71 protein-coding genes, 1 tRNA gene, 3 pseudogenes and 1 riboswitch are annotated in these 81,735 nt (G+C 71.5%); of the genes and pseudogenes, 51 read left to right on the forward strand and 24 right to left on the reverse strand.

The window, feature by feature from the left end:
* The first annotated feature begins 191 nt into the window (after positions 1 to 191).
* The 4 genes and pseudogenes from mfd (at position 192) to ACWC2T_RS32585 (ending at position 6,466) form a co-directional block, all read left to right on the forward strand.
* Positions 192 to 3,755 carry a transcription-repair coupling factor gene (gene mfd, locus ACWC2T_RS32570; protein WP_450673933.1) on the forward strand — a complete coding sequence of 1,188 codons (3,564 nt, stop codon included), beginning with the start codon at positions 192 to 194 and terminating at the stop codon, positions 3,753 to 3,755.
* A gap of 197 nt (positions 3,756 to 3,952) precedes the next feature.
* A pseudogene (locus tag ACWC2T_RS32575) lies at positions 3,953 to 4,189 on the forward strand (hypothetical protein); the annotation flags it as partial.
* Between the two features lie 82 nt (positions 4,190 to 4,271).
* Complete coding sequence (locus ACWC2T_RS32580; RefSeq protein WP_450673934.1) at positions 4,272 to 5,042, forward strand: HNH endonuclease family protein; 771 nt, start codon at positions 4,272 to 4,274, stop codon at positions 5,040 to 5,042.
* Between the two features lie 71 nt (positions 5,043 to 5,113).
* On the forward strand, positions 5,114 to 6,466 hold the full coding sequence (locus ACWC2T_RS32585; RefSeq protein WP_450673935.1) for a hypothetical protein: 1,353 nt from the start codon (positions 5,114 to 5,116) through the stop codon (positions 6,464 to 6,466).
* A gap of 70 nt (positions 6,467 to 6,536) precedes the next feature.
* On the opposite strand, the gene ACWC2T_RS32590 is transcribed toward ACWC2T_RS32585, so the two are convergent.
* From ACWC2T_RS32590 to ACWC2T_RS32600, 3 genes are read right to left on the reverse strand one after another with little or no spacing between them, the layout of a single operon-like run.
* Positions 6,537 to 7,136: a DUF6262 family protein gene (locus ACWC2T_RS32590; protein WP_450673936.1), complete on the reverse strand. Its 600-nt coding sequence runs from the start codon at positions 7,134 to 7,136 to the stop codon at positions 6,537 to 6,539.
* Positions 7,133 to 9,337, reverse strand: coding sequence for a tyrosine-type recombinase/integrase (locus ACWC2T_RS32595; RefSeq protein ID WP_450673937.1), 2,205 nt, complete (start codon positions 9,335 to 9,337; stop codon positions 7,133 to 7,135). Before ACWC2T_RS32595 ends, ACWC2T_RS32590 begins: the two co-directional genes overlap by 4 nt.
* Positions 9,334 to 10,464 (reverse strand): tyrosine-type recombinase/integrase, encoded by a 1,131-nt coding sequence (locus tag ACWC2T_RS32600; protein ID WP_450673938.1) that lies wholly within the window; start codon positions 10,462 to 10,464, stop codon positions 9,334 to 9,336. The genes ACWC2T_RS32595 and ACWC2T_RS32600 overlap by 4 nt, the downstream gene beginning before the upstream one ends.
* 122 nt (positions 10,465 to 10,586) lie before the next feature.
* On the opposite strand from ACWC2T_RS32600, the pseudogene ACWC2T_RS32605 reads away from it, so the two are divergent.
* Positions 10,587 to 11,072 (forward strand): annotated as a pseudogene (locus ACWC2T_RS32605) (HNH endonuclease family protein); the annotation flags it as partial.
* 79 nt (positions 11,073 to 11,151) lie between these two features.
* Complete coding sequence (locus ACWC2T_RS32610) at positions 11,152 to 11,895, forward strand: N-acetyltransferase (protein WP_450673939.1); 744 nt, start codon at positions 11,152 to 11,154, stop codon at positions 11,893 to 11,895.
* An 8-nt stretch (positions 11,896 to 11,903) separates the two neighbouring features.
* On the opposite strand, the gene ACWC2T_RS32615 is transcribed toward ACWC2T_RS32610, so the two are convergent.
* A complete protein-coding gene (locus ACWC2T_RS32615) occupies positions 11,904 to 12,347 on the reverse strand; it encodes a hypothetical protein (RefSeq protein ID WP_450673940.1) in 444 nt (147 codons plus the stop codon).
* Between the two features lie 238 nt (positions 12,348 to 12,585).
* Here ACWC2T_RS32615 and ACWC2T_RS32620 point away from each other — a divergent pair, with 238 nt between their 5' ends.
* Both ACWC2T_RS32620 and ACWC2T_RS32625 read left to right on the forward strand, forming a co-directional pair.
* The gene (locus ACWC2T_RS32620; protein WP_450673941.1) at positions 12,586 to 13,533 is read left to right on the forward strand and encodes a hypothetical protein; all 948 of its coding nucleotides are present in this window, start codon (positions 12,586 to 12,588) and stop codon (positions 13,531 to 13,533) included.
* Positions 13,534 to 13,575: 42 nt separating this feature from the next.
* Positions 13,576 to 15,306: an insulinase family protein gene (locus tag ACWC2T_RS32625; RefSeq protein ID WP_450673942.1), complete on the forward strand. Its 1,731-nt coding sequence runs from the start codon at positions 13,576 to 13,578 to the stop codon at positions 15,304 to 15,306.
* Between the two features lie 80 nt (positions 15,307 to 15,386).
* On the opposite strand, the gene ACWC2T_RS32630 is transcribed toward ACWC2T_RS32625, so the two are convergent.
* Entirely contained in the window at positions 15,387 to 15,755 is a 369-nt protein-coding gene (locus ACWC2T_RS32630) for a hypothetical protein (RefSeq protein ID WP_450673943.1), read from the reverse strand.
* 339 nt (positions 15,756 to 16,094) lie between these two features.
* On the opposite strand from ACWC2T_RS32630, the gene ACWC2T_RS32635 reads away from it, so the two are divergent.
* From ACWC2T_RS32635 to ACWC2T_RS32650, 4 genes are all read left to right on the forward strand, one after another.
* A complete protein-coding gene (locus ACWC2T_RS32635) occupies positions 16,095 to 16,922 on the forward strand; it encodes a glycoside hydrolase domain-containing protein (RefSeq protein WP_450673944.1) in 828 nt (275 codons plus the stop codon).
* Positions 16,923 to 17,082: 160 nt separating this feature from the next.
* A complete protein-coding gene (locus ACWC2T_RS32640; protein ID WP_450673993.1) occupies positions 17,083 to 17,736 on the forward strand; it encodes a SurA N-terminal domain-containing protein in 654 nt (217 codons plus the stop codon).
* A 125-nt stretch (positions 17,737 to 17,861) separates the two neighbouring features.
* A complete protein-coding gene (locus ACWC2T_RS32645) occupies positions 17,862 to 18,929 on the forward strand; it encodes a nucleoside triphosphate pyrophosphohydrolase (RefSeq protein WP_450673945.1) in 1,068 nt (355 codons plus the stop codon).
* A gap of 131 nt (positions 18,930 to 19,060) precedes the next feature.
* Positions 19,061 to 20,392, forward strand: a complete 1,332-nt coding sequence (locus tag ACWC2T_RS32650) for a cytochrome P450 family protein (RefSeq protein WP_450673946.1) — start codon at positions 19,061 to 19,063, stop codon at positions 20,390 to 20,392.
* Here ACWC2T_RS32650 and ACWC2T_RS32655 read toward each other — a convergent pair.
* The gene (locus tag ACWC2T_RS32655) at positions 20,386 to 21,069 is read right to left on the reverse strand and encodes a DUF899 family protein (protein WP_450673947.1); all 684 of its coding nucleotides are present in this window, start codon (positions 21,067 to 21,069) and stop codon (positions 20,386 to 20,388) included. The two genes, ACWC2T_RS32650 and ACWC2T_RS32655, sit on opposite strands and share 7 nt — an antisense overlap.
* Before the next feature lie 291 nt (positions 21,070 to 21,360).
* On the opposite strand from ACWC2T_RS32655, the gene ACWC2T_RS32660 reads away from it, so the two are divergent.
* From ACWC2T_RS32660 to ACWC2T_RS32685, 6 genes and pseudogenes are all read left to right on the forward strand, one after another.
* Positions 21,361 to 22,443: a transglycosylase family protein gene (locus tag ACWC2T_RS32660; RefSeq protein ID WP_450673948.1), complete on the forward strand. Its 1,083-nt coding sequence runs from the start codon at positions 21,361 to 21,363 to the stop codon at positions 22,441 to 22,443.
* 183 nt (positions 22,444 to 22,626) lie between these two features.
* Positions 22,627 to 22,799: riboswitch (cyclic di-AMP (ydaO/yuaA leader) on the forward strand.
* Positions 22,800 to 22,803: 4 nt separating this feature from the next.
* On the forward strand, positions 22,804 to 23,490 hold the full coding sequence (locus tag ACWC2T_RS32665) for a transglycosylase family protein (protein WP_450673949.1): 687 nt from the start codon (positions 22,804 to 22,806) through the stop codon (positions 23,488 to 23,490).
* Between the two features lie 375 nt (positions 23,491 to 23,865).
* A complete protein-coding gene (eno, locus tag ACWC2T_RS32670) occupies positions 23,866 to 25,152 on the forward strand; it encodes a phosphopyruvate hydratase (RefSeq protein ID WP_450673950.1) in 1,287 nt (428 codons plus the stop codon).
* Positions 25,153 to 25,272: 120 nt separating this feature from the next.
* On the forward strand, positions 25,273 to 25,752 hold the full coding sequence (locus tag ACWC2T_RS32675) for an FtsB family cell division protein (RefSeq protein WP_450673951.1): 480 nt from the start codon (positions 25,273 to 25,275) through the stop codon (positions 25,750 to 25,752).
* Positions 25,753 to 25,804: 52 nt separating this feature from the next.
* Positions 25,805 to 26,266: pseudogene (locus tag ACWC2T_RS32680) on the forward strand (DUF501 domain-containing protein); the annotation flags it as partial.
* A 201-nt stretch (positions 26,267 to 26,467) separates the two neighbouring features.
* Positions 26,468 to 27,463, forward strand: a complete 996-nt coding sequence (locus ACWC2T_RS32685) for a Ppx/GppA phosphatase family protein (protein WP_450673994.1) — start codon at positions 26,468 to 26,470, stop codon at positions 27,461 to 27,463.
* Positions 27,464 to 27,532: 69 nt separating this feature from the next.
* On the opposite strand, the gene ACWC2T_RS32690 is transcribed toward ACWC2T_RS32685, so the two are convergent.
* On the reverse strand, positions 27,533 to 27,823 hold the full coding sequence (locus ACWC2T_RS32690; protein WP_450673952.1) for a hypothetical protein: 291 nt from the start codon (positions 27,821 to 27,823) through the stop codon (positions 27,533 to 27,535).
* Positions 27,824 to 28,382: 559 nt separating this feature from the next.
* On the opposite strand from ACWC2T_RS32690, the gene ACWC2T_RS32695 reads away from it, so the two are divergent.
* Together ACWC2T_RS32695 and ACWC2T_RS32700 are read left to right on the forward strand one after the other, a co-directional pair.
* Positions 28,383 to 29,762, forward strand: a complete 1,380-nt coding sequence (locus ACWC2T_RS32695) for an NAD(P)/FAD-dependent oxidoreductase (RefSeq protein ID WP_351602933.1) — start codon at positions 28,383 to 28,385, stop codon at positions 29,760 to 29,762.
* 261 nt (positions 29,763 to 30,023) lie between these two features.
* On the forward strand, positions 30,024 to 31,316 hold the full coding sequence (locus tag ACWC2T_RS32700) for a class I SAM-dependent methyltransferase (RefSeq protein ID WP_450673953.1): 1,293 nt from the start codon (positions 30,024 to 30,026) through the stop codon (positions 31,314 to 31,316).
* 82 nt (positions 31,317 to 31,398) lie between these two features.
* Here ACWC2T_RS32700 and ACWC2T_RS32705 read toward each other — a convergent pair whose 3' ends face one another.
* Positions 31,399 to 33,927 carry an ABC transporter permease gene (locus tag ACWC2T_RS32705; RefSeq protein ID WP_450673954.1) on the reverse strand — a complete coding sequence of 843 codons (2,529 nt, stop codon included), beginning with the start codon at positions 33,925 to 33,927 and terminating at the stop codon, positions 31,399 to 31,401.
* Positions 33,927 to 34,727 (reverse strand): ABC transporter ATP-binding protein, encoded by an 801-nt coding sequence (locus ACWC2T_RS32710; protein WP_450673955.1) that lies wholly within the window; start codon positions 34,725 to 34,727, stop codon positions 33,927 to 33,929. The genes ACWC2T_RS32705 and ACWC2T_RS32710 overlap by 1 nt, the downstream gene beginning before the upstream one ends.
* A gap of 433 nt (positions 34,728 to 35,160) precedes the next feature.
* Between ACWC2T_RS32710 and ACWC2T_RS32715 the strand changes: the two genes are divergently transcribed.
* A tRNA-Leu gene (locus ACWC2T_RS32715) sits at positions 35,161 to 35,247 on the forward strand.
* A gap of 35 nt (positions 35,248 to 35,282) precedes the next feature.
* Here ACWC2T_RS32715 and ACWC2T_RS32720 read toward each other — a convergent pair.
* Complete coding sequence (locus tag ACWC2T_RS32720; RefSeq protein WP_450673956.1) at positions 35,283 to 35,534, reverse strand: hypothetical protein; 252 nt, start codon at positions 35,532 to 35,534, stop codon at positions 35,283 to 35,285.
* 142 nt (positions 35,535 to 35,676) lie between these two features.
* Entirely contained in the window at positions 35,677 to 36,084 is a 408-nt protein-coding gene (locus ACWC2T_RS32725) for a helix-turn-helix domain-containing protein (protein ID WP_450673957.1), read from the reverse strand.
* 232 nt (positions 36,085 to 36,316) lie between these two features.
* Here ACWC2T_RS32725 and ACWC2T_RS32730 point away from each other — a divergent pair, with 232 nt between their 5' ends.
* From ACWC2T_RS32730 to ACWC2T_RS32755, 6 genes are all read left to right on the forward strand, one after another.
* On the forward strand, positions 36,317 to 36,532 hold the full coding sequence (locus tag ACWC2T_RS32730) for a hypothetical protein (RefSeq protein ID WP_450673958.1): 216 nt from the start codon (positions 36,317 to 36,319) through the stop codon (positions 36,530 to 36,532).
* Between the two features lie 43 nt (positions 36,533 to 36,575).
* A complete protein-coding gene (locus ACWC2T_RS32735) occupies positions 36,576 to 36,794 on the forward strand; it encodes a hypothetical protein (protein ID WP_351205916.1) in 219 nt (72 codons plus the stop codon).
* 140 nt (positions 36,795 to 36,934) lie between these two features.
* Positions 36,935 to 38,857, forward strand: a complete 1,923-nt coding sequence (locus tag ACWC2T_RS32740) for a hypothetical protein (protein WP_450673959.1) — start codon at positions 36,935 to 36,937, stop codon at positions 38,855 to 38,857.
* A 475-nt stretch (positions 38,858 to 39,332) separates the two neighbouring features.
* Complete coding sequence (locus ACWC2T_RS32745; RefSeq protein WP_450673960.1) at positions 39,333 to 40,007, forward strand: hypothetical protein; 675 nt, start codon at positions 39,333 to 39,335, stop codon at positions 40,005 to 40,007.
* A gap of 137 nt (positions 40,008 to 40,144) precedes the next feature.
* The gene (locus ACWC2T_RS32750) at positions 40,145 to 41,320 is read left to right on the forward strand and encodes a 4-hydroxybenzoate 3-monooxygenase (RefSeq protein WP_450673961.1); all 1,176 of its coding nucleotides are present in this window, start codon (positions 40,145 to 40,147) and stop codon (positions 41,318 to 41,320) included.
* A 186-nt stretch (positions 41,321 to 41,506) separates the two neighbouring features.
* Positions 41,507 to 42,367 (forward strand): Bax inhibitor-1/YccA family protein, encoded by an 861-nt coding sequence (locus ACWC2T_RS32755; RefSeq protein WP_450673962.1) that lies wholly within the window; start codon positions 41,507 to 41,509, stop codon positions 42,365 to 42,367.
* Between the two features lie 57 nt (positions 42,368 to 42,424).
* On the opposite strand, the gene ACWC2T_RS32760 is transcribed toward ACWC2T_RS32755, so the two are convergent.
* The gene (locus tag ACWC2T_RS32760) at positions 42,425 to 42,655 is read right to left on the reverse strand and encodes a DUF4287 domain-containing protein (protein WP_020940491.1); all 231 of its coding nucleotides are present in this window, start codon (positions 42,653 to 42,655) and stop codon (positions 42,425 to 42,427) included.
* 129 nt (positions 42,656 to 42,784) lie between these two features.
* Between ACWC2T_RS32760 and ACWC2T_RS32765 the strand changes: the two genes are divergently transcribed.
* Positions 42,785 to 43,066: a hypothetical protein gene (locus ACWC2T_RS32765; RefSeq protein ID WP_450673995.1), complete on the forward strand. Its 282-nt coding sequence runs from the start codon at positions 42,785 to 42,787 to the stop codon at positions 43,064 to 43,066.
* A 15-nt stretch (positions 43,067 to 43,081) separates the two neighbouring features.
* Here ACWC2T_RS32765 and ACWC2T_RS32770 read toward each other — a convergent pair whose 3' ends face one another.
* The 3 genes from ACWC2T_RS32770 to ACWC2T_RS32780 all read right to left on the reverse strand — a co-directional run bounded on the left by ACWC2T_RS32770 (position 43,082) and on the right by ACWC2T_RS32780 (position 46,565).
* On the reverse strand, positions 43,082 to 43,864 hold the full coding sequence (locus ACWC2T_RS32770) for a hypothetical protein (protein ID WP_450673963.1): 783 nt from the start codon (positions 43,862 to 43,864) through the stop codon (positions 43,082 to 43,084).
* A 283-nt stretch (positions 43,865 to 44,147) separates the two neighbouring features.
* Positions 44,148 to 45,365 (reverse strand): acetyl-CoA C-acetyltransferase, encoded by a 1,218-nt coding sequence (locus tag ACWC2T_RS32775; protein ID WP_450673964.1) that lies wholly within the window; start codon positions 45,363 to 45,365, stop codon positions 44,148 to 44,150.
* Positions 45,366 to 45,542: 177 nt separating this feature from the next.
* Positions 45,543 to 46,565, reverse strand: coding sequence for an SGNH/GDSL hydrolase family protein (locus ACWC2T_RS32780; protein WP_450673965.1), 1,023 nt, complete (start codon positions 46,563 to 46,565; stop codon positions 45,543 to 45,545).
* Between the two features lie 159 nt (positions 46,566 to 46,724).
* Here ACWC2T_RS32780 and ACWC2T_RS32785 point away from each other — a divergent pair, with 159 nt between their 5' ends.
* Positions 46,725 to 48,116 carry a cystathionine beta-synthase gene (locus tag ACWC2T_RS32785; protein ID WP_450673966.1) on the forward strand — a complete coding sequence of 464 codons (1,392 nt, stop codon included), beginning with the start codon at positions 46,725 to 46,727 and terminating at the stop codon, positions 48,114 to 48,116.
* A 437-nt stretch (positions 48,117 to 48,553) separates the two neighbouring features.
* Here the strand turns inward: ACWC2T_RS32785 and ACWC2T_RS32790 are convergent, their stop codons facing one another.
* A complete protein-coding gene (locus ACWC2T_RS32790) occupies positions 48,554 to 48,997 on the reverse strand; it encodes a hypothetical protein (protein WP_450673967.1) in 444 nt (147 codons plus the stop codon).
* Positions 48,998 to 49,168: 171 nt separating this feature from the next.
* On the opposite strand from ACWC2T_RS32790, the gene ACWC2T_RS32795 reads away from it, so the two are divergent.
* From ACWC2T_RS32795 to ACWC2T_RS32805, 3 genes are all read left to right on the forward strand, one after another.
* Positions 49,169 to 50,683: an aromatic amino acid ammonia-lyase gene (locus ACWC2T_RS32795; RefSeq protein WP_450673968.1), complete on the forward strand. Its 1,515-nt coding sequence runs from the start codon at positions 49,169 to 49,171 to the stop codon at positions 50,681 to 50,683.
* Complete coding sequence (locus ACWC2T_RS32800) at positions 50,680 to 51,549, forward strand: MurR/RpiR family transcriptional regulator (protein WP_450673969.1); 870 nt, start codon at positions 50,680 to 50,682, stop codon at positions 51,547 to 51,549. The genes ACWC2T_RS32795 and ACWC2T_RS32800 overlap by 4 nt, the downstream gene beginning before the upstream one ends.
* A 108-nt stretch (positions 51,550 to 51,657) precedes the next feature.
* A complete protein-coding gene (locus ACWC2T_RS32805; RefSeq protein WP_450673970.1) occupies positions 51,658 to 52,242 on the forward strand; it encodes a hypothetical protein in 585 nt (194 codons plus the stop codon).
* A 34-nt stretch (positions 52,243 to 52,276) separates the two neighbouring features.
* Here ACWC2T_RS32805 and ACWC2T_RS32810 read toward each other — a convergent pair whose 3' ends face one another.
* Entirely contained in the window at positions 52,277 to 53,644 is a 1,368-nt protein-coding gene (locus ACWC2T_RS32810) for a diaminopimelate decarboxylase (RefSeq protein WP_450673971.1), read from the reverse strand.
* 148 nt (positions 53,645 to 53,792) lie between these two features.
* On the opposite strand from ACWC2T_RS32810, the gene hutU reads away from it, so the two are divergent.
* Genes hutU through hutI form a run of 4 tightly spaced genes read left to right on the forward strand, consistent with a single transcriptional unit; the run spans position 53,793 to position 59,201 of the window.
* Positions 53,793 to 55,457, forward strand: a complete 1,665-nt coding sequence (gene hutU / locus ACWC2T_RS32815) for a urocanate hydratase (RefSeq protein WP_450673972.1) — start codon at positions 53,793 to 53,795, stop codon at positions 55,455 to 55,457.
* Positions 55,454 to 56,671: an allantoate amidohydrolase gene (locus tag ACWC2T_RS32820; protein WP_450673973.1), complete on the forward strand. Its 1,218-nt coding sequence runs from the start codon at positions 55,454 to 55,456 to the stop codon at positions 56,669 to 56,671. The genes hutU and ACWC2T_RS32820 overlap by 4 nt, the downstream gene beginning before the upstream one ends.
* The gene (locus ACWC2T_RS32825) at positions 56,662 to 58,005 is read left to right on the forward strand and encodes a formimidoylglutamate deiminase (RefSeq protein WP_450673996.1); all 1,344 of its coding nucleotides are present in this window, start codon (positions 56,662 to 56,664) and stop codon (positions 58,003 to 58,005) included. The genes ACWC2T_RS32820 and ACWC2T_RS32825 overlap by 10 nt, the downstream gene beginning before the upstream one ends.
* A gap of 20 nt (positions 58,006 to 58,025) precedes the next feature.
* On the forward strand, positions 58,026 to 59,201 hold the full coding sequence (gene hutI, locus ACWC2T_RS32830) for an imidazolonepropionase (RefSeq protein WP_450673974.1): 1,176 nt from the start codon (positions 58,026 to 58,028) through the stop codon (positions 59,199 to 59,201).
* A gap of 30 nt (positions 59,202 to 59,231) precedes the next feature.
* Here the strand turns inward: hutI and ACWC2T_RS32835 are convergent, their stop codons facing one another.
* Positions 59,232 to 60,779 carry an RICIN domain-containing protein gene (locus ACWC2T_RS32835; protein WP_450673997.1) on the reverse strand — a complete coding sequence of 516 codons (1,548 nt, stop codon included), beginning with the start codon at positions 60,777 to 60,779 and terminating at the stop codon, positions 59,232 to 59,234.
* A 367-nt stretch (positions 60,780 to 61,146) separates the two neighbouring features.
* Complete coding sequence (locus ACWC2T_RS32840) at positions 61,147 to 62,043, reverse strand: RNA polymerase sigma factor SigF (RefSeq protein ID WP_351205869.1); 897 nt, start codon at positions 62,041 to 62,043, stop codon at positions 61,147 to 61,149.
* A 245-nt stretch (positions 62,044 to 62,288) separates the two neighbouring features.
* On the opposite strand from ACWC2T_RS32840, the gene ACWC2T_RS32845 reads away from it, so the two are divergent.
* From ACWC2T_RS32845 to ACWC2T_RS32875, 7 genes are all read left to right on the forward strand, one after another.
* Positions 62,289 to 62,666: an STAS domain-containing protein gene (locus ACWC2T_RS32845; protein WP_450673975.1), complete on the forward strand. Its 378-nt coding sequence runs from the start codon at positions 62,289 to 62,291 to the stop codon at positions 62,664 to 62,666.
* A gap of 304 nt (positions 62,667 to 62,970) precedes the next feature.
* Positions 62,971 to 63,540 (forward strand): ATP-binding protein, encoded by a 570-nt coding sequence (locus ACWC2T_RS32850; protein ID WP_450673976.1) that lies wholly within the window; start codon positions 62,971 to 62,973, stop codon positions 63,538 to 63,540.
* 17 nt (positions 63,541 to 63,557) lie between these two features.
* Positions 63,558 to 63,776 (forward strand): hypothetical protein, encoded by a 219-nt coding sequence (locus tag ACWC2T_RS32855; RefSeq protein WP_450673977.1) that lies wholly within the window; start codon positions 63,558 to 63,560, stop codon positions 63,774 to 63,776.
* A gap of 163 nt (positions 63,777 to 63,939) precedes the next feature.
* Complete coding sequence (locus ACWC2T_RS32860; RefSeq protein WP_450673978.1) at positions 63,940 to 64,623, forward strand: LPXTG cell wall anchor domain-containing protein; 684 nt, start codon at positions 63,940 to 63,942, stop codon at positions 64,621 to 64,623.
* A gap of 230 nt (positions 64,624 to 64,853) precedes the next feature.
* Positions 64,854 to 65,822: a hypothetical protein gene (locus ACWC2T_RS32865; protein WP_450673979.1), complete on the forward strand. Its 969-nt coding sequence runs from the start codon at positions 64,854 to 64,856 to the stop codon at positions 65,820 to 65,822.
* Entirely contained in the window at positions 65,819 to 66,916 is a 1,098-nt protein-coding gene (locus ACWC2T_RS32870; RefSeq protein WP_450673980.1) for a hypothetical protein, read from the forward strand. Before ACWC2T_RS32865 ends, ACWC2T_RS32870 begins: the two co-directional genes overlap by 4 nt.
* Positions 66,913 to 68,202: a hypothetical protein gene (locus ACWC2T_RS32875; protein WP_450673981.1), complete on the forward strand. Its 1,290-nt coding sequence runs from the start codon at positions 66,913 to 66,915 to the stop codon at positions 68,200 to 68,202. The genes ACWC2T_RS32870 and ACWC2T_RS32875 overlap by 4 nt, the downstream gene beginning before the upstream one ends.
* A 161-nt stretch (positions 68,203 to 68,363) precedes the next feature.
* Here ACWC2T_RS32875 and ACWC2T_RS32880 read toward each other — a convergent pair whose 3' ends face one another.
* Positions 68,364 to 69,869 carry a peptide MFS transporter gene (locus ACWC2T_RS32880; RefSeq protein ID WP_450673982.1) on the reverse strand — a complete coding sequence of 502 codons (1,506 nt, stop codon included), beginning with the start codon at positions 69,867 to 69,869 and terminating at the stop codon, positions 68,364 to 68,366.
* A 506-nt stretch (positions 69,870 to 70,375) separates the two neighbouring features.
* Here ACWC2T_RS32880 and ACWC2T_RS32885 point away from each other — a divergent pair.
* Both ACWC2T_RS32885 and ACWC2T_RS32890 read left to right on the forward strand, forming a co-directional pair.
* Complete coding sequence (locus ACWC2T_RS32885; RefSeq protein WP_020940464.1) at positions 70,376 to 71,053, forward strand: response regulator transcription factor; 678 nt, start codon at positions 70,376 to 70,378, stop codon at positions 71,051 to 71,053.
* A 55-nt stretch (positions 71,054 to 71,108) separates the two neighbouring features.
* Positions 71,109 to 72,380 carry an ATP-binding protein gene (locus tag ACWC2T_RS32890; RefSeq protein WP_450673983.1) on the forward strand — a complete coding sequence of 424 codons (1,272 nt, stop codon included), beginning with the start codon at positions 71,109 to 71,111 and terminating at the stop codon, positions 72,378 to 72,380.
* 30 nt (positions 72,381 to 72,410) lie between these two features.
* Here ACWC2T_RS32890 and ACWC2T_RS32895 read toward each other — a convergent pair whose 3' ends face one another.
* A complete protein-coding gene (locus ACWC2T_RS32895) occupies positions 72,411 to 72,911 on the reverse strand; it encodes a GtrA family protein (RefSeq protein ID WP_450673984.1) in 501 nt (166 codons plus the stop codon).
* Between the two features lie 182 nt (positions 72,912 to 73,093).
* On the opposite strand from ACWC2T_RS32895, the gene ACWC2T_RS32900 reads away from it, so the two are divergent.
* From ACWC2T_RS32900 to ACWC2T_RS32915, 4 genes are all read left to right on the forward strand, one after another.
* On the forward strand, positions 73,094 to 74,233 hold the full coding sequence (locus tag ACWC2T_RS32900) for a 5-(carboxyamino)imidazole ribonucleotide synthase (RefSeq protein WP_450673985.1): 1,140 nt from the start codon (positions 73,094 to 73,096) through the stop codon (positions 74,231 to 74,233).
* Positions 74,230 to 74,751 (forward strand): 5-(carboxyamino)imidazole ribonucleotide mutase, encoded by a 522-nt coding sequence (gene purE / locus ACWC2T_RS32905; RefSeq protein ID WP_079048792.1) that lies wholly within the window; start codon positions 74,230 to 74,232, stop codon positions 74,749 to 74,751. Before ACWC2T_RS32900 ends, purE begins: the two co-directional genes overlap by 4 nt.
* A 6-nt stretch (positions 74,752 to 74,757) precedes the next feature.
* Positions 74,758 to 75,936 carry a dipeptidase gene (locus ACWC2T_RS32910; RefSeq protein WP_450673986.1) on the forward strand — a complete coding sequence of 393 codons (1,179 nt, stop codon included), beginning with the start codon at positions 74,758 to 74,760 and terminating at the stop codon, positions 75,934 to 75,936.
* A gap of 205 nt (positions 75,937 to 76,141) precedes the next feature.
* On the forward strand, positions 76,142 to 77,236 hold the full coding sequence (locus ACWC2T_RS32915; RefSeq protein ID WP_450673987.1) for a dipeptidase: 1,095 nt from the start codon (positions 76,142 to 76,144) through the stop codon (positions 77,234 to 77,236).
* 33 nt (positions 77,237 to 77,269) lie between these two features.
* On the opposite strand, the gene ACWC2T_RS32920 is transcribed toward ACWC2T_RS32915, so the two are convergent.
* From ACWC2T_RS32920 to ACWC2T_RS32930, 3 genes are all read right to left on the reverse strand, one after another.
* Positions 77,270 to 77,662 (reverse strand): VOC family protein, encoded by a 393-nt coding sequence (locus ACWC2T_RS32920; protein ID WP_450673988.1) that lies wholly within the window; start codon positions 77,660 to 77,662, stop codon positions 77,270 to 77,272.
* Positions 77,663 to 77,702: 40 nt separating this feature from the next.
* Positions 77,703 to 78,074, reverse strand: a complete 372-nt coding sequence (locus ACWC2T_RS32925) for a VOC family protein (RefSeq protein ID WP_450673989.1) — start codon at positions 78,072 to 78,074, stop codon at positions 77,703 to 77,705.
* Between the two features lie 278 nt (positions 78,075 to 78,352).
* The gene (locus tag ACWC2T_RS32930; RefSeq protein ID WP_450673990.1) at positions 78,353 to 79,696 is read right to left on the reverse strand and encodes a UDP-glucose dehydrogenase family protein; all 1,344 of its coding nucleotides are present in this window, start codon (positions 79,694 to 79,696) and stop codon (positions 78,353 to 78,355) included.
* 179 nt (positions 79,697 to 79,875) lie between these two features.
* Between ACWC2T_RS32930 and ACWC2T_RS32935 the strand changes: the two genes are divergently transcribed.
* The gene (locus ACWC2T_RS32935; RefSeq protein ID WP_450673991.1) at positions 79,876 to 81,033 is read left to right on the forward strand and encodes an acyl-CoA dehydrogenase family protein; all 1,158 of its coding nucleotides are present in this window, start codon (positions 79,876 to 79,878) and stop codon (positions 81,031 to 81,033) included.
* Between the two features lie 160 nt (positions 81,034 to 81,193).
* Positions 81,194 to 81,556, forward strand: coding sequence for a four-helix bundle copper-binding protein (locus ACWC2T_RS32940; RefSeq protein WP_450673992.1), 363 nt, complete (start codon positions 81,194 to 81,196; stop codon positions 81,554 to 81,556).
* Positions 81,557 to 81,735: the final 179 nt, after the last annotated feature.

Here is an 81,735-nt window from a genome sequence, read left to right on the forward strand (position 1 = left end):
GGCGGGTGGGCATAGGCCGGGGGTCCAGGGGGCGGAGCCCCCTGGAAGGCCGACTGCAGCACCGGGCACAAGGAAGCGGAGTTGTCCACAGCCTCCGACGCCACCCTCGACGGAGTCGTAGGCTGGACACCCCCGGCTGCTCACCGCACCGGGTTGCTTGCGTTGCCCACCTCCGGACGGAAACTGCCCCCATGAGCCTGCACGGTCTGCTCGACGCCGTCGTCAAGGACCCCGCCCTCGCGGAAGCGATCAAGGCGGCCGCGGACGGCAACCGCATGCACATCGACCTCGTCGGCCCCCCGGCCGCCCGCCCCCTCGCCCTCGCCGCCCTCGCCCGCGAGTCGGGCCGCCCGGTGCTCGCGGTCACGGCGACGGGCCGCGAGGCCGAGGACCTGGCGGCGGCCCTGCGCTCCCTGCTGCCCGCCGAGGGCGTCGTGGAGTACCCCTCCTGGGAGACCCTCCCGCACGAGCGGCTCAGCCCCCGCAGCGACACCGTCGGCCGCCGCCTCGCCGTCCTGCGGCGCCTGGCCCACCCCAGCCCCGACGACCCCGGGACCGGCCCCGTCTCCGTCGTCGTCGCGCCCGTGCGCTCCGTGCTGCAGCCGCAGGTCAAAGGCCTCGGCGACCTGGAGCCGGTGTCCCTGAGGACCGGCCAGACCGCCGACCTGAACGCCGTGGTGGAAGCCCTCGCGGCCGCCGCCTACGCGCGCGTGGAGCTCGTCGAGAAGCGCGGCGAGTTCGCCGTGCGCGGCGGCATCCTGGACGTGTTCCCGCCCACCGAGGAACACCCGCTGCGCGTGGAGTTCTGGGGCGACGACGTCGAGGAGATCCGCTACTTCAAGGTCGCCGACCAGCGCTCCCTCGAGGTCGCCGAGCACGGCCTGTGGGCCCCGCCGTGCCGCGAGCTGCTGCTCACCGACGACGTCCGCGCACGCGCGCGTGCCCTCGCCGAGGAGCACCCGGAGCTGGGCGAACTGCTGAACAAGATCGCCGAGGGCATCGCGGTCGAGGGCATGGAGTCCCTGGCCCCCGTCCTGGTGGACGACATGGAACTGCTCCTCGACGTCCTGCCCAAGGGCGCGATGGCCGTCGTCTGCGACCCGGAGCGGGTCCGCACGCGTGCCGCCGACCTGGTGGCCACCTCCCAGGAGTTCCTGCAGGCCTCCTGGGCGGCCACCGCCGGCGGCGGCGAGGCCCCGATCGACGTCGGCGCCGCCTCCCTGTGGTCCATCGCCGACGTCCGCGACCGCGCCCGCGAGCTGGACATGATGTGGTGGTCGGTGTCGCCGTTCGCCGCCGATCTCGAACTCGACGCCGACACCCTCAAGCTCGGCATGCACGCGCCCGAGACCTACCGCGGCGACACCGCGCGGGCCCTCGCCGACACCAAGGGCTGGCTTGCCGACGGATGGCGCGTGGTCTTCGTCACCGAGGGCCACGGCACGGCCGCCCGCACGGTGGAGGTGCTCGGCAACGAGGGCATCGCCGCCCGCCTGACCGTGTCCGATGCCCAGACGGGCGACCTCGGCGAGCTCAGCCCGTCCGTCGTCCACGTCTCCTGCGGCTCGATCGAGTACGGCTTCGTGGACCCGGCCCTGGGGCTCGCCGTGCTCACCGAGACCGACCTGTCCGGCCAGCGCGCGACCGGCCGCGAGGGCGCCCGGATGCCGGCCCGCCGCCGCAAGACCATCGACCCGCTCACCCTGGAGTCGGGCGACTACATCGTCCACGAACAGCACGGCGTCGGCCGCTACATCGAGATGGTGCAGCGCACCGTGCAGGGCGCCACCCGCGAGTACCTGGTGGTCGAGTACGCGCCCGCCAAGCGCGGCCAGCCCGGCGACCGCCTCTACATCCCGACCGACCAGCTGGAGCAGATCACCAAGTACGTCGGCGGCGAGGCACCCACCCTGCACCGGCTCGGCGGCGCCGACTGGACGAAGACCAAGGCGCGCGCGAAGAAGGCCGTCAAGGAGATCGCCGCCGACCTGATCAAGCTCTACAGCGCGCGCATGGCCGCCCCCGGCCACACCTTCGGCGCCGACACGCCCTGGCAGCGCGAACTGGAGGACGCCTTCCCCTACGCCGAGACCCCGGACCAGCTCACCACCATCGCCGAGGTCAAGGAGGACATGGAGAAGTCCGTCCCCATGGACCGCCTGATCTGCGGCGACGTCGGCTACGGCAAGACCGAGATCGCGGTGCGGGCCGCCTTCAAGGCCGTACAGGACGGCAAGCAGGTCGCCGTCCTCGTGCCGACGACGCTGCTGGTGCAGCAGCACTTCGGGACGTTCTCCGAGCGGTACGCGCAGTTCCCGGTGAACGTGAAGGCGCTGTCCAGGTTCCAGACCGACACCGAGGCCAAGGCGGTCCTGGAGGGCCTGCGCGAGGGCGCGGTGGACGTCGTGATCGGCACCCACCGCCTGTTCTCCTCCGAGACGAAGTTCAAGGACCTCGGCCTGGTCATCGTCGACGAGGAGCAGCGCTTCGGCGTCGAGCACAAGGAGCAGCTGAAGAAGCTCCGCGCCAACGTCGACGTGCTGACCATGTCCGCGACCCCGATCCCGCGCACCCTGGAGATGGCGGTCACCGGCATCCGTGAGATGTCCACGATCACCACGCCCCCGGAGGAGCGCCACCCGGTGCTCACCTTCGTCGGGCCGTACGAGGAGAAGCAGATCGGCGCCGCCATCCGCCGCGAACTGCTGCGCGAGGGCCAGGTCTTCTACATCCACAACCGCGTCGAGTCCATCGACCGCGCGGCGGCGAGACTGCGCGAGATCGTCCCCGAGGCACGCATCGCCACCGCCCACGGCCAGATGTCGGAGTCGGCGCTGGAGCAGGTCGTCGTCGACTTCTGGGAGAAGAAGTTCGACGTCCTCGTCTCGACCACGATCGTCGAGTCCGGCATCGACATCTCCAACGCCAACACCCTCATCGTGGAGCGCGGCGACACCTTCGGCCTGTCCCAGCTGCACCAGCTGCGCGGCCGGGTCGGCCGGGGCCGCGAACGCGGGTACGCCTACTTCCTCTACCCGCCGGAGAAGCCGCTCACGGAGACCGCGCACGAGCGGCTGGCCACCATCGCCCAGCACACCGAGATGGGCGCGGGCATGTACGTGGCGATGAAGGACCTGGAGATCCGCGGCGCCGGAAACCTGCTCGGCGGCGAGCAGTCCGGGCACATCGCGGGCGTCGGCTTCGACCTGTACGTCCGCATGGTCGGCGAGGCCGTCGCCGACTACCGGCGCCAGCTGGAGACAGGGGAGCCTTCGGCGGGAGGTGTGGAGGAGCCGCCCCTCGAGGTCAAGATCGAGCTGCCCGTCGACGCGCACGTCCCGCACGACTACGCCCCCGGCGAGCGCCTGCGCCTGCAGGCGTACCGGTCCATCGCCTCCGCCAACTCGGAGGAGGACATCAAGGCCGTCCGCGAGGAACTCACCGACCGCTACGGCAAGCTGCCCGAGCCGGTGGAGAACCTGCTGCTGGTGGCCGGGCTGCGGATGCTCGCGCGCGCGTGCGGCGTCGGCGAGATCGTCCTCCAGGGCACCAACATCCGCTTCGCGCCGGTGGAGTTGCGCGAGTCGCAGGAACTGCGGGTCAAGCGCCTCTACCCGGGCACGGTCATCAAACCGGCCCTCCACCAGGTGCTGGTCCCGCGCCCGAAGACCGCGAAGGTCGGCGGCAAGCCACTGGTCGGGCGTGAACTGCTGGGCTGGGTCGGCGAGTTCCTCGCCTCGATTCTCGGGTCGTAGGAACGTCTGTCGGGGGGCGCCGCGCTCCCTCGACGGGCTCCTCATGCTCCAACTCGCCTGAGGATTGCCCCCAAACGCCCCTTCGGTCCTCGTCTGCAGTCGCTCGCTGGGCAGTTAACGTAAGGGAAGGAACGATTCCGCCTGTGGCCGGGGACGCCGGGCGCGGGCCAGGGTCCGCGAGCGAGGGGGACGTACCCGTGACACGTCTGAGGGGCGGGGCGATCGCCGCCATGGTGGTGCTGGCCGCCGTGACCGGCTGCAGCAAGGACAAGACCAAGGGGACCTCCGGACCCGAACCGTCCGGAGGCGGGGGCACGCTCATGGCCGCCGTCGACTCCCTGACCGTCAAGGGCCGGGCACCGAAGACCGGTTACTCCCGGGCCCGGTTCGGCACCGCCTGGGCGGACACCGACTCCAACTCCTGCGACACCCGCGTTATCTCTATGGTTCGCGCTGTGGTGGGCCTGTTCTCGCAGCGTATGCAGGGTGTGGTCGGCTGTGCGTAGTGAGAGGTACATGAGCCACAGGCCGCTGTGTACGAACGGGAAGAGGGTCGTCCTTACGGTCACCGTTGCCGTCGCGCTCGTCGCAGGCTGTGATGGCCTGGAGCCGGGCGGAAGCTCTGCGGGATCCGGACCGGACGCCGCTGCCGGGCGGGCGGCGAGCCCGCTGACGAATCCGGACGGAACGAAGCCGGGGCTCGGCGCGCTCACGTCGGAGGCGGACAAGGCGAACGCGCGCAAGCTCGTCGAAGAACTTACAGTCAAGGGGCGTGGGCCGAAGACGGGCTACGAACGGGACAAGTTCGGCTATGCGTGGATGGACACGGCGGATGGGGTGCCGCTGGCGAGGAACGGTTGTGACACGCGGAACGACTTGCTGAAACTCCATGGACAGGACGTCGAGTTCCGTAGGGGTTCCGACTGCGTGGTCGTGTCGTTGGACCTGTACGACCCGTACACCGGCAAGGACATCGCCTGGAAGAAGGCCAAGGCCACCGAGGTACAGATCGACCACGTGGTGCCGTTGTCGTACGCCTGGCAGATGGGTGCCTCGCGTTGGAGCAAGGGAAAGCGGGAGCAACTGGCCAACGACGTGCTGAACCTTCTGCCGGTCTCGGGCTCCACGAACTCCGCCAAGCGGGACTCGGGCCCGGCGTCCTGGCTGCCGCCGAACAAGTCGATCCGCTGCTCGTACGCTGTGCGGTTCGCGCAGGTGGCGCTCAAGTACGACCTAGCCGTGACGGCGGCGGACAGGGCAACGATGTTGAAGCAGTGCCAGGGCTGACAGCACCCCATGACCGTCCTGGCCACCGGCTGCAGGGCCCATGTCGGACGCGGTGGCTAAGGTGCGCTGTCATGGACGCTGCCGATCTCGACCGTCAGGCCCGGACATTGTCCGGCTGCATTCCTCCATTCCTGGTCTCCCGGCTTCTTGAGCTCGGCCACAGCGAGGAGGTGGAGGTCCGGTCCCGTGACGGGGAATGGTTCTGCGCGCGGGCCTGGGCGCAGCTGCTCAGTGACCAGGGCCGGCAAGCCGAGGCGCTGGAGGCGCTTTCTCCGTACGTTGCCACTGGCTGGTGGCCGGCAGCCCGGGCCCAGGCGGAGCTGCTGGAGAGCTGGGGGCGGGCAGAGGAAGCGATCGCGCTGGCCCTGCCGTACGCGAGCACGGGAGGGCTCCCGTTGGAGTATTCCGCGCGCCTGCTGGCGCGGCACGGGCGTACGGACGAGGCGGTTACCCGGCTGAGCGCCGGAATCGAGGACCGGCTTCTTGCCACCGCTCTGGTCGACATCGCCGAGGGAGCAGGCCGGGATGAAGACATCGCCGCGCTGCTGGCTGCCCGTATCCTGGACCAGCACCGGTGTGACAGTCCATGGTGCTGCCGCGGTCTTGACCCCGACGACGCAATCGGGCTGCTTGCCACGATCCGCGAACGCCAGGGCCGCGTCGACGAAGCGATCGCCCTGCTGCGCACCCGGCACATCACCTCGGTCAACAACCGGGATCAGCTGGCCGACCTGCTGGCGAGACACGATCGGATCGAGGAACTGCGCGCGTACGCGGTGACTGATCGCCTCGGTCACGCTGCGCAGCGTCTGGCTGAGGCACTGGAGGAGCGCGGTGACGTGGAAGGCGCGATCGCCGTGTACCGGCAGTCGGGCAACTCGCACGACTGCGGGGGCCACGGCACGGTGCGACTGGCGGAGCTCCTGGCACGGCATGGCCGAGGGGGCGAAGCCGTCGATGTGATGCGCGTTCTGGCCGAGGCCCATAACGGGGACGACTGGGTCCTGCATACGTGGTCCAACCTGTGCCTCGAACAGGGCCGCCCCGAGGACGGCCTGGCGCACCTCGACGCCCTCGCCGCCGCCCGCGAGGGCGAGGAGGACTGGGACCTGTACTGGATACGGCTGCCGCTGATCGCCGCCCGCGATGGCGTCGACGAAGCGATCGCGCGCGCCCGCTCCCACCCCGAGGGCGCCACCTCGTACGCGGCGCCGCACATCGCTGAGCTGCTCGCCGGCGCCGGACGCATCGAGGAGGCTGTTGCCGTTCTCGAACAGCACGCCCCCGCGAACAGCAACGACCTTGCCGGCCACCTCATCGACCTGGGGCGCGTCAACGACGCCGTCGTACTCCTTCAGCAGCGCGATTCCGAGCCGGTCTCACCTGTCTGGACCGGCTCGTTCTTCAACGATCCCCCATTCTGATTCCGCCTCTCACGGCTGTCCGGCAGACGACACTTGAGCCGGACAGCCGCGGGTGGCAGTAGAACGCGAGCTACGGGGACGGAACGGACCGCATGGCACGGCGGAGGCCGGCTCGTGCGGCGGTGAGGTCGTCCTCCGTCTCACGCAGTTGGCCCTCCAGGGCGGCGATCTGATCTCTGGCCTCTGACAACGCTTGCTCCAGCGCGGTATTCCGCTGCTCGATCTGCTGTACCCGCTCGATCAGCTCGTGCTGGTTCACGCCCTCCAATTCGGCGCCGAGTGACAGCCTGACCCGGTTACGGAGCCGATCGCGCTCCTTCTTGAGGTCCTTGATCTCTTCGCGGGCCAGTGCAAGGTCCGTCCGCAACCCGGCCGGGGACACCTGAGGCGCCTCCGGAGTGTGGGAGTTCTGGCGACCCCGCGTTCGCTGGGCGGTGATGCCGTCCTGAACGGCCTGGTGCACCTGAGGCTGGTTGTAGACGAACCACGTGGATACCGAGGCTTCCCGGGCTACTTGAGCGACGGTGATCCGTCGTCCCGAGCGGAGAAGGCCGTCCACGGCGTCGAGCGCGCGCCTCGTCTTGTCTTCGCTGTCCTTGGAGCGGCTGACGCGCAGCCGCTCGATCCGGGCGTTCCGGTCGTTGCCGCCGGAAGCAGCAGGGATTTTCATTTGGAGCTCCGTGTAGTCAGCGTCTGCAGAGGGATGAAGGCCGCTGCCGAACGTGCCTTGCGCAGCTCGCGTGAGGCGGATTCGACGGCGGCACGCTCCTCGGCGGGCAGAGCGTCAAGTTTCCGCCGCATCTCGTCGGCCGACTTCGAGTAGGCGCGGATCTGGTCATCGAGATTGCGCACGACCCAGTCGGCGGCCTCCATCGCGAGGGCGGCTTCCTTGTCGGCTCGCAGGTCCGCGATCTGCTGTTCCAGGGCGGGGAGGTAGGAGGGGTCGGGGCGGTAGAAGTCGCATCCGGCGCACTGGAAGCGGATGCGGCAGTGCCCGCCGCCGGCCTTGACGTTGCTCGGCTCGGTGCAGCCGCCGTAGGGAACCCCGACGCTTTCCACCTCGTAGGCGAGGGGATCGCCGAATCCGCGGGCTGCTCCGTGCCGGTCGACGGCGAGTGCCGCGACCGTTCGCACGGCCTCTTGCTTTCGGCTGAGGGAGACTTTGTAGTACCCCATGGTCACGTCCAGTGAACGGTGGTCCATGAGTTCCCGCAGGATGTCGGGGCGAGTGCCCGCGTCCGCATGGCGCTGGGCGTAAGCGTGGCGGAAGCCGTACGGGACGACCTGGGTGCGGTCGTAGGCGAGAGGGGCGCCGTCCTCATCGAGCTGGTCGTCCACAAGGTCTGGGATCAGTTCGTCGACCCAGTTCCGGAAGATCCGGTTGCAGAAGTGCGAAGTGTTCAGATGCCCGCGGCGCGGACGGTTGCGCTGTCCCGGCGAGGGAAACAGCCACTGGGCGCAGGCCGGTACGGCCGGTAGCGCATCGAGCTCTTTCTGCCAGGTTTCGATCAGTTGGGCGGTGCTCTCCGAGATGGGCAGCCGACGGCCGTGGCGTCGCCGCTTGTGGTTGTCGTAGATCAGCGTCGGTTTGCCGTCGACCCGCTCCAGGCAGTCGCGGTGCAGGCTGGTGACCTCGCCCGGACGGCGGCCGGTGTCCCGGAGGACCGCGTAGACCACCTGGTACATCCGTGCGAAGTCGGCGGCCGTCCAGCCGCCGCTCGCGTACCCCGTCGAGGTGCCCAGTAGACCGAGGTGCACGTCGAGCTGGGCGATGATGTGTTCGGGGATCGCACGGCCGAGATCGTCTTCGGTCACTTCCACGGCGGCGATGCTGTGGAAGCGGGGGTTGAGCGCGAACCCGCCGGGCACGTGGTCCATCATCCCGGCCTGACGGGCGTAGTCCAGGAACGTGCGCCAGTGGCGGAGCAGGGCTCTGCGGTGGCTGGTGGAGTAGTCGTGACCGTCCTCGGGACGCTTGGTGATCCGGAACAGGTCCACTACGGCATTCATGTCGGCCATGGCGAGGAGCCCCGGCTCATCCCCGTGGGGGCGGCCTGCCAGCGCGGAGGACGCGATGGTCGCCGCGTAGACGGTCTGCCGTAGGTCCATGACGTTGGGGCGTGCCGTGCGGCCGTACTCCTTGACCAGTTCCCGCAGCCAACGCTGCCGTACCGGACGGAAGTCGATGTCGCCGTGGACAGCGGCGTACTTGCGACCGCGCCCTGCCGTCAGCCCGATGAGAGCGCACTCCCATACGTCGCCCGAGGTCGGATCGGTGCCCTCGAACTCGACGCGTGCGCGTCGGACGTGCAGGAGAACACCGTTCAGGACGCCGGAGGCCGCAGCCGGAAGCCCGGAGGAGAAGGAGGCGTCCAGGTCGAGGAGCGAGCCGAGTCCGGCGGGGAGGCCGGCCACAATGCGGCGTACCCGCTGGGGGACCAGGCTGATTCCGGCGTCGTCGCGCTGCTGGAGCCCGTACAAGAGCTCCTGGCGGACCGCGGGGCTCACACCCGCGAGCGAGAACTGGGAGATGCCCGGCATGGCCCCGTTCGCGGAGGTGTTGGGCCGGCGGCGGGACGGGTCCGGGATGTGCGTGGCGTCGAAGTCCGCGGGATTGCCCAGAAGGTAGCGGGCTTTACGGCAGGCGTCGCAGCGGGATCCGTTACTCGCTACATGGGTGCAACAGGCGCCTACGGAGCATACGAACACGCTGGTCGTAGGGTTGCCGGGATCGGCGGTGAAGAGCGCCTGAACGGGGTCCCACTCACCCGTGCGCCAGCCCGACGGCAGGCGTGCCGCGAGCCACGACGGCCACTCCGGGGCACCGGGGACGGCAGGAAGGGCAGGGGAGCGGAGGAGCGCAATGGTCATCGCAGCAGCTCCGACGCGAGACTTTCGACGGCCTCAACGGCCGCGCGGAGATCCTCGTCCTGGGCGTGCACGTAGACGGCCGTGCTCGCCGAGGAGGCGTGCCCCAGCAGGGCCTGTACGACGTCCGGGGTGACCCCGTTACGGATCCAGCGAGTGGCGGCTGTGTGCCGCATCATGTGCGGTCGGGCGGTGAATCCGCAGCGCTTCCCGATACGTTCGATCACCTGCTTGGTGTTGGAGTAGGAGAGCGGGCGCCCCGCGTGGACGCCGACGAGATTGAGGAAGACATAGTCACAGTCGGTGGATCCGACTACCTGTTCACGCTCGGCGAGATGATCGCGATATCGGTGCACCACTTCCGGCGTGAGCGGAACCATGCGAGGGCGCCCGGCCTTGGCCCGCGCCCCGTTCACGTTGTCCTGACGGGGCCTGACGTGCAGGTGCGCGCCACCGGTTCGGCAGCCCAGGTGTGTGGAGTCCGGGAGCAGATGCATGTCCTCACGCCGCAGTCCGAGGGCTTCGCCGATGCGGAGGCCTGCTTCCACCAGGACCGTCAGGAGCAGCCGGTCACGCGCGGTGCGAGCGGCGCCGATGACCTGCTCCGTCTGGACGCCGGTGAGCGTCTGCGGTGCGCACTCGATCTCCGGCGCCTTCAGGACGCGGGCTTTGACCATCAGGTGCTGGCCGCCCTCGCCGGGATCGAAGCCGGCCGGGGCGTGGGCCAGGAAGCGGGGCTCGCTGAGACGCTCGGCGACTTCGTGAGCCACATGTCCCTGCACCGCGCAGAAGCGGAGGAACTCACACACCGCAGTGAGCGTGGCGTTGACCGTCTTGCCGGACGGAGGGCGCCCGTACTGGGTCGGTGTCCGCTCGACGTGGAACTTGAACAGACTCATGTCCCCGAGCCGGACGGTCCTCCAGTCGGTACCCCGCTCTGCGCACCAATTGAGGAAGCGGCCGATTCTGGGGATGTACGCGCGCTGTGTCTGCGGTGACCGCCCGGCCCCGCGCAGGTACAGGGAGAACTCACGGGCTTCGGGGTGAGGCGCGTACGTCTCTTCGTCGACCAGGAGCCAGGTGGTCTCGCCGGTGGTGGGCGAGATGGCCTTCTCTGTGCATAACGTCATGGATCTGCTTCCTGTCTCCGAAGTCGCTCATGTGCCTCACGGCATGACCGATAACGGTGAGGGACGGGAGTGGGTTACGGCTGTGCCTCATGTGCATCGCATCGATGAAGGAGCTGCAGATAACCCGCGACGACATACTCAAACGCGACCTGAAGGCCGTGAGGTTCACCGGCGGCACCTGCAAGGTCACGTACGGCCTGCTCGAGCCTGACCCCTACTCCGGCAAGGACATCACCTACCGGCGCGGCAGCAGCCAGGTCGACATCGACCACGTCGTCCCCCTCTCCGACGCCTGGCAGAAGGGCGCCGAGTACTGGGACGCGAGCAAGCGCATAGCGCTGGCCAACGACCCCCTCAACCTCATCGCCGTCGACGCGAGCACCAACCGCGGCAAGGGCGACGGCGACGCGGCCACCTGGCTCCCGCCCAACACCGGGTACCGCTGCACCTACGTGGCCGCCCAGGTCGCCGTCAAGAAGAAGTACGGCCTGTGGGTCACCGCCGCCGAGAAGGCCGCCATGAAGAAGGTCCTCGCCGGCTGCCCGGACCAGAAACTGCTTACGGGCGGCAACCCCACCAAGGCGCCGGAGCGCTTCAGCGCCCGCTGAGCCGCGGCCGGCCCGGGGGCGCACGCAACCGGCGAAAACCGTTGTCCGGGCCGGGTGCGCGCCGCCTACCGTGAGCGTCATGGACGTCAAGGTGAGCAGCATCGCCGAGCGGCCCGACCGGCTGCCGGCGTTGTTCGAGATGGCCGACACATGGCCCGAGTTCGTGACCAACGACCCCGTGGGCATCGCCCATTACGGCCGTATCCCCACCGAACTGCCGCAGTACGCGCTGTTCGCCGAGGACGAGCGCGGCGAGATCGTCGCGCACGCCTTCAGTGTGCCCTTCGCCCTCGACGTCGACGGCCGGCGCACCCTGCCCGCGCGCGGCTGGGACCAGATCCTGCTGTGGGCCTTCGCCGACCTGCGCCAGGGCACCCGCCCCGACACGGTGAGCGCCGTCTCGGTCACCGTCGCCCCGCACGCCCAGGGCCACGGCCCGTCCACCGTCATGCTCTCGGCGATGCGGGCGGGCGCCCGCGCGCTCGGCTTCCGCGAGGTCGTCGCCCCCGTACGCCCCAGCGCCAAGCACCGCGAACCGCACACCCCCATCACCGAGTACGCCCACCGGGTCCGCCCCGACGGCCTGCCCGAGGACCCGTGGCTGCGCGTCCACGCGCGTGCCGGGGCCACCATCGACTCCGTCGCGCCGGCCTCGATGACCGTGGGCGCCTCGCTGGAGGAGTGGCGCCGCTGGACCGGGCTGCCCTTCGACACCCCCGCGGACGTCGAGGTGCCCGGCGCCCTGGTCCCGGTCCGCTGCGAACCGGAACGCGGATACGCCGTCTACGTCGAGCCCAACGTGTGGATGCGGCACTCGTTGTAGGTGCCCGGTCAGGCCGTCACCGGCAACCCCGCCACCAGTCGCGGCCCGTCCCCCCGGTGTTGCACCGGAAAGGTGACCTTCAGGCCCTTCTCCTGGCCCGCCACCGTCAGGTGGGTGACGTACTGCAAACCCAGGAACGCCTTCTTCGAGCCGCCCGCCGAGACGTACGGGCGGGGCAGGTTCAGCACGAGCTGGCCCGGTTTTCCACCGCGGTTGCCGTCGAAGAAGAGGACGCGCTGGTCGGTCAGGACGATGTACAGCGGGCGCGGCCGGACCGTGGCGATGACCGTGCCCGCCGAGAGCACGCCGACGACCGCCGCGGTGACGGCCTGCCTGCGCACCGAGACCGAGCCGACGCCGGCCAGGCTGGCGAGTTCCACCCGCTCGCCCTGGAGCAGCAACGGGGCGACCGCCTCCTGGAGTTGGCGGTTGCGGCGGGCGTTCAGGGCCATGGGGACTCCGGAGACTGAGCGGGCCGTACGGCCGTAGGGGGGCGTAGGGCCGTCGTAGGCGATTTCCGGACACCTTAAGCGGTGTGCCGGTCAGGATGTGCGGACGGTAGGGAGGGGTGGTGAACGGGAGTTGGCCGCCAGGTATGCCAACGGTCAAGCCGCGGTCGTGTCTGTGCCCGGTGACGTGTGGGTTCGCCCGACGGCCGCGTTGTCACAGGCCTCGCTTAATATCCGCGGCATGTCGCTTCCGTCTCCCCTGCCGCCCCCGGACTTCGAGTTGGCCTCCGCCTTCCCAGAGGCCGGTTGGTTGCGACAGGCCGCCGCCGCGTCGGACTGGGCGGCCGTGCGCCAGTACGTCGACGGGCTCCCGTACGGCACCGACCGGGCGTTCGTCGTCCGGGTGCTGGCCAAGGCGCCCGGCGTCGAGCACCCGTTGCGGGCGCAGGTCGCCGCCGCCCCCTACGACGTGTTCGCCCTGACCGTGCTCGGCGCCCGCCTGGTCGACATCGGCTGGGAGATCAGGACCGGGGCGCGCGCCAAGGACGTGAGCCGGGAACAGTTCGCCCGGTTCCACGCGCACCTGCGGGAGGCGGAGCAACTGCTCATCCGCGCCACCGCCCTCGACCCGTCCTACGACGCCGCCTGGGCCGAGCGCCTCAACACCGCCCGGGGGCTGCAGCTGGGCAGGAACGAGGCACGGCGACGGTACGACCGGCTGGCCAGACACCACCCCAGCCATTTCACCGGACAGGCCCGCCTGCTCCAGCAGCTGTGCCCCAAGTGGGGCGGAAGCTGGGAGGAGGCGCACGGATTCGCCCGCGAGTGCATGCTCGGCGCCCCGGACGGCGCCCTGAACGCCGGACTCGTGGCCGAAGCGCACATCGAGCACTGGCTGGACCTGAAGTCCGAGGCCCGCACCGAGTATCTGCGCCGGCCGAACGTCCATGCCGAACTCACCGAGGCGGCCGCCCGGTCCGTGCTCCACCCGCAGTTTCGCCGCCCCTACGGATGGGTCATGGTGCAAGGAGCCTTCGCGGCACTGTTCTCCCTGATGGGGGACCTCGCGAGCGCCGCCGTGCACTTCCGGGCGCTGGGCGGTCTGGCGTCGCAGTACCCGTGGAACTACCTCGGCAAGCCCGCCGAGGCCTACGTCCGGCACCGTGACGCCGCCCTCGCCCGAGGCTGACCGCCCCGATACCGATGGGACATCGATGAACAGAGACCGAAGATGAACCCCCAGGCCGCCGTCCACCACACCGAGGTCGACGGCATACCCACCCTCTTCGCGTACGCCGCGGGGCCGATGCGGGCCGGACTCGTCTTCCGCGTCGGCGTCGCCGACGAGACGCTCGCCGGGGCCGGCGTCACGCACCTGGTGGAGCATCTCGCGCTGCACCGCCAGGGACTGGCCGAGTACCACTTCAACGGCGCGACCAAGGCCGCGTTCACACATTTCCACGTGGAGGGCGTCGAACACGAGATCGCCGCCTATCTCACCGGTGTGTGCGACTCCCTCGCCGGCCTGCCGATGGAACGGCTGGAGACCGAGAAGGAGATCCTGCGCACCGAGGAGTCCCGGCGCGAGGCGGGCCGGCTCCCGATGTGGCGCTACGGCGCACAGGGGTACGGCCTGGTCGGCTGCCCGGAATGGGGCGTGCGCAACCTGCGCCCGGACGACGTACGGCAGTGGGCGCAGACGTGGTTCACCCACGACAACGCCGTCCTCTGGATCGCCGGCGAGCGACTGCCCCACGGCCTGTCGCTGAAGCTGCCCGCGGGGCAGCGCCGCGCCATGCCGGCGGTGACCTCCGCCCTGCCGGTCACCCCCGCCTACTTCTCCGACGGCAAGGGCGGAGTCCTGCTGGACGCCGTCGTCACCGACACGACCGCCGCCCGGCTGTACGCGGGCGTCCTGGACCGCGAACTGTCCCGCGCCCTGCGCCAGGAGGGCGGCTACTCCTACACGGCGACGGCCGACTACCGGGCGCGCCGGGACGGCTTCGCGACCGTGACCGCGTTCGCCGACGCGCTGGAGGACCGTCAGGACGCGGTGCTCGGCGGTTTCGTCGACGTCCTCGCCGCGCTCCAGGCGGGCCGCATCGAGCAGGCCGACCTGGACGCGGTGCGCGGCCGCACCGACTCGGGTCTGACCGCGCCCGAGGCGGCCGCCCGGCGGCTGCCGGGCCTCGCGGAGGACCTGCTCGCCGGACGGCCGCCGCGCGGCCTCGACGAGCTGCGCGCCGAGCTGTGGGCGGTGACGCCGCAGCAGGTGTACGCGGTGGCCGTGGAGGCCGCGGGAACGGCCCTGATGCAGGTGCCCTCGGGACACACCGCCGACTGGGCGGGCTACACCGAGGCCCCGACGAGTTCCGCGTACGCCGTCACCGGACGGCGCTTCGAGCCGGCGCGCGGCGGTGGCGCCGCCCTGGTCGTGGGCGACGAGGGCGTCAGCCTGACGTGCACGGAGCGGGACGGCACCCAGCGGGCGGCGACCGTGCTCTACCGGGCCTGCGCGGCCGTGCTGAACTGGCCCGACGGCGGGCGCCGGCTCATCGGCACCGACGGCATCTGCGTCGACCTGGAGCCGGGGCTGTACGGCGTGGACGCGCACACCCTGGCGGTCGTCGACGCGGCGGTGCCGCCGACGGCCGTGGTGCGGCTGCCCCCTCGGCAGAACCGGCCCGGGCCCGAAACAGCGGCAGCGGCATCTGCCGGGAACGGCGGGGCGTCCCCGCGTCCCGCACCCGTCCGCCGCACCGCCGGGCAGACGGCGGCGCTGGTCGTCCTGGGTCTGCTCACCGTCGTCTGTGCCTTCGTCGCCCTCGCGGTCACCGCGTTCGGCGACGATCCGCAGACCGGTGTCGGCGTGTGGATCGCGCTCTCGGCCTTCTTCTGGGGCGTGACGGGCCTCCTCGCCTGGCCCGCGGTACGCATCGTGCGCCGTACCAGGAGGACGTGAGAACCAGGGCGACGTGAGAACCAGGGCGACGTGAGACCGGCCGGGCCGCCGGCCTCGCCGGTCGGTGACGGCCGCCTTCGTCAACGCCCGTAGGGGTGGTACCCGTACGGCTGTCCGGGCGGTGCCGGATGGATCTGCTGACCCGGCACCGGCCTCGGCGTGCGCTTGTCGAACACGGCGAACAGCAGCATGGCCGTGGCGATCAGCCAGGTCAGCAGCGCGGCCGCGCCGAGGACCGGGTCCCCGCTCCCGCTGCCGCGGACGGCCGCCCACGGCAGGGTCACCACCTCGTAGAGCGTGAACGCCGCGAACGCGCCCCAGTCCGAGGGCCGGCGGCGGCGAATCGCCACGTACAGGAACGGAACCCAGGCCAGCAGGCCGAAGGAGATCCAGACCAAGGCGGACCAGGCGATGCGCTGGATCCAGCCGGCTTCGAGTCGTCTTTCCATCCCACCCCTCCACGTTCTCCGTGACAGAGATCCGTGACAGAGAGGCGGAGAACGTGGAGGAAGCGTAAAGGAGCACGGCGTCCCGGCGGCGGGCGGCGGGAAAGGCACCGAAGATGCGAACACCGGTCAAAGGTTCCGCCCCACGCCGAACCTTTGCCGTGCCTTGAGTGGATCTTGTGAATTCCGAGGGCCGGGTTTTTCCGGGCCTGGTGACGGCGTCGGTTACGGTGCGATCCGCTCCGGGCGTCGTGCGCGCGTCAAGCGCCCGCCCGAGTGCACAGCGTCTCTCGACGACCGCGCCTGTCGCGCGCATGCGTCGTCATCACGAATGGGGTGGGGATGTCCAGCCATCGGCTGTCCAAGAAGCGTCGTTACATCGCCTGGGCGACGGCGGGTGCCGCCGTGCTCGCCGGTGCCGGGATCGCGGCGCAGACCTCCATGGCGGCCACGTCCTGGCCGGCGCAGAAGACCTTCACGGGCCACGCGTTCGACACGTGTGCCGCGCCCTCCCTGAGCGCGATGAAGGCCTGGCACACCGGCTTCTACGGGGCGGCGGCCGTCTACATCGGCGGCAGGAACCGAGGCTGCAGCCAGCCCAACCTCACCGCCTCCTGGGTGAAGTCGGTCAACTCGGTCGGCTACCAGCTCATCCCGATCTACGTCGGCGCCCAGCCGCCCTGCCAGACCGGCTCCAACCCGGAGAAGCTCACCGCCACCACGGCCGCCTCCCTCGGCACGACCGATGCGGACGACGCGGTGGCCAAGGCGTCCGGGCTCGACATGAAGGCCGGCAGCCCGGTCTACCTCGACATGGAGCCGTACGACACCACCAACACGTCGTGCAACAACGCCGTGCTGACGTATGTGCGGGCCTTCGACAAGGAACTGCGCGCCAAGACCTACCGCACCGGCTTCTACGGTTTCACCAGCTCCAGCGCCAAGGCGATCGCCACCGCCACCGACAAGACGGATCTGCCGGGCAACCTCTGGTACGCGCTGTGGGACAAGCAGTACACCACGACCACGGACTGGCCGTGGGGCTCCACCCAGTTCACGGACCACAGCCGTGGCCACCAGTACCTCGTCAACAGCACGGAAACGCGCAACGGTTACACGATCACCGTGGACCGTGACGCCTGGGACGGGCCCGTCGCCATCGTCGGCTGAGGCCGGTCACCGCGCGGGAGAGGGGCGTTCCCTGGTGCGGCGGTGCCCGAAGTGGCGGTGAATCGTTGGTCGAATGGCTTGGCCGGAGCAGTGCCACTGCCTACCATCGATCACCGCAAGACTTTGTGCACCGTCGCACAATCTCCCCTTGGAGGTTTCCTTGCACCGCCGCCGTCGCACCGCGCTCGTCCTCACCGCCGCGATCGCCGCCGCGGCACCCCTGCTGACCGCCTGCGGAAACGATGCGCACCCGGGCGCCGCGGCCGTCGTCGGAGGGCAGCGGATCACCGTCGCCCAGCTGGAGAGCCGGGTCGACGAGGTCCGCAGGGCACAGCGGGCCGCGGTGCCGGACGAGACCCAGTACCAGCAGGTCCTCGCCTCCACCAGCAGCCTGACCCGGGACACCCTGCACAACATGGTCCTCGACCGGGTGCTGCACCGCGCCGCGCAGGACGCCGGCATCTCGGTCAGCCGCAAGGAGGTCCAGCAGATGCGCGCCGGGCTGGAGCAGCAGGCCGGCGGTGCCAAGGGGCTGCAGACCGCCTGGCTGCAGAAGTACGGCATCGCACCCGCCCACCTCGACGACAACCTCCGGCTCCAGCTGGAGGCGCAGAAGCTGGCCGGGCAACTCGGCACCGACACCTCCCAGCCCGCCTTCTGGAAGGCGCTGTCCAAGGCCTCCCAGGAACTCCACATCGCCCTCAACCCGCGCTACGGCACCTGGGACGTGCAGAAGAGCAGCCGGGTGGACGCGAAGACGCCGTGGGTACGGGAGGTCACGACGGCGTCGGGCGGACAGCCGGTGACGGCGTAGCGGCACGGCAGGGCCGGGCGCCGGAACGGTACGGCAGCATGGCGAGCTGCGGTCATACGATCACACGATCGTCCCTGCCCTGTGGATAACCGAATCCGCTCCCTGCGGCCGTGGGTTACGTTCGGATGGTGAACGCATCCCGCCCCGACCTCGCCTCCGCCGCCGGCCCCGGTCGCATCGTCCTGCTCACCACCAGCCACCGTGTCGCCCCCGGCCTGCTGTCCTGGCCTGCCTGGCAGGCCCTGCGCACCGCAGACGCCGTGCTGTGCGCGGACGGGGCGCATCCGCAGCTGCCGTATCTGAGAGAAGCCGGGATAGCGGTGCAGGCGGCGTCGCCCACCGCGCAGGAGCTCGTCGACGCCTGCGCCGGCGGGCGGACGGTGGTGGTCGTGGCCACCGGTGAGGGGGAGCCCGCGCTCACCGACGGCCTGGCCCGGCTGGCCGGCTCCGGCCGCGTCTCCATGCCCGAGCTGGAACTGCTCCCTGCCTCCTACGACCTGCCCGGCGCCCGCCTGCTGGACCTCGTGCAGGTCATGGACCGCATCCGCGCCGAGTGCCCCTGGTCGTCCCGGCAGACCCACCAGGGCCTCGCCAAGTACGGCATCGAGGAGGCGTACGAGCTGGTGGAGGCCATCGAGGCCGGCGACCGCGAGGAACTGCGCGAGGAGCTGGGCGACGTCCTGCTCCAGGTCGTCTTCCACTCCCGCATCGCCGAGGAGCACCCGGACGCGCCGTTCTCCATCGACGACGTGGCCGGCGGCATCGTGGCCAAGCTCGTCCACCGGCACCCGCATGTCTTCGGCGACGAGAAGGCCGAGACACCGGAGGACGTCAAGGAGCACTGGCTGCGCACCAAGGCCGAGGAGAAGCGGCGCACCTCGGTCACGGAGGGCGTGCCGCTCGGCCAGCCCGGCCTGGCCCTCGCCGCCAAACTCGCCTCCCGCGCGCGTACGGCGGGCCTCGACGTGCCGCTCCCGCAGGGCGAGGACATCGGCTATCGGCTGCTGGCCCTGGCGGCCCGCGCCGAGGCGGAGGGCGTGGACCCCGAGGCGGCTCTGCGCGGGGCGGCCCGTGCCTACCGGGACGCCATCCGGGAGGCGGAGGGAGTCACCCCCGAGCCGATGACCACGGCCCCCGACACCCACCAGGACGCGGAGGCCCACCGCGACCCGGCGGAGGAGGACACGCCTTAGGCGATATGCGGGGCTCCCGGCGACCAGGCCCACCAGGACCCCGAGCAGGAGGACGCGCCGGAGGCAATACGCACGGCCCCCGGTGACCACCGGGACAGGGAGGCCCACCCGGATCCGGATACCGTCGAGGAGTGACCGACCAGCCCCACCCCCAGCCCGCCCCCGACCCCGTCCCCGACTCGGCACCGGACGCCGCCGTCTCCGCTCCCGACCTGTTCACCTGGGAGTTCGCCGCCGATCCCTACCCCGCCTACGCCTGGCTGCGCGAGCACGCGCCGGTGCGCCGGACGCGGTTGCCCAGCGGTGTCGAGGCCTGGCTGGTCACCCGGTACGCCGATGCCCGGCAGGCCCTCGCCGACCAGCGGCTGAGCAAGAACCCGGCGCATCACGACGAGCCCGCGCACGCCAAGGGCAAGACCGGCATCCCCGGCGAGCGCAAGGCCGAGCTGATGACGCATCTGCTGAACATCGACCCGCCGGACCACACCCGGCTGCGGCGGCTCGTCAGCAAGGCGTTCACCCCGCGGCGGGTCGCCGAGTTCGCGCCCCGGGTGCAGGAGCTGACCGACCACCTCATCGACGCCTTCGCGGCGAGGGGCTCCGCCGACCTCATCCACGAGTTCGCCTTCCCGCTGCCCATCTACGCCATCTGCGACCTGCTCGGCGTTCCGCCCGAGGACCAGGACGACTTCCGGGACTGGGCGGGCATGATGATCCGCCACGGGGGAGGGCCGCGGGGCGGGGTCGCCCGGTCGGTCAAGAAGATGCGCGGCTACCTCGCCGAGCTGATCCACAGGAAGCGCGAGGCGCTGCCCGCCGAGCCCGCGCCCGGCGAGGACCTCATCTCCGGCCTCATCCGCGCCTCCGACCACGGTGAGCACCTCACCGAGAACGAGGCCGCCGCGATGGCCTTCATCCTGCTGTTCGCCGGTTTCGAGACCGCCGTGAACCTGATCGGCAACGGCACCTACGCCCTGCTCACCCACCCCGCCCAGCGCGAGCACCTCCAGGACTCCCTGGCCAGGAAGGAAAAGGACCTCCTGGAGACCGCAGTGGAGGAACTCCTGCGCTACGACGGCCCGGTGGAGCTCGCCACCTGGCGGTTCGCCACGGAACCGCTCACCATCGGCGGGCAGGACATCGCGCCGGGGGATCCGGTGCTGGTGGTGCTCGCGGCGGCGGACCGGGACCCGCAGCGGTTCGCCGATCCGGACGTGCTGGACCTCGCCCGCCGCGACAACCAGCACCTCGGATACGGCCACGGCATCCACTACTGCCTCGGCGCGCCGCTCGCCCGGCTGGAGGGCCAGACCGCGCTCGCCACCCTGCTCACCCGCCTGCCCGACCTGCGGCTCGCCGCCGATCCGGCCGACCTGAGGTGGCGGGGCGGGCTCATCATGCGGGGCCTGCGCACCCTGCCGGTGGAGTTCACCCCGGTCCCGGCGGGCACCGGCGGTCAGTAGTCCAGGCCCGCGAACCAGTCGCCGCGGCCGCCCGGCGTCAGGTCGAGAAGGTGCCAGACGGGGTTGAGCAGGTCGATGCCGCGCTGGTCGATGTCCTCGGCCATGCGCGGGTGGGCGGAGTAGAAGTGGCGGACCGTGCCGTCCGGGTCCCGGGTGAAGACGGAGACGGTGGAGTCCTGCACCCCGTCCTCGTCCTCGCTGCCCAGGTCGTACTTGAAGGTGCTGTCCCCGGCACTCAGCAGCCGCAGCCGGGTCCAGCCGCGGCCTCGGGCGTGCCGGCGCAGGACGGGCGGGTCGGCGGCCGCGAGGACGACGAGGTCGGCGTTCTGGGCGACGTGGTGGGCGACGCCGTTGAAGCCGTCGATCCACAGGGTGCACATCGGACACGGGTCGGTCTGCCGCTTGCCGTACATGAAGTGGTAGACGATCAACGGCCGGCCGGGGCCGGAGAACAGCTCGCTCAGCCTGACCTCGCGGACGGGCGTGTCGCCCGCGTCGAGGTCGGCGGGGCCTTCGAGGAAGACGTAGTCGTCGACGGCGGCGCCCTGCGGAAGCGCCCTGCGCAGGGCCGCGACCTGCTCGCGGTGGCGCATGAGTTCGATCTCGGCGTTGCGGAGCTCCTCGCGTGCGGCGAGGTACTCCGCGGACTCGCCGGGCAGCCGGGTGTGCCGCGCCATCGTGTCCTCCTGGACGTCAAGCCCCCCGGGGTCATGTCGGGTCCATGGTTGCGGCCGCGCCGCGCGCCGGGCGTGAGGCACCGCCGTTCCCGTCGGGTGACAAAGCGGGCAGGAGGGGAGGATCGGGTGCCGGGCAGGGGGAGATGACAAACCTTCAACTCCGTGATCTTCACGTGATCTGCGCGGCATTAACTTGTGACAAGTGATCGTCTGCCGATACGTTCACCCATCAGCGTGGCGAGGAGTACCAGTTCGCCTCGCCGGCCCTGCTGTCGCACGAAAGGCTTCCGCATGCTCTCCGGGAACGGTCGTCACCGTCGCCCCCGTCAGGCTCCTGCCCTCCTCGTCGCGGCCGGCGTGACCGGCTCCGCCATCGCCATCCCGCTGCTCGGCGCCGCCAGTGCCAATGCGGCCGACGGCACCACATGGGACAAGGTCGCCGAGTGCGAGAGCGGCGGTTCCTGGAGTGCGGACACCGGGAACGGCTACTACGGCGGTCTGCAGATCTCGCTGGCCGACTGGGACAAGTACGGCGGCACGCAGTACGCCGAGAGCGCCGACCAGGCCAGCCGCTCCCAGCAGATAGCCGTCGCCGAGAAGATCCTCGCGGACCAGGGCACCAAGCCGTGGGCCATGTGCGCGCTGACCGCCGGACTGACCTCCGGCTCCGCCTCGGTCGACGTCGACACCGGCGTCGGCGGCTCCGGCAACGGCGACGGGTCGAGCGGCACGTCCGGCTCGGCCGGCGGTTCCGACTCGTCCGGTCTGCCGGATTCGTCCGCGCCCAACTCCGGTTCGGGTTCGGGTTCCGGTTCCCAGCCCGCCTCCGGTTCGGACTCCTCCGGCTCCCCCTCGGACGCAAGTGACTCGAGCGCCACGCCGGCCCCGAGCCCGAGCAAGGACACCTCCGGGACTCCGGGTACGGCCGACGGCTCCACCGGAACCAGCACCCCCAAGCCCGACAAGACCGACAAGTCCGGCTCAGGCGACAGCGGAAGCCCCCAGGGAAGCGACAGCTCTCCCACGGCGGAACCCGGTACCGACAACTCGGACAATTACCAGCAGAGTGCCGGTTCTTGGAGCCTGATCGACACCGGAGCGCTCAGCAGTGGCGGACGTCACCGCGGCGGCAGCGCGGACGAAAGCGCGACAAACGGTCAGAACTCCGCCTCTTCCGGCCGTCATGCCGACCGCGGACCGGCCACCTACACCGTCCACGAGGGCGACTCCCTCGCCTCCATCGCCGACTCCCTTGGCGTCGGCGGCGGGTGGCATGCGCTCTATGAGGCCAACAAGAAGGTCATCGGCGCCGACCCCGACCACATCACCGCCGGTCAGACCCTGAAAATCCATGCCGAAAACGGCGACGACTAGCGGGAGTTGACGCCCCACTTCGCGGCTGATGTCCGGTTTGGCGAAAGTGTGGGATGAGTCTCAGAAGCCCTGATCGTCTTTGAAATTCCGCCGATCGCATGTCTACGGTCAGGACCGCTCGTCACCACGAGCCCCGGGACTCGCAACGCCGAATCCTGCCAGCGGGTTGCCCGGGAACAGTCGTCGCGTCAAGCGCCGTAGGCAGGAGCGGGGGACCCAAGGTAAGCGCCGGGCCCAGCGGTTGACGCTGGACCGGCTAGGGGTGAAGCCGCGCCTCGCGAGAGCGAGTGTGCGGCCGGGCAACTCAACCGGCCCGAACCCGACAGCTCACCTCGCAGGCGTCGGTGAGGGGATCGATCCATGCTGTTTTCCGGCAAGGGCAAGCACCGTCGTCCGTCCAAGGCCGTCCGCGCCATCACGCTCGCCGGTGTCACCGGCGCCGCCGTCGCCGCCCCGCTGATGGCGGCCGGCAACGCCTCCGCCGCCACCGCCTCCGAGTGGGACGCGGTCGCCCAGTGCGAGTCGGGCGGCAACTGGTCCATCAACACCGGCAACGGCTTCTACGGCGGTCTGCAGTTCACCAACTCCACCTGGGCCGCGTACGGCGGCACCGCCTACGCCGCGCGTGCCGACCTCGCCACCAAGTCGCAGCAGATAGCCGTCGCCGAGAAGGTCCTCGCGGGCCAGGGCAAGGGCGCCTGGCCGGTGTGCGGCACGGGCCTGTCCTCCGCCGCGTACAACGGCTCCGCCCCGGCCGCCTCGACGAAGTCCGCGCCGAGCACGAGCACCCGCTCCACCGACCAGCAGGCCGCCACCCGCTCCACCACGCGCACGGCCCCGAAGGCGAGCAAGACCGTCACCACCCCGACCGGCAAGAAGGTCAAGAAGGGCGACGGCGAGTACAAGGTCGTCACGGGCGACACCCTCAGCGCCATCGCCGAGAAGCACCACGTGGCCGGCGGCTGGCAGAAGCTGTTCCAGCTGAACAAGGACATCGTCGAGGACGCGAACCTCATCTACCCGGGCCAGCAGCTGCACCTGAAGTGACACCTGGCTCCGAACGGACCCACAGCGCCCTCACATCCCCGGCCCGCACACTGAAGGCCTCGTGAGGGCCACCCCGTCCCCACGGGCTCCCCGCCCCGGCGCGTGTTCCCCCGTACGCGCCGGGGCGGGGTCTTTTTCCGCCCCCACTCCTGGACGCCTCGGCCTCCTTTCCCGAGTGCCTCCGGCCCCTTTTCTTCGTGCCCCGTACACCCACCCTTTGTTCCGCTAGTGAACAATGGGTACCGTCTGCGTGTCCTCCCCGTCCACGGGACGGTCGGTCGGTGGCCGGCGCCCCCGGGACGGTTAGGCTCTAGGCGCAAGGCACAGCCGTAAGGCACACAGCCCCGCACTTCCAGCGTCACATCCAAGAAGGAGATGCTCGTGCCGTCCATCGACGTCGTCGTAGCCCGGGAAATCCTGGACTCCCGAGGCAACCCCACGGTCGAGGTCGAGGTCGGCCTCGACGACGGCAGCACGGGTCGTGCCGCCGTCCCGTCCGGCGCCTCCACCGGCGCCTTCGAGGCCATCGAGCTGCGCGACGGTGACCCCAACCGCTACCTGGGCAAGGGCGTCGAGAAGGCCGTCCTCGCCGTCATCGAGCAGATCGGCCCGGAGCTGGTCGGCTACGACGCGACCGAGCAGCGCCTGATCGACCAGGCCATGTTCGACCTGGACGCCACCGACAACAAGGGCTCCCTCGGCGCCAACGCCATCCTCGGCGTCTCCCTCGCCGTCGCCCACGCCGCCTCCGAGGCGTCCGACCTCCCCCTCTTCCGCTACCTGGGCGGCCCGAACGCGCACCTGCTGCCGGTGCCGATGATGAACATCCTCAACGGCGGCTCGCACGCGGACTCCAACGTGGACATCCAGGAGTTCATGATCGCCCCGATCGGCGCGGAGTCCTTCTCCGAGGCCCTGCGCTGGGGCGCCGAGGTCTACCACACCCTGAAGAAGGTCCTGAAGTCCAAGGGCCTGGCGACCGGCCTCGGCGACGAGGGCGGCTTCGCCCCGAACCTGGGCTCCAACCGTGACGCCCTGGACCTGATCCTCGAAGCGATCAAGCAGGCCGGGTACGTCCCCGGTGAGCAGATCGCCCTCGCGCTCGACGTGGCCGCCTCCGAGTTCTACAAGGACGGCAAGTACCTCTTCGAGGGCAAGGAGCGCTCCGCCGCCGAGATGACGGAGTACTACGAGGAGCTCGTGGCGGCCTACCCGCTCGTCTCCATCGAGGACCCGCTGTTCGAGGACGACTGGGCCGGCTGGAAGGTCATCACCGACCGTCTTGGCGACAAGGTCCAGCTGGTCGGCGACGACCTGTTCGTCACCAACCCCGAGCGCCTCGCCCGCGGCATCGAGGAGGGCACCGCCAACGCCCTGCTGGTCAAGGTCAACCAGATCGGCTCGCTGACCGAGACCCTGGACGCCGTCGAGCTGGCCCAGCGCAACGGCTTCAAGTGCATGATGTCCCACCGCTCCGGCGAGACCGAGGACGTCACCATCGCCGACCTGGCCGTCGCCACCAACTGCGGCCAGATCAAGACCGGCGCCCCGGCCCGCTCCGAGCGTGTCGCCAAGTACAACCAGCTGCTGCGCATCGAGGAGATCCTCGACGACGCCGCGGTGTACGCGGGCCGCAGCGCGTTCCCGCGCTTCAAGGGCTGACCCAACCTGGGGTAAGGCCTAGCCAGTCGTACGTACGTCCCCGGACTCGGTCCCGTACCGTGTCCGGGGACGTACGCACGTGTGGAATCCACACCGGCAAGGGGAGGCGGGAGAAGCCAGATGGCCGTGAAGGACCGGGACCGTTTCTCCACCGCGACCAGGCTGCGGCTGCTCGGCGAGCAGACGGCGGCCCGGGTCTACCGCTCCCAGAGCAGGCGGCAGGCCCGCCGCTCCCGGCTCACCGGCCGTGCGGCGCTGCTCGCCCTGGTGCTGTGCTCGATGATCGTCGCGCTCGCCTACCCGATGCGGCAGTACGTCACCCAGCGCGCGCAGATCTCCGACCTGCAGCGGCAGCGGGAGCAGGCCCGCGAGCGGGTGGAGCAGCTGCGCGACCTCAAGGCGCGCTGGCAGGACGACTCCTACGCCGAGCAGCAGATCCGGCGCCGGCTGCACTATGTGATGCCCGGCGAGACCGGGTACGTGGTGGTCGACCCCGGCGGCACGGCCAGGCAGTCCCGCGCCGACCTGAAGGCCGCCCGGCGGCCCTGGTACGCCAATGTCTGGGACGGCGTCGACAAGGCCGACGCCTCCGACCAGTAGTCGATGCAGCCATCGACCCAGTGACCGACAGAAAGCCGATCCGAAAGCAGTCATGGAAACGCCCGCCCGTCGCCCGGCCACCACCCCTCAAGGGCAGCGCTCCGCGCTGTCGCTTTTTGATCTGCCGCCCACCCCGCGCACCGAGCCCACCGACGCGGACGTCGAGGCCTTCAAGCAGCAGCTGGGCCGCCCGCCGCGGGGCCTGCGGGCCATCGCGCACCGCTGCCCGTGCGGTCAGCCGGACGTCGTGGAGACGGCACCCCGGCTGCCCGACGGCACGCCCTTCCCGACGACGTACTACCTGACGTGCCCGCGCGCCGCCTCGGCGATCGGGACGCTGGAGGCGAACGGCGTCATGAAGGAGATGACCGAACGCCTGCAGAGCGACCCCGAGCTGGCCGCGGCCTACCGTGCCGCGCACGATGACTACATCGCGCGCCGGGACGCCATCGAGGTCCTGAAGGGCTTCCCCAGCGCGGGTGGCATGCCGGACCGTGTGAAGTGCCTGCACGTCCTGGTCGCGCACTCGCTGGCCGCCGGCCCCGGGGTGAACCCGCTCGGCGACGAGGCGCTCGCGATGCTGCCGGAGTGGTGGCGCAAGGGGCCGTGTGTGCAGCCGCTCGAGGCGCCCGACCCGGCGGACGAGCACCCCGGTGAGGAGGGCGCGGTCTTCGACCCCGCCGAGGTCCGCAGCGGCTTCTTCGCCGAGAAGCCCATGGTCCCGGAGGGCTTCTCCCGGGTCGCCGCCGTCGACTGCGGCACGAACTCCATCCGGCTGCTCGTCGCCGACGTCAGCCCCGCCACCGGTGAGCTGCTGGAGCTGGACCGGCGCATGACGATCGTGCGGCTCGGTCAGGACGTGGACCGCACCGGCCGGCTGGCGCCCGAGGCGCTGGAGCGGACCTTCGCCGCGTGCCGGGAGTACGCCGGGGTGATCCGTGAACTCGGCGCCGCCAGGGTGCGGTTCGTCGCCACCTCCGCCTCCCGCGACGCCGAGAACCGGGACGACTTCGTGCGCGGGGTGCTGGACATCCTCGGCGTCGAGCCGGAGGTGATCAGCGGCGAGCAGGAGGCCGAGTTCTCCTTCACCGGCGCCACCAGGGAGCTGACCGGCCGGGACGACCTGACCAGGCCCTACCTGGTGGTGGACATCGGCGGCGGCTCCACCGAGTTCGTCGTCGGCGACGACCACGTGCGGGCGGCGCGGTCCGTGGACATGGGCTGCGTACGGATGACGGAACGTCATCTGGTGCACGGCGGCAAGGTCTCCGACCCGCCCACCGAGGAGCAGATCGCCGCCATGCGGGCCGACATCGAGGCGGCACTGGACCTCGCCGAGGAGACGGTGCCGCTGCGCGAGGCGCACACCCTGGTGGGCCTGGCCGGGTCCGTCACCACCGTCTCGGCCATCGCGCAGGAGCTGGACGCGTACGACTCCGCGCGCATCCACCACTCCCGCGTCTCCCGCGACCGGGTCCGCGAGATCACCGAGTGGCTGCTGCGCTCCACGCACGCCGAGCGCGCCGCGATCCCGTCCATGCACCCGGGCCGGGTCGACGTGATCGGCGCGGGCTCCCTCGTGCTGCTCGCGATCATGGAACGGACCGGCGCCGAGGAGGTCGTGGTGAGCGAGCACGACATCCTCGACGGCATCGCCTTCGGCGCGGCCGGGGCGGCGGCATCGGGCCAGGAGGCCGCCGGCCCGCGATGACGTGGAGCGGCCCCGGTTCCTCGGATGCGGGAACCGGGGCCGTCGCCTCAGCCCTGGGCCGGCCGGCCGTCAGACGCAGAGGAGAACGATGAGACCGTTGCACTCCTCGTCCTCGTCATGGCCGCCGCCCTCCTCATGGCCGCGGCCCTCGTGGTGGCCGCGGCCTTCGTCACGGCCCCCGCCCTGGTCATGTCCGCCGCCGGCAGGGGCGGCCGTCCTGGCAGTGAGGTGAGTGGCGGGCGTCGCGGCCACGGCGTATGCGGCCGTCGCCGTCCCCGTGCCGAGAAGGACGCCCAGGACCGCGCTGACCGCGGCTATTCGCGAGATGGCCTTCTTGGAGGCCTTCTGTGTAGTGGTCATGGCGTCAAGCTATGTGCACATGTGCCCGAATATCGCGCGGTATATGGCTGAGCGGGTGAACGACGCGCCGCCCAACGGCCCGAGTGGGTGAACCCCGTTGCCCCAAGCCTTTTGTTACCGATGGGTAGTCAACTGCTGAGCAGGTCGGATAACGTTTGAGCGGCTTCCGGGCTGCCTGTCGGGCTCCTTCCGGGCCCCTCGGTGACACGGCGTCGGAAAACTTCGTGAAGTTCTTCACAAGGATTTCGGGCCGGTCGGCGTACAGAAGGCCCCCGGTTGGCCCTTTCGGGGGCCGAAGAGCCCTTTGAACATGTTCAGATGGGGCTCGTGCGCCACCTTCGGGTCGGGTGCCGACGGGGGTGTTTCGAGCGGCTCACATCCCGGCCCGCCACCGAGAGAGGCAGCTCACGCGGCATTGACAACGGGTGCGGGGGCACTGCGGTTCCCCTCGCCCGTCATGATCTGCGTCACGCGGGCCGCGGAGTGTAGCACAGGGCATGTCGAACCTTGTGAAGGGGCGCACGAGCACCCCCCCAGGAGCGGGTGGATACTCGATGGCATGAGCACCACGGAGCGTCCCAGGATCCTCGTAGTAGGCGGTGGGTACGTAGGCCTGTACGCAGCTCGGCGCATTCTCAAGAAGATGCGCTACGGAGAGGCGACCGTCACGGTCGTCGACCCCCGGTCGTACATGACCTACCAGCCCTTCCTCCCCGAAGCCGCCGCCGGCAACATCTCCCCTCGCCACGTCGTCGTCCCGCTGCGGCGCGTGCTGCCGAAGGCGGAGGTCCTCACCGGTCGGGTCACCACCATCGACCAGGACCGCAAGGTCGCCACGATCGCCCCGCTGGTGGGCGAGGCATACGAGCTGCCCTTCGACTACCTCGTCATCGCGATGGGCGCGGTCTCCCGCACCTTCCCGATCCCCGGCCTCGCCGAGCAGGGCATCGGCATGAAGGGCATCGAGGAGTCCATCGGCCTGCGCAACCACGTGCTGGAGCAGCTGGACAAGGCCGACTCCACGACCGACGAGGAGATCCGCCGCAAGGCGCTCACCTTCGTCTTCATCGGCGGTGGCTTCGCGGGCGCGGAGACCATCGGCGAGGTCGAGGACATGGCCCGGGACGCGGCCAAGTACTACAAGAACGTGTCCCGTGAGGACATGCGCTTCATCCTGGTCGACGCCGCCGACAAGATCCTGCCGGAGGTCGGCCCGAAGCTCGGCCAGTACGGCAAGGAGCACCTCGAGGGCCGCGGTGTGGAGATCTACCTCTCCACCTCCATGGACTCCTGCGTCGACGGCCACGTGGTGCTGAAGAACGGGCTCGAGGTCGACTCCAACACGATCGTGTGGACCGCCGGCGTCAAGCCGAACCCGGCCCTGGCCCGTTTCGGTCTGCCGCTCGGCCCGCGCGGCCACGTCGACTGCGAGCCGACGCTCCAGGTCAAGGGCACGGACTACATCTGGGCCGCCGGTGACAACGCACAGGTCCCGGACCTCGTCGGCCGCAAGGCGGGCAACGAGAACGCCTGGTGCCCGCCGAACGCCCAGCACGCGCTGCGCCAGGCCCGCGTCCTCGGCGACAACGTGGTCTCCGGCATGCGGGGCTTCCCGCAGAAGGAGTACGAGCACGCCAACAAGGGTGCGGTCGCCGGTCTCGGCCTGCACAAGGGCGTGGCGATGATCGTCATGGGCAAGATGAAGATCAAGCTCAAGGGCCGCCTCGCCTGGTACATGCACCGTGGCTACCACGGCATGGCGATGCCGACCTGGAACCGCAAGATCCGCGTCTTCGCCGACTGGACGCTCGGCATGTTCCTCAAGCGCGAGGTCGTCTCCCTGGGCGCCATGGAGAACCCGCGCGAGGAGTTCTACGAGGCCGCGAAGCCGGCGCCGGTCGCCGCCGCCAAGACCGAGGAGAAGGCCAAGGCCTCCTGACCCCGGTCAGCCGAACACGCCCGAAGGGGCCGCCTGCCATCCGTGGTGCGGGCGGCCCCTTCGGCGTGTGTCCCACGGTTCGGCCGGATCGGAACCGGGCTCGTCGAAGACCGAGAAGCCCATGGCCCCGTAGCCGGTGGTCGCCACGTGGCCGGAACAGCTGCTTTGCCCAGTTGTAACTCCTTTGCGGGACTGCGCGGAGCGACCGACGGTGTTTACGTGGTTACCGGCATCCGGGATCTCGTCTTGGAGGTGTGCGCCATGGCCGACGCCGCGTCGCGGCTGAGGAGTCTTGCCGAGCAGGTGCTGGGGGCCCCGCTCCCGGTGCGGGTACGGGCCTGGGACGGATCGCAGGCCGGGCCGCCCGACGCACCCGCGCTGGTCCTTCACAACCGCCGCGCCCTGCGCCGCATCCTGTTCAAACCGGGCGAGCTGGGCATCGTCCGCGCCTGGGTCTCCGGGGACCTGGACGTCGAGGGCGACCTGTACGCCGTGCTCGAGGCACTGGCGGGCCTCGTCTGGGAGCGCGCCGAGGACGCCCCCGGTCCCCTCCAGGCCCTGCGCGACCCCGCCGTACGGGCCGCCGTCGCCGAGCTGCTGAGGCTCGCCGGGCCGCCGCTGCCGCCCGCCCCGCCGCGTGAGGAGGTCCGCAGGCCGCGCCGGCATCTGCACACCCGGCGCACCGACCGGCGGGCGATCAGCCACCACTACGACGTCGGCAACGACTTCTACGAGCTTGTCCTCGGCCCGTCCATGGTCTACTCCTGCGCCTACTGGGAGGACGCCGGAACCCTGGAGGGCGCCCAGCGGGACAAGCTCGAACTCGTCTGCGCCAAACTGGGCCTGACGCCCGGTCAGCGGCTGCTGGACGTCGGCTGCGGCTGGGGCTCGATGGCCATCCACGCGGCCCGCGAGCACGGCGTGAGCGTCGTGGGGATCACCCTGTCGCAGGAGCAGGCGGCGTACGCCCGTAAGCGCGTCGCCGACGAGGGGCTGACCGACCGGGTGGAGATCAGGGTCCAGGACTACCGGGACGTGGCGGACGGGCCCTTCGACGCCATCTCCTCCATCGGCATGGCGGAGCACGTCGGCGCCGAACGCTATCTGGAGTACGCCCGCCGGCTGCACGGCCTGCTGGGGCCCGGCGGGCGGCTGCTCAACCACCAGATCGCCCGCCGCCCGCAGCACGACGAGTCGGCGTACACCGTGGACGAGTTCATCGACGCCTACGTCTTCCCGGACGGCGAACTCGCCCCCATCGGCACCACCGTGACCCAGCTGGAGCGCGCCGGGTTCGAGGTGCGGGACGTGGAGTCCCTCCGCGAGCACTACGCCCGCACCCTGCGCCGGTGGGTCGCCAACCTGGAGGGGGAGTGGGGCCGCGCGGTCCGCCTCACCGGCCCCGGCCGGGCCCGCGTCTGGCGGCTGTACATGGCCGCCTCGGCCCTCGCCTTCGAACGCAACCGGATCGGCGTCAACCAGGTCCTGGCGGTCCGCACCCCCGAGTCGGGCGCGTCCCGGCTGCCGCTGCGCCCGCGCACCTGGCACGGCTGACCCGGCTGACAGGGCAAGGGCCCCCGTTCCGCGACCGGAACGGGGGCCCTTGCCGTCGTACGGGGCCCTTGCCGTCGTACGGCTACTCGGCCTTGATCGCCGCCAGCATGTTCAGCCTGGCCGCGCGCCGGGCCGGCCACAGCGCGGCGAGGACGCCGACCGTGCCCGCCAGCAGCAGGAAGACCGCCATCCGGCCCCAGGGCAGGACCAGTTCGTACGTCGGCATCTTGGTGCCCAGCAGCTGACCGGCCGCCCAGCCGAAGAACACGCCGAGGCCGATGCCGAGCACTCCGCCGAACAGGGAGATCACCAGGGACTCCAGGCGGACCATCCGCTTGACCGCCTTGCGGTCCAGGCCGATCGCGCGGAGCATGCCGATCTCCTGGGCGCGCTCGAAGACGGACATGGCCAGGGTGTTGATGACGCCGAGGACCGCGACGATCACCGCCATGCCGAGCAGGCCGTAGAGCATGTTCAGCATCGTGGTGAAGATCTGCGCGATGCTGTTGGAGATGTCCTGCTTGTCCTGGATCTTGATCGCCGGGTTGGTGCCGAGGACCTTCGTCAGCTCGGCCTTGGCCGCGTCGGAGGCGCCGTTCGCCGTCTTGACCATGACCTGCATATCGGCCGGGTCCTTCAGGTGCGGGGTGAGGACCTTGTCGTCGAGCATGATCCCGTTGATCATGTCGTTGCCCTCGTAGACGCCGGCGACCGTGAGTGTCGTCGCCCTGCCGTCCTCGAAGTGCGCGGTGAAGTGCGAACCGGGCGTCCAGCCGTACTCCTTGGCCCGGTCCTTGTCGACGACGACCTGCGTGCCGCTCACCGTGAAGGTGCCGTTGTCCACCTTCAGGTCCGTCAGCTTCCCGATGGACGCACCGTCGACCCCGGTCAGGAACTCCGTCTTGCCGTCGATGCGGGACTCGGCGTTGCGCAGCGGGCTGCTGGCGGTGACGCCGTCGGCGGCGGCCAGCCTGGTCGCCACGTCCGGGGAGAGCGGGGAGCGGTTGGCCATCGAGACGACGTAGTCCGCGCGGATCGCCGAGGAGGCCATCTTGTCGATGGCGGTCTGCAGGCTGCCCGCCGTCACCGTCATGCCGGTGATCAGGGTCAGGCCGATCATCAGCGCGGAGGCGGTGGCCGCCGTACGGCGCGGGTTGCGCACCGAGTTCTGGCGGGCCAGCTTGCCCGAGACGCCGAAGGCACGCAGCACCGGCGCGGCGGCCGCGATCAGCGGGCGGGACAGCAGCGGGGTCAGGATGAACACCCCGATGATCAGCAGGACCGCGCCGATGCCCATCGGGCCCTGGGCGGAGTCGGCGTTCATCGACGTGGCCGCGAGGACCACCGCGACACCGGCCGCCGCGAACAGCGCGCCGATGGTGTTCCGCAGCACCAGCGACTTGGTGGTCGCCTTGGCGTGCACGCTGCTCATCGCCGCCACCGGCGGGATCTTCGCGGCCCGGCGGCCGGGCAGCCAGGCGGCCAGCATGGTGACGAGGACGCCGACCGCGAGGGCGGCGACCACGGTGCCGGGGCTGATCACCAGCGGCCCGTCGGGCACGCTCGCGCCGAAGGAGCCCAGCAGCGAGCGCAGGCCCGCGCCGATGCCGACACCAGCGGCGAGCCCCGCCACACCGGCGACCGCGCCGACCGCGAACGCCTCGATCAGCACCGAGCGGGTCACCTGGCGGCGGGAGGCGCCGACCGCGCGCAGCAGGGCCAGTTCCCGGGTGCGCTGGGCGACCAGCATGGTGAAGGTGTTGGCGATGATGAACGTGCCGACGAACAGCGCGATACCCGCGAACACCAGCAGCGCCTGCTTCAGTCCGCTCATCGAGTCGGCGATCTGCTTCGCCTGGTCGTCGGCGAGCTGCTTGCCGGTGGTGGTCTCCACCAGGTGGGACGGCAGGGCCTTGTCCAGCTCGGCCTTCAGCGCGCTCTGGCTGGTGCCGGCCGCGGCCTTGACGTCGATCTCGTCGTAGGTGCCCTGCTTGCCGAACAGCTTCTGCGCGGTCGGCGTGTCGAACAGGGCGAGGCTGCCGCCGGCGGAGACGTTGCCGTCGTCGGTGGTGAAGATACCGGCGAGGGTCGGGGTGAGGACCGGGCCGTTCACGGACAGGCGCACGGTGTCACCGACCTGGTAGCCGGCCCGCTTGGCGGTCTTGGAGTCGAGCAGCACCTCGCCCGCGCCGCGCGGGGCGTGGCCGCTGACCAGCGGGTACCGGGCGTCCTTGGCGCCCCAGTAGTTGCCGCCGTTGGACTGCCAGTCGCCGCCGACGAGTTTGCCGTCCTGGCCGGCGACGGCGGTGAAGCCGCTGACGACACCGGTCGCGGAGGCGGCGCCGGGGACCTTCGCGGCCTTGTCCAGCGTGGCCTGCGTGAGGGCGGACAGCTTGCCGACCTTGTCGCCCCGGGATTCCTGGTACTTGGGATGTACGGCGACGTCGACCTGGTCGAAGCCCTTGGCGGAGCTCTTCTGGTAGGCGTCGGAGATGGTGTTGGTGAAGACGAGCGTCCCGGCGACGAAGGCCACGCCGAGCATCACGGCGAGCACGGTCATCAGCAGCCGGGCCTTGTGCGCGAGGACGTTGCGCAGGGCGGTGCGGAACATCAGGAGGTACGGCCCTTCGCGTCGAACTCGGGGGTCTGGGGGTTCCCCCCAGGAAGATGGCGCATCAGGTCGAGGACGGAGTCGGCGGTGGGGCCGTACATCTCGTCGACGATCCGGCCGTCGGCCAGGAAGACCACGCGGTCTGCGTACGCCGCCGCCACCGGGTCGTGCGTCACCATGACGACGGTCTGGCCCAGTTCGCGCACGGAGTTGCGCAGGAAGCCGAGGACTTCGGCGCCGGAGCGGGAGTCGAGGTTTCCGGTCGGCTCGTCGCCGAAGATGATCTCGGGCTTGGAGGCCAGGGCGCGGGCGACGGCCACGCGCTGCTGCTGGCCGCCGGAGAGCTGCGCGGGCCGGTGGCTGAGCCGCCCGGACAGGCCGACCATCGCGATCACCTGGTCCAGCCAGGCCTTGTCCGGCTTCCGCCCGGCGATGTCCATCGGCAGGGTGATGTTCTCCAGGGCGGTCAGCGTCGGCAGCAGGTTGAACGCCTGGAAGATGAAGCCGATCTTGTCCCGGCGGAGCCTGGTGAGCTGCTTGTCCTTCAGGGAGCCCAGTTCGGTGTCGCCGATCCGCACGGATCCGGAGGAGAAGGTGTCGAGGCCGGCCACGCAGTGCATCAGCGTGGACTTGCCGGAACCGGAGGGGCCCATGATCGCGGTGAACTCGGCCTGCCGGAAGTCGACGGAGACCTGGTCCAGGGCGACCACCCGGGTCTCACCCTGCCCGTAGATCTTCGACAGCTCCGTGGCGCGTGCGGCCACGGCGGTGGTCCGGCCGGCGGTGGGTGTGGTGGTCACGGGACGGTGCTCCTGTCAGGACGACGTGGGTTCCATGGGACCGTTCCATCGTCCCGGCGCCGGGGGCGCAGGGAGTCAGCCGCTGTTCCGGTTCCGGAGGGCGACTCGGGTCGGACGGGAGAGTGCCGTGTCATACCTGGGGAGGACGGCGGACCCTGAGGGCGGCACCGCGTGATCGCCGTCGAACCTCGGTCGAACCTCGGTCGAACGTTGTCGAGAACGGGTGGAACACCCTCGTTCGGACGGTGAAATTCCGTCATTCCACGTACGCGCGTACCCACGTCAGGCCACGCTGTTGGCAAGTGCGGATGGCGCGTTCCGCGGGCTGATGCACCCTCAGACGTCAATAAAATAAGACAACATCGGTCCGCCCTTCCGCTGTTCGGGGGATGCGTCCCGATAGGCTCGAACCTCGTAGCGGAGCCCATGGCCTGCCCGGATGGTGGAATGCAGACACGGCGAGCTTAAACCTCGCTGCCCCTTCGCGGGCGTGCCGGTTCAAGTCCGGCTCCGGGCACCACCTCGCCCCTTTCCCGGGGCGGATCTCGCGGCTCCTCACCCCTCGTACACCGTCAGTACCGCTCCGTCCACCTCGATGCGTCGGCCCGCCCGGAGGCCGTCCGTGCGCAGGGTGCGCAGGCAGGTGTGGAACAGCTCCAGCTCGTCCGCGTCCAGGATCGCGGCGGCCAGGTCCAGCAGCTCGGTCATCGCGTCCTCGGTGAGCACCTGGGGCAGCTCGCCGGAGAGCAGGACGACCGATTCACCGGCGGGGCCCCGGACCACCGCGGTGGTCGGCCCGCCATGCACGAACAACACGTTCCCCCCAAAGAGCCCGGGTGGTCGTACGGCTCTCGCTCCTCGGGCAGGACGAGAGACTAGCGGGGGACGAAGGCCCATTCGGGCGTAGTTGCATGATTTTTCCGGCGGGGTCCGTGATCGGACCGCCGGCTCACTGCTCCGGCGACGGCTGTGCGGAGCGGCCCAGCAGGGACTCGACCAGGGCGGCGACATGCCGGCGGTCTTCGGCCGACAGCTGCTGCACGCTGGCGATGAGCAGGTCCACCTCGGGGTCGGTGGCCCGGGCGGCCGTACCGCCTGCGTCCTGGTCGGGCGGGGTGCCGTAGACGTGGATGCCGCAGGCCTCGGCGGCGGCGCGGCGCACGGTGTCGAGCGGCAGCTCAAGGCCCTTGGCCAGGCCTTCCAGGGTGGAGGACTGGGGCATGCGGACCACCCGGTCGGTGGTGGCCAGGTGGTGGACGGTGGAGCGGGGCACACCGCCGCGCCGCGCCACGTCGCCGTAGGACCAGCCCTTGCGGTCGAGACGCTCACGGATCAACTGCTGCAGTGCGTTGGCCACCGAAGTCCACTTCCTGCTCGCTGCTCGACCGGACCGTCTCTGTCGGCGCCGATTCTACGGTCGGTTGACCGGGCCGCCGAAAGGGTGATTCACGGAACGGGTTGCGCGGGGGTGCCGCGAGGCCCTAGTGTCCAATCTCGTTGGACAGCTCGTCCGACCAAGTTGGACAGAGTCCGGGGGGAACCTGACTCTCTCCGACCGGAACCGCCTGTTTCCCGAGGGGGAATCGATCATGTTGAACGCCCATGAGCTCGACGCCGAGTCCGCGGAGCTGCTGCCGGGCCGTGAGGCCCTGGGCCGGCTGAAGTTCAGCTTCGGCAAGACGGTCAACGTCACCAAGCACGTCGCGAACATCAACGCCCACAACGAGTCGGCCGCCCTGAACGACCACTCCTCGTGGTCGGTGGCCGACTCCGGCGCCTGCCAGAGCATCAGCGTCAGCCAGTAACCCTCGCGCTCCACCCGACCGAACCACGAAAGGAACCACCACCATGAGCATGGACATGCGCGAGCTGGACGGCGAGTCCGCGGAGCTGCTGCCGGGCCGTGAGGCCCTGGGCCGGCTGAAGTTCAGCTTCGGCAAGACGGTCAACGTCACCAAGCACGTCGCGAACATCAACGCCCACAACGAGTCGGCCGCCGTGAACGACCACTCCGCGTGGTCGGACGCCGAGTCCTCGGCCCAGCAGACGATCACCGTCAAGCAGTAGTACGACGGCTGCGGGGGCGGACCGCACGCCAAAGGGGCGCACTGAGCGCCCCGGAGGGCAAGGAAAGCACGGGCGTGCGGGGCGGTCCGCCCCCTCGGTCCTGCCGGGGGGACACGGCAGTACGTGGGGGGAGACCACATATGACGGTGCTCGGGGACGGGCCCGCGCTCTACGACACCGGCCCGGTGCCCGGGCCCGGGGGCTGGCCGGTGACGTACGAGCAGGTGACGACCGGCAGCCTGCCGGCCGTCGGAACGCCGGCCGGTCCGGTACCGCGGCTCAGCGCGGGGCTGCGGCTGCACGGCGAGTACCAGGGCTCGGGCTTCACCGACCCGAAGTACATCGCCCGTCGGGGGGACGGGCAGGTCGTCCAGCTGTCGAGACTGCTGTACCTGGTGGCGTCGTCCGTCGACGGCATGCGCGACGTCGACACGATCGCCCACCGGGTCAGCGCCCGCTACGGCCGCGAGGTCAGCGGCGACAACATCCGCTACCTGGTCGAGAACAAGCTCGAACCGCTCGGCGTGTGCGTGCCCGAGGGGCAGGAGGACGACGAGGTCGACGCCCCGCGCTCCGACCTGCTGCTCGCCCTCAAGGGCCACCGGGTGATCTTCGACGAGCGCCGTACGGGCCGGATCGCGCGGGCCCTGGCCTGGCTGCACCGCCCGGCCGTGGTCGCCGCCGTGCTGCTCGCGGCCGTCGCCCTGGACGTCTGGCTGTTCGGCTTCTTCGGGGCGATCGAACCGGTGCTGGAGGTCCTGGACCAGCCGGTGCTGATCCTCATCGTCTTCGGCCTCACCGTGGCCTCCCTCGTCTTCCACGAGTTCGGCCACGCCTCCGCCTGCCGGTACGGCGGCGCCCGGCCCGGCTGCATCGGCTGCGGGCTCTTCCTCATCTGGCCGTCGATGTACACCGACGTCACCGACGTCTACCGGATCTCCCGCGCCGGCCGGCTGCGCACGGACCTCGGCGGGGTGTACTTCAACGTCGTCTTCATGCTGGCCATGGCCGGGGCCTACTTCGCCACCGGGGCGCAGTTCTTCCTGGCCGCCGTCTATCTCGGGCACTTCGAGATCCTGGAACAGCTGATGCCGGCCGTCCGCCTGGACGGCTACTACATCCTCGGCGACCTCGCCGGGGTGCCGGATCTGTACGGCAGGATCAAGCCGATCCTGCTGGCGCTCGTGCCGGGCGCGAAGGGGCGGGCGGCGCGCGCGGAGGTCGCCGGGCTGAAGAAGTCCGCGCGCACCGTCGTGGCCGCCTGGGTGCTGACCATGGTGCCGCTGATCGCCGGCGAGATGGGCTACGCGCTGTGGAACCTGCCCAGGATCCTCAGCACGATGGTCCGCTCGCTGACCGAGCAACTCCTCGGCACGGGCGGCGCGTTCGCGCACGGGCAGATCGCCGCCGGGCTCGTCGGGGTGATCGGAAGCGTGATGCTGCTCTGCCCGATGGCCGGTGTCGTCTATCTCTCCGTGAAGATCGGCGGTCGGCTCCTGCGGGCCGCGAACCGCTCCACCGCCGGCCGCCCTCGGCTGCGCCTCGCCCTGTGCGTGCTCGCCCTCGCCGGACTGACCGGGCTGGCTTGCGCCTGGGTGTCCGGGGTGACCCCGAAGCCGCTGCCGAAGAAGCCCCCGATCGCACCGATCCTGCAGCCCGGGGTGCCGACCGAGGAGCCCTCGCCGCGGGACGCCTCGACCCCGGGCCACGGCGGGCACGACGGGCACGGCAGCGGGGGCGCGGCCTCCCTGTCGCCGTCCGCGGTGCCGGGGACCTCCGCGCCGGCGCCGGGGAACGGGCCGTCGCCGGGGGCCTCGGGGACCGCGTCCGCCGCCGCGCCGCAGTCCTCGACGTCGGCCCCGGCCCCGGCCACGGCGACCGGCTCGCGCTCTCACCAGCCGCAGTCCTCCGGTACCGGTTCCGCCACGAGTCCGGCCCCGCCCGCCAGTCCGCCTCCGGGGCCGCCGACCTCACCGACCCCGTCGGAGAGCGTTCCCGCATCGCCGACCCAGAGCCCCACGCCCGCGCCGTCCGGCGGCTCACCCGCCCCGGCGTCGTCCTGACCCGCACCACCGGCGCCGACCGGGGCGCGGTCCCACCGGCCGCGGTCCTGCGGTGCCGGTCCGGCCACGAGTCCGGCTCCGCCCGCCAGTCCGGCTCTGCCCGCCAGTCCGCCTCCGGGGCCGCCGTCCTCGCCAACCCCGTCGGAGAGCGTTCCCGCATCGCCGACCCAGAGCCCCACGCCCGCGCCGTCCGGCGGCTCACCCGCCCCGGCGTCGTCCTGACCCGCACCACCGGCGCCGACCGGGGCGCGGTCCCACCGGCCGCGGTCCTGCGGTGCCGGTCCGGCCACGAGTCCGGCTCCGCCCGCCAGTCCGGCTCTGCCCGCCAGTCCGCCTCCGGGGCCGCCGTCCTCGCCGACCCCGTCGGAGAGCGTTCCCGCATCGCCGACCCAGAGCCCCACGCCCGCGCCGTCCGGCGGCTCACCCGCCCCGGCGTCGTCCTGACCCGCATCGTCATGTATCCACAGGAGATCTCATGAGCAGCCATCGCAAGGCACGCTCCGGCACCCGTCCCTTCGCCCGCCGCGCCCTGAGCGTGGGACTGTTCGCGGCCGGAGTCGCCGGTGCGGCCGCCGCCGTACCGGCCCAGGCGGCCACCGGCGCGTCGCACACGGCCTTCGCCTCCGACCACGTCTTCAGCCACACCGACCGGGCCCATCACACCGAGGCCCGGGACTCCTTCACCATCCGCCAGTTCGGCACCGTCAACGCCGCAGGTGTGCGCAACCAGGCCAACGCCGTCTCCGCCGGCTGCTCGGCCGACGACCACTGCCGGTCGGTCGCGCTGTCCTTCCAGATCGTCACGATCGCGGGCGAACACACGCACCTGAACGCCGTGAACCTCAGCGACGCGGCGAACAAGGAGTGCACCGGCTGCCAGACCCTCGCCGGCGCCTACCAGTTCGTCGTCTCCACGCCGGCGCCGCTCACCCTCGACGCCGGCGCCCAGCAGCGGCTCGCCGACATCCACCGCCGGCTGGACGCGCTGACCCGCTCCACGCTGCCCGCCGCCGAGCTGAAGACGCGGGTCGACGGCCTGGCCGGCGAGGTGAGCGCGGTCCTGCGGGACGCGGTCGCCCACGCCCCGAAGGCGGATGCGCAGCCCACCGTCACCCTGCACCGGCACCTGGACGGCTGGCCGGGCCACTGACCGCGCGGGCGCGGCGTGGCCGACCACGCCGCGCCCCACCATTGACATCGGATTCTCCCCGGCGCAGACTCGGCGCGATCAGTGAAGAAAGTTTCACTGCGCGAACACCTCGTGAGTCGACCCGAAGGGACGAACCGATGCGCACCACCGTCGGGATCATCGGAGCCGGACCGGCCGGACTGCTGCTCGCGCGCCTGCTGCACCGCGCCGGCATCGACTCGGTCGTCCTGGAGAGCCGCGACCGCGCCTACGTCGAACATCGGCAGCGCGCCGGAATCCTGGAGCAGGGCACGGTCGACGTGCTGCGTGCGGCCGGCGCCGGGGAGCGGATGGACGCCGAGGGTCTGCGGCACGACGGCATCGAGCTGCGCTTCGACCGGCGCCGCCACCGCGTCGACTTCCCCGGTCTGACCGGCGGCCGGTCGGTGATGGTGTACGCCCAGACCGAGGTCTGCAAGGATCTGATCGCCCTTCAGCTGAAGGAGGGCGGACCTCTGCTGTTCGAGGCGGAGGCGCTCGCGGTGGACGGCGCGGAGGGCGACCGGCCACGCATCCGGTTCCGGCACCACGACCGCGAGGACGTCCTGGAGTGCGAGTACGCCGTCGGCTGCGACGGCTTCTGGGGCGTGTCCCGCAAGGCCTTCCCCGCCGCCCTGTCCCGCGTGTTCGAGCGGACGTACCCCTACGCCTGGCTCGGCATCCTCGCCGACGTCGCGCCCTCCCACGACGAACTCGTCTACGCCCGCCACGAACGCGGCTTCGCCCTCCTGTCCATGCGCTCCCCGTCCGTCTCCCGCCTCTACCTCCAGGTCCCCGCCGGCACCGACGCCGAGCAGTGGACCGACGACGAGATCTGGTCGGAGCTGGAACACCGCTTCGAGACCGAGGACGGCTGGCGGCTGGAACGCGGGCCCATCACCCAGAAGTCGGTCACTCCGATGCGCTCCTTCGTCCACGAGCCGATGCGCCACGGCCGGCTCTTCCTCGCCGGTGACGCCGCCCACATCGTGCCGCCCACCGGAGCCAAGGGGCTGAACCTCGCCGTCGGGGACGTCGTCACCCTCGCCCGTGCCCTCGCCCACGAGAAGGAGACCGGCTCGGCGGAGCTCCTCGACGCCTACTCCGCGACCTGCCTGCGCCGCGTCTGGCAGGCCGAGCGGTTCTCCTACGACATGACGACGATGCTCCATCCGGCCCCGGACGCCACGCCCTTCGACGCCCGCCTGCAGCAGGCCCGGCTGGCCCGGATCGCCTCCTCCCGCGCGGCCCGGACCGACCTGGCCGAGGCGTACACCGGGTTCCCGCTGGGTTAGCGGCACGTCTCGGTGTGGTAGCAGGTTCGTCATGGAAGGCGATCACCCATGGCCGGGAATCACCGGTACGCGTAGCGTGTTGGGCAGCACGGCAGGGGAAAGATCCTCCTCAAGTATCATGTCGATCCTTTGCCAATCCATTACGCTTTGAGCCAAGGCTGCGCACGGCAGCCATGGAGGAGTGAAATGAGGAGCAGTAACCCGGTCTTCTCGCGACGGGGGTTCAGCCGCGACAACGGCTACGCCGGCTTCAACACCGCACCGCAGGCCGGGTACGCACAGGGCAACCCGTACGCGCAGAACCCCTACGCCCAGAACCCGTACGCGCAGGCGGACCTCCAGTACGGCGCCCCGCCGCAGGCCCCCGCCACCACCGACCGGATGACGATGGACGACGTCGTCGTCCGCTCGGCCATCACGCTCGGCACCGTCGCCGTCGGCGCCGTCCTCGCCTGGGCGTTGCTGCCGGTCACGGCGACCAGCTTCGGCCTCGCCTTCGGTGCCGGGCTGGTCGCGTTCGTCCTGGCGATGGTCCAGAGCTTCAAGCGCACCCCGTCGCCCGCGCTGATCCTCGGGTACGCCGCCTTCGAGGGTGTCTTCCTCGGCGTCGTCAGCGAGATGTACAACAGCCGCTGGCAGGGCGCGCCTTTCCAGGCGGTGCTCGGCACCATGGCGGTCGCCGGTGCGACCCTGCTGGTCTACAAGGCCGGCTGGATCCGTGTCACCGCCCGCTACGCCCGTGTCGGCATCGCCATCGCCATGGCCTTCATGGTGGTCATGGCGGTCAACCTGCTGCTGGTCGTCCTCGGTGTCGCCCAGAACGGCGGTCTGCGCAGCTTCGGTCCGCTGGGCGCGCTCGTCGGCATCGTCGCGATCCTGCTCGGTGCGTTCTTCCTGACCCTCGACTTCAAGGAGATCGAGGACGGCATCGCCTACGGCGCCCCGCGCCACGAGTCCTGGCACGCCGCGTTCGGTCTCACCGTGCATCTGGTGTGGATCTACCTGGAGATGCTGCGGCTGGTGGCGATCTTCACCAACAACGACTAGCGCCCGCGCCGGTCATGCGAAGGGCCCCGGGTTCCGACCTGGGGCCCTTCGCCGTCTTCAGAGCAGCTTGCGTGCTGCCCTCCTCAGGTCGTACTCGTGGACGATCGCCTTCGCGTGGCCGTACGCGAGGTCGTACTCGTGCCGGAGCCAGCTGACCTTCTCCTCGAAGCGGAACAGGGCGGGGCCTTCTTCAACGGTGCGCAGCCAGTCGGAAACCTCGCGACCGGTGCAGTGGGGGATGCGGGCGAGCAGATTGCGGTGGGTCTCCTCCGAGAAGAGCTGGGACATCGGCGCCTCCGAACGCAAAGGGGATGTAAGCCGGTCCTTCACGTCACCGTGCCTGAGCGTTCGCGTATTGGCAACAGTGCGGCACGTTACGCTCGGCGCGTGGTTGATACGACGCCCTTGACCAGAGCAGTGGATCACTTCGCCGACCGGTTGCGGGCTGCTCCGCAGAGCCGGCTCCAACGGGGCGCCGCCGCGGAGGCACTGGCGCTGGCCAGGGAGTTGGCCCGGCGGGCCCAGGCGGTCGAGGAGCCGGGGAGCGAGCCCAGGGAGATGCCGGATGCGGGGATGTTCGCCGCGGCTGACCAAATCCTCGTGGCCGCACATGACTTGGCGGTGGTGCTGCGCAGTGACGACGAGGTCGCCGAAGCGGTGCGGGTGGTCGAGGAAGCGCGCCAGAGGGCGGGGGTCTGAGGCCGGCCGGGGCTCTCAGAGCGAGGCTATGACCCTGTCCGCCAGGATGTACACCATGTCCTCGCCGCAGGCGAAGGTCAGGGTGTAGGCGCCGGAGATGCCGGAGCCGCCCAGGAGGTAGGGGGCCTCGCCCGCCTGCACCGCCGCCGCCAGGCGTTCGGCGGTCTCGCGGTGGCCCGGGGTCATGCACAGGGTGGTGCCGTCGGCGAAGGCGTAGACGTCGAGGGTGCCGAGCGGGCCCGGGCGGACGTCGGCGAGCTCCACGCGTCCGGCGGCCAGCTGCTCCAGCGTGGTCACGGTGCGCTCGTGGTCGTTCACCGCCGGCGACTGCACCGGGACGAAGTCGGGGTGCGAGGGGTGACGGCGGCGGGCCGCGGCCAGTTCCGGGGACTCCCCGGCGAACTCGTCGGTGTCGGCGGTCGGCTCGGACACCGGCTCCAGGCCGGCGAAGTCGTTCTGCCGGGGCAGGAACAGCTCGGTGTCGGGCAGGCCCAGCAGGGTCGGCGCGTCGGAGGCGTCACGGGCCTCCTGCGCGGCCCAGAAGGCGCGCGCCTCCGCCAGCTCCCGCTCCCGCTCCTCGGCGAGCGCCTCGGCCACGGCGGCGCGTATCTGGTCGGCGTCCGCGCCGGTGCGGGCGTTCGGCAGCAGCGCACGCGTGGCGGCCGACTGGTTCTCGGCGAGCTGGGTCTGCAGCTCCGCCAGCTGGCGGCGCAGCTTCAGTACGGTGCGCAGGACGGCGACGCCCACGGCGCCGGTGGCTGCCGTGGTGAGCAGCAGGGCGATCGGCATGGCGCTCACTGACGTACTCCCGGTTCAAAGTCGACCCCCGACTTCCTACATCAGCTTGAAGGGCGGACTAACCAGCTGTCAGTGCGTAACGTCACGAAACGGACAGGACTTTGGGTTCGGGGGTACGGTGCACGCCGCGCTGACCTGCGCTGACCTGCATCGATGCGTCCGGGGAGCGAGATAGGTCACATCCTGGGGGAAATTGGATCACGAAAAGGCCCAGAACCTTGGAGTTTCCTCGGTTCCGGGCCCTTTCCTGACGTGATGTGCCGGTGCCGCTACGGACGGTGGGTCAGCTGAGGCGCTCGATGACCATCGCCATGCCCTGGCCGCCGCCGACGCACATCGTCTCCAGGCCGAACTGCTTGTCGTGCCACTGCAGGGAGTTGATGAGCGTGCCGGTGATCCGGGCGCCGGTCATGCCGAAGGGGTGCCCGACGGCGATGGCGCCGCCGTTGACGTTCAGCCTGTCGATGTCGATGCCGAGCTCCTGGTAGGAGGGGATCACCTGGGCGGCGAACGCCTCGTTGATCTCGACCAGGTCGATGTCGCCGATGGTGAGACCGGCGCGCTGCAGCGCCTGCTTGCTCGCCTCGACCGGGCCGAGGCCCATGATCTCGGGGGAGAGGCCGGAGACGCCGGTGGACACGATCCGGGCGAGCGGGGTGAGGCCCAGCTCGCGGGCCTTGGTGTCGCTCATGATGACGACGGCGGCGGCGCCGTCGTTGAGCGGGCAGCAGTTGCCGGCGGTGACGAGTCCGTCCGGGCGGAAGACCGGCTTGAGGCCCGAGACGCCCTCCAGGGTGACGCCGGGGCGCGGGCCGTCGTCCTTGCTGACGACCGTGCCGTCCGGGAGCGTCACCGGGGTGATCTCGCGCTCCCAGAAGCCGTTCTTGATGGCCTGCTCGGCCAGGTTCTGCGAGCGGACGCCGAACTCGTCCATCTCCTGTCGGGTGATGCCCTTGGCGCGGGCCAGGTTCTCGGCGGTCTGGCCCATCGCGATGTACGGGTCGGGCAGCAGGCCGTCCTCGCGCGGGTCGTGCCAGGTCGTGCCCTCCTGCTGGGCGACCGCCTCGGTGCGGGCCTGCGCCTCGGCGAACAGCGGGTTGTAGGTGCCCGGCATGTCGGAGCTGCCGTGGGCGTAGCGGGAGACCGTCTCGACACCGGCCGAGATGAAGACATCGCCCTCGCCGGCCTTGATGGCGTGCAGGGCCATGCGGGAGGTCTGCAGGGAGGACGAGCAGTACCGGGTGATGGTGCAGCCGGGCAGGTGGTCCATGCCCATCTGTACGGCGACGATCCGGCCGGGGTTGTGGCCCTGCTCGCCGCCGGGGAGGCCGCAGCCGAGCATCAGGTCGTCGATGTCCTTCGGGTCCAGCTCGGGGATCTTGGCGAGGGCCGCCTGGATGATCGTGGCGGTCAGGTCGTCGGGGCGCAGGTCCTTCAGGGAGCCCTTGACGGCGCGGCCGATGGGGGAGCGGGCGGTCGAGACGATGACGGCTTCGGGCATCACGGCTCCATCTGAACGGGGGTTGCTTTTCGGGCAGGGCCGGTTGGGAAGTTACCGCTCCGTATGGTCCAGGTCACCGGTATTGGTGTGTGACACTGACCGCAATTTACTAAGCGCTTGCTTTGGCCTCTGGCGGCTTGGCCGACGACGTGCGGGTGAGCCGAGCCCCCAGGTGGGTCACAACGAGGGGCGGGCCGGCTCGGCCTCCGGCACCCGGCGCCGTCGCCTCCGCTTGAGCAGCGCCCACGGCCCCCGCGGCCCCGTCGGCATCGCCGCCGTGACCTCCGTACCGGCCTCGGACGCAGCCTCGGCAGCCGCGCGAGCGACCGGCAGGAACCCCTCGCGCCGCGACACGTCCGGCCGCTCCTCCTCCGGCCACAGTCCCAGCGCCGCGCACACCGTCGGCAGCACCGCCATCGCCGCCGTCGCGTACCCCTCCGCCGAGGGGTGGTAGTTGTCGGGGCCGAAGAGTTCCCGCGGGTTCGCCTCGAACTCCGGGCCCAGCAGATCGCCGAGGGACACGGTGCGGCCCCCCTGCTCCACCACCCCGATCGTCTGCGCCGCCGCCAGCTGCCGCGAGGCCCGCCGGGCCAGCCAGCGCAGCGGTTGCTGCACCGGCTCGATGGTGCCGAGATCGGGGCAGGTGCCGACCACCACCTCCGCACCGGCCGTGCGCAGCCGTCGTACCGCCGCCGACAGGTGCCGTACCGAACGGGTCGGCGGCATCCGGTGGGTGACGTCGTTCGCACCGATCATGATCACGCAGATGTCGGGGACGGGCGCCGCTCCCGACAGCACCGACGCCACCTGGCGGTCCAGGTCGTCGGACCGGGCGCCGGGCAGCGCCACGTTCCGCAGTTCCACCGGGCGTTCCGCCACCGCCGACAGGCCCGACGCCAGCAGCGCGCCCGGGGTCTGGCCCGCCCGGTGCACTCCCTGACCGGCCGCCGTGGAGTCGCCGAGCATGGTCAGGCGGAGGGGCGGTTCCCCGGTTCCGGGGACGTCGTACGCGTGGCCGTACACACCGTCCGCCACCGGGACGCGGCCGCCGCTGTGGTTGCCCACGTGGCGCCGGGCCAGCCGTACCTCCGCGAGCAGCAGACCGACCGCGGCCGCGCCGACCAGCCCGACCCCGCCACCGCCGTACGCCGCTCCGGCCGCGATGCGCCGGGCCACCCTCGCCCTCGACATGCTCGTCATGCGTCGCCGCCACCTCCTCGTAGCCGTACACCCACTCCTTGCCCCGCACCGACCGTGCGTCAATCTCAACGGGGAGTGAACGGCCGCCCCAGCCACACACCTGGCCTTAGGCTGGCGACACCACTAAGACCACATCTTTTGCAGCAACCGGAGACAACGGTGCAATTCCACGACTCGATGATCAGCCTCGTCGGCAACACCCCGCTGGTGCGGCTCAACAGCGTGACCCAGGGCATCCAGGCGACCGTCCTGGCCAAGGTGGAGTACTTCAATCCGGGCGGCTCCGTGAAGGACCGCATCGCCCTGCGCATGATCGAGGCCGCCGAGCAGAGCGGCGAGCTCAAGCCGGGTGGGACGATCGTCGAGCCGACCAGCGGCAACACCGGTGTGGGCCTTGCCATCGTGGCCCAGCAGAAGGGGTACAAGTGCATCTTCGTGTGCCCCGACAAGGTCTCCACCGACAAGATCAACGTGCTGCGGGCGTACGGGGCCGAGGTCGTCGTGTGCCCGACCGCCGTCGCTCCGGAACACCCGGACTCCTACTACAACGTCTCCGACCGGCTCGTCCGCGAGACCCCGGGCGCGTGGAAGCCCGACCAGTACTCCAACCCCAACAACCCGCTCTCGCACTATCACTCGACCGGTCCCGAGCTGTGGGAGCAGACCGAGGGGAAGATCACCCACTTCGTGGCGGGCGTGGGCACCGGCGGGACCATCTCCGGCACCGGCCGCTACCTGAAGGACGTGAGTGACGGTCGCGTCCAGGTCGTCGGCGCCGACCCCGAGGGCTCGGTGTACTCCGGCGGCTCCGGGCGGCCGTACCTGGTCGAGGGCGTGGGCGAGGACTTCTGGCCGACCGCCTACGACCGCACCGTCGCGGACGAGATCGTCGCCGTGTCCGACAAGGACTCCTTCCAGATGACCCGCCGCCTGGCCAAGGAGGAGGGCCTGCTGGTCGGTGGCTCCTGCGGCATGGCCGTCGTCGCCGCGCTGCGGGTCGCCGAGCGGCTGGGGCCGGACGACGTCGTGGTCGTGCTGCTCCCGGACAGCGGGCGCGGCTACCTCAGCAAGATCTTCAACGACGAGTGGATGGCCGACTACGGCTTCCTGGAGGACGAGGGCCCGAGCGCCCGCGTCGGCGACGTCCTCAACGACAAGGCGGGCGGCACCATCCCCTCCCTGGTGCACATGCACCCGGAGGAGACCGTCGGCCAGGCCATCGAGGTGCTGCGCGAGTACGGCGTCTCGCAGATGCCGGTCGTCAAGCCGGGCGCCGGCCACCCGGACGTGATGGCCGCCGAGGTCGTCGGGTCCGTGGTGGAACGGGAGCTGCTGGACGCCCTGTTCAACAAGCGGGCCTCCCTGGAGGACCCGCTGGAGAAGCACATGTCCGCCCCGCTGCCCCAGGTCGGCTCCGGCGAGCCGGTCGGCGACCTGATGTCCGTGCTCGGCTCGGCCGACGCGGCGATCGTCCTGGTCGAGGGCAAGCCCACCGGCGTGGTCAGCCGACAGGACCTGCTGGCGTTCCTGGCCAAGGGTGGAAAGCAGTAGCGAACACCGGGTGAACTGCGGGTTTATCCGCTCGACTTGAGGTGAGGCGGGGTTCGCGGAAGTGGTACGAGCGTGTCACGTGCGCGCAGCACCCGCTTAACACGCGTCCGGCAGATTAGTCGGTGTCGGCAGGGCGGGAGCGGCTCCCCGCCCCGGCCGGCGCCGAACGGCGCCAAGGACCTCCGGAGCGGCTCCCGGACCTCCATGGACGCCACGGACGCGAGATGCCGGCCCTGACCCGGCCCGCGTCCCTCGCGGGGACCGCCGTCGTCCCGCCCCCCGGAAACGGGGGTGCGGCGGTCCCCGCGCAAGTCTTTCCCAGAGGGAAGGACTACGCCACCAGCCGGCCCCGGCACGTCAACCTCCGCCCGATCATGGCCCTGCCGACCCGCCAGGCGTGAACCGGCGGTCCGCCCGGCCGGTCGGCCCGGCCGGGCTCAGTCCTGCCGGCCGGAGCGGTCGCGGCGGCCGGTGAGCAGCTCCGGGTTGAGCCGTACCGCCTGGGCGAAGTTGACGCCGACGATGCCGACCCAGGCGGCCACCGTCCCGGCCGTCCCGGCGACGCCGCCGGCCACGGCGGTCAGCGGGATCGCCAGGACGAGCGAGATGATCGCGAGCCCGAAGCGCTCCGTCCAGGTGTCGGTGTCCTTCGGGCGCCGGGCGCCGCGCGCGGTCGCCATCTGCTGCTCGGCCAGATGCCGCCGTACCCGGCGGTCCACCGCGTCGTCGATCCGCTGCTCGACCTGCTCCAGGAAGGAGTCGACCAGTGCCGTCTCGTACTCCTCGCTCAGCTCCCGGCGGGTCTGGAGGGTGGCGTCGAGTTCCTTGCGCAGGTCCGGATCCTTCTTCAGGCCGCTGTCCTGCGAGTCCAGTGCGCTCATGGGCCCAACCCTAGGGACCGCCCCGGCCTTCCGCACTGGGGACAACCCCCCTCTTGCCGCCCTTGCATCTTGCCCGCCTGCATAACGTCATGCAGAGTTCTCGCTGTGTGAATAATTGGTCGGTGGGTCGGCGTTGATCTGGTGCAACGGATCGAGGGGAGCTGGGGTGTGATGTCGTCACGCATCGCGGACGCACCGTCCGTGCCGTCCGCGCGCTCCGCGACCGTGGTCCTGGACGGGGCCGGACTCGGCGTCGAGGACGTCGTGCGGCTCGCCGACGGTGCCGCGCATCCCGTCCCCGGGGCCGACGCGATGCGGCGCGCGGAGCACGCCTGGAACGCAGCCCGGCAGATCGCCGCCACCGGGCGCGTCTACGGCCGCTCCACCGGCGTCGGCGCCAACCGGAACGAGGACGTGCCCACCGAGGCCGCCGCCGGCCACGGCCTGCGCCTGCTGCGCAGCCACGCCGGCGCCATCGGCGAGGAACTCCCCGCCCGCCAGGTGCGCGCCATGCTCGCCGTCCGCGCCAACCAGCTGCTGGCCGGCGGCGCGGGCCTCAGGCCCGGCGTGGTCACCGCCCTGTGCGAGGCCCTGAAGAGCGGCGCGTACCCGGTGGTCAACGAGTTCGGCTCCGTCGGCACCGGAGACATCGCGGCCCTGGCCCAGGCCGGGCTCGCGCTCGCCGGGGAACACCCCTGGCGCGGCGCCGCCGCCCCCGCCCCCCAGCCCCTCGACAACAACGACGCCCTCGCCCTGATCAGCAGCAACGCCCTCACCCTCGGCCAGTCGGCGCTCGCCCTGCACGAACTGCGCGGGCTGATCGGCGCCACCCAGGTCGTCGCCGCCCTGTCCCTGCTCGCCGTCGACGGCTCCCACGAGGCGTACGCCGCCCCCGTGCACGCCGCCCGCCCGCACCGGGGCAGCACCGAGGTGGCCCGGCGGATGCGGGAGCTGATCGGCGCCGCCGACCGGCCGACCCCGCCGCTCGGCCGGATCCAGGACCCCTACGGCTTCCGCTGCCTGCCCCAGATCCACGGCCCGGCACACGACGCGGCCGAGGCCCTGGAGCAGGTCCTCACCGTGGAGATCAACGCGGCCGCCGAGAACCCCCTCATCGCCCCCGAGGACCTCGCCGCCTACCACCACGGCGGCTTCTACCAGGCCCAACTGGCCCTCGCCCTCGACCACTTCAGGCTCGCGCTGACCCAGGTGGCCCGGCTGTCCACGTCCCGTCTGTCCACGCTCAACGAGCCCGCGTACACCCGGCTGCGGCCCTTCCTCGCCGACCACGAGCCGGCCTCCTCCGGCGTGATGATCCTGGAGTACGCGGCCGGAGCGGCCCTCGGTGACCTGCGGGCCTTCTCCGCGCCCGCGTCCCTCGGCCACGCTGTACTCTCCCGGGGCGTCGAGGAGCAGGCGAGCTTCGCCTCGCTCGCCGCACGGCAGACCCTGCGCGCGTGCGGTGCGTATCGTCTGGTGGTCGGCTGCGAGCTCGTCGCCGCCGTCCGCGCGCTGCGCCAGCGCGACCTGCGGCCCGACGCCGGGCTGCCGGCCGGCCGGGCGTTCGCGCTCGCCGAGTCGGTCCTCGACCCCGACCCGGCCGACCGGCCGCTCACGGACGACGTGACGCAGGCGGCCGCACTGCTCGACCGGTTCACGGACATCTGGAGGGGGAGCGCGTCATGAGCGTCGACAGTACCGGGGGGACGACCGGTGCGTCGGACAGTCCGGCGAACCGCCTGCAGGCCCTCTTCGAGGGACACCGGCTCACGCCGACCCAGCGCCGGATCGCGCACAGCATGGTCCGGCGGGCGGGCGACGTGCCCTTCCTGTCCAGTGTGGAGCTGGCCGAGCTCGCCGGGGTCAGCCAGCCCTCGGTGACGAGGTTCGCCGTCGCGCTCGGCTTCGACGGCTATCCGGCGCTGCGCAAGCACCTGCGCGAGGTCGTCCCCGCCGAACCGGCCGCCGAGGCGGGCGCCTTCAACGAGTACCAGCAGGCCGTCGAGGCCGAGATCGAGAACCTCAGGCACCTCGCCGACCTGCTCGCCGACCCCCGCCCGGTGCAGCGGGCCGGCCGCATCCTGGCCGCCTCGCGCCCGCTGCCGGTGCTCGGCCTGCGCGCCGCCGCCTCCCAGGCGTACGGCTTCGCCTACTTCGCTGCCAAGGTCCACCCGGACGTCCGGCTGCTCAACGAGGGCGGCACCATGATCCAGGACCGAATCGACGCGGCCGTCCGCGCCGGCGCGACCGCGCTGCTGTGCTTCGCGCTGCCCCGGCACCCGCGCGAGGTCGTGGACACCCTCGCCTACGCCAAGGACGTCGGCCTGACGACGGTCACGGTCGCCGACTCCGCGTTCGCGCCGGTCGCCAAGTACTCCGACCTGCTGCTGCCCGCCGCCGTCGGTACCGGGCTCGCCTTCGACACCGCCTGCGCGCCGATGCTGCTCGGACGGGTGCTGCTGGAGGCGGTCTGCGACGACCTGCCCCAGGCGCAGGCCCGGCTGGAGGAGTTCGACGCGAAGGCCGCCGCCCGGGGGCTCTTCGTCGAATAGGCCTTCTCGTCGAACAGGCCTTCGCGTTCTCAGATTCGTCTCACGTTCGGCCGCTAGCTTCCCGGTGAGACACAGGCGTTGTGCGGACACGTGACACGGGAGGCTGACGTGGCGCGCGGAGGACAGGGGCTGGCCCGGGTGGCCGTCGTCGTACGGGCGGGGGCCGCACCGCTGTGGTGGCTCGGAGTGGCCGCCGCGGCGATCGGCGCGGTGCCGGCGGGGCTGACGGGACGACGGATCGGGGTGCTCGCCGGGGCCGCGCTGTTCCTCGCCGGCGCGGCGGCCGTGGCACTGGTGCGGCGGGGCCGGTACGGAGCGCTCGCCCGCGGCGCGGCCCGCGCGGGCAAGTACGACGTACTGCAGGACCGTGCGGTGACTGTGCGCAACTGGCGCCGGGGCCACCGCTGGTGGCTGCTGCTGGCCTGCGCCGCCGCGCTCGGCTCCGCCTTCGCGGTGCCCGTGGCCGGCGGACTGCTGCTGGCCGGGCTCGGCACCGGGCTCCGACTGAAGGCCGCCTGGATCGGGCGCCGCGAACGCGCCCAGGAGACGCTGCTGTGGGTGCGCGTCGACTGGCTCGACCGGCGCGGCGGGAGCCCGGCGGGCAAGGCCGTGAAGGGCCTGCGCGGTACGGGCATCGCGGCCGGCGACGCGGCCCCCGGCGGCGCCCGCCGCCGTACCGCGGCCCTCGTCTAGATCTCGTCGGGTCCTAGGCCAACTGGCCTCTGTGTCAGGGGAGTTGAGCCAGAGTGGTGAGGGCGGCCGCGTGCGCCCCGCCGGACTCCGCCACCACCTCGGCGACGGTCTGCGGCTGACGTACGGTCGCGAAGGCGACGCCTCCCGAGCCGTCCGGCGCGAAGCCGTAGATGCCCGGCCGGGCGAGGGAGTTGTAGGCGTAGTGGTGGGCGAAGTAGTACGCGCCGGTGTCCAGCGCGGCCGCGTAGTCGCCCTGCTCCAGCAGGGGCAGTGCGCGCCCCTCCGCCAGCAGGTCGCCCGAGAAGCAGGCCGGCCCGGCCACGTCCTGCACCACCTCCGGCCCCGGCTTCGGCCGCCCCTTGGCGTCGTACGCCGCGATCCGCAGCGGCCAAGCCTCTGGCGCGTACACGGTCCGCGTGGCCACCTGCACGCCGGCGTGGGTCACCGCGATCCGCCGCCCGCCCGCGCTCTTGGCGTACTCCACCCGGGCCACCACCGTCCCTTGCTTGGCCAGCAGTGACCGCCCGAACTCGGTCACCAGCCCGTACCGCCCGTCGAACAGCCCCGGCACCCGCTCGGCCAGCAGCCGGGCGTAGGAAGCGTACGAGGGTGCCGTCGCCTCGGCCGCGAAGTTCACCGGCAGTCCGCCGCCGATGTCGAGCGTGTCGATCTGCCGCCGCCCCGCCCGCTCGTTGACCTCCTCCGCGAGCGCGTACGTCTCCGCCACACCCCGCGCCAGCAGTGCCGGCGGGATGCCCTGCGAGCCGGTGTGCGCGTGCAGCCGGGTCAGCCAGGGCCGGTCCAGGTACGCCCGTACGACCCACTCGCGCGCCCCCTCGTCGCGCAGCGCCACCCCGAACTTGGAGGTCTGTGTCGCCGTCGAGGTCGCCCCGATCGTGCCGCCGCCGACCTGCGGGTTGACCCGGAGGCCGAGCGGGGACCTGGTCGGGGCGGACCGCACCAGGGCGTCCAGGCGGTCCAGCTCCTGCGGGTTGTCGGCGTTCACCGCGATGCCCAGGGTCAGCGCCTCGCGCAGCTCCGCCGCGGTCTTGGCGGGCGAGTCCAGCACGGTCCGGGCCGCCGGCACCCCGGCCGCCCGGGCCAGCGCCAGCTCGCCGGGGCTCGCCACCTCCGCGCCGATCCCGGCCGCGTGCAGCAGCCGGAGTACGGGCACGAGCGGGGTCGCCTTCACCGCGAAGGCGTGCAGCACCGGCGTCCCCGGCGGCACCACCGCGTCGAACGCCGCCCGCAGGGCCGCCGCGGACTGCCGGATCCCGGTCACGTCCAGCAGCCCGGCCACGGCCGCGTCCGGTCCCAGCAGTCCCTGCTCCACGGCGGCCCGCACCGCCTCGTCCCGCCGCGCGGAGCGCTCCCGGGCTTCCGTTTCGACGTCCTGCTCCACGGCCTCTCCCCTCATGTCCCCTCGTGTCCGTCTCGCGTACATCCAGCCAAACACCGACGGCGCGCGGACGGGGTCGCCCCGATGTATTGACTAGTTCTATTCAGAACGACAGGATGTGAATAGAGATAGCAACAGGAGGAGGCAGACGATGTCGGGACCCCGCCCCGTACGAGCACCGCGCGGCACGGAACTGAGTGCCCTGGGATGGCAGCAGGAGGCCGCCCTGCGCATGCTGCAGAACAACCTCGACCCGGAGGTCGCGGAGCACCCCGACAAGCTCGTCGTCTACGGCGGCACCGGCAAGGCCGCCCGTGACTGGCGCTCCTTCGACGCCATGGTCCGCACCCTGAAGACCCTCAAGCAGGACGAGACCATGCTGGTCCAGTCCGGCCGCCCGGTCGGCGTGATGCAGACCCACGAGTGGGCCCCGCGCGTCCTCATCGCCAACTCCAACCTGGTCGGCGACTGGGCCAACTGGGAGGAGTTCCGCCGTCTGGAGGCCCTCGGCCTGACCATGTACGGCCAGATGACCGCCGGCTCCTGGATCTACATCGGCACCCAGGGCATCCTCCAGGGCACCTACGAGACCTTCGCCGCCGTCGCCGCGAAGAAGTTTGGCGGCACCCTCGCCGGGACCATCACCCTCACCGCCGGCCTCGGCGGCATGGGCGGCGCCCAGCCCCTCGCCGTGACGATGAACGACGGTGTCGCCATCTGCATCGACTGCGACCCGCGCGCCATCGAGCGCCGCATCGAGCACCGCTACCTGGACGTCAGGGCCGACTCCCTCGACCACGCCCTCCAGCTGGCCGTCGAGGCCCGCGACGCCCGCCGCCCGCTGTCGATCGGCGTCCTCGGCAACGCGGCCGATCTGGTCCCGCAGCTGCTCGCGATGAACGCCCCCATCGACATCGTCACCGACCAGACCTCCGCCCACGACCCGCTGTCGTACCTGCCGGTGGGCGTGGCCTTCGAGGACATGGCCGCCGAGGCGGCCAAGGACCCGGCGGGCTTCACCACCCGCGCACGGGAGTCCATGGCCCGGCACGTGGAGGCCATGGTCGGCTTCATGGACGCCGGCACCGAGGTCTTCGACTACGGCAACTCCATCCGTGGCGAGGCCCAACTGGCGGGCTACGACCGGGCGTTCGCCTTCCCCGGCTTCGTCCCCGCCTACATCCGCCCGCTGTTCTGCGAGGGCAAGGGCCCCTTCCGCTGGGCGGCCCTGTCCGGCGACCCCGCCGACATCGCCAAGACCGACAAGGCGATCCTGGAGCTGTTCCCGGAGAACGAGTCCCTGGCCCGCTGGATCAAGATGGCCGGCGAGCGCGTCCACTTCCAGGGGCTGCCCGCGCGCATCTGCTGGCTCGGCTACGGCGAGCGCGACAAGGCCGGCGAGCGCTTCAACGACATGGTGGCCTCGGGCGAGCTGGCGGCTCCGCTGGCGATCGGCCGCGACCACCTGGACTGCGGGTCGGTGGCCTCGCCGTACCGCGAGACCGAGGCCATGCTCGACGGGTCCGACGCGATCGCCGACTGGCCGCTGCTGAACGCCATGGTGAACGTGGCCTCCGGTGCGTCGTGGGTCTCCATCCACCACGGTGGCGGCGTGGGCATGGGGCGCTCCATCCACGCAGGCCAGGTGACGGTGGCCGACGGTACGAAGCTGGGTGGCGAGAAGATCCGGCGCGTGCTCACCAACGATCCGGGCATGGGCGTCATCCGGCACGTGGACGCCGGGTACGACATCGCGGAGTCGGTCGCGCAGGAGCGCGGTGTCCGGGTGCCCATGCGCGAGGGTGACGGCGCGTGAGTTTCCACAGCATGTGGGCGGAGCTGTTGCCGATCGGCCGCAGCTCCGCCTCCGGCGGCTACCGGCGCTATGCCTGGACCGGTGCCGATGTCGACTGCCGGGCCTGGTTCAAGGAGCAGGCGGAAGCTCGCGGGCTGACGTACGAGGTGGACCGGAACGGCAACCAGTGGGCCTGGCTCGGTGACCCCGCCGCCGGGGACGCCGTCGTCACCGGATCCCACCTGGACTCCGTGCCCGACGGCGGTGCCTTCGACGGGCCTCTCGGCGTGGTGTCCTCCTTCGCGGCCCTCGACGAGCTGCGGAGCAGGAACGCGCGGTTCGCGAAGCCCCTGGCCATCGTCAACTTCGGGGACGAGGAAGGGGCCCGGTTCGGGCTCGCCTGTGTCGGGTCGCGGCTCACCGCCGGGCAGCTGACCGTCGAGCAGGCCCACCGGCTCACCGACGCCGACGGCGTCAGCCTCCCGCAGGCCATGGAGGCCGCCGGGTACGACCCCGAGGGCATCGGGGCCGACCCGGAGCGGCTGGGCCGGATCGGCGCCTTCGTCGAGCTGCACGTCGAGCAGGGACGGGCCCTGGACCTCTCCGGGGACCAGGTCGGCATCGCCAGTGCCATCTGGCCGCACGGCCGCTGGCGGTTCGACTTCCGGGGCGAGGCCAACCACGCCGGCACCACCCGGCTGGTCGACCGCCGCGACCCGATGCTGTCCTACGCCGAGACCGTGCTCGCCGCCCGCCGCGAGGCCGAACTCGCCGGTGCCGTCGCCACCTTCGGGAAGATCGCGGTGGAGCCCAACGGGGTCAACGCGATTCCCTCCCTCGTGCGCGGCTGGCTCGACTCCCGCGCCGCCGACCAGGACACCCTGGACACGGTGGTCGGCGGTATCGAGAAGGCGGCCCGGGAGTACGCGGACGCCCACGGCATCGATCTCGACGTCGTCCGGGAGTCCTTCACGCCCGTCGTGGAGTTCGACCACGCCCTGCGCGACGAACTCGGCCGCATCCTCGGCAAGGACACCGGCCTGACGGTGCCCGTCCTCGGGACCGGGGCCGGACACGACGCCGGAATCCTCTCCGGCAGCATTCCGACCGCCATGCTGTTCGTGCGCAACCCCACCGGTGTCTCGCACTCACCGGCCGAGTCCGCCGCCGAGGACGACTGCGTGGCCGGGGTGCGCGCGCTCGCCGACGTACTGGAAGGGCTGGCCTGCAGGTGACCGAGCGGACCTACTGGTTGGAGCACGCCTGGCTCGGCCGATGCGTCGAGCCGGGGGTCGTCGTCGAGACCGGGGGTGGGCGGATCGGTGCCGTGCGCACCGGGGCGCCCACCCCGCCGCCCGGCGCCGAGGTGCTGCGCGGGCTCACCCTGCCGGGGCTCGCCAACGCCCACAGCCACGCCTTCCACCGGGCGCTGCGCGGCACCGTCCAGGTCGGCTCCGGCACCTTCTGGACCTGGCGCGAGGTGATGTACTCCGTCGCCGACCACCTGACCCCGGACACCTACCACGCCCTGGCGCGCGCGGTGTACGCCGAGATGGCCCTGGCCGGCATCACCTGCGTCGGCGAGTTCCACTACGTCCACCACGCCCCCGGCGGCACCCCCTACGCCGACCCCAACGCCATGGGCGAGGCGCTGATCGCGGCCGCCGCCGACGCCGGTATCCGCATCACCCTCCTCGACACCGCCTACCTCTCCTCCGGCTTCGGACAGGCGCCCAACACCCACCAGCTGCGGTTCTCCGACGGCAGCGCGGAGGCCTGGGCCGAACGCTGTGCAGTTCTCAAGGAGCGGGACCACGCGCGGATCGGGGCGGCGATTCACTCCGTACGGGCCGTGCCGGCCGGTCAGTTGGCGACCGTGGCAGGGTGGGCCCAGCAGCGGCGGGCCCCGCTGCATGTGCACCTGTCGGAGCAGACCGCCGAGAACGACGCCTGCCTCGCCGCGCACGGCTGCACGCCCACCCGGCTGCTCGCCGACCACGGCGTCCTCGGCCGGCACACCACCGGTGTGCACAACACCCACCTCACCGAGGAGGACATCGCCCTGCTCGGCGGCTCCGGCACCGGCACCTGTATGTGCCCGACCACCGAGCGCGACCTGGCCGACGGCATCGGCCCGGCCGTCACCCTGCAGCGGGCCGGCTCCCCGCTCTCTCTCGGCTCCGACAGCCACGCCGTCATCGACCTGCTCGAAGAGGCGCGCGCCATGGAGCTGAACGAGCGGCTGCGCACCCGCACCCGGGGACACTGGACGGCGGACGCCCTGCTGCGGGCCGCCACCGCCGACGGCCACGCCGCCCTCGGCTGGGAGGAGGCCGGCACCCTCGAACCCGGCGCCCTCGCCGACTTCACGACGATCGCCCTGGACTCGGTCAGGACAGCGGGCCCGCTGCCCCGGCTGGGCGCCGAGACGGCCGTATTCGCCGCGACGGCAGCGGACGTACGGCATACGGTCGTCGGCGGCCGGCATGTCGTACGCGACGGGGCGCACACGCTCGTACCCGACGTGCCGCAGGCCCTCGCGCGGGCAGTCGAAGCCCTTCGCTCCTGACCACCACCCACGAGGACACCATGAGCAGCAGCACCGTCATCACCAACATCGCCACGCTGGTCACCAATGACCCCTCCCTCGGTGACGGCTCCCCCCTCGGTCTGATCCAGGACGCGGCCGTCGTCATCGACGGCGACCACGTCGCGTGGACCGGTGAATCCAGCAAAGCACCCGCCACTGACAACCGGGTCGACGCGGGCGGCCGGGCGGTGCTGCCGGGCTTCGTGGACTCCCACTCCCACCTGGTCTTCGCCGGAGACCGCACGCAGGAGTTCAACGCCCGTATGTCCGGCCGCTCCTACACGGCGGGCGGCATCCGCACCACGGTCGCGGCCACCCGTGCGGCGAGCGACGCGGAACTGGAGGCCAACCTCACCCACTACCTCGCCGAGGCCCTCCGCCAGGGCACCACCACCTTCGAGACGAAGTCGGGCTACGGCCTCACCGTCGAGGACGAGTCCCGCGCCCTGCGCCTCGCGGCGAAGCACACCGACGAGGTGACGTACCTCGGCGCACACATCGTCTCCCCGGACTACGCCGACGACCCGGCCGCGTATGTCGCCCTGGTCACCGGCGAGATGCTGGACGCCTGCGCGCCGCACGCCCGCTGGATCGACGTGTTCTGCGAGAAGGGCGCCTTCGACGGCGACCAGGCCCGCGCGATCCTCACCGCGGGCAGGGCGAAGGGCCTGCACCCCCGCATCCACGCCAACCAGCTCTCCTACGGCCCCGGCGTCCAGCTGGCCGTCGAACTGGACGCGGCCAGCGCCGACCACTGCACCCACCTCACGGACGCGGACGTCGACGCGCTCGCCAACAGCCGTACGGTGGCCACCCTCCTCCCCGGCGCCGAGTTCTCCACCCGCGCCGAGTGGCCGAACGCCCGCCGCCTGCTGGACGCGGGGGTCACGGTCGCCCTCTCCACCGACTGCAACCCGGGCTCGTCCTTCACCTCCTCCGTCCCCTTCTGCATCGCCCTGGCCGTCCGCGACATGCGGATGACCCCGGACGAGGCGGTCTGGTCGGCCACGGCGGGCGGCGCGGCGGCCCTGCGCCGCACCGACATCGGCCGCCTCACCCCCGGCGCCCGAGCCGACCTCACCCTCCTGGACGCCCCCAGCCACGTCCACCTCGCCTACCGCCCGGGCGTACCCCTGGTCAGCGGGGTGTGGCGGCGCGGCGTACGGGTGGTCTGAGCGGGGACCGCGCAGGAGCGGCGGCCCGCCTCAGCGCGCCCCCGCCCCCCACCGCTGCTCCCGTCCGCCGTCCAGGGGCTGCAGGGAGACGCCGTAGCGGCCGTCGGGGGTGACCGCGGTCTCGATGGCGATGTCCGGGCGGATCGTGCCGTCGGGGTCGATGGTGAAGCGGAGGTTGTCGCCGTTGTCGCCGTAGACGGAGTCGCACGTCCAGATGCCCAGGCCGCGGTCGGTCGAGCCGCGGCTGTCCAGGCAGAAGGTGTCGTCGGCGCCGGAGCGCAGGACGCCCAGGTAGGTGTCGAACCTCCAGCGCTGGGTGTCGGAGGAGGAGCAGGGGGCCGTGATGACGTCGTTGCCCTGCGACAGGTCGCCGTCGCGGATGTCCAGGCAGCGGCCCGTCGCCAGGTTCACCACCTGGGCGAAGGAGGTGCCGGGCGGTGCGAACGAGGGTGTCGGCGCGGCAGTGGGCTTTTGGGTGTGCGGCGGGTGCGTGGTCGGGGGGCTCGGGCTCGGCGTGGCCGAAGTCGGCCCGGGGGACGGGGACTTCGTGGGGGAGGGCGACGGCGACGGGGTGACGGAGACCGTCGCCGTCACCGTCACCGGTGGCGGCGTGGGCGTCGCGGCCGTCGGCTGCTGGTCGTCGGGGTGTGCCGGGGTGAGGGCGAACACCAGGAGCGGGGTCAGGGCCACGCCCAGGGCCGCCGATGCCAGCAGGATGCGGCGCCCGGGCGGCCAGGACGACGGACGTACGGCGGCAGGGCGGGCGGCGGCCGGGGCATCGTCGGCGCGCAGGTACGCCGTTCCGCTCCACGGCAGCAGGCCCTCGGCCAGGGTCTGCCGGGGCGTGTCCCGCAGGGCCCGCAGGTCCTCGAACGCGGCCGTGCAGTGCGGGCAGCGGGCCATGTGGGCGTCCAGGTCGGCGCTGTGGCGCGGGCCGTCCGGCCGTACCGCCTCCTCGATCAGCCGGCGGAAGTCGGCGCAGTGCGGGTCCTCGGAGGCGGCGAGCCGCTCGCGGAGGCAGGCCTGGGCCAGGGCCTTGAGGGCCTGCGGGGTGCCGTAGGCCACGTCGACGCCGCTGAGGCCGAGGAAGGCGGCGGTCCGCTGCTGCGGCTCCGCCTCCAGCACGCCGTACCAGATCAGGCCCTGGGTACGGGAGGGCAGCGAACGGAACGCCGGGAGCAGGGGCGGGGTGGGGCCCTCGGGCAGTCCGGACGCGTTCAGGACCAGCAGCAGTCCCGGGTCGACGCCGGCGGAGCGCTCGTCGCGCGCCCAGCCGGCCGCGAGCCGAGCGGTGAGCAGCAGCAGCCGGTGGCGCAGCGGGACGGCCGGGTCGACGCCCCGGGCCGTCTCCCGGGCCGCCGTGGTGAACACCTCCGTCGCCAGCCGGCGCGCGGCGGACTCGCCCGCGGCGCACAGCCGGGCGTAGGCCAGGACCGCCGGGTGGTGCCGGCGGCGCAGTTCCTGCAGGGCGGGGTACGCCGTCGCCGTGGGGGAGCGGAGCAGTTCGGTCAGCCGGGCGTCCGGTGCGTCCTCGTACTCCCCGCCCGTCCCGGAGACGCCCGCCCCGGTTCCGCCCATGCCGGTTTCGCCCGCCCCGGTTCCGCCCGTGCCGGCCCCGTCCCCCTCAGCCATGTGTCCAGCCTCCTCGCACCACCGGGGCACCGCGCCGTTGCGGCCCCGGGTCTCACATACCGGCCAGTAGCCAGTTCGGGGGGCCATAGTGGTCGAGGAGAAGGCCCGGGAAAAGGGGTTTCCCCGGGTAACCGCATAACGGTTGGGACCGTGGGGCCAGTTGGGTGCAGGGACGGTCAAGATGCGGGAATGGCGGGCGGATTCGCGGATACCCGTGCGAACCGGAGGGGTGGGTTAGGCGGCGGAGACCCCGCAGCGGCCCGGCACCGTCGGCCGGGCCACTGCGCAGGCGTCACCGCAGCGGACGCGGAGGTCACTCCTCGATCGTCAGCCCCTTGCGCAGCCGCACCAGCGTGCGCGCCAGCAGGCGGGACACGTGCATCTGGGAGATGCCGAGTTCCTCGCCGATCTCCGACTGGGTCATGTTCGCCACGAACCGCAGCGAGAGGATCTTCCGGTCCCGGGACGGGAGCTCGGCGATCAGGGGCTTGAGGGACTCCACGTACTCGATGCCCTCCAGCCCGTGGTCCTCGTACCCGATGCGGTCCGCGAGCGCGCCCTCGGTCTCGTCCTCCTCGGGCTGGGCGTCCAGCGAGGAGGCGGTGTACGCGTTCGAGGCGGCCATGCCCTCCACGACCTCGTCGTTGGAGATGCCGAGCTTCTCGGCCAGCTCCGGGACGGTCGGTGCCCGGTCCAGCCGCTGGGCCAGCTCGTCCCCGGCCTTGGCCAGGTCCAGGCGCAGCTCCTGCAGCCGGCGCGGAACGCGCACGGACCACGAGGTGTCGCGGAAGAACCGCTTGATCTCGCCGATGATGGTCGGCATCGCGAAGGTGGGGAATTCGACGCCGCGGGAGAGTTCGAAGCGGTCGATCGCCTTGATCAGGCCGATGGTGCCGACCTGGATGATGTCCTCCATCGGCTCGCTGCGGGAGCGGAAACGGGAGGCGGCGAACTTCACGAGCGCGAGGTTGAGCTCGACGAGGGTGTTGCGGACGTACGAGTACTCGTGCGTCCCTTCCTCCAGCGACTCCAGGCGCTCGAAGAGGGTCTTGGACAGGGCCCGCGCGTCGACCGGGCCGATCTCGTCGTACGGGGGGATCTCCGGGAGTCCCTCGAAGGCGTCGAGGGCGTCGATGGGATGATCCAGTTGTTCCGGTGGGGGTGTCGACGTCGCGATCGGGGTATGCGATGCGTCGAGCCGGGGTGACATGGGTGTCCTCCATCGTTCTCGGCATATGGCTGCCGAAGCCGGTGCGTGCACTGCGGTGTGCGGCGCCTCCAAAGCCACGTGTAGGTGTAGGTGTCCTACTAGCCCTACCCGGTCCACCGCGCCGATCGCAAGTGCGTTCTGTTGTGGTATGTCCGACTCTGTGAGGTTCTTCGGGTGCCGGAGTGTGCTGGGAGGGCGTAATGTTCGAGAGCAGTCAGCGTCCACGACCTCGGGAGAGAGACGGCATGGACCACGGGACGGTCGGCAGCGCACAGTCGGGCCGGCTTCTGGTGGAGGTGCGGGAAGAGGGCTCCAGCGCCGTTGTGACACCGGCGGGTGAGCTCGATCACCACACCGCCGATCTGCTGCGTGAGCCCCTCGACGACCTCCTGGCCAAGGGCTTCTCGCGCCTCGTCGTGGACTGCGCGCGCCTGGAGTTCTGCGACTCCACGGGCCTGAACGTGCTGCTCGGTGCCCGACTGAAGGCCGAGGCCGCCGGCGGCGGGGTCCATCTGGCGGGGATGCGGCCGGTGGTCGCCCGGGTCTTCGAGATCACCGGGGCCGGGGCGGTCTTCACCGTGCACGACTCCGTGGAGGCCGCCCTGGTCGACGGCGCCGACTGAGTCCGCCCCCGCCCTCCCGCGTGCCGCCGGCCGCGGACGCCCGCGGCCGGTGCGCCGAAATCAGGGGTGTTGTGCCGGATCGGCCGGGCAGGAGAGGGCAGGAGAAGGCGGGGCAGCCCCTGACGACCGCCGGCCCCGGACCGCCCCGGGACCGGCGCAACGACCGGACGGGACGTACGTGCGACGGACGGGCGAGCAGGACACCCCCGCGCCGACAGCGGGCGGACGACGTACGGACCGGCCGGCACGGAGCAGTGCCGGCCCTTTGAATCGTGAACTGGTGAATCGGTGAGGTGAAGCGCTGATGAGCACCACCCGGCCTTGCTCGCCGGGCGACCGCGGCCCGGAGCCCAGCGGCGCTTCCGGGGCGTCCGAGGAGGGTGCGCCGACGGCAGGCGCGCCCACGGGGGCAGCCGCGCCGTCCGTGCCGCCCGGGTCCGCCGGCGGCACTCAGGGCACCGGCGGGCCGCAGGTCCGCAGGATCGGCCTGCAGGGCGAGAGCGGGGTCGTCCCGCTCGCCCGCGACTTCACCCGCCAGGCGCTGTACGCATGGGGCTGGCTGCCCGCCGCCGGCGCCGACCAGCGGGCCGCCGCCGAGGACGTGCTGCTCGTCGTCTCCGAACTGGTCACCAACGCCTGCCTGCACGCCGAGGGCCCCGAGGAACTGCTCCTGGCCTGCGACAACAAGGTGATCCGGATCGAGGTCTCCGACCGCGGCACCGGCCAGCCGGCCCCGCGCACCCCGCACCGCGCCGGCCGCCCCGGCGGCCACGGCATGTTCATCGTGCAGCGGCTGTGCCTGGACTGGGGCGTCGTCCGCGCCGCGGGCCGCCCGGGCAAGACGGTGTGGGCGGAGCTGGGCGCCCCGGCGTAGCGCAGCGGGCCACTTCGGTGTGCGCCGGGTACGGCACCGCCTGCTACCGGGTCACCCGGCCCGCCGCCGGGGACACCAGTGCCGCCCCGGCCAGGACCTACGACGTCGAGGTCTGGCTGCCCGGCGTCGGCACCTACGCCGAGGTCAGCTCGGTGTCGAACGCCCGTGACTACCAGGCCCGGCGCGGCGGCATCCGGTGCCGCCCGGCCGGGGGAGGCAGGGCGGCGTACCCGTGAGGCCCGGCCCACCCTCCACTCCAGCAACGCGTCGCACACGCCGGATCGTCACAACTCCGGCGTGTGATGCGTCTTCCCTCCTCGCGACGCCGGGCGTACCTTGACGGCCGAATCTGATACGTCGTCAGGAAATGTCGTCGCAAGGGATTGGGGTGGACCGATCGTGTCGTACCCGAAACGAACCGCCGCGCTCGCGTCCGCCGCGGCCCTGGCCGGCTCGGCGGTGCTGCTGTGCGCGCCGGCCGCCCACGCCGACGTGGTCGACGTCGACTACCGCTGTCAGACCCCGATCGGCGTCAAGAGCGCCGTCTCGCCCATCGACATCACGGGCGTCAGGAGCGGCAGCGGCTACAAGATCACCATGTCCTGGCAGAAGGGCGTGTCCTCCAGCCCCGTCGAACTGGGCAAGGGTGCGATGACGCCGAGCGCGAGCATCGAGCTGGGCGGCGCCGACAGCGGCACGCTGCCGGTCAGCGGGCCCGCCAACGCGGCCGCGATCCCCGCCAACACCCCGATCAAGATCAGCGACCTGACCGGCACCTACACGCCGAAGAAGACCGGCAAGGTCACCTTCACGCCGGGCACGCTCGTCATCAAGGCACTCGGCACGACGACGACCTGCACGCCGACCAACAGCCCCAAGCCGGGGCTCACGCTGGACGTGACGGCGGCAGGCGGCTCGTCGCAGGCCTCGTCCTCCGGCGGCTCCTCCTCCGGAGGAACGCTTCCCCAGACCGGCCCGGAGGACTCCGTCATCGCCCTCGGCACCCTCGGCGGCACGGTGGTCCTCACCGGCGCGGCGGGCGCCCTCTGGCTGACCCGCCGAAACCAGCCGTACCGCCGCTGACCCGCGCCGACCCGCGCCGGCGACGGCCGAACCCCGGTCCGGCCGTCGAGGCAGAACCGCTGCCGAGCTCCAGGCCGACTGCCGAAGCCGAGCCACGACCGAAGCCGAGCCACGACCGAAGCCGAGCCACGACCGAAGCCGAGCCACGACCGAAGCCGAGCCACGACCGAAGCCGAGCCACCACCGAAGCCGCGCCCCGCCGAACCCCAGGCCGACCGCCGGAGCCGCCCATGCCGTCCGCAGCCCGCACCCCGACCCGCCGTCGGTGCCCGCCCCGGACCCACGCATCGCTTCCGGCCCGCGCCGCCCTGCCCGCGGCCCTGTGCCTGTGCGCCGTGCTGGGCGCCGCGCCCGGGGCCTGGGCCGCGTCCGCGCAGTGGTCCGTCGCGCCCGCGGGTGGCGGTCGTCCGTCCTTCTATGCCGAGGGCCCGCCGGGGACGGTCCTGCAGGACACCGTCGCCGTCACCAATCCCGGGCGGGCGCCGGTCGTCGTACGGCTGTCCGGAACCGGTCTGCGCACGGTCTTCGCCCAGAGCGCCGGGAACGGGATACGCGTCCCGGCCCGGACCCGGGCCGAGGTGCCCTTCACGGTGACCGTGCCGTCGGGGGCCGCGCCCGGCGACCGCTCCGGTGCCGTCGTCGCGCGCGACACGCGGGGGCGTACGGCGAGGGTCCCGATCCGGCTGCGCGTCGGTGGCCCGGCGCTCGCCGCGCTGACCGTCGAGCACCTCGCCGTACACGCCGACCGCATCACGTACGAGCTGGTCAACCGGGGTACGACCGTCCTCGTGCCGAGGCTCGCGGTGCGCGCCGACGGCGTCCTGGGCCGGGTCCTGGACCGTGCGCCGCGCACCCTGCGGGTCCGGATGCGCCCCGGCGCCCGCGTGCGGCTCACCGAACCCTGGCCCGACCGGCCCGCGCTGGACGCGGTCGACGTACGGCTGACGGTCACGGCCCCGGGCGGAGCCCACGACACGGCGACCGCCTCGGCCCGGTTCGTGCCGTGGCCGACGGTGGCGGCCACGGGCGGCGCGCTGCTGCTGGGGACGGGCGCGCTGCTCGCCGTACGGCGGCGTCGGCGCCGTACGCCCGACGGCGGCCGGGCGACCGGCGTTCCGGCGGCCGGCGGAGTGCAGGGCGCTGTGGGCGCCGAAGTCCCTTCTGCGGGCGGTGCATTGACGGAAGGCGCGGTGAAGTGAGCGGACGGGTACGGAATCTGCGGTCGGCGGCGACGGCGTTGGCGGCGGTGCTCGCGCTGCTGCTCGTGCCGCTCGGCGGCCCGGCGGGCGCGGTGGGCGGGCCGGTCGTGACGTTGTCGGCGACGCAGGCCGGTGCCGGCGGTTCCGTCACCGTCAGCGGCAGCGGCTGGAGGTCGCACACGTTGCTGATGCTGCTCGTGTGCGGGCGGGCCACACCGGCCCGAGGGGTCATCGGCGGCACCAACTCCTGCGCCAACGGCGACGGCCGGGCCGTGACCACCGATGCGCAGGGTGCCTTCAGCCGGGGACTCCCGGTCGCCGAACCACCCGTGCCCTGCCCCTGCGTGGTGCACGTGGCCACGGTCACCGGCGCCGCTGCGGAGGCGGACGCCGTCCTCCAGGTCGCCGGGCATCCGGTCGCCCCCCTGCCCGCGGCACCGTCCGACGGCCGTCTGTCCGTCCTGTCCGACGTCCGGCTGACCGGTGCCGGCGGCCTGCTGACCTGGTTCGGCGCCCCGCCGAGCCGCACCCTCGTCCTCACCGTCGGCAACACCGGCACCGGCGCGATCAAGGACCCCGTCTTCCAGGTCGGCAGCGCGCACGGCGTCTTCGCCCCGCAGTGGGACGACCAGCAGTGGCACGGCACCCTCGCGCCGGGCGGGAAGGCCGAGGTCAGGCTGCCGGTCGAGCTGTCCGCCGGGGCGCACGGCGACTACACCGTCTCCCTGAAGTACGACGGCAGGGTGCTGGCCGAACAGCCGTGGGGCGTGGACCGCCCCTGGGGCGTGACGCTGTTCTGGATCCTGCTCGGCCTGGTGGTGCCCGCCGCACTGTTCCGCATCGGCATGGCCGTCGTGGACCGGGTACGGCCGCGCCGCCCGGGTGCCGCCCGCCTCACCCGCACCCTGCGCCTGCCCCGCCTGCCCCGCCTGCCCCGCACCGGCGGCCGCGGCACCGAACCGCCCCCCACGAACCCGACCCTGCCGTGGTTCGCCCCGGACTCCGTCCCGGGCGACCCGGCCGGCCGGCTCTCCGCACCGCATCCCGACAGCCCGACGAGTCCCACGACTCCCACCACGAAAGGACCGACGTGAGCATCCGAAGGAGAGGTACGGCCGCGGGCGCCGCGCTGGCGCTGAGCGGTGCGGGCGTCCTGCTGGGGCTCGCCGCGAGCCCCGCGCAGGCGGCCGAGGTGTCGTACGCCACCCACTGCGTGCCGCCCGCGGGCATCAGCCCGATCGACGGCACCACGAAGGTCGACATCACGGCCCCGGCCACGGCGAAGGTCGGCGACACGGTGGACGTCGTGTGGAAGTTCGTCCAGGCCGCGTCCAAGAACCCCGACATCATCGACCTGCCCGCGAACTCGGTCCAGCCGTCCGGCGTGCTGAAGGCGGCCGGGGCGCAGGTCGCCGACATCGCGATGCAGGGAACCCGCACGAACCCCGCGATTCCCAAGGGCGCCGCCATGGTGCTGTCCGACATGAAGGGCAGCATCAAGCTGACGACGGCCGGCGAGGTGACGCTGACGCCCGACGCGTACACCGTCAACGCGATGTCGACGGACACCAAGTGCACGCCCAAGGAGACCGTGCAGAAGGCGGCGACCATCCAGGTGACGGGTGGGGGCGGCGGGGGCACCGGCACGCCGACGCAGTCGACGACACCGACCCAGACACCGACCCAGTCCAGTACTCCCACCCAGACGGCCAGTCCCACGGCGACCTCGTCCGGCGGCAGCGGGCAGACCGACTTCACCGGCAAGGAGGTGCAGATCCCCTACGCCTGCAAGACCCCGATCGGCGACAAGAACGCGACCTCGCCGGTGCAGATCAACGCGAAGAAGAACGGCGGGAACTTCGACCTCACCGTGCAGTTCAAGAAGTCCGTGATGAACAGCCCCGCCGACATCCCGAAGGGTTCCGTGAAGCCGTCGATGGAGGTGGTGCTGGGCGGCGCCGACAAGGGCACGGTGCATGTGGAGGGGCCGGTGAACGCCAAGGACATCAAGTCCGGCGACCCGATCGAGATCCCCGACCTCACCGGCACCTACAAGCCCGGCGCGAGCGGCACCTCGACGCTGTCCCCGGGCGTCCTCACGGTCAAGGCGCTCGGTACGACCACGACGTGCACACCGACGAAGACGCAGGTCTCGCTGACCCTGGACACCAGCGGGCAGCCGGGCGGCGCGGCCGGAGGCACGTCCACCTCCGGCGGCTCGGCGAGCGGCGGCAGCACCGGCGGCAGCGGCTCCGGAGGCCTCGCCCAGACCGGCGCCGACGACCACGGTGCCCTCAAGGCCCTCGGCCTGGTGGCGGGCACGGCGATCCTGCTCGGCGGCGCGGTGTTCACGTTCATGCCGGGACGAAGGACGCGATAGCCGACCAGGGGCGCGGGGAACTGCGCGACAAGCCACGACGGACCTCCGGCCGTGCACCGGGATCGGCCCCGACGGCGCTTGGCCATGCCCCGGCACACCAAGAGGGCCACCACATCCCGAGGATGCGGTGGCCCTCCGTCGGCCGAGCCCAGCGGCAGCGACTAGTGGACGTCGCCCATGAGCTCGTTGACCTTCCTGCGGTACATCCACACCGCGCCACCGGCGAGCACGGCGAGCACGGCCTCCAGGGCGACGAAGCCCATCTTGTCGAGGTTGACCCCGCCGACGGCCGGGTTCGACATCAGCGCGGTGATCGAGTCACCGGCGGTGACCGCGAGGAACCAGACGCCCATCATCTGCGAGGCGTACTTCTTCGGCGCCATCTTCGTCGTCACCGACAGACCCACCGGCGACAGCGTCAGCTCACCGACGGTCTGCACGAAGTAGATCGCGACCAGCCACATCGCCGCGGCCTTGTGACCGCCCTCGGCGATCGACAGCGGGGCGAGGAAGAGGAAGAAGGACGCGCCGATCAGCACCAGGCCGGAGGCGAACTTCACGATCGTGCTCGGCTCCTTGCCGCGGCGGTTCAGCCAGAGCCACGCCCAGGCGAAGACCGGGGCCAGCGCCATGATCATGACCGGGTTGACCGACTGGTACCAGGAGACCGGGAACGTCCAGCCGGCGATCGAGTTCTTGGCCGAGCTGTCCGCGAACAGCGACAGGGTCGAACCACCCTGGTCGTAGATCATCCAGAAGACGGCGGCGGCGGCGAAGAACCAGATGTACGCGCGCACCTTCGACTTCTCGCCCGAGTCCAGGTCCTTGTCGCGCAGCATGCGGGCGATGACCAGGATCGGCACGATCAGGCCGATGACCGTGAGCGGGATCAGCGCCCAGTTCAGGGTGAAGTGGCCGGTGCCGCCGACGACGCCGTAGAAGACCGCGGCGATGGCCAGCCAGGTCAGGCCCTTGCGCAGGGTCGCGGACTTCTGCTCGGCCGTCAGCGGGGTCGGGACCTCGCTGCTCTTCGGGCTCAGGTGGCGGCCGCCGAGCAGGTACTGGGCCAGACCCAGCGCCATGCCGAGCGCGGCCAGCGCGAAGCCGAGGTGCCAGTTGACGTTCTCACCGACGGTGCCGATGACCAGCGGGGCGGCGAACGCACCGAGGTTGATGCCGATGTAGAAGAGGGTGAAGCCACCGTCGCGGCGCGCGTCGTCCGGGCCCTTGTAGAGGTGGCCGACCATCGTGGAGATGTTGGCCTTCAGCAGACCCGAGCCGATGGCGACGAGGCCCAGGCCGACGAAGAAGCTCGCGGCCACGGGCAGCGCGAGGCACAGGTGGCCGAGCATGATGATCAGACCCGAGACGGCGACCGTCTTGCGGGGTCCGAGCACACGGTCGGCGAACCAGCCGCCGGGCAGGGCGAGCAGGTACACGAGCGACACGTACACGGAGTAGATCGCGGTCGCCGTGCCCGCGCTCATGTGCAGCCCGCCCGGGGCCACCAGGTACAGCGGGAGCAGAGCCCTCATGCCGTAGTAGGAGAAACGCTCCCACATCTCGGTCATGAAGAGAGTGGCCAGGCCGCGGGGGTGGCCGAAGAAGGTCTTCTCGGACCCGGGGGTGCCCGGGCGGACCGAGTCCTTCGTCAGGCTGGACGCCATGGTCGTTCCTTGCTGGTCGGGACGCGCTTTTCGAGCGTTGCGCGCCCGGTGGGGGAGCGGCCGGCACCGGCACGGTCGGTCGTCCGCCCCCAACGCCCGAGGGGAGTCCGCGTCCGGGTCTCGGCAGCGGTGGACGGCGACCACCGGGATCCACGCCCCGTCGCGCGTCGATGCGCTGCGGAGCCCGGCCAGAGGTCATTCCTTTCGAGGCCGACCAAGGTGATCTTGGTCAACCCGCACACAAAAGAGACCTTCAGCGTCGTCTGCCCGCCAAAGGTCCCCGGTGTACTACAGGCGTTCAGGTCACTGTAAGGCAGGACAGTGCCCGATAAGGAAGGACTTGAGACGCGGATCACAGGTGTCGCAGGAACCGCAGGACCGGAATCGAAGGTCTCTCCCACGATCGCATCCCCAGAGCCATGGTTCGTACCAGTGGCGCCACAAGGTAAGAGTTCCTGGAAGCGATCACACCCCAGCACCGCACGCGGGCGGTCTACCATCACCTCATGACCCGTGTACTGCTCGCCGAGGACGACGCGTCCATCTCGGAGCCGCTGGCCCGTGCCCTGCGCCGGGAAGGTTACGAGGTCGAGGTGCGCGAGGACGGACCCACCGCGCTCGACGCCGGGATGCAGGGCGGCGTCGACCTGGTCGTACTGGATCTGGGCCTGCCGGGTATGGACGGCCTGGAGGTCGCCCGCCGGCTGCGGGCCGACGGCCACACCGTGCCGATCCTCATTCTGACCGCGCGGGCCGACGAGGTGGACACCGTCGTCGGCCTGGACGCGGGCGCCGACGACTACGTCACCAAGCCCTTCCGGCTCGCCGAACTGCTCGCCCGGGTACGGGCCCTGCTGCGGCGCGGTGCCGCCGAGCCGCAGCAGCCGCCGGCCACGCACGGGGTACGGATCGACGTCGAGTCGCACCGGGCGTGGATGGGCGACGAGGAACTCCAGCTCACCGCCAAGGAGTTCGACCTGCTGCGGGTGCTGGTGCGGGACGCCGGCCGGGTCGTCACGCGCGACCAGCTGATGCGCGAGGTCTGGGACACCACGTGGTGGTCCTCCACCAAGACCCTCGACATGCACATCTCCTGGCTGCGCAAGAAGCTCGGCGACGACGCGGCGAACCCCCGCTACATCGCCACGGTGCGTGGAGTGGGCTTCCGCTTCGAGAAGAGCTGAGCCCCTCCCCGGGGACCGCTCCCCGGGACCCAGCGATCACCTCAGGTAACGGAACATGCGTCGACGTCTCATCCAGTCCACCCTCGCCGTCGTCCTCGTGGTGATCGCCGTCTTCGGCATCTCCCTGGTGATCGTCGAGACGCGGACGATCAGCAACAGCGCCCAGGAGCGGGTGGACTCCGAGGCCATCCGGCTGGCCAGCATCGTGGACAGCAGGATCCTCGCCGCGGAGAACGTCAACGCGGACGTGCTGCGCAATCCGGTCAGCAAGGACCAGTACGCGGTCATCCGCATGCCCGGGCGGGCGCCGATAGAGATCGGCACCAAGCCGCGGGGCGATGTCATCCACGCCACCCAGCAGGGCGAGGAGGGCGAGAGCGTCACGGTGCAGGAGCCGCGCTCCGCGGTGACCCGCGAGGTCGGCCGGACCCTGCTGGTCATCGGGCTGGTGGCGCTGCTCGCGGTGGTCGCGGCCGTGCTGCTCGCCGTACGGCAGGCCAACCGGCTCACCTCCCCGCTGACCGACCTCGCGGAGACCGCCGAGCGGCTCGGCTCCGGCGACCCCCGCCCGCGGCACAAGCGGTACGGCGTCCCCGAGCTGGACCGGGTCGCCGATGTGCTGGACTCCTCCGCCGAGCGGATCGGGCGCATGCTGACGGCCGAGCGGCGCCTGGCCGCCGACGCCTCCCACCAGCTGCGCACCCCGCTGACCGCGCTGTCCATGCGGCTGGAGGAGATCACCCTCACGGACGACCCGGACATCGTGAAGGAAGAGGCGAACGTCGCGCTCACCCAGGTGGAGCGGCTGACGGACGTGGTGGAACGCCTGCTGACGAACTCCCGCGACCCCCGCACCGGCTCCGCCGTCACCTTCGACCTGGACGAGGTCATCCAGCAGCAGCTCGCCGAGTGGCGGCCCGCCTACCGCAGCGCCGGCCGGGCCATCGTCAGCTCCGGCAAGCGGCATCTGCAGGCCGTCGGCACGCCGGGGGCGGTCGCCCAGGTGCTGGCGGCGCTGATCGAGAACTCGCTGATGCATGGCGGCGGCACGGTCGCCCTGCGCACCCGGGTCACCGGCAACCAGGCTGTGGTCGAGGTCACCGACGAGGGGCCCGGGGTGCCCGCCGACCTCGGCGCGCGGATCTTCGAGCGGACGATCAGCGGGCGGAACTCCACGGGGATCGGCCTGGCCGTCGCCCGCGACCTGGCGGAGGCCGACGGGGGACGGCTGGAGTTGCTCCAGGCCCAGCCGCCGGTGTTCGGGCTGTTCCTCTCGCGCACGCCGCCGGCCCGCAAGCCGGAGGAGGACCGGCCGACCGTGCGCTGAACCGGGTTACGGAACCCGCTAGGGGCTGGGTTACGGAACCCGCTGGGACTTCGGCTCCGGGTGCGGCCGCTTCGACTCGGCCACCAGGATCGACTCCGCCTCCTTGGCCGGCTGCACGCGGAACACCCAGGTGCGGTACGACCAGAAGCGGAACAGCGTCGCGACGCCGATGCCGACGAACTTGAAGACGTTGCTCTGCAGCGGGCTGTCCCAGCCGAACCCGTAGGTCGCCGCGTAGAGCACGCCGTTCTCGATCACCAGGCCGATCGCGCTGAAGAAGAGGAAGAGCGTGAGTTCCTTGGTACGGCCGCCCCTGTCGCGGTCCCGGTACGTCCAGTAGCGGAACCCGACGTAGTTGAAGGCGATGGCGACCACGGTCGCGATGATGCTGGCGCGTACCACCGGCAGGTCGGAGACGTGCCGGACGAGGTTGAAGACGCCGAGGTTCACAAAGATGCCCGCGACGCCGACGGTGCCGAACTTGGCCACCTCGCGTACGAGCCGTTGCAGCCCCGAGGAACGAGGTTCCATGGCTGTGCAGCTCCCGTCGGTAGGTTTCGTCAGCCACGCCATGCTATCCGGGTGAACCCGCCGTCGCCTGTGCACAAGACCAAGACCGGGAAACAGATCGGAAAGAGGGCGGAAAGTGACTGGTAAGAGATCACGCGAGGGACGCGATCCGGTCGCCCCGGCGTGGCCGATACGCTAGGGGTGTGACGTTCCCGGTAGTCGGCATGGTCGGCGGGGGGCAGCTCGCGCGTATGACGCACGAGGCGGGCATCCCGTTGGGCATCAGGTTCAAGCTTCTCAGTGACACCCCTCAGGATTCCGCGGCGCAGGTCGTGAGCGATGTCGTCATCGGCGACTACCGCGATCTGGACACGCTGCGCGAGTTCGCGCGCGGTTGCGATGTGATCACCTTCGATCACGAACATGTACCCACCGAGCACCTCAGGGCCCTGGAGGCGGACGGCATCCCCGTGCGTCCGGGGCCCGACGCGCTGGTGCACGCCCAGGACAAGGGTGTGATGCGCGCGAAGCTCGACCTGATCGGCATCCCGTGCCCGCGGCACCGGATCGTCACCGATCCGGAGGACGTGGTCCGGTTCGCGGCGGAGGGGGACGGCTTCCCGGTCGTCCTGAAGACCGTGCGCGGCGGCTACGACGGCAAGGGCGTGTGGGTCGTGGAGTCCGCCGAGGAGGCCATGGACCCGTTCCGGGCGGGCGTCCCGGTGCTCGCCGAGGAGAAGGTCGACTACGTCCGCGAGCTCGCCGCCAACGTCGTACGCTCCCCGCACGGCCAGGCCGTCGCCTACCCGGTGGTGGAATCGCAGCAGGTGGGCGGCGTGTGCGACACCGTCATAGCCCCGGCCCCCGACCTGGACGAGGCCCTGGCGCTCAAGGCCGAGCAGATGGCGCTGACCATCGCCAAGGAACTCGGCGTCGTCGGCCACCTCGCGGTCGAGCTGTTCCAGACCCGCGACGGCCGCATCCTCGTCAACGAGCTGGCGATGCGCCCGCACAACTCGGGCCACTGGTCCCAGGACGGCGCGATCACCTCGCAGTTCGCCAACCACGTCCGCGCGGTCCTCGACCTCCCGCTCGGCGACCCCCGCCCGCGCGCCAGGTGGACGGTGATGGTCAACGTGCTGGGCGGCGACTACCCGGACATGTACTCCGCGTACCTGCACTGCATGGCCCGCGACCCCAAGCTCAAGATCCACATGTACGGCAAGGACGTGAAGCCCGGCCGCAAGGTCGGGCACGTCAACACCTACGGCGACGACCTGGACGACGTGCTGGAGCGCGCCCGTCACGCAGCCGGCTACTTGAGAGGCACGATCACCGAATGAGCCCTGTTGTTGGCATCGTCATGGGGTCGGACTCCGACTGGCCCGTCATGGAGGCCGCCGCCAAGGCCCTGGACGAGTTCGAGATCGCCTACGAGGTCGACGTCGTCTCCGCGCACCGCATGCCGCGCGAGATGATCACCTACGGCGAGCAGGCCGCCGACCGCGGCCTGAAGGTGATCATCGCCGGTGCGGGCGGCGCCGCCCACCTGCCCGGCATGCTCGCCTCGGTCACCCCGCTGCCGGTCATCGGCGTCCCGGTCCCGCTGAAGTACCTCGACGGCATGGACTCGCTGCTGTCCATCGTGCAGATGCCGGCCGGCGTGCCCGTCGCCACGGTCTCCGTCGCCGGTGCCCGCAACGCCGGTCTCCTCGCGGCCCGCATCCTCGCCGCGCACGACGAGGACCTGCTGCACAAGATGCGCGACTTCCAGCAGGACCTGAACGACCAGGCCACCGAGAAGGGCAAGCGGCTGCGCTCCAAGGTCGAGGGGTCGAGCGGCTTCGGCTTCGGGAAGTAACAGGCAATGACCTCAACTGACGAAGCACGGTCCCTGCTGCGCGAGTTCCCGGTCGTCGACGGCCACAACGACCTGCCGTGGGCGCTGCGCCAGCAGGTCCGCTACGACCTCGCTGCCCGCGACATCGCCGTACGGCAGGACGCCCATCTGCACACCGACATCCCGCGGCTGCGCGCGGGCGGGGTCGGGGCGCAGTACTGGTCGGTCTATGTGCGCTCGGACCTGCCCGGGGCGGTGCCGGCGACCCTCGAGCAGATCGACTGCGTACGGCAGCTCATCGCCCGGCACCCGGCCGATCTGCGGGCCGCGCTGACCGCCGCCGACATGGAGGCGGCGCGCGCGGAGGGCCGTATCGCCTCCCTCATGGGCGCGGAGGGCGGTCACTCGATCGACAACTCCCTCGGCACCCTGCGCGGTCTGTACGAGCTGGGCGTGCGCTACATGACGCTCACCCACAACGACAACAACGACTGGGCGGACTCCGCGACCGACGAGCCGAAGGTCGGCGGCCTTTCGGCCTTCGGCCGCGAGGTGGTCCGCGAGATGAACCGCCTCGGGATGCTGGTCGACCTCTCCCACGTGGCCCCCACGACCATGCGGGCCGCGCTGGACACCACGTCCGCGCCGGTGATCTTCTCGCACTCCTCCGCGCGGGCCGTGTGCGACCACCCGCGCAACATCCCCGACGACGTCCTGGAGCGGCTGCCTGCCAACGGCGGTGTGGCGATGGTGACGTTCGTGCCGAAGTTCGTGCTCCAGGCGGCCGTCGACTGGACGGCGGCGGCCGACGACAATATGCGCGCCCACGGTCTGCACCACCTCGACGCCGGCCCCGAGGCGATGAAGATCCACGCCGCTTTCGAGGAGCGCAACCCGCGCCCCGTCGCCACGGTGTCGACGGTCGCGGACCATCTGGACCACATGCGTGAGGTCGCCGGCATCGACCACCTGGGCATCGGCGGCGACTACGACGGCACCGCCTTCACCCCGGACGGCCTCGGCGACGTCTCCGGCTACCCGAACCTGCTCGCCGAGCTGCTGGACCGCGGCTGGTCCAGGTCCGACCTGGCCAAGCTGACCTGGCAGAACGCGGTACGGGTCCTCGGCGCGGCGGAGGACGTGGCCCGCGACCTCCAGGCCACCCGCACCCCGTCCAACGCCACCATCGAGTCGCTGGACGGCTGAGGGGTGGGCAGGCATGGCCACGGGCGCCAGCTTGGCGATGATCAGAACGAGGTCGTCCGCACGGCCCGGGGCGCCTGACCGGCCGTACCCCCGAACGCCCCACTCACCAGGAAGGCATCGTTCCCTCCGTGCGACCGTGGCGGTGACGCCCCAGCCCGACGTAGCTCACGACCGACGTAGGCAACGACGACGTACGGAGCCCGCCATGGCCGACCTCGAGGACGACATCCCCATCCCGACCGAGGTCGGCGGGGACGACGGCCTGCCGGACGACCCCTTCCCCGCGGAGCCCACGTCCCTGCGGCAGGCCCACGCCCTGCTCGCCGCCCACCCGGTCGCCGACGGCTACAGCGGACTGCCCCGGGCCCTGCGCCATCTGCCCTGGTACGACCTGGAGCTGGGCGAGGCGGCCCTCGACACCGACATACCCCGGATGCGCGAGGGGCACGTGGGCGCGCTGTTCTGGTCACTGCACCTGCCCGAGGGCCCCGGCGGCGACCGTGCGACGGCGGCGACCCTGGAACAACTGGACCAGGCGCGCTCGGTGGTCGACGCCCATCCGGAGGGGCTGCGCCTGGTGCGCACCGCCGGACAGATCATCGACGCCCACCACTGCGGCCGGATCGCCGTGGTGCTGGGCCCCGCCCACGCCGCCGCGCTCGACGACTCCCTCGGCATCCTGCGTGTCCTGCACGCCCTCGGCCTGCGCGTGCTCACGCTCGACGGCACCGCCTGGGCGGGGGAGCGGGGGCTGACCCGGTTCGGCGAGGAGGTGGTGCGCGAGATGAACCGGCTCGGCGTGCTCGCCGATGTCTCCGGCGCCCCCCGGGCCACCACCGAACGTGTCCTCGCGCTGTCCAAGACCCCGGTGCTGTGCACCCGCTCCGCCGCCCGCGCCCTGCGCCCGCACCCGGCCAACCTGCCCGACGAGCTGCTCACCTCGCTGGGCGAGGCGAAGGGCCTGTGCATGGTGCCGCTGACCGCCGAGCAGACCGGGCCGACGGTCCATGACGTCGCCGACCACCTCGACCACGTCCGCGAGGTGGCCGGCCCGGACTGCGTCGGACTGTCCGGCACCTACGACTCCGGTGCCGCCCACCCCCGCGACCTCGCCGACGCCTCCCGCTACCCCCACCTGATCGCCGAACTGCTCCGGCGCGGCTGGTCCGAGGCCGAACTGGCCCTGCTGACCTGGGGCAACGTCCAACGGGTGCTGCGCAGCGCGGACTTCACCGCGAGGGCCGCACAGCACCGCCGAGAGGCGTCGAACGCGAAGATCGGGGAGCTGGACGTCCCCTAGGCCACCCGGGTCACGGGCTCTTGGCCACCCGCGTCACGGGTGCTCGATCCGGCACAGGCAGAACGGATGCCCGGCCGGGTCGGCGTACACCTGGAAGTCCTTCTTCTCCCGGTCCGCCAGGTCCAGCGGCCGCGCGCCCAGCGCCAGCACCCGCTCATGGGCCGCGTCCAGCTCCGCCCAGGTCCTCCCCGCGTCGAAGTCGAGGTGGAACTGCTGGCCGTTGCGGTCCGCGCGCGGCCACTCCGGCGGGGTGTACCCCTCGGCCCGCTGGAAGGCCAGCCGCGGCCCGTCCGGCACCTTCAGCACGACCCAGTCGTCGTCCTCGGGATCCGGGGTGCCCCCGGCCACCGCCGCGTAGAAGGCGGCCAGCGCATGCGGATCGGGGCAGTCCAGCACGACGGAACGGAAGCGGGCGACGGGCGCCATGATGTCCTCCTCCGGGCGGTTCAGCAGGCGCACGGACGTTTCAGCAGGCGCACAGACAGAACGGGTGCCCGGCCGGGTCGGCGTACACACGGAAGGTCCGCTCGCGGTCCTCGGCGTCCAGTGGCCGCGCCCCCAGCTCCAGCACCCCCTTCTCCGCCGCGTCCAGGTCCTCCACGACCAGGTCCAGATGGAACTGCTGCGAGCCGTCCGGCCCCGGCCACTTCGGCGGCACGTACTCCGGCGCCTCCTGGAACGCCAGCGCCGGCCCGCCGGGCACCTTCAGGTCCACCCACTCGCCGCTGTCGTCGGCGTTCGCCTCCACCGTGCCGCCCAGCACCGCGGCGTAGAAGCCGGCCAGCGCACGGGGATCGCGACAGTCCAGCACCACGACACCGAGCTTGGCGAGAGCCATGACTACCTCCTTGTGTCACGGACAGAGTTGCCCGTAGAGATGGTTAACCGGTAACGGCTACTGCATGCTCCCGCACCGGTGCGATGTCGCACGCCAGTTGGGGAGATGGTGCACTGCAGGTGTGCGGGGCGCGGGCGAAGATGCGCCGCTACCGGGCCAAAGAGGGGTAACACACAGGGAGTTCACCGGCCGCGTATGTGTCCGGTGGTGCAGAATACGGAAAGACGCCGGTTCGGCCGACTGAGCCTCGGCCGAACCGGCGTCACCCGTCCCGTGGGTTATGCGGTGGGGCGGCCCATCGCCCGGTACGACCAGCCCGCCCGCCGCCACAGCTCCGGGTCGAGCGTGTTGCGGCCGTCCAGGATCACCCGCGCCGCCGCGACCTCGCCGAGCGCCGCCGGGTCCAGCTCGCGGAACTCCCGCCACTCGGTGAGGTGCAGCACGACGTCGGCGGACCGCACCGCCTCCAGCGCGGAGCCGGCATAGCCCAGGGTCGGGAAGACCTTGCGGGCGTTGTCCATGCCCTTCGGGTCGTACACGGTGACCTGACCGCCCTGCAGGTGGATCTGGCCGGCCACGTTCAGCGCGGGCGAGTCGCGGACGTCGTCGGAGTCGGGCTTGAACGTGGCGCCGAGCACCGCGACCCGCTTGCCGAGGAAGGAACCGCCGCCGAGCGCCTCCCGGGTCATCTCGACCATCTGACCGCGCCGGCGCATGTTGATGGAGTCGATCTCGCGCAGGAACGTCAGCGCCTGGTCCGCGCCCAGCTCGCCGGCCCGCGCCATGAACGCCCGGATGTCCTTCGGCAGACAGCCGCCGCCGAAGCCGATCCCGGCGCGCAGGAACTTCGCCCCGATCCGGTCGTCGTGCCCGATGGCCTCCGCCAGCTTCGCCACGTCACCGCCCGCGGCCTCGCACACCTCCGCCATCGCGTTGATGAAGGAGATCTTGGTGGCGAGGAAGGAGTTCGCGGCCGTCTTCACCAGCTCCGCGGTCGGGAAGTCGGTCGCGACGAACGGCGTGCCCTCGCCGATCGGGGTCGCGTACACCTCCCGCAGCAGCTTCTCGGCCCGCTCGCTGCGCACACCCGCCACGATCCGGTCCGGGTGCAGGGTGTCCTGCACGGCGAAGCCCTCCCGCAGGAACTCCGGGTTCCAGGCCAGCTCGGCGTCCGCGCCCGCCGGCGCGTGCTCGGCGAGGTAGCCGGCCAGCCGCTCGGCCGAGCCCACCGGCACGGTCGACTTGCCGACGACCAGGGCCGGGCCGTGCAGATGCGGGGCGAGCGAGGAGAAGGCGGCGTCGACGTACGACATGTCGGCCGCGTACTCCCCATGGCGCTGTGGGGTGTTGACGCACACGAAGTGCACATCGCCGAAGGCGCCGACCTCTGCCCAGTCGGTGGTGAACCGCAGCCGCCCGGTGGAGCCCTCGAAGCCCGCCACGTGCCTGCGCAGCAGCTCCTCAAGACCCGGCTCGTACATGGGGGTCTCGCCGCGCTCCAGCATGGCGATCTTCTCGGGTACGACATCGAGCCCCAGCACCTCGAAGCCGAGTTCGGCCATGGCCGCGGCGTGCGTGGCGCCGAGATAGCCGGTGCCGATCACGGTGATCTTCAGGCTCATGGGTGCGCTCCAGCTCGGGGACTCGTGATGCGGTGCCCGAGCATAGCCGGGCCGTCCACCGGGCAATTTCCCCGCTGTCGTGTACCTCACGTAGGCGTCCCACGGGCAGCCCTCTAAAATTTGAGTTACTTAACGGTAATTAGCGTCAGTATCACTGCGTCTTTGGAGCGTGAGAGACCGTGGCCGGATCGGCTGACTTCGACCTGTACCGCCCGTCCGAGGAGCACGACATGCTCCGCGATGCCGTCCGCTCCCTGGTCGAGGCGAAGATCGCGCCGTACGCCGCGGCGGTGGACGAGGAGGCCCGCTTCCCGCAGGAGGCCCTCGACGCCCTCGTCGCGAACGACCTGCACGCGGTGCACGTTCCCGAGGAGTACGGCGGCGCCGGCGCCGACGCGCTCGCCACGGTGATCGTGATCGAGGAGGTCGCCCGCGCCTGTGTCTCCTCCTCCCTCATCCCTGCGGTGAACAAGCTCGGCTCGCTCCCGGTGATCCTCTCCGGCGGCGAGGAGCTCAAGAAGAAGTACCTGACCCCGCTCGCCAAGGGCGACGCGATGTTCTCGTACTGCCTCTCCGAGCCGGAGGCGGGCTCGGACGCGGCCGGCATGAAGACCAAGGCGGTCCGCGACGGCGACTTCTGGGTCCTGAACGGCGTGAAGCGCTGGATCACCAACGCGGGCGTGTCCGAGTACTACACGGTGATGGCGGTCACCGACCCGTCCAAGCGCTCCAAGGGCATCTCCGCCTTCGTCGTCGAGAAGTCGGACGAGGGCGTCTCCTTCGGCGCCCCGGAGAAGAAGCTCGGCATCAAGGGCTCCCCGACCCGCGAGGTCTACTTCGACAACGTCCGCATCCCCGCCGACCGCATGATCGGCGAGGAGGGCACGGGCTTCATGACCGCCATGAAGACCCTGGACCACACCCGCATCACCATCGCCGCCCAGGCCCTCGGTGTCGCGCAGGGCGCCTTCGACTACGCCAAGGGCTACGTCCAGGAGCGCAAGCAGTTCGGCAAGGCGATCGCCGACTTCCAGGGCATCCAGTTCATGCTCGCCGACATGTCGATGAAGATCTCGGCGGCCCGCGCCCTCACCTACCAGGCCGCCGCCGCCTCCGAGCGCGGCGACGCCGACCTCACCTACCTGGGCGCCGCCGCCAAGTGCTTCGCCTCGGACGTGGCGATGGAGGTCACCACGGACGCCGTCCAGCTCCTCGGCGGCTACGGCTACACCCGCGACTATCCGGTGGAGCGCATGATGCGCGACGCCAAGATCACGCAGATCTACGAAGGCACGAACCAGGTCCAGCGGATCGTGATGGCCCGCAACCTGCCGTAGGGACAAGGGTCTTCGGCTCTTCGGGAAGGCGCCCTCCGGGGCGCCTTTCTGCTGTCCGGGCACACCTGCCGACCGGTCGGTCACATGCGGGGAGGGCCGCGGGGACGTAGGACGGAAGCACACGGGACCCGTCCCGGGTCCCCGTCTCCGAGGAGGAGCCATGACGCAGCCCGGAACGATGACGCCCATGACCCAGCAGATGCAGGACTGCGTGAACGCCTGCATGTCCGCGCACACCATGTGCGAGGAGACCATGAGCTCCTGCATGCAGCGGGGCGGTCAGGCCCAGATGCAGGTCATGCGCGCGCTCATGGACTGCTCCGAGACGACGCGTATGTGCGCCGACATGATGATGCGCCGCTCGCCCATGTCGGGCGACATGTGCTCGATGTGCGCCAAGGCGTGCGAGATGTGTGCCGAGGCGTGTATGGCGATGCCGGACGATCCGCAGATGATGCGCTGTGCGGAGGCGTGTCGCCGCGCGGCGGAGATGTGCCGCGCCATGGCGGGCACCAAGATGTGAGCCCCGCCCGAACGAGGTCGAGGGCACCCGCGCCGCGGAGCAGCGGGAGCATGAACTCATCGACCAGGAGCCGGGTTTCGGGCCACTCGCTGCCGGTGGCCATGTAGAGGACGGCGGTGCGCTCTCACCTCTTTCCGTTTCCGTAACCGGACGAGTACTGCTCGGAGTGTTTTGGTGGC

This window comes from Streptomyces sp. NPDC001393 (assembly GCF_053597455.1).

Coding starts and splice junctions, on each gene's coding strand:
- mfd (WP_450673933.1), top strand. CDS start 192: ATGAGCCTGCACGGTCTGCTCGACGCCGTCGTCAAGGACCCCGCCCTC.
- ACWC2T_RS32580 (WP_450673934.1), top strand. CDS start 4,272: ATGAGCCACAGGCCGCTGTGTACGAACGGGAAGAGGGTCGTCCTTACG.
- ACWC2T_RS32585 (WP_450673935.1), top strand. CDS start 5,114: ATGGACGCTGCCGATCTCGACCGTCAGGCCCGGACATTGTCCGGCTGC.
- ACWC2T_RS32590 (WP_450673936.1), bottom strand. CDS start 7,136: ATGAAAATCCCTGCTGCTTCCGGCGGCAACGACCGGAACGCCCGGATC.
- ACWC2T_RS32595 (WP_450673937.1), bottom strand. CDS start 9,337: ATGACCATTGCGCTCCTCCGCTCCCCTGCCCTTCCTGCCGTCCCCGGT.
- ACWC2T_RS32600 (WP_450673938.1), bottom strand. CDS start 10,464: ATGACGTTATGCACAGAGAAGGCCATCTCGCCCACCACCGGCGAGACC.
- ACWC2T_RS32610 (WP_450673939.1), top strand. CDS start 11,152: ATGGACGTCAAGGTGAGCAGCATCGCCGAGCGGCCCGACCGGCTGCCG.
- ACWC2T_RS32615 (WP_450673940.1), bottom strand. CDS start 12,347: ATGGCCCTGAACGCCCGCCGCAACCGCCAACTCCAGGAGGCGGTCGCC.
- ACWC2T_RS32620 (WP_450673941.1), top strand. CDS start 12,586: ATGTCGCTTCCGTCTCCCCTGCCGCCCCCGGACTTCGAGTTGGCCTCC.
- ACWC2T_RS32625 (WP_450673942.1), top strand. CDS start 13,576: ATGAACCCCCAGGCCGCCGTCCACCACACCGAGGTCGACGGCATACCC.
- ACWC2T_RS32630 (WP_450673943.1), bottom strand. CDS start 15,755: ATGGAAAGACGACTCGAAGCCGGCTGGATCCAGCGCATCGCCTGGTCC.
- ACWC2T_RS32635 (WP_450673944.1), top strand. CDS start 16,095: ATGTCCAGCCATCGGCTGTCCAAGAAGCGTCGTTACATCGCCTGGGCG.
- ACWC2T_RS32645 (WP_450673945.1), top strand. CDS start 17,862: ATGGTGAACGCATCCCGCCCCGACCTCGCCTCCGCCGCCGGCCCCGGT.
- ACWC2T_RS32655 (WP_450673947.1), bottom strand. CDS start 21,069: ATGGCGCGGCACACCCGGCTGCCCGGCGAGTCCGCGGAGTACCTCGCC.
- ACWC2T_RS32660 (WP_450673948.1), top strand. CDS start 21,361: ATGCTCTCCGGGAACGGTCGTCACCGTCGCCCCCGTCAGGCTCCTGCC.
- ACWC2T_RS32665 (WP_450673949.1), top strand. CDS start 22,804: ATGCTGTTTTCCGGCAAGGGCAAGCACCGTCGTCCGTCCAAGGCCGTC.
- eno (WP_450673950.1), top strand. CDS start 23,866: ATGCTCGTGCCGTCCATCGACGTCGTCGTAGCCCGGGAAATCCTGGAC.
- ACWC2T_RS32675 (WP_450673951.1), top strand. CDS start 25,273: ATGGCCGTGAAGGACCGGGACCGTTTCTCCACCGCGACCAGGCTGCGG.
- ACWC2T_RS32685 (WP_450673994.1), top strand. CDS start 26,468: ATGGTCCCGGAGGGCTTCTCCCGGGTCGCCGCCGTCGACTGCGGCACG.
- ACWC2T_RS32690 (WP_450673952.1), bottom strand. CDS start 27,823: ATGACCACTACACAGAAGGCCTCCAAGAAGGCCATCTCGCGAATAGCC.
- ACWC2T_RS32695 (WP_351602933.1), top strand. CDS start 28,383: ATGAGCACCACGGAGCGTCCCAGGATCCTCGTAGTAGGCGGTGGGTAC.
- ACWC2T_RS32700 (WP_450673953.1), top strand. CDS start 30,024: ATGGCCGACGCCGCGTCGCGGCTGAGGAGTCTTGCCGAGCAGGTGCTG.
- ACWC2T_RS32705 (WP_450673954.1), bottom strand. CDS start 33,927: ATGTTCCGCACCGCCCTGCGCAACGTCCTCGCGCACAAGGCCCGGCTG.
- ACWC2T_RS32730 (WP_450673958.1), top strand. CDS start 36,317: ATGTTGAACGCCCATGAGCTCGACGCCGAGTCCGCGGAGCTGCTGCCG.
- ACWC2T_RS32735 (WP_351205916.1), top strand. CDS start 36,576: ATGAGCATGGACATGCGCGAGCTGGACGGCGAGTCCGCGGAGCTGCTG.
- ACWC2T_RS32740 (WP_450673959.1), top strand. CDS start 36,935: ATGACGGTGCTCGGGGACGGGCCCGCGCTCTACGACACCGGCCCGGTG.
- ACWC2T_RS32745 (WP_450673960.1), top strand. CDS start 39,333: ATGAGCAGCCATCGCAAGGCACGCTCCGGCACCCGTCCCTTCGCCCGC.
- ACWC2T_RS32750 (WP_450673961.1), top strand. CDS start 40,145: ATGCGCACCACCGTCGGGATCATCGGAGCCGGACCGGCCGGACTGCTG.
- ACWC2T_RS32755 (WP_450673962.1), top strand. CDS start 41,507: ATGAGGAGCAGTAACCCGGTCTTCTCGCGACGGGGGTTCAGCCGCGAC.
- ACWC2T_RS32760 (WP_020940491.1), bottom strand. CDS start 42,655: ATGTCCCAGCTCTTCTCGGAGGAGACCCACCGCAATCTGCTCGCCCGC.
- ACWC2T_RS32775 (WP_450673964.1), bottom strand. CDS start 45,365: ATGCCCGAAGCCGTCATCGTCTCGACCGCCCGCTCCCCCATCGGCCGC.
- ACWC2T_RS32780 (WP_450673965.1), bottom strand. CDS start 46,565: ATGACGAGCATGTCGAGGGCGAGGGTGGCCCGGCGCATCGCGGCCGGA.
- ACWC2T_RS32790 (WP_450673967.1), bottom strand. CDS start 48,997: ATGAGCGCACTGGACTCGCAGGACAGCGGCCTGAAGAAGGATCCGGAC.
- ACWC2T_RS32795 (WP_450673968.1), top strand. CDS start 49,169: ATGTCGTCACGCATCGCGGACGCACCGTCCGTGCCGTCCGCGCGCTCC.
- ACWC2T_RS32800 (WP_450673969.1), top strand. CDS start 50,680: ATGAGCGTCGACAGTACCGGGGGGACGACCGGTGCGTCGGACAGTCCG.
- hutU (WP_450673972.1), top strand. CDS start 53,793: ATGTCGGGACCCCGCCCCGTACGAGCACCGCGCGGCACGGAACTGAGT.
- hutI (WP_450673974.1), top strand. CDS start 58,026: ATGAGCAGCAGCACCGTCATCACCAACATCGCCACGCTGGTCACCAAT.
- ACWC2T_RS32835 (WP_450673997.1), bottom strand. CDS start 60,779: ATGGGCGGAACCGGGGCGGGCGTCTCCGGGACGGGCGGGGAGTACGAG.
- ACWC2T_RS32840 (WP_351205869.1), bottom strand. CDS start 62,043: ATGTCACCCCGGCTCGACGCATCGCATACCCCGATCGCGACGTCGACA.
- ACWC2T_RS32845 (WP_450673975.1), top strand. CDS start 62,289: ATGGACCACGGGACGGTCGGCAGCGCACAGTCGGGCCGGCTTCTGGTG.
- ACWC2T_RS32850 (WP_450673976.1), top strand. CDS start 62,971: ATGAGCACCACCCGGCCTTGCTCGCCGGGCGACCGCGGCCCGGAGCCC.
- ACWC2T_RS32865 (WP_450673979.1), top strand. CDS start 64,854: ATGCCGTCCGCAGCCCGCACCCCGACCCGCCGTCGGTGCCCGCCCCGG.
- ACWC2T_RS32880 (WP_450673982.1), bottom strand. CDS start 69,869: ATGGCGTCCAGCCTGACGAAGGACTCGGTCCGCCCGGGCACCCCCGGG.
- ACWC2T_RS32885 (WP_020940464.1), top strand. CDS start 70,376: ATGACCCGTGTACTGCTCGCCGAGGACGACGCGTCCATCTCGGAGCCG.
- ACWC2T_RS32890 (WP_450673983.1), top strand. CDS start 71,109: ATGCGTCGACGTCTCATCCAGTCCACCCTCGCCGTCGTCCTCGTGGTG.
- ACWC2T_RS32895 (WP_450673984.1), bottom strand. CDS start 72,911: ATGGAACCTCGTTCCTCGGGGCTGCAACGGCTCGTACGCGAGGTGGCC.
- purE (WP_079048792.1), top strand. CDS start 74,230: ATGAGCCCTGTTGTTGGCATCGTCATGGGGTCGGACTCCGACTGGCCC.
- ACWC2T_RS32910 (WP_450673986.1), top strand. CDS start 74,758: ATGACCTCAACTGACGAAGCACGGTCCCTGCTGCGCGAGTTCCCGGTC.
- ACWC2T_RS32915 (WP_450673987.1), top strand. CDS start 76,142: ATGGCCGACCTCGAGGACGACATCCCCATCCCGACCGAGGTCGGCGGG.
- ACWC2T_RS32920 (WP_450673988.1), bottom strand. CDS start 77,662: ATGGCGCCCGTCGCCCGCTTCCGTTCCGTCGTGCTGGACTGCCCCGAT.
- ACWC2T_RS32925 (WP_450673989.1), bottom strand. CDS start 78,074: ATGGCTCTCGCCAAGCTCGGTGTCGTGGTGCTGGACTGTCGCGATCCC.
- ACWC2T_RS32930 (WP_450673990.1), bottom strand. CDS start 79,696: ATGAGCCTGAAGATCACCGTGATCGGCACCGGCTATCTCGGCGCCACG.
- ACWC2T_RS32940 (WP_450673992.1), top strand. CDS start 81,194: ATGACGCAGCCCGGAACGATGACGCCCATGACCCAGCAGATGCAGGAC.